104 protein-coding genes, 12 pseudogenes and 1 riboswitch (1 of these 117 only partly in view) are annotated in these 115343 nt (G+C 34.2%); of the genes and pseudogenes, 82 read left to right on the forward strand and 34 right to left on the reverse strand.

Annotated elements, in window-relative coordinates:
• Both ACQVV1_RS08315 and ACQVV1_RS08320 read left to right on the forward strand, forming a co-directional pair.
• Nucleotides 1-314 carry the 3' portion of a VOC family protein gene (locus ACQVV1_RS08315; RefSeq protein ID WP_242254625.1) on the forward strand. The gene continues 67 nt to the left of window position 1, outside the view, so only the last 314 of its 381 coding nucleotides appear in the window; its start codon lies off the left edge, out of view; its stop codon occupies nt 312-314.
• A 98-nt stretch (nt 315-412) separates the two neighbouring features.
• Nucleotides 413-667, forward strand: coding sequence for a YbeF family protein (locus ACQVV1_RS08320; RefSeq protein ID WP_242254623.1), 255 nt, complete (start codon nt 413-415; stop codon nt 665-667).
• A gap of 109 nt (nt 668-776) precedes the next feature.
• Here ACQVV1_RS08320 and ACQVV1_RS08325 read toward each other — a convergent pair whose 3' ends face one another.
• A complete protein-coding gene (locus ACQVV1_RS08325; RefSeq protein ID WP_242254621.1) occupies nt 777-1226 on the reverse strand; it encodes an NUDIX hydrolase in 450 nt (149 codons plus the stop codon).
• Nucleotides 1227-1241: 15 nt separating this feature from the next.
• Nucleotides 1242-2081 carry a DUF2785 domain-containing protein gene (locus ACQVV1_RS08330; RefSeq protein WP_242254619.1) on the reverse strand — a complete coding sequence of 280 codons (840 nt, stop codon included), beginning with the start codon at nt 2079-2081 and terminating at the stop codon, nt 1242-1244.
• A 123-nt stretch (nt 2082-2204) separates the two neighbouring features.
• On the opposite strand from ACQVV1_RS08330, the gene ACQVV1_RS08335 reads away from it, so the two are divergent.
• Both ACQVV1_RS08335 and ACQVV1_RS08340 read left to right on the forward strand, forming a co-directional pair.
• Nucleotides 2205-2927: a GNAT family N-acetyltransferase gene (locus tag ACQVV1_RS08335; protein ID WP_242254617.1), complete on the forward strand. Its 723-nt coding sequence runs from the start codon at nt 2205-2207 to the stop codon at nt 2925-2927.
• 179 nt (nt 2928-3106) lie between these two features.
• A complete protein-coding gene (locus ACQVV1_RS08340) occupies nt 3107-4129 on the forward strand; it encodes a tyrosine-protein phosphatase (RefSeq protein WP_242254616.1) in 1023 nt (340 codons plus the stop codon).
• A gap of 95 nt (nt 4130-4224) precedes the next feature.
• Here the strand turns inward: ACQVV1_RS08340 and ACQVV1_RS08345 are convergent, their stop codons facing one another.
• The gene (locus ACQVV1_RS08345; RefSeq protein WP_309260281.1) at nt 4225-4650 is read right to left on the reverse strand and encodes a DUF1648 domain-containing protein; all 426 of its coding nucleotides are present in this window, start codon (nt 4648-4650) and stop codon (nt 4225-4227) included.
• Nucleotides 4651-4978: 328 nt separating this feature from the next.
• Here ACQVV1_RS08345 and ACQVV1_RS08350 point away from each other — a divergent pair, with 328 nt between their 5' ends.
• Both ACQVV1_RS08350 and ACQVV1_RS08355 read left to right on the forward strand, forming a co-directional pair.
• Nucleotides 4979-5686, forward strand: a complete 708-nt coding sequence (locus ACQVV1_RS08350) for a YjjG family noncanonical pyrimidine nucleotidase (RefSeq protein ID WP_242254614.1) — start codon at nt 4979-4981, stop codon at nt 5684-5686.
• A gap of 176 nt (nt 5687-5862) precedes the next feature.
• Nucleotides 5863-6825, forward strand: coding sequence for a tubby C-terminal domain-like protein (locus ACQVV1_RS08355; RefSeq protein ID WP_242254612.1), 963 nt, complete (start codon nt 5863-5865; stop codon nt 6823-6825).
• A gap of 78 nt (nt 6826-6903) precedes the next feature.
• Here the strand turns inward: ACQVV1_RS08355 and ACQVV1_RS08360 are convergent, their stop codons facing one another.
• Entirely contained in the window at nt 6904-7104 is a 201-nt protein-coding gene (locus ACQVV1_RS08360; protein ID WP_242254610.1) for a helix-turn-helix transcriptional regulator, read from the reverse strand.
• Nucleotides 7092-7451: a DUF3796 domain-containing protein gene (locus ACQVV1_RS08365; RefSeq protein ID WP_063220913.1), complete on the reverse strand. Its 360-nt coding sequence runs from the start codon at nt 7449-7451 to the stop codon at nt 7092-7094. The genes ACQVV1_RS08360 and ACQVV1_RS08365 overlap by 13 nt, the downstream gene beginning before the upstream one ends.
• A gap of 179 nt (nt 7452-7630) precedes the next feature.
• On the opposite strand from ACQVV1_RS08365, the gene ACQVV1_RS08370 reads away from it, so the two are divergent.
• The 6 genes from ACQVV1_RS08370 to ACQVV1_RS08395 all read left to right on the forward strand — a co-directional run bounded on the left by ACQVV1_RS08370 (nt 7631) and on the right by ACQVV1_RS08395 (nt 13305).
• A complete protein-coding gene (locus tag ACQVV1_RS08370; RefSeq protein WP_063220914.1) occupies nt 7631-7825 on the forward strand; it encodes a hypothetical protein in 195 nt (64 codons plus the stop codon).
• An 89-nt stretch (nt 7826-7914) separates the two neighbouring features.
• Nucleotides 7915-8640 carry an ABC transporter ATP-binding protein gene (locus ACQVV1_RS08375; protein ID WP_431168744.1) on the forward strand — a complete coding sequence of 242 codons (726 nt, stop codon included), beginning with the start codon at nt 7915-7917 and terminating at the stop codon, nt 8638-8640.
• Nucleotides 8633-10291, forward strand: a complete 1659-nt coding sequence (locus ACQVV1_RS08380; RefSeq protein ID WP_431168745.1) for a putative ABC transporter permease subunit — start codon at nt 8633-8635, stop codon at nt 10289-10291. The genes ACQVV1_RS08375 and ACQVV1_RS08380 overlap by 8 nt, the downstream gene beginning before the upstream one ends.
• 56 nt (nt 10292-10347) lie before the next feature.
• Nucleotides 10348-11106 (forward strand): SDR family oxidoreductase, encoded by a 759-nt coding sequence (locus tag ACQVV1_RS08385; RefSeq protein WP_431168746.1) that lies wholly within the window; start codon nt 10348-10350, stop codon nt 11104-11106.
• 338 nt (nt 11107-11444) lie between these two features.
• On the forward strand, nt 11445-12155 hold the full coding sequence (locus ACQVV1_RS08390; RefSeq protein ID WP_242254605.1) for a hypothetical protein: 711 nt from the start codon (nt 11445-11447) through the stop codon (nt 12153-12155).
• 58 nt (nt 12156-12213) lie between these two features.
• Nucleotides 12214-13305, forward strand: coding sequence for a pyruvate kinase (locus tag ACQVV1_RS08395; RefSeq protein ID WP_242254596.1), 1092 nt, complete (start codon nt 12214-12216; stop codon nt 13303-13305).
• Between the two features lie 50 nt (nt 13306-13355).
• On the opposite strand, the gene ACQVV1_RS08400 is transcribed toward ACQVV1_RS08395, so the two are convergent.
• On the reverse strand, nt 13356-13637 hold the full coding sequence (locus ACQVV1_RS08400; protein WP_242254595.1) for a DUF1292 domain-containing protein: 282 nt from the start codon (nt 13635-13637) through the stop codon (nt 13356-13358).
• 160 nt (nt 13638-13797) lie between these two features.
• Complete coding sequence (locus ACQVV1_RS08405; RefSeq protein WP_242254593.1) at nt 13798-14478, reverse strand: NAD(P)H-dependent oxidoreductase; 681 nt, start codon at nt 14476-14478, stop codon at nt 13798-13800.
• A 128-nt stretch (nt 14479-14606) separates the two neighbouring features.
• Here ACQVV1_RS08405 and ACQVV1_RS08410 point away from each other — a divergent pair, with 128 nt between their 5' ends.
• Nucleotides 14607-14987, forward strand: coding sequence for a winged helix-turn-helix transcriptional regulator (locus ACQVV1_RS08410; protein WP_431168747.1), 381 nt, complete (start codon nt 14607-14609; stop codon nt 14985-14987).
• Between the two features lie 59 nt (nt 14988-15046).
• On the opposite strand, the gene ACQVV1_RS08415 is transcribed toward ACQVV1_RS08410, so the two are convergent.
• The 4 genes from ACQVV1_RS08415 to ACQVV1_RS08430 form a co-directional block, all read right to left on the reverse strand.
• The gene (locus tag ACQVV1_RS08415) at nt 15047-15646 is read right to left on the reverse strand and encodes a hypothetical protein (RefSeq protein ID WP_431168748.1); all 600 of its coding nucleotides are present in this window, start codon (nt 15644-15646) and stop codon (nt 15047-15049) included.
• 258 nt (nt 15647-15904) lie between these two features.
• The gene (locus ACQVV1_RS08420) at nt 15905-16216 is read right to left on the reverse strand and encodes a hypothetical protein (RefSeq protein WP_431168749.1); all 312 of its coding nucleotides are present in this window, start codon (nt 16214-16216) and stop codon (nt 15905-15907) included.
• Nucleotides 16217-16377: 161 nt separating this feature from the next.
• Nucleotides 16378-17655 carry a histidine--tRNA ligase gene (locus ACQVV1_RS08425; RefSeq protein ID WP_242254589.1) on the reverse strand — a complete coding sequence of 426 codons (1278 nt, stop codon included), beginning with the start codon at nt 17653-17655 and terminating at the stop codon, nt 16378-16380.
• A gap of 281 nt (nt 17656-17936) precedes the next feature.
• On the reverse strand, nt 17937-19730 hold the full coding sequence (locus tag ACQVV1_RS08430) for a response regulator (RefSeq protein ID WP_431168750.1): 1794 nt from the start codon (nt 19728-19730) through the stop codon (nt 17937-17939).
• Nucleotides 19731-19998: 268 nt separating this feature from the next.
• Here ACQVV1_RS08430 and ACQVV1_RS08435 point away from each other — a divergent pair, with 268 nt between their 5' ends.
• From ACQVV1_RS08435 to ACQVV1_RS08445, 3 genes are all read left to right on the forward strand, one after another.
• Nucleotides 19999-22161: a serine hydrolase domain-containing protein gene (locus ACQVV1_RS08435; RefSeq protein WP_431168751.1), complete on the forward strand. Its 2163-nt coding sequence runs from the start codon at nt 19999-20001 to the stop codon at nt 22159-22161.
• 203 nt (nt 22162-22364) lie between these two features.
• Nucleotides 22365-22841, forward strand: a complete 477-nt coding sequence (ybaK, locus tag ACQVV1_RS08440) for a Cys-tRNA(Pro) deacylase (RefSeq protein WP_242254584.1) — start codon at nt 22365-22367, stop codon at nt 22839-22841.
• Nucleotides 22842-23311: 470 nt separating this feature from the next.
• Entirely contained in the window at nt 23312-24139 is an 828-nt protein-coding gene (locus ACQVV1_RS08445; RefSeq protein ID WP_242254582.1) for an endonuclease I family protein, read from the forward strand.
• Nucleotides 24140-24273: 134 nt separating this feature from the next.
• On the opposite strand, the gene ACQVV1_RS08450 is transcribed toward ACQVV1_RS08445, so the two are convergent.
• The gene (locus tag ACQVV1_RS08450; protein ID WP_242254580.1) at nt 24274-25704 is read right to left on the reverse strand and encodes a YfcC family protein; all 1431 of its coding nucleotides are present in this window, start codon (nt 25702-25704) and stop codon (nt 24274-24276) included.
• Nucleotides 25705-25917: 213 nt separating this feature from the next.
• Between ACQVV1_RS08450 and rraA the strand changes: the two genes are divergently transcribed.
• The 7 genes from rraA to ACQVV1_RS08485 all read left to right on the forward strand — a co-directional run bounded on the left by rraA (nt 25918) and on the right by ACQVV1_RS08485 (nt 33532).
• Nucleotides 25918-26397, forward strand: a complete 480-nt coding sequence (gene rraA, locus ACQVV1_RS08455) for a ribonuclease E activity regulator RraA (protein ID WP_242254578.1) — start codon at nt 25918-25920, stop codon at nt 26395-26397.
• A 338-nt stretch (nt 26398-26735) separates the two neighbouring features.
• Nucleotides 26736-28523 carry a DUF4430 domain-containing protein gene (locus ACQVV1_RS08460; RefSeq protein WP_431168752.1) on the forward strand — a complete coding sequence of 596 codons (1788 nt, stop codon included), beginning with the start codon at nt 26736-26738 and terminating at the stop codon, nt 28521-28523.
• Between the two features lie 58 nt (nt 28524-28581).
• Nucleotides 28582-29415, forward strand: coding sequence for a DUF4430 domain-containing protein (locus ACQVV1_RS08465; RefSeq protein WP_242254575.1), 834 nt, complete (start codon nt 28582-28584; stop codon nt 29413-29415).
• Between the two features lie 22 nt (nt 29416-29437).
• Entirely contained in the window at nt 29438-30316 is an 879-nt protein-coding gene (locus tag ACQVV1_RS08470; RefSeq protein WP_242254573.1) for an energy-coupling factor transporter transmembrane component T, read from the forward strand.
• Nucleotides 30289-31950, forward strand: a complete 1662-nt coding sequence (locus tag ACQVV1_RS08475) for an ABC transporter ATP-binding protein (RefSeq protein WP_431168753.1) — start codon at nt 30289-30291, stop codon at nt 31948-31950. The genes ACQVV1_RS08470 and ACQVV1_RS08475 overlap by 28 nt, the downstream gene beginning before the upstream one ends.
• Nucleotides 31923-32624 carry an ECF transporter S component gene (locus ACQVV1_RS08480; protein WP_242254570.1) on the forward strand — a complete coding sequence of 234 codons (702 nt, stop codon included), beginning with the start codon at nt 31923-31925 and terminating at the stop codon, nt 32622-32624. Before ACQVV1_RS08475 ends, ACQVV1_RS08480 begins: the two co-directional genes overlap by 28 nt.
• 185 nt (nt 32625-32809) lie before the next feature.
• A complete protein-coding gene (locus ACQVV1_RS08485; RefSeq protein WP_242254567.1) occupies nt 32810-33532 on the forward strand; it encodes a YwiC-like family protein in 723 nt (240 codons plus the stop codon).
• 32 nt (nt 33533-33564) lie between these two features.
• On the opposite strand, the gene ACQVV1_RS08490 is transcribed toward ACQVV1_RS08485, so the two are convergent.
• Nucleotides 33565-33756, reverse strand: a complete 192-nt coding sequence (locus ACQVV1_RS08490; protein WP_000554029.1) for a hypothetical protein — start codon at nt 33754-33756, stop codon at nt 33565-33567.
• A 122-nt stretch (nt 33757-33878) separates the two neighbouring features.
• Nucleotides 33879-33977: riboswitch (SAM riboswitch) on the forward strand.
• A 40-nt stretch (nt 33978-34017) separates the two neighbouring features.
• On the opposite strand from ACQVV1_RS08490, the gene ACQVV1_RS08495 reads away from it, so the two are divergent.
• The 4 genes from ACQVV1_RS08495 to ACQVV1_RS08510 all read left to right on the forward strand — a co-directional run bounded on the left by ACQVV1_RS08495 (nt 34018) and on the right by ACQVV1_RS08510 (nt 35927).
• A complete protein-coding gene (locus ACQVV1_RS08495; protein ID WP_060631563.1) occupies nt 34018-34335 on the forward strand; it encodes a hypothetical protein in 318 nt (105 codons plus the stop codon).
• A gap of 253 nt (nt 34336-34588) precedes the next feature.
• On the forward strand, nt 34589-34978 hold the full coding sequence (locus tag ACQVV1_RS08500; protein ID WP_242254566.1) for an SWIM zinc finger family protein: 390 nt from the start codon (nt 34589-34591) through the stop codon (nt 34976-34978).
• A 23-nt stretch (nt 34979-35001) separates the two neighbouring features.
• Nucleotides 35002-35577 carry an NAD(P)H-dependent oxidoreductase gene (locus tag ACQVV1_RS08505; RefSeq protein WP_242254564.1) on the forward strand — a complete coding sequence of 192 codons (576 nt, stop codon included), beginning with the start codon at nt 35002-35004 and terminating at the stop codon, nt 35575-35577.
• Nucleotides 35574-35927, forward strand: coding sequence for a group-specific protein (locus ACQVV1_RS08510; protein ID WP_309259125.1), 354 nt, complete (start codon nt 35574-35576; stop codon nt 35925-35927). Before ACQVV1_RS08505 ends, ACQVV1_RS08510 begins: the two co-directional genes overlap by 4 nt.
• A 40-nt stretch (nt 35928-35967) precedes the next feature.
• On the opposite strand, the gene ACQVV1_RS08515 is transcribed toward ACQVV1_RS08510, so the two are convergent.
• The gene (locus ACQVV1_RS08515; RefSeq protein WP_242254562.1) at nt 35968-37314 is read right to left on the reverse strand and encodes a short-chain fatty acid transporter; all 1347 of its coding nucleotides are present in this window, start codon (nt 37312-37314) and stop codon (nt 35968-35970) included.
• Nucleotides 37315-37720: 406 nt separating this feature from the next.
• Between ACQVV1_RS08515 and alo the strand changes: the two genes are divergently transcribed.
• The 6 genes and pseudogenes from alo (at nt 37721) to ACQVV1_RS08545 (ending at nt 43489) form a co-directional block, all read left to right on the forward strand.
• Nucleotides 37721-39259: an anthrolysin O/cereolysin O family cholesterol-dependent cytolysin Alo gene (gene alo, locus ACQVV1_RS08520; RefSeq protein WP_431168754.1), complete on the forward strand. Its 1539-nt coding sequence runs from the start codon at nt 37721-37723 to the stop codon at nt 39257-39259.
• Nucleotides 39260-39581: 322 nt separating this feature from the next.
• The gene (locus tag ACQVV1_RS08525; protein WP_431168755.1) at nt 39582-40811 is read left to right on the forward strand and encodes a serine hydrolase domain-containing protein; all 1230 of its coding nucleotides are present in this window, start codon (nt 39582-39584) and stop codon (nt 40809-40811) included.
• A 436-nt stretch (nt 40812-41247) separates the two neighbouring features.
• Nucleotides 41248-41745: pseudogene (locus tag ACQVV1_RS08530) on the forward strand (DUF6998 domain-containing protein); the annotation flags it as partial.
• A gap of 384 nt (nt 41746-42129) precedes the next feature.
• Nucleotides 42130-42687, forward strand: coding sequence for a TetR/AcrR family transcriptional regulator (locus ACQVV1_RS08535; protein ID WP_062923335.1), 558 nt, complete (start codon nt 42130-42132; stop codon nt 42685-42687).
• Between the two features lie 14 nt (nt 42688-42701).
• Entirely contained in the window at nt 42702-43064 is a 363-nt protein-coding gene (locus tag ACQVV1_RS08540) for a DMT family transporter (protein ID WP_336448357.1), read from the forward strand.
• Nucleotides 43061-43489 carry a YvaD family protein gene (locus ACQVV1_RS08545; RefSeq protein WP_431168756.1) on the forward strand — a complete coding sequence of 143 codons (429 nt, stop codon included), beginning with the start codon at nt 43061-43063 and terminating at the stop codon, nt 43487-43489. Before ACQVV1_RS08540 ends, ACQVV1_RS08545 begins: the two co-directional genes overlap by 4 nt.
• 177 nt (nt 43490-43666) lie before the next feature.
• Here the strand turns inward: ACQVV1_RS08545 and ACQVV1_RS08550 are convergent, their stop codons facing one another.
• Nucleotides 43667-44212, reverse strand: coding sequence for a transcriptional regulator (locus ACQVV1_RS08550; protein ID WP_431168757.1), 546 nt, complete (start codon nt 44210-44212; stop codon nt 43667-43669).
• Between the two features lie 123 nt (nt 44213-44335).
• Between ACQVV1_RS08550 and ACQVV1_RS08555 the strand changes: the two genes are divergently transcribed.
• Genes ACQVV1_RS08555 through ACQVV1_RS08565 form a run of 3 tightly spaced genes read left to right on the forward strand, consistent with a single transcriptional unit; the run spans nt 44336 to nt 46262 of the window.
• Complete coding sequence (locus ACQVV1_RS08555) at nt 44336-44575, forward strand: PLD nuclease N-terminal domain-containing protein (RefSeq protein WP_000690914.1); 240 nt, start codon at nt 44336-44338, stop codon at nt 44573-44575.
• Nucleotides 44572-45477: an ABC transporter ATP-binding protein gene (locus tag ACQVV1_RS08560; RefSeq protein WP_431168758.1), complete on the forward strand. Its 906-nt coding sequence runs from the start codon at nt 44572-44574 to the stop codon at nt 45475-45477. Before ACQVV1_RS08555 ends, ACQVV1_RS08560 begins: the two co-directional genes overlap by 4 nt.
• On the forward strand, nt 45474-46262 hold the full coding sequence (locus ACQVV1_RS08565) for a DUF2705 family protein (protein WP_431168759.1): 789 nt from the start codon (nt 45474-45476) through the stop codon (nt 46260-46262). Before ACQVV1_RS08560 ends, ACQVV1_RS08565 begins: the two co-directional genes overlap by 4 nt.
• A gap of 54 nt (nt 46263-46316) precedes the next feature.
• On the opposite strand, the gene ACQVV1_RS08570 is transcribed toward ACQVV1_RS08565, so the two are convergent.
• From ACQVV1_RS08570 to ACQVV1_RS08580, 3 genes are all read right to left on the reverse strand, one after another.
• A complete protein-coding gene (locus ACQVV1_RS08570; protein ID WP_431168760.1) occupies nt 46317-47576 on the reverse strand; it encodes a serine hydrolase domain-containing protein in 1260 nt (419 codons plus the stop codon).
• Between the two features lie 100 nt (nt 47577-47676).
• The gene (locus ACQVV1_RS08575) at nt 47677-48876 is read right to left on the reverse strand and encodes an MFS transporter (protein ID WP_063220952.1); all 1200 of its coding nucleotides are present in this window, start codon (nt 48874-48876) and stop codon (nt 47677-47679) included.
• Nucleotides 48877-48891: 15 nt separating this feature from the next.
• The gene (locus ACQVV1_RS08580) at nt 48892-49308 is read right to left on the reverse strand and encodes a MarR family winged helix-turn-helix transcriptional regulator (RefSeq protein ID WP_000343680.1); all 417 of its coding nucleotides are present in this window, start codon (nt 49306-49308) and stop codon (nt 48892-48894) included.
• Between the two features lie 173 nt (nt 49309-49481).
• Here ACQVV1_RS08580 and phaZ point away from each other — a divergent pair, with 173 nt between their 5' ends.
• The 4 genes and pseudogenes from phaZ (at nt 49482) to ACQVV1_RS08600 (ending at nt 52182) form a co-directional block, all read left to right on the forward strand.
• The gene (gene phaZ, locus ACQVV1_RS08585; RefSeq protein ID WP_431168792.1) at nt 49482-50399 is read left to right on the forward strand and encodes an intracellular short-chain-length polyhydroxyalkanoate depolymerase; all 918 of its coding nucleotides are present in this window, start codon (nt 49482-49484) and stop codon (nt 50397-50399) included.
• A gap of 60 nt (nt 50400-50459) precedes the next feature.
• Nucleotides 50460-50687, forward strand: a pseudogene (locus tag ACQVV1_RS08590) (hypothetical protein).
• A 114-nt stretch (nt 50688-50801) separates the two neighbouring features.
• Entirely contained in the window at nt 50802-51998 is a 1197-nt protein-coding gene (locus tag ACQVV1_RS08595; protein ID WP_242254545.1) for an MFS transporter, read from the forward strand.
• Nucleotides 51982-52182, forward strand: a complete 201-nt coding sequence (locus tag ACQVV1_RS08600; RefSeq protein ID WP_000166302.1) for an NETI motif-containing protein — start codon at nt 51982-51984, stop codon at nt 52180-52182. The genes ACQVV1_RS08595 and ACQVV1_RS08600 overlap by 17 nt, the downstream gene beginning before the upstream one ends.
• 101 nt (nt 52183-52283) lie before the next feature.
• Here the strand turns inward: ACQVV1_RS08600 and ACQVV1_RS08605 are convergent, their stop codons facing one another.
• The gene (locus ACQVV1_RS08605; RefSeq protein ID WP_242254543.1) at nt 52284-52694 is read right to left on the reverse strand and encodes a DUF4279 domain-containing protein; all 411 of its coding nucleotides are present in this window, start codon (nt 52692-52694) and stop codon (nt 52284-52286) included.
• 364 nt (nt 52695-53058) lie between these two features.
• Here ACQVV1_RS08605 and ACQVV1_RS08610 point away from each other — a divergent pair, with 364 nt between their 5' ends.
• Nucleotides 53059-53517, forward strand: coding sequence for a VOC family protein (locus tag ACQVV1_RS08610; RefSeq protein WP_242254542.1), 459 nt, complete (start codon nt 53059-53061; stop codon nt 53515-53517).
• A gap of 131 nt (nt 53518-53648) precedes the next feature.
• Here the strand turns inward: ACQVV1_RS08610 and ACQVV1_RS08615 are convergent, their stop codons facing one another.
• Complete coding sequence (locus tag ACQVV1_RS08615; RefSeq protein WP_309259122.1) at nt 53649-54731, reverse strand: S-layer homology domain-containing protein; 1083 nt, start codon at nt 54729-54731, stop codon at nt 53649-53651.
• A gap of 397 nt (nt 54732-55128) precedes the next feature.
• Here ACQVV1_RS08615 and ACQVV1_RS08620 point away from each other — a divergent pair, with 397 nt between their 5' ends.
• Entirely contained in the window at nt 55129-55461 is a 333-nt protein-coding gene (locus tag ACQVV1_RS08620; protein WP_242254540.1) for a DUF3895 domain-containing protein, read from the forward strand.
• Between the two features lie 99 nt (nt 55462-55560).
• On the opposite strand, the gene ACQVV1_RS08625 is transcribed toward ACQVV1_RS08620, so the two are convergent.
• A complete protein-coding gene (locus ACQVV1_RS08625) occupies nt 55561-56268 on the reverse strand; it encodes a DNA alkylation repair protein (RefSeq protein ID WP_242254539.1) in 708 nt (235 codons plus the stop codon).
• A gap of 349 nt (nt 56269-56617) precedes the next feature.
• Between ACQVV1_RS08625 and ACQVV1_RS08630 the strand changes: the two genes are divergently transcribed.
• Entirely contained in the window at nt 56618-56884 is a 267-nt protein-coding gene (locus tag ACQVV1_RS08630; RefSeq protein ID WP_242254537.1) for a hypothetical protein, read from the forward strand.
• Nucleotides 56885-57068: 184 nt separating this feature from the next.
• Here ACQVV1_RS08630 and ACQVV1_RS08635 read toward each other — a convergent pair whose 3' ends face one another.
• Complete coding sequence (locus ACQVV1_RS08635) at nt 57069-58301, reverse strand: MFS transporter (protein ID WP_309259119.1); 1233 nt, start codon at nt 58299-58301, stop codon at nt 57069-57071.
• Between the two features lie 225 nt (nt 58302-58526).
• On the opposite strand from ACQVV1_RS08635, the gene ACQVV1_RS08640 reads away from it, so the two are divergent.
• The gene (locus ACQVV1_RS08640) at nt 58527-59108 is read left to right on the forward strand and encodes a TetR/AcrR family transcriptional regulator (protein ID WP_242254533.1); all 582 of its coding nucleotides are present in this window, start codon (nt 58527-58529) and stop codon (nt 59106-59108) included.
• An 81-nt stretch (nt 59109-59189) separates the two neighbouring features.
• On the opposite strand, the gene ACQVV1_RS08645 is transcribed toward ACQVV1_RS08640, so the two are convergent.
• Genes ACQVV1_RS08645 through ACQVV1_RS08655 form a run of 3 tightly spaced genes read right to left on the reverse strand, consistent with a single transcriptional unit; the run spans nt 59190 to nt 60490 of the window.
• Complete coding sequence (locus ACQVV1_RS08645; RefSeq protein WP_242254531.1) at nt 59190-59636, reverse strand: DUF7832 domain-containing protein; 447 nt, start codon at nt 59634-59636, stop codon at nt 59190-59192.
• A gap of 26 nt (nt 59637-59662) precedes the next feature.
• Nucleotides 59663-59965: a contact-dependent growth inhibition system immunity protein gene (locus ACQVV1_RS08650; protein WP_431168793.1), complete on the reverse strand. Its 303-nt coding sequence runs from the start codon at nt 59963-59965 to the stop codon at nt 59663-59665.
• 45 nt (nt 59966-60010) lie between these two features.
• Nucleotides 60011-60490 carry a hypothetical protein gene (locus ACQVV1_RS08655; protein ID WP_063220964.1) on the reverse strand — a complete coding sequence of 160 codons (480 nt, stop codon included), beginning with the start codon at nt 60488-60490 and terminating at the stop codon, nt 60011-60013.
• 428 nt (nt 60491-60918) lie between these two features.
• Between ACQVV1_RS08655 and ACQVV1_RS08660 the strand changes: the two genes are divergently transcribed.
• The 4 genes and pseudogenes from ACQVV1_RS08660 to ACQVV1_RS08675 form a co-directional block, all read left to right on the forward strand.
• Nucleotides 60919-62694, forward strand: a complete 1776-nt coding sequence (locus ACQVV1_RS08660) for an S-layer homology domain-containing protein (protein ID WP_309259118.1) — start codon at nt 60919-60921, stop codon at nt 62692-62694.
• 293 nt (nt 62695-62987) lie between these two features.
• Entirely contained in the window at nt 62988-63731 is a 744-nt protein-coding gene (locus ACQVV1_RS08665) for a DnaD domain-containing protein (RefSeq protein WP_242254516.1), read from the forward strand.
• A gap of 80 nt (nt 63732-63811) precedes the next feature.
• Nucleotides 63812-66202, forward strand: a complete 2391-nt coding sequence (locus ACQVV1_RS08670) for a penicillin acylase family protein (protein WP_242254514.1) — start codon at nt 63812-63814, stop codon at nt 66200-66202.
• Between the two features lie 148 nt (nt 66203-66350).
• Nucleotides 66351-66476, forward strand: a pseudogene (locus tag ACQVV1_RS08675) (SMI1/KNR4 family protein); the annotation flags it as partial.
• 39 nt (nt 66477-66515) lie between these two features.
• Here ACQVV1_RS08675 and ACQVV1_RS08680 read toward each other — a convergent pair.
• Nucleotides 66516-66869 carry a DUF4878 domain-containing protein gene (locus tag ACQVV1_RS08680; protein WP_242254512.1) on the reverse strand — a complete coding sequence of 118 codons (354 nt, stop codon included), beginning with the start codon at nt 66867-66869 and terminating at the stop codon, nt 66516-66518.
• Nucleotides 66870-67189: 320 nt separating this feature from the next.
• On the opposite strand from ACQVV1_RS08680, the gene ACQVV1_RS08685 reads away from it, so the two are divergent.
• The 9 genes and pseudogenes from ACQVV1_RS08685 to ACQVV1_RS08725 all read left to right on the forward strand — a co-directional run.
• The gene (locus ACQVV1_RS08685; RefSeq protein ID WP_242254511.1) at nt 67190-68017 is read left to right on the forward strand and encodes a helix-turn-helix transcriptional regulator; all 828 of its coding nucleotides are present in this window, start codon (nt 67190-67192) and stop codon (nt 68015-68017) included.
• Nucleotides 68018-68309: 292 nt separating this feature from the next.
• Nucleotides 68310-68549, forward strand: a complete 240-nt coding sequence (locus ACQVV1_RS08690; protein WP_000997182.1) for a cupin domain-containing protein — start codon at nt 68310-68312, stop codon at nt 68547-68549.
• A gap of 800 nt (nt 68550-69349) precedes the next feature.
• Complete coding sequence (locus ACQVV1_RS08695) at nt 69350-70417, forward strand: glycoside hydrolase family 113 (protein WP_063220971.1); 1068 nt, start codon at nt 69350-69352, stop codon at nt 70415-70417.
• An 89-nt stretch (nt 70418-70506) separates the two neighbouring features.
• Nucleotides 70507-70698, forward strand: a complete 192-nt coding sequence (locus ACQVV1_RS08700; RefSeq protein ID WP_000670803.1) for a DUF378 domain-containing protein — start codon at nt 70507-70509, stop codon at nt 70696-70698.
• Between the two features lie 210 nt (nt 70699-70908).
• A complete protein-coding gene (gene serC / locus ACQVV1_RS08705) occupies nt 70909-71991 on the forward strand; it encodes a 3-phosphoserine/phosphohydroxythreonine transaminase (RefSeq protein ID WP_242254510.1) in 1083 nt (360 codons plus the stop codon).
• A gap of 12 nt (nt 71992-72003) precedes the next feature.
• Nucleotides 72004-73176, forward strand: a complete 1173-nt coding sequence (locus ACQVV1_RS08710; protein ID WP_431168761.1) for a 3-phosphoglycerate dehydrogenase family protein — start codon at nt 72004-72006, stop codon at nt 73174-73176.
• 13 nt (nt 73177-73189) lie between these two features.
• The gene (locus ACQVV1_RS08715) at nt 73190-74437 is read left to right on the forward strand and encodes a DUF1015 domain-containing protein (protein WP_431168762.1); all 1248 of its coding nucleotides are present in this window, start codon (nt 73190-73192) and stop codon (nt 74435-74437) included.
• Between the two features lie 85 nt (nt 74438-74522).
• Entirely contained in the window at nt 74523-74852 is a 330-nt protein-coding gene (locus ACQVV1_RS08720; RefSeq protein ID WP_431168763.1) for a hotdog family protein, read from the forward strand.
• Nucleotides 74853-75605: 753 nt separating this feature from the next.
• Nucleotides 75606-75689: pseudogene (locus ACQVV1_RS08725) on the forward strand (N-acetylmuramoyl-L-alanine amidase); the annotation flags it as partial.
• A 233-nt stretch (nt 75690-75922) separates the two neighbouring features.
• Here the strand turns inward: ACQVV1_RS08725 and ACQVV1_RS08730 are convergent.
• The gene (locus ACQVV1_RS08730) at nt 75923-77218 is read right to left on the reverse strand and encodes an APC family permease (RefSeq protein WP_242254496.1); all 1296 of its coding nucleotides are present in this window, start codon (nt 77216-77218) and stop codon (nt 75923-75925) included.
• Nucleotides 77219-77368: 150 nt separating this feature from the next.
• On the opposite strand from ACQVV1_RS08730, the gene ACQVV1_RS08735 reads away from it, so the two are divergent.
• The 11 genes and pseudogenes from ACQVV1_RS08735 to ACQVV1_RS08785 form a co-directional block, all read left to right on the forward strand.
• On the forward strand, nt 77369-77809 hold the full coding sequence (locus tag ACQVV1_RS08735; RefSeq protein WP_098343999.1) for an Lrp/AsnC family transcriptional regulator: 441 nt from the start codon (nt 77369-77371) through the stop codon (nt 77807-77809).
• A gap of 203 nt (nt 77810-78012) precedes the next feature.
• Nucleotides 78013-78594: a cysteine hydrolase family protein gene (locus ACQVV1_RS08740; RefSeq protein WP_309259107.1), complete on the forward strand. Its 582-nt coding sequence runs from the start codon at nt 78013-78015 to the stop codon at nt 78592-78594.
• An 82-nt stretch (nt 78595-78676) separates the two neighbouring features.
• Nucleotides 78677-79705 (forward strand): hydrogenase expression/formation protein HypE, encoded by a 1029-nt coding sequence (gene hypE, locus ACQVV1_RS08745; RefSeq protein ID WP_242254490.1) that lies wholly within the window; start codon nt 78677-78679, stop codon nt 79703-79705.
• 10 nt (nt 79706-79715) lie between these two features.
• Nucleotides 79716-82046, forward strand: coding sequence for a carbamoyltransferase HypF (gene hypF / locus ACQVV1_RS08750; RefSeq protein ID WP_309259106.1), 2331 nt, complete (start codon nt 79716-79718; stop codon nt 82044-82046).
• Nucleotides 82047-82125: 79 nt separating this feature from the next.
• Entirely contained in the window at nt 82126-83400 is a 1275-nt protein-coding gene (gene ectB, locus ACQVV1_RS08755; RefSeq protein WP_431168764.1) for a diaminobutyrate--2-oxoglutarate transaminase, read from the forward strand.
• Between the two features lie 81 nt (nt 83401-83481).
• A complete protein-coding gene (locus ACQVV1_RS08760) occupies nt 83482-83640 on the forward strand; it encodes a chemotaxis protein (RefSeq protein ID WP_071759482.1) in 159 nt (52 codons plus the stop codon).
• A 951-nt stretch (nt 83641-84591) separates the two neighbouring features.
• A complete protein-coding gene (gene sdaAB / locus ACQVV1_RS08765) occupies nt 84592-85290 on the forward strand; it encodes an L-serine ammonia-lyase, iron-sulfur-dependent subunit beta (protein ID WP_223698435.1) in 699 nt (232 codons plus the stop codon).
• 22 nt (nt 85291-85312) lie between these two features.
• Nucleotides 85313-86203, forward strand: a complete 891-nt coding sequence (sdaAA, locus tag ACQVV1_RS08770) for an L-serine ammonia-lyase, iron-sulfur-dependent, subunit alpha (protein WP_431168765.1) — start codon at nt 85313-85315, stop codon at nt 86201-86203.
• Nucleotides 86204-86496: 293 nt separating this feature from the next.
• A complete protein-coding gene (locus ACQVV1_RS08775; protein WP_242254479.1) occupies nt 86497-87816 on the forward strand; it encodes an aromatic amino acid transport family protein in 1320 nt (439 codons plus the stop codon).
• A 353-nt stretch (nt 87817-88169) separates the two neighbouring features.
• The gene (gene pagR, locus ACQVV1_RS08780) at nt 88170-88469 is read left to right on the forward strand and encodes a transcriptional repressor PagR (RefSeq protein WP_242254473.1); all 300 of its coding nucleotides are present in this window, start codon (nt 88170-88172) and stop codon (nt 88467-88469) included.
• A 134-nt stretch (nt 88470-88603) separates the two neighbouring features.
• Nucleotides 88604-88867, forward strand: a pseudogene (locus tag ACQVV1_RS08785) (linear amide C-N hydrolase); the annotation flags it as partial.
• A 279-nt stretch (nt 88868-89146) separates the two neighbouring features.
• On the opposite strand, the gene ACQVV1_RS08790 reads toward ACQVV1_RS08785, so the two are convergent.
• The gene (locus ACQVV1_RS08790; RefSeq protein ID WP_242254710.1) at nt 89147-89734 is read right to left on the reverse strand and encodes a TetR/AcrR family transcriptional regulator; all 588 of its coding nucleotides are present in this window, start codon (nt 89732-89734) and stop codon (nt 89147-89149) included.
• Between the two features lie 358 nt (nt 89735-90092).
• Here ACQVV1_RS08790 and ACQVV1_RS08795 point away from each other — a divergent pair, with 358 nt between their 5' ends.
• The 6 genes and pseudogenes from ACQVV1_RS08795 to ACQVV1_RS08820 all read left to right on the forward strand — a co-directional run bounded on the left by ACQVV1_RS08795 (nt 90093) and on the right by ACQVV1_RS08820 (nt 97362).
• Nucleotides 90093-91283, forward strand: coding sequence for an MFS transporter (locus ACQVV1_RS08795; RefSeq protein ID WP_242254471.1), 1191 nt, complete (start codon nt 90093-90095; stop codon nt 91281-91283).
• 211 nt (nt 91284-91494) lie between these two features.
• Nucleotides 91495-91841 (forward strand): annotated as a pseudogene (locus ACQVV1_RS08800) (hypothetical protein); the annotation flags it as partial.
• A 357-nt stretch (nt 91842-92198) separates the two neighbouring features.
• Nucleotides 92199-95081, forward strand: coding sequence for a collagenase ColA (colA, locus tag ACQVV1_RS08805; RefSeq protein WP_431168766.1), 2883 nt, complete (start codon nt 92199-92201; stop codon nt 95079-95081).
• A gap of 669 nt (nt 95082-95750) precedes the next feature.
• Nucleotides 95751-95963, forward strand: coding sequence for an alpha/beta-type small acid-soluble spore protein (locus ACQVV1_RS08810; protein WP_431168794.1), 213 nt, complete (start codon nt 95751-95753; stop codon nt 95961-95963).
• Between the two features lie 408 nt (nt 95964-96371).
• A pseudogene (locus tag ACQVV1_RS08815) lies at nt 96372-96571 on the forward strand (ATP-binding cassette domain-containing protein); the annotation flags it as partial.
• 284 nt (nt 96572-96855) lie between these two features.
• Complete coding sequence (locus tag ACQVV1_RS08820; protein WP_242254467.1) at nt 96856-97362, forward strand: GNAT family N-acetyltransferase; 507 nt, start codon at nt 96856-96858, stop codon at nt 97360-97362.
• 241 nt (nt 97363-97603) lie between these two features.
• On the opposite strand, the pseudogene ACQVV1_RS08825 reads toward ACQVV1_RS08820, so the two are convergent.
• Nucleotides 97604-97913, reverse strand: a pseudogene (locus ACQVV1_RS08825) (IS4 family transposase); the annotation flags it as partial.
• An 877-nt stretch (nt 97914-98790) separates the two neighbouring features.
• Between ACQVV1_RS08825 and ACQVV1_RS08830 the strand changes: the two are divergent.
• The gene (locus ACQVV1_RS08830) at nt 98791-100773 is read left to right on the forward strand and encodes a methyl-accepting chemotaxis protein (protein WP_431168767.1); all 1983 of its coding nucleotides are present in this window, start codon (nt 98791-98793) and stop codon (nt 100771-100773) included.
• A gap of 95 nt (nt 100774-100868) precedes the next feature.
• On the opposite strand, the pseudogene ACQVV1_RS08835 reads toward ACQVV1_RS08830, so the two are convergent.
• From ACQVV1_RS08835 to ACQVV1_RS08845, 3 genes and pseudogenes are all read right to left on the reverse strand, one after another.
• A pseudogene (locus tag ACQVV1_RS08835) lies at nt 100869-101244 on the reverse strand (hypothetical protein).
• Nucleotides 101245-101287: 43 nt separating this feature from the next.
• Nucleotides 101288-101629 (reverse strand): YolD-like family protein, encoded by a 342-nt coding sequence (locus ACQVV1_RS08840; protein WP_242254462.1) that lies wholly within the window; start codon nt 101627-101629, stop codon nt 101288-101290.
• Nucleotides 101626-102891 (reverse strand): Y-family DNA polymerase, encoded by a 1266-nt coding sequence (locus ACQVV1_RS08845; RefSeq protein WP_431168768.1) that lies wholly within the window; start codon nt 102889-102891, stop codon nt 101626-101628. Before ACQVV1_RS08845 ends, ACQVV1_RS08840 begins: the two co-directional genes overlap by 4 nt.
• A gap of 342 nt (nt 102892-103233) precedes the next feature.
• On the opposite strand from ACQVV1_RS08845, the gene ACQVV1_RS08850 reads away from it, so the two are divergent.
• The 7 genes and pseudogenes from ACQVV1_RS08850 to ACQVV1_RS08880 form a co-directional block, all read left to right on the forward strand.
• The gene (locus ACQVV1_RS08850; protein ID WP_063220989.1) at nt 103234-103461 is read left to right on the forward strand and encodes a hypothetical protein; all 228 of its coding nucleotides are present in this window, start codon (nt 103234-103236) and stop codon (nt 103459-103461) included.
• Between the two features lie 316 nt (nt 103462-103777).
• On the forward strand, nt 103778-105046 hold the full coding sequence (locus ACQVV1_RS08855) for a glycoside hydrolase family 5 protein (RefSeq protein ID WP_242254459.1): 1269 nt from the start codon (nt 103778-103780) through the stop codon (nt 105044-105046).
• Nucleotides 105047-105607: 561 nt separating this feature from the next.
• A complete protein-coding gene (locus ACQVV1_RS08860; protein ID WP_431168769.1) occupies nt 105608-107854 on the forward strand; it encodes a M60 family metallopeptidase in 2247 nt (748 codons plus the stop codon).
• Between the two features lie 140 nt (nt 107855-107994).
• Nucleotides 107995-110361, forward strand: a complete 2367-nt coding sequence (locus ACQVV1_RS08865; RefSeq protein ID WP_431168770.1) for a putative mucin/carbohydrate-binding domain-containing protein — start codon at nt 107995-107997, stop codon at nt 110359-110361.
• 104 nt (nt 110362-110465) lie between these two features.
• Nucleotides 110466-113207: a putative mucin/carbohydrate-binding domain-containing protein gene (locus tag ACQVV1_RS08870; protein ID WP_431168771.1), complete on the forward strand. Its 2742-nt coding sequence runs from the start codon at nt 110466-110468 to the stop codon at nt 113205-113207.
• 255 nt (nt 113208-113462) lie between these two features.
• Nucleotides 113463-113591: pseudogene (locus tag ACQVV1_RS08875) on the forward strand (fascin domain-containing protein); the annotation flags it as partial.
• An 824-nt stretch (nt 113592-114415) separates the two neighbouring features.
• Nucleotides 114416-114646: pseudogene (locus ACQVV1_RS08880) on the forward strand (hypothetical protein); the annotation flags it as partial.
• Here the strand turns inward: ACQVV1_RS08880 and ACQVV1_RS08885 are convergent.
• Nucleotides 114618-114779, reverse strand: coding sequence for a hypothetical protein (locus ACQVV1_RS08885; protein WP_309259094.1), 162 nt, complete (start codon nt 114777-114779; stop codon nt 114618-114620). The pseudogene ACQVV1_RS08880 and the gene ACQVV1_RS08885 sit on opposite strands and share 29 nt — an antisense overlap.
• 104 nt (nt 114780-114883) lie before the next feature.
• Nucleotides 114884-115264 (reverse strand): annotated as a pseudogene (locus tag ACQVV1_RS08890) (response regulator aspartate phosphatase); the annotation flags it as partial.
• Nucleotides 115265-115343 lie beyond the last annotated feature (79 nt).

Genomic DNA, 115343 nt, shown 5'->3' on the forward strand with positions numbered 1-115343 from the left:
ACTTTAATGGTGAAGAAAATAGCTTATATCACAATCCGAAAAAGCAGTTTGAATCTTATTTTATAACTTTTGAAGGCGGTGCGCGTCTAGAACTTATGAAGCAGGTAGGGATAGACGAGAAAGTACAAACACAAACAATAGGATATGCGCATATTGCTTTTTCTGTAGGTAGTAAAGAAAAAGTGAACGAATTAACTAATACATTAAGAGAAGCAGAATACCCCCTGTTAAACGGCCCGCGTACTACAGGGGATGGTTACTATGAAAGTGTAGTAAGTGATCCTGAAGGAAATCAGATTGAGATAACGATCTAACATTTTATTTACTAATAACGAATAAAACTATAAAACTTTGTTGTTCCCCAAAACGATTATAAGAAATCTATTATTTCTTCAGAAAGGGGGACATACCATTGAGTGAGCCAATTTTGATTTTCTGTATATATCCATTGCTTATTTGTATTTTTTCAATAGCTGTGACATATAAAGTAGGTACATTTTACGTGATGCCAATGGTAACATTTCTTATTTTTCTTATGTTAAATGTTACAGTGTATAATCCAGCATTTTTCTTTTGGGTTGGCATGTATACTATTTTTTCATTCATTATTTCTTATATAACTATACTTTTTATAAAGGGATATAAAGTTGTAGAAAGAGAACGTTAATATCATTTTGGGGAAATAGGGATTTACGGTGAACGATAACAACCTCATTTCGCGTTATCATGACGGGAAATGAGGTTGTTTTATTTCTATATAAAATATGTAACATTTGTTAATTGGAGTGCTGAAACTCCTTAATAATACGCTTAATAACTGGATGAAGAGTAATAGGCAATTTATCAAGCGGGAAGAAGCGCAATTCTTTTGACTCAGCTTGATCACATTTAAGTTCACCATGAAATTCACGGCAAATATAAACAACGAGTACACCGTGTACTTGATCGCCGTTTGGATAGATTTGAAAGTAATCTGGTCCTGAGTATGTGCGGAATAGTTCTGGATTTTTAATAATAAGTCCAGTTTCTTCATATACTTCTCGCTGTAACGCGTCTTCTAACGTTTCGTTATATTCTAAGGCGCCGCCAATAATTCCCCAGCGGTTAAAGTCTGTGCGGAGCTGCAGTAATATTTCATTTTTTTCATTTAATATAATGGCGTGTGAACCTATTAAAATAAGTGGATGATTTCCTACTAAATTTCTCATGTCTCCGATATAACCCATATTTTCTCCTTACATTTAATAATAATTTGGCAGTTCCTTTAACATTCTTTCTGTTTTACGTGCTGCATAAGCTAAGTTATGATCATCTTTCATTCTAAAAAATAATGTGCGTAAAAAGGTTTTAATGTTGGCGCATAAAATACAATATTCATTTAACGAAAGGCGTTTTCTAATTTGAGGAAGCCTTTTTATTTTTTTATAAATAATAGAAATTAACTCATCTTGCGGGAAGTCATGATACAGCATTGCTAGTAATGGCGTAACAATTCGTTCATCTTCGTTATTATGAAAAAGGTCAGATGGAATGAAGATTTTATTTAATAAGCAATGAATTAATTCTTCATACCATTCAAAGGTCGTATAAGAATTATGAACAATTTCAGTAAAGGCATCAGATACGTGGGCAAGACAATGAGCCCATCCTTTATTTTCAATATAGCCTCGAAAATCTGTTTCTAAGTTTGTGTATGTAATGAGTTTGTTTTTTATTTCTTCGATATCCTCCTCTGTAAAAAAGTAGTGCGAATTAGCGAATTGGAGTATTAACGCAATTAACGAAACAGTGTAAGAACGTGTGAAAACCCCATCTGTATGTGGGGAGTAAATGTCACAATATAAATACTCATCACTTAAACAAGTTTGCAACAGTAATTTTAGTTGATCATCCATAAGGAATTCATGATGAATGAAATGTGCAAAACATTTATATATAAGTTGGTAACGAACGTAACTATCAGTCGTTCCGATAAACTGAAGCATATGGAGCGTTAACTCATTTATATCTATATGTTGCAGTTGCGTATAGTCATTTTGTTGTATAAGCTCTAACTGTTGTTGCAGCGCTGTAATATCCAATGGAGAACCTCCTCCGCACTTTAAAGATGCGATGTTTTCTAGTATTCTATATATTCAAGGACAATCCTGCTCATGCAAGGAGAACAAGTAGAAATTCGAGTAAGACATAGATGAGGGAAGTATATGATGACTATAGAACAGTTAGAAAAACATTTTAAAATTAGAAGAAATGCTTCTTCTATCATGATAAAAGAAAATAATGTAGAGATTTTCACAGAAGAGCAATTAAAGGAAATGGTGCAATATTGCGTTGCTGAGGCTGAAAAAGAGGGGATAGAAAACTTGCATTTTGAGATTTCTTCAAAAAGCCCAAATTATGATATGTATAAAAAATGCTTCGAAACGTATTCTTTTGAATATGTTACTGAAAACATGATCGTATTTAAGGATATATACGAAGTAGAAGATGTAGAAAGTGATATTGATTTTAAACTGATTGAAGAAGTAGGAGAAGATACTTTTTATTCTCTTTGGAGTGAAATGACGGAAGAACAAGTCACTTACGATCAATTTGTAAATATGATGCTACAGGAAATTGGTGAGCAATGGAAAGAACATTGTTTAACAGCGAGTATCGATGAAGAGCCGATAGGAATTGTAATCCCGCATATTGAAAAGGGGACGTTAGAAGAAGGAAAACTAATGTATTTCGCAGTCACTCCAAATATGCGAAATAAAGGGTATGAAGCAGCATTCTTTACAGGTGCAATGTTTGTCTTAAAGGAAATAGGTGCCTCTTATTATATTGGTGAGGCAAATGTACAAAATGAGTGGATGAAGGATGTTTTTGATAAGAATGGATGTAAGTTGCTTAGTTCAACTGAGCGGTATGTAAGAAAGTTTTAAAGGATGAATAAGGTACTCTCTTGAACTCATTTCGAGGAAATCCGTGTACAAATTTTGAACAAGTAAAAGAACTTTTTGCTTGTTTGTAAGATAAAAAGAAAAATCGAAACGACAAAGTATGCTTTCCTATAATACAATAGAGAAGGGTTAGACTATACGAAGAAAGCGTTGGTGAAAGAATGGAGCAGCAAAGACATTGGCTACAAGCAGCTGTAGAAAGAAATGAAAATAATACGTTACATATAAAGTGGGAAAATAATATAGAAGAAGTTCGCATTTATTGGAGTACTTCACCAGATCATATTGAAGAAAATGGAGAATTACTTGCAACAGTAAATGGAGAATCATCATATACAATTGAAAATTTAAGTGAAACTGAGCGTCCATATTTTAGACTAGTAGGTAGTAATGGACAAGCAGTGACAGTAGCTGAGCGTAGATTACCATTACAAGGTGCGTTTAACTTCCGTGATATGGGAGGGTATGAAACGACAGAAGGCCGTAAAGTGAAATGGGGCAAATTATACCGTTCAGAAGAGCTAGCAGGATTAACAGAGTGGGATATTGAGTATTTACAAAAGTCTGGCTTAAAGTTAATTTGCGACTATCGTACAGACTTTGAAGTGAAACATAAGCCGAACCCGGAGATTACAGGTGCTCGTCAAGTCTGTTTACCAGTTATGCAAGAATTAGCGAAAGACTTGAACATAAATGAGTTTTTCCAAGTTGGTGACCTTTCTATGTTAGGGAAACCAGGCGAATACCTTGTGAAAATGAATCAAGATTTCGTAAGTGGTAATGAAGCATTCGTGAGCTTCTTAAAACTGGCGCAAAACCCGGAAAACTTACCGTTAGTAAATCACTGTACAGCTGGAAAAGACCGTACTGGATTTGGGTCAGCATTATTATTACTTTTACTAGGTGTACCAGAGAAAACAGTAATGGAAGATTATTTACTAAGTAACGGTTTCCGTGAAAAGTTAAATGAGAAAATGATGGCCTTTTTAGGTGCAAAACTACAAAACGATGAGAGCAGAGCAATATTAGGTGCAATGTTTGAAGCACGCGCTGAATATTTGCAAGCTGCGATTGATGAAGTTAAAAAGCAATACGGTTCAGTTGAAGCGTATGCTGAAAAAGCTTTAGGCTTTACGAAAGAGTCGTTAGAGGAAATGAAAGAGTTATTGTTAGAGGATAAATAATGGGGAGGGAGGCTGATGTGGATTAGCCTCCTTTTCTTATTGTTGATATCATGTTATTCCATAAAATCATGGATAACCGAATATCGTTGTCCGCATTATGAAATTTTTCGTTGCCTTATTATGCCTATAATAATGGGAATAGCTGTCCAAATTAATAATATCGGTAAAAATAATTTTCCAAAACCGCCGCTCCAATCTAAAGCTATTGAAATTGTTTCGAATTGGATGAAAGCAAATATAAGTAAACAGACATTTTTTAATTGATTAAGCATTTTTCTGCTATTTAAATAAAACTGCTTCGCATTCGATTCGTTAAATCTTTTTGGGTAGTTATGAACTTCTGGAAACTTTTCTAAAGTTTGCATGAGAAGGAGTATGAATGCCCCAATTCCTGGTAGAAGTAAAAGTTCCCACTTTGATCCCCAGCGATCTACAGCTCCATATGCGTTATAATGTGCGGGCACTTCCTCAGGTAATCTTCCCCAAATGATAATCAAAAAAATGATTGATCCAAAGAACAATGAATATCCAATAATATCTCCAACCCATTTGCTTTTAGTTTTTGGGATTTTTATTTTAGGTCTTTCCCATGAATTTACTATATTTTTCAGCCTCCTTCTAAAGTAACTGTAGTAATACAATTCCTGTATTGCCTGTTTAAAGTTTGAACCCATTATCCAAATTATCTCAAATTTATAGTATTTTCACAATTAATTATTTTTGAATAACATGACTCGTGCGTCTTAAACAAATATAAGATTGCTGGTCGTAAAAACAAAACGTTCGACTTGAGGGACAATTAATGAGAAACTAAAAGTTGTAAATAACGTATTAGTTGAGGAGAGCATAATGAAATATAAAGTTATATTATTTGACGTAGATGATACATTATTAGATTTTCCTGAAACGGAAAGAAACGCATTACATAACGCTTTTGTACAGTTTGGTATGCCAACAGGGTATAATGATTATCTTGCAAGTTATAAAAAGATTAGTAATGGCCTATGGAGAGATTTAGAAAATAAAATGATTACGCTAAGTGAATTAGCGGTAGATCGATTTAGACAATTATTTGCACTTTATAATATAGAAGTAGATGCGCAGCAATTTAGTGACGTATATCTTGAAAACTTAGGGAAAGAAGTACATCTTATTGAAGGTGCAGTGCAATTATGTGAGAATCTACAAGATTGCAAGCTAGGTATTATTACGAATGGGTATACAAAAGTGCAACAATCTAGAATCGGAAATTCACCTTTAAGCAACTTCTTTGAGCATATTATTATTTCAGAAGAAGTCGGCCACCAAAAACCAGCACGTGAGATTTTTGATTATGCGTTTGAAAAGTTTGGGATTACGGATAAATCAAGCGTACTAATGGTTGGAGATTCGCTAACTTCTGATATGAAAGGCGGAGAAGATTACGGTATTGATACGTGTTGGTATAATCCGAGTTTGAAAGAGAACATGACGAGTGTTAAGCCGACTTATGAAGTGGAGAGTCTGCTTCGTATTATGGAGATTGTGGAAGCAGCACGAGAAAAGGTGACCGTATAGTAGTGTTGTCGAGATTTGTTGATAAGTCGATATTCTTTGTCGAATCGTCGATATATCGAAAAAATCGTTGATATAATTTGAGTTACGATAGATATATTTGAAAAATCGTTGATATATTTTAAATTGCTCCGGTCAATATAGGAAAGAGCTGTGTAACAACTAGAGGTGAATAAAGGATGTTAACATTTTTATTTGAGTTAGACAAAAGTCTCCCGAAGAAGGATGAGCCACAGTATGATGCTTATTCAAAGGGCTTTATCGAAGGAGATGTAACGATTTGTGTGGGTGACAGAGTACTTTTACAGAAATCATGCATGAAGGTCGCAGAACTCGGCATTTATTTAGGACAGTGGATGGAACAAGTTCAACATGGACAGAACGTACAAATGAATTATGAAACGACTGACCGTGATGAGGTAATTCTTGGTTTCTTTTATGAAGAAGACGATCAGTGGAAGATTTATTCCAGTTGGCAACAATTTGAACTTCAGGAGAGTATCTCTACTACAACATTAGTAGAGAGCGTTCAACGCTATTTATATGAGCTAAATAAGGAACTGCGTGCGATAGAATATCCTGTGACGTTTGATCAGTACTTAAGAGGAGAGCGGATAATGCAGCTTTCTTATAAACGACTGTGTGATAGTAAAGCGGATACGACATCGATAGAGGTTTATAATGAAAGCAAACAAGTAGGCGCAGTACGGGGCTATTATAAAAATACGTTGATGAGAGTGCTAGATTTCATTCCAAAAGTTGGTAGTAATATTATTTATGAAATAAAGGATAGTAAGGACAATATTCGCGTCATTGCAAAGGATGTAAGTAGGCAGCGTCAAAGAAGGATTTTAGTAACGTACAAAGACAATAATGATGCAGAGCATGAAATACTTGTATGTGACGGAAAGTTATTGGATGCAAATTTCTTATTTACCTTTACATATAAGAGAGAAGAATATGTTGTTCACAAAACTTCTTTTGGAATGGGAAAGTTATTACGAAAAGGCTATGTAATTGCAGATTGGAATATTCGTCTTGAGGAAGATATGTATGATATCGAGATGAATGTGTATGATGAGGATTATATAGAAGATCAATACTTACTGTTAAGCGTATTTCATGCGGTTTTGTATGGGTGATAAATGAAAAATACCGGTATTCTTCACGGGAAGAGTGCCGGTATTTTTTATGTGGTTCTGGTGATTTTGTGTCCTCAATTAATCCTCAAAAATAAAAATCTCATCAATCGTACTATGAAGTGCCTTCGCTATATTGTGAGCGAGTTGTAAGGAAGGGTTATATTTTCCTTTTTCAAGGTGGCTAATTGTTTCACGACGTACACCAACGCTCTTTGCTAAATCTTCTTGGGTCATGTTCAATTTGGCGCGGTATTCTTTTATTCTCGTTACGAACGCCATGGCGCATCTTCCATTTCATCAACAGGTTTATCGTAAAAGAACATAGAGAAGCCGAACGTAAGAATGAGTGTGCCGAAAATAAGAGCGATATCAATCTCTTGTAGCGTCAGGTTTGGAATTAACATTTCAATAAACATAATAATAGCGGTAGTTAGTAATGTAACGATAAAGGCATTACGGCACGATTTATTGACGATTTGTTCAAATAGTTCATCGTGTTGAACCGTTCTATACGTTGTGAAAAAGGAGAAGAAACAGAACAGAGTAAACAATCCTTTTTCATAAAAAAATCCGAGGAAACCGAAGAAACCGAGAAATCCTAAATATTTTATCCAAGTTGTTTTCACGATAGATTCTCCTTTCGATGTTAGAAATAAATCACGTTATGTTATAAATATATCATATGTGGAAATGTATAGTAATAATAGTTTTCCAATTCTTTTCATAATAATAGTAAAAAGAGGAAATATGCTGCGAAATAAAGAGGATAATATTGTAAAATGGTTGTAAGGAGGGGGAGGAAGAGATGCTAACTTGGATCATGATTGTTGTGTTACTTGTAGTGATTACTGTAGTTGCGACGGTATTAATTGGAAGAAATGGTGATGCAAATTATAGTAAAGCGACAAAGGGAAATATTAAACGCCTTACAATGATTTATATTCTACTAGCTGTCGTTTTAATCGTTGGGTTAGGCTTGTATATTTATTTTAAAGGGTGAAAAAACTGAAAAGATACAAAAATCTTAAAATAGAAGTATGCTATAATATCAATATAGTTATTTGGTAATTAAGGAAAGGATTGGATGGAATGATTGAGATTACGAATGTGTCAAAAAGTTATAATGGGTCTACCTATGCAGTAAAAGATTTAAGTTTATCTGTGCCTAGCGGAGAAATCTTTGGATTTTTAGGACCGAATGGTGCCGGTAAATCAACGACAATTAAGATGATTACTGGTATTCATGGGGTGGACAAAGGAACGATTACGATTAACGGTAAAGATATTATGAAAAATCCGATGGAAGCGAAAAGGACGTTTGGTTATGTTCCAGATAGCCCAGATATGTTTTTACGATTAAAGGGAATTGAATATTTAAACTTTATGGCAGATATGTATGAAGTGCCGAAAGAAGTACGCCAAGAACGAATCGAGTCTTTAGCAAAGAAATTTGATCTTTATAATGTGTTATCTGATCAAATTCAAAGTTATTCACACGGTATGAGACAAAAGATTGTTATTATTGGTGTGCTCGTGCATGAGCCAGATGTATGGATTTTAGATGAACCGTTAACAGGGCTTGATCCGAAATCTGCATATATTTTAAAAGAAATGATGAGAGAGCATGCGGATAAAGGAAAGATTGTATTTTTCTCTACACACGTATTAGAAGTAGCAGAAAAAATATGTGACCGCGTTGCGATTATTAATAAGGGGAATTTGCAGTTTAAAGGAAATTTAAATGAAATGAGAGATCATTTTAAATCCAATGAATCACTTGAAAAAATGTTCTTGGAGATGACGGGCAATGAGTAAAATTTGGACGTTAACGAAAGTATTATTGAAATTAAATTATGCAGATTTCATAACAGATAAGAAGAAGCGCTGGGCGTATGTATTTTCATTTGCAGCTATTTTATTTGTTGGCTTTTTAATGTTTGGTTCTATAACGCACGCAATGTATGAGGGAACGAAACAATTAGGGCAAGACCCAGGAATGATTATCGCAATGGGACTTGCGATTGCGAGTATATGGGTGTTTTTAATGAGTATTACGAACATTTTAACTGTATTTTATTACAGCAATGACATTGAAATGTTACTACCATTACCATTAAAACCAGCGCAAATTATTTCGGCAAAATTTTTAACAGTATTAATTACACAATACGTAATGAGTTCATTCATTTTATTACCAATCTTTATTACGTACGGGTTAAAAAGTGGCGCATTTATTACATATTACATATACATGATTTTGATTTACTTACTCTTCCCGATTGTGCCGTTAGTATTAGCTTCGTTACTTATGACAGTAATCATGAGATATACAAATATAGCGAAAAATAAAGATCGAGGCAATATATTTATCGGAATCGTAAGTATACTATTTATTGTAGGAATTAACGTATTTATGCAGTGGAAAAATAAAAGTGCGTTTTCTGAAGATGCAATTGCGAGTTATCTTGCGAATAATCAATCCTCTCTTTTAGTACAAATGACGAATTATTTTCCAACTACATATTTTGGAGCAGTGGCGTTAGTAGAAAATGCAAATTGGAAGGGACCTTTAGACGTAATAATCTTTGCACTTATTTCATTTGTATTTTTTGTGTTGTTTTATTACATTGCAGAGCGTACATATTTAAAAGGGGTTATTGGACTTTCAACGAGTACAGCAAAAAAAGAGGTCATTTCAGCAGAAGGCTTACAGAAATCTACGGTACAAAGTTCACATTTAAAAGCGTATGTGAAAAAAGAATTTAAAACGTTATTCCGTACACCACAATTTTTCTTAAATTGCATTGTACAAACTTTTGTTATGCCGATTATGTTGTTCTTTGTTTTATTCGTGCAAGATGGGAATTTAAAATGGATCACGGGATATATTGATAACCCAAAATCAGCAGGGCTTGCAATTGGTGTAGGCCTTTGTGCATCTCTATTTTTAATGGGAAGTAACGTTATTGCAACAACGTCATTTTCACGTGATGGAAGTTCATGGTTTGTGAATCGTTATTTACCAGTAAAAGCTTCAGATATCTTTTTAGCGAAAGCGATAACTGCTTGGTTAATTAATGTGATTATTTTAGCAGTATTCGGTATTACGATGGCAGTTGTAGCGGGGATTTCTCCAGTATTTATGGTTCTTTGGTTCTTATTAAGTGCGAACGGTTTATTGCTAATTAATTTAATTGGCACACGCTGGGATGCACAAACTGCAGATATTCATTGGGATACAGAGCAGAAATTATTTAAGAGCCGTTATACAACTTTGTGGAATTTTTTAGCTAATATTTTAATAGCTTTAATTATTGTAGCGGGAGTAAGTCTATTATACTTCTTCCTTCAAGTAGGACTGTGGGTTATGTTTATCGTTTTATTTGTAATGTTTACGATTGTAAATTATATCTTTATTAAAATTTTAAAATTAGGTGCAGAACGTATATTGTCAAATATTGAATAAAAAGATAGATCCTCTGTATTCGTGCAGAGGATTTATCCATAGATGGAGGAGAAAAGGTGAAGAAAATAGCAATTGTAACAGGGGCAACTCGTCTGAATGGAATTGGTGCAGCTGTATGCAAGGTGCTTGCTCAAAAAGGGATAGACATTTTTTTCACGTACTGGTCTCAGTATGATAAAGCGATGCCGTGGGGAATGAATGACAAAGAGCCCTTTTTGTTGAAAGAGGAGATTGAAAGTTACGGTGTTCGATGTGAAATGGCAGAAATCAACTTATCGCAGTCGTATTCGCCAAATCGTTTGTTTTATATGGTATCAGAACGGTTAGGTGATCCATCTATTTTAATTAATAATGCAGCGTATGCTACTCATACGAGAATTGGAGAATTAAATGTAGAACAGTTAGATAAACATTATACGGTAAATGTTCGGGCTACTATGTTATTAAGTTCATTATTTATAGAACACTATGCACTGAAGACGAGTGGAAGTATTATTAATCTTACTTCAGGACAGTCACTAGGGCCAATGCCTGATGAACTAGCATACGCAGCAACGAAAGGAGCAATTGAAGCATTTACAAAATCAGTAGCACCAGTTGCGATGGAGAAGGGGATTACAGTGAATGCTGTTGATCCAGGACCGACGAATACAGGATGGATTACAGAGGAGCTGAAGCATCATTTAGTATGGAAGTTCCCGCAAGGTAAAGTAGGAGAACCAGTGGATGCTGCGCGCTTAATATCTTTTTTAGTAAGTGAAGAGGCAAAATGGATTACTGGGCAAGTCATTCATTCGAATGGTGGTTACTCATAAATATATTATGTTAACAAATGTTAAGAAACAAAAAATGAAAGAAAATTTTATTTTTTTTGTATAAATAAAATGTCAAGAAAGATAAAAATTTGATAGGGGAGTATATCGTCATATGAAGATAGTAATTCTTCATGTGACAATATACTCTTTTTCTTTTACTACAGAGAAGAAAAATGAAGTAGAAGAAACTCGAATATTCAAATTGGTTTATCAGTTTTTGTACGTATTATTATGAAGATTACTGTCGGAAAGATGGTAATTCGTATGAAAAGGGATTTTTTAAGAGGAAATCGAATCGTAAAGGGGAGGATAAATAAAGTAAACATAGGGGGATTTATATGAAAATGAAAAAGGTCGCTATCGCGTCGATAACAATTGGTACAATGCTTACTATGGCAGCTTGTAGTCCTTCAGCAGATAAAGAGACAGAAAAGAAGGAGCAAGTAACAGCGCAAAATGAAGGAGAATCAAAAACGACAAGTGCAGATGAAGCGTCAAAAACAACAAAAGATACTGACAAAGAAACAAATACTTCTTCAAACGAAAAAACAGATAAAGATGCAAAAAGTACGAAAGAATCATCAGGAACAGAAAGTAACGGTAAAACGTCAACTCAAAACGAGAATGTAAAAACAAAAGAAAAAGAGACGACAGGAAAAACAAATGATCAAACGACTAGCGGGAAAACAACAGATCAAAGTACAAGTACAAATTCAGACGGAAAAACAACGAAAGATCCGAAGAAAAGTGTAGCTGTGAAAACGAGTGTTAAAGAAGTTGCTGCATTAGTTGATAGCTTAGATAAGCAGTTAGCTGCTAATCCGAAATTAGAAACAGTAAATAAACTTGGAAAACAAATTAATGCAAAGTGGGATGTAATCGAGAAAGAGTTAGAAACATCACACCCAGCTGAATATAAAACAATTGGACAAAGTATGTATCCATTAATTGTAGGAGCGGAGAAAGAAAAGATAGATATTACTAAAATGAAGTCATTAACGACGAAAACGAAAAAAGATTTAAATCAGTTATTAACGAAACTTTCGTAGTTTCAAAAGCCTACTTGTGGGAGTAGGCTTTTTTATGTTGAGAGTGTAATTAAAGTTTATGGGAATCCTAACGAAAAAGGATGGTGGAAATATGACAATTGATCGAGTTTGTACAATTGGGCCAGCAAGTAATAATAAAGAAATGCTAGCGCAGTTAATAAGCAATGGTATGAAAATAGTTCGGTTGAATTTATCACATGGTACGCATGAAAGTCATAAAGATATCATTCGTTTAGTTAAATCGTTAGACGATTCTATTAAAATTTTAGGCGATGTACAAGGTCCTAAAATAAGGTTAGGTGAAGTAAAAGGAGAACAAATTACACTTCAGGCGGAAAATTCTTTTATGTTACATACGCAACCAGTTACAGGGAGTAATAGGGAAGCAAGTGTTGATTATGAAGGAATCACGAATGATGTGAAAGTTGGCAGTAGAATTTTAATGAATGATGGAGAAGTTGAGTTAATCGTTGAAAAGGTAAGTACGGATAAAATAGAAACAAAGGTGAAAACAGGTGGTAATATCTCATCTCATAAAGGGGTGAACTTACCAGGGGCAATCGTTAGTTTACCAGCTATTACAGAGAAAGATAAAAAAGATATTCAGTTTCTTTTAGAAGAGGGTGTTGATTTTATTGCATGTTCTTTTGTGAGAAAACCTAGCCATATAAAAGAAATAAGGGATTTTATAAAAGAGCATAAAGCAACTGCTCCTAATTTAATTGCAAAAATAGAAACGATGGAAGCAATCGAGAATTTTCAAGATATATGTAAAGAAGCAGACGGAATTATGATTGCAAGGGGAGATTTAGGAGTAGAGTTGCCGTTCCAATTTATTCCGCTCTTGCAGAAAATGATGATTCAGGAATGTAATCGAACGAATACATATGTAATTACTGCGACACAAATGCTGCAATCTATGGTAGATCATTCTATTCCAACAAGGGCTGAGGTGACGGATGTGTTTCAAGCTGTACTAGACGGGACAAATGCTGTTATGCTTTCTGCTGAAAGTGCGTCAGGAGAGCATCCGATTGAAAGTGTAAGAACATTACGTCTCGTTGCTGAATTTGCTGAGCATGTGAAAAAAGACGGTCCTTTTGCGATGAAAGATGTACTGGAATTGCTGCATGAATCTCTGGATGAGTAATGAATAAAAAGAGGGCGGATATGCATCCGCCCTCGTGTTTTTCATTCATATTATTCTTGCTCTTGCTCATCTAAAATTTTATCAAAAGCAGCAGATACTTTATCAAATTCTTCATCGTTTTCAATGTATGAAAACTCATTATCTTCTTCTACTTTTAAAAAGAAAATATCAATGTCATCCTCAGATTCTGTTTGAATGTCTTCTACAAAGGCAACCGCAATATATTCAGCGCCTTCGACATCCATCGCTCCAAGTACTTCTACTTCCTGATCCTCATCATTCTCATCGCTAAGAGTAAACACTTCGCCAACTTCAATATCAGACATATTCATTCTCCTCCTGTTCGACTCTAATAAATAGAGTATTTAAACTGCATACATACTAATATATCTTTCCATGAAAAATCAATTTCATACATAAGAAAAATCAAATTCTACTTCTTTCGTATGAGTATCCAGCAATGAGGAGCATTATTTATTGCGTGCTATATTATTAAATCCATTCAACAATTGTATCCATAGTCTGTCTTGTTTTATCACGCTTTGGATCTTCTTTACGGTAACCAAAGGCAACCATAACAGACACTTCAAGATTATCGTCTTTTATAATGCCTTCTTGACGAAGTAAAGAATCTACTTTCTCTTTATCGAATCCTTCTATTGGACAAGAATCAATGCCAATTTGAGCTGCACTCGTCATCATATTACCTAAAGCAATATAGGTTTGCTTTGATGCCCAATCAAATACAGCACGATCGGATTGTAACAAGTTGAAATCTGATTCCTGAAACTTTTTGAAGAATTCATATCTAATTTTTTGCGTGTCTTCAGGTAATCCAACAATATCGTTCATCATATATTTAATATACTCTGCATCATAATGCATATCTTTAATGTTTCTTGAAAGAACAATGACAAAGTGACTTGCTGTTGCGAGTTGCCCACCAGCACCCCATGAATACGGTTGTAGTTTCTCTCTTACTTCTTTATTTTGTACGACAATAAATTTCCAAGGTTCATATCCAAAAGAAGAAGGAGATAATCTGCCTGTTTCTAAAATAAATTTAAAATCCTCTTCTGAAATTTTGTGCATAGGATCGAACTCTTTACATGCATGTCTGAAATGAAAAGCCTCCATAATTTTCTCTTTTGTAATTTCTTTTGTATTTGTCATAAAAGTACCTCTTTTCATTAATGTATTTTGTAAGTAAATTATATTTTTAAAGTAACATAGAAACAAGTACGCACATTTATGTGGTATAGTATCAAAAAAGATACTATTGGTAAGGGAAGGGATTTATTATGGATTGTTCAAACGAAAATAATATAAATTACCCATTTTTAAATAAATATTCTTGTCCAGTGGAAGCGATGGTCGAGGTCATTGGAGGGAAATGGAAAGGGGTAATTTTGTATCATTTATTAGATGGTACGAAGCGGTTTAATGAATTAAAAAGATTAAAACCTAATATCACACAAAGAATGTTAACGCTTCAGCTTAGAGAACTTGAAGCAGATGGCATCATACATCGTGAAGTATACCGTGAAGTGCCGCCAAAAGTAGAATATTCATTAACTGAGCTCGGTGAATCACTACGTCCAATGATTCTATTAATGATAGAGTGGGCCACTCATAATATGGAGAAAGTTTTGGAGAGTAGGAATACGAAAAATAATAGTTAAGAGTTGTAGAAATAAAAGGTGTTTTCCATATGTGAAGACACCTTTTATTTCCATGTTTTTTACTTTTTAATATCAACTGCTGAAATTGCGAAGTCATTCAAGTTTACAGTTTTACCATACCAATCAGCGTGTTTAAAAACAACACCTTTTCCATATCCTTCAGTTGAAGTACGTTCCCATAGCGTTGTCGAATAGCTAGCAGTAGGGGATGCTGTACTTACGGAAGAAATTCTATTTTGCCAACTAGGAGGCAAATTTTTAAAACCGCTGCTATGAGAAAAATACTCGCCACCTTTATTTGCATGTTCATAGAAGTCTGTACTATTAGGTCCGCTCCCGCCAACCCCAAGGGGAGTGATTGTATTATTCAATCTTTGTTTATCTTTTTCAATAAAAGATTCTAAACTTTCTTTGCTCGAAAATCCATAAGATAACCAGTTTCCATTTTGATTTTGTTTCGGTAGAACTAAAGTTATTTTTATGTCTTCTTTAGATGGAGCACCCAATTTGTTAAACGAATCTACAGTCTTTTCATCTACAGTTACATATTCAAAAGAGGTAATCGAATAATCCTTTTCGGTACTGGCTGATACTGATGCCAATCCCCCAGTTAATGATGAAATGGCTACCACTGCACCTACTATCAATTTTTTAAGCATGAATTCATCTCCTTTAAACTTAGTTTTTTACATAACTAAAATGTATGATAATTAAGTTGTATTGTAAATATTTAGAATTTTATAAAAATAAAACAGAATATTCTTTTATTAGTCTTGAGTAGGGAAAGTAATTTAAAAAGGATTTACTTAAAAAGTAAATCCTTTTTGGGTGTTAACAATAAGCTTGGTGTGTGAGATGATTTTGCAATTTGCTAACCTAATTCAAAACTCTACTGATTAAAGTTTTATTTTATCCAGCTATGAATCATACACTTCTTTTGCATTCATAGAAGCCGCATCTAATAAAAGGAAAAAGGCTGTTATCATATGTAGAACGATAACTATATAAGGGAAAAAGGCAACTAGCGTAACGATAATACCTATATAATGAGGGGACGTATTCATGCCTTCTTTTTTAGCTAATAAAATAGTAAGGATATGTAAAGCAATCAATAGTAGTAAAGGTATCCGATATAGGTTAACAAGACTTGGAAATACATAATAACAAGGAAGTAATAAAAGATGATAGATCCCTGTAGTCCACTTTAGTGCTTGTATGTAGGTTTTCAAAGTTAATCCTCCTAAAATCATTAATAGCTATATATTACCAAAAATAATAGATAATTGGATATTGTATTTTTGTAGTTTTTAATAGATTATAATAATGTTATGTAAACTAATTGTTGGTTATCTATAAAATAGAAAAACCACCCAAACGAGGGTGGTTCGTACTATAAATAACTACTTAAAAAAGAAAGGGGAACCTTCACCTCACTACCTTCCTTCATATTCCGTAGCACAACAGTTTCTGTACGAAGTTCCTCTTCACCAATAATAAGCACATAAGGGATATTTTCTTTATTGGCATAATTAAGAGCACGTTTTAATTTGCGTCCTGCTAGTTCAAGTTCAACTTTTAAGGAAGAGGTAGAACGTAATTGCTGGGCAATTTGTAAGCATTGTAATTCGGTCCCGAGTGGGATGATAAATATATCCGCTGTAGATGATATAGTTTCTTTCTGTGAGAGTGCTGTATAAATAACGTCTAAACCGAATGAAATACCGACTGTTGGATAGTTCATATTATCACCACGGAATGCTCCGATAATGTTATCGTATCGACCCCCGCTACCGATGCTAGATGTAATCGAGCCATCTTTTAAAAAAATTTCATATACAGTACCTGTATACATTGTAAGGCCGCGCGCTAAAAATGGATTGAATATAGCATTTTCATTTATTCCAAGGGCGATTAAATATTGCTGTAATTGTTGTAATTCATTTACTCCGTCGGTAACGAGTTGGTTATTGAAAGCTTCTTTAAAGTCAGCAATTGTAAGCTTTAGACAAGATAATACGGTATTACATATCGTATCAGCCATTTCTTCAGAAATACCGCGCTCTAATACATCTTTTCGTACACCGTCAATCCCAATCTTTTCGATTTTGTCTAATGATAAAATTACGTCACTCGTTAACTCAGTAGGGATGTTACTATACTGGAGAATACCGTTTAATAATTTTCGGTTGTTATATTGGATTGTTACTTCTAAGTTTAACGTTCGGAACAGTTCGAACGCCATACTCATAAGTTCCGCTTCTGCCATGACCGACCCAACACCGACAATATCAACATCGCATTGAATAAACTCACGAAATCTCCCCTGTTTAATAGGGCCATCTCGAAATACTTTCCCGATTTCATAACGTTTAAAAGGGAGGCGAATATTCGGATTCATCGCCACAACTTTTGCGAATGGGATGGTTAAATCATATCGTAACGCAAGCTCACGTTTTCCTTGATCTTGAAGCGTATATATTTCTTTTAAAATTTCATCACCGCCGCCGTACTTGTAAGACATAAGTTCATACATATTTAACGTTGGTGTTTCTAACGGTTTACATCCGTATCGTTCAAATGTGTCTTCACAAGCTCTTTTAATTTTATTTCGCAGCATTTGTTCCTCTGGTAAATAATCTTTCGTTCCTTTTACATTTTTCATTTCCATTGTAATCACTCCTTTTTAAATTAAAAAAAGCTATGCGGGTATAAAAATACCCACATAGCTTTATGAACGCTTCGTGGGTCAACAGGAAAAGCCCTGTACCCACGAAGAAAAATTTTTCTTCGGATACACGGCGTTACGTATGATGATGAAGTTGGAAAGAAGTATTAAAATTTTGCATTAGAAATCTCTCCTTAACAATAAGTTTTTCCAAATTATATCAGGTGATTTTTGAATTATCAATATTTTTAGTTTTGAAGCGGAATGTATTCATTTCACATTGCCTACAAGATGTTTTCTGTTCGTGCCTTTTTTATCGCTTCTTCACGATTGTTAACACCTAGCTTTGAATAGAGATTTGAGCAGTAATTACGGATTGTTCCTTCAGATAAAAATAGCTTAGCAGCAATGGATTTATAGCGTAATCCGTTTGATAGATGTTCTAAAATTTCCATTTCCCGTTTTGTAAGTCCATATGGAGAAGTTTGTTTAGTTAATTTGATTTTCGCTAATTGCTCACGTTGAAGTTTCATTTCTTCAAAAATACGAGTAGCAACCGATTGGTCAATCCAAGTTCCACCGTTATAAATAAGTTTCAAGGCTTCCTTCATTTCTTGTGGATGAATAGACTTCAACATGTAACCTTCAGCTCCATGTTCGAGTGCAGTTGCTGCTTGTAAGGAATCTTCAAATGTTGTCATAAGAACAATCTTTATATTAGGCCAACGTCGCTTCATTTCTAGTAAAGCCTCAATACCATTCATTTCTGGCATCTGAATGTCCATTAGTACAATGTCAGGTTGTAATTGTTCACATAATTTTAATGCCTCAGATCCATCATACGCCTTACCAGCAACAATAAAATCAGTTTGGTGTTCTAAAATTTGCTCTAAACTATTTGTAATAAGAGCCTGATCATCAACGACCAATAAGCGAATTATGTCATGTATGAATTTTGTTTGCAATGGAATATTACAAACAATGAATGTTCCTTGTTCAACATTAGAATGAAGCGATAATGTCCCCTGAACTTGTTCAAGTCGCTCTTTCATTCCATTGAGTCCAAAGCCAAATTGAATTTCTTTCATTCCAATACCGTTATCTTCAATGTGCAATCGAAGTTGTTGTTCGTCGAAATGTAGTTGAACAGATATGTTGCTAGCTTTACCGTGCCGAACAGCATTTGTTAACGACTCTTGAAGACAACGATATAGGCAAAAATTCACTTTTTGCATTACAAGAGTCTCGTTTCCAATCACACGAAATGTAACGGTTGTACCTGTAGATTTCATAAATTCTTCTGTTAATTGTTGTAGTGATTCACTTAATGAATTACTAAGTGGATTATGAGATAGTTCGTGTAGATGCTTTCGAATGTCATTTAGACAGTGCTGAGCAATGCTGATAAGCGAATCAATTCGTTCAAACTGTGAATCAGGTACTGATGATTTTAGTGATGTGACACCAGCGATGAGAGAAGTAAGTGTATGACCAATTGTGTCATGTAGTTCATGTGACAGTCGATTACGCTCTTCTATTAAAGTAAGCTCTTCAATCCTTTTAATATGTTGTTCTAATAGTAGTTTTTGCTCTTCAATGATTCGAGATTGCTTATGATACTGAATTAATATATTAAAAGAAATGCCAATGGCAAAACCGAGACTACAACTAACGATTAGTTCATATGGCGGTCGGTTGGCAATCCAAGCATTCAATAGTGGAAAAACAAATCCACAAAAAATACCGCTCCATATATAATTTTTTTGATTACTACATAGTCCAATAATGATTACGAGTAAAATGAAAGACCAAAGTAAATTTGGAGCTACGGATGCTAAGTAAAGATAAAAACAACCTGCAGTGAGAATATCGAATGCAGGGTACCATTGTGTTTTCTTATATCGAATAATTAATGGTACAAGGTAAACGACAAAAGTGAGAGAAAGTACAATCATACTTGATGTATGGATGGATGTTGGAAACATAAAATTAGCGCTGATGATAACAGTTAGCCAAAATGTTCGTATGAGCACAAATATCCAGTCATACCAAATCCATTTTTTTGTGAATGAGAACATAAATTAAGCACCTACTTGTATTTTAAGATTAATTATCAATGATTCAGATTCATCATGTAACATATCTCTGAAATCGTCAATAGAAAGACAGTCAACAAAGTATGTCATATGAAGCAGTTGACAGTTTGTCACATGTTTTATATGACATAGTTGCATAAAGCGTAATAAGTAAATTAAAGCGTTTTGTCACTATGTTATTTAACGATATTGAAGTTAAGGTGAGGGAGTGAGGCAACAGAAAAATATAAAATAATAGGAGCGATGCATAATGAAGTCATTTATCTTAAAAAAAGGAACAGCCCTTACTTTAACAGGGGCAATATTGGTTGGAGCGTTAGCGATACCTTCTTACGAAGACGTAAATGCGGTAAACAAAAGGACATCAATTGAACAAGTTATCGATAAAGCTGCCGATGCAAAGAATGTTCCGGGAGTTATTGTTACTGTGAAAAATGGAGAGGCAAGTTGGGCGTATGCTTCTGGTGAAGGTAATATTGAGAGAAATCATAAAGTAGATGCTGATTCTGCTTTTAGAATTGGGAGCACAACGAAGACCTTTGTAGCTACAGTAGTATTGCAGCTTGCGGGTGAAAAGAAGTTAAGTCTTGATGATACGGTAGAGAAATGGTTGCCGGGACTTATAAAAGGGAAAGGCTATGATGGCAGCAAAATTACGATTCGCCAACTATTAAATCATACAAGCGGAATTGCTGATTACTTGACTCCAGATCTTAAAGAGAATTTAATAGAGAATCCAAGCGAGAATTATACAGCGGAACAATTAATTTCTCGTGCCCTACAATTAGAACCAGTAAAAGGCTGGTCATACTCGAATACAAACATGGTTATTATAGGATTAATTATTCAGAAGGTAACCGGAGAATCGTATGCTGAGCAAATAAAGAAACGAATTATGGAACCTCTTAGTTTAAAAGAAACAGTTCTTCCTGGAAGCTCAATGGACATTCCGAAAAAAAATGCACGTGGCTATTTAAATACGGGAGATAAATTAGTAGATATTACTTTGTTTAATCCATCGTTTGCTAATGCTAGTGGTGAAATGATTTCGACAGGAGAAGATATGACAACGTTTTTCCGTGCCTTATTAGGTGGGAAATTACTGACACCGGAAATGCAGAAGGAGATGGTGACTAACACAGTAGATACCCCATTAGGAAAGTACGGGCTTGGTATTCACGCAACAAAATTACCAGATGGTACTGAAGTATGGGGACATGGTGGTGGTATTCCTGGTTTTACTAACTTTGCTGGTGGAACGAAAGATGGTCAACATGTTATTTCGATAAATATTAATGTATTAGGGGCAGAGAAACAGATTAATAATATTTTAGCTTCAGAATTTGCGGCAAAATCAAAAAAGGAACCTACTGATAAGGAAAAGAAAAGTAAACATCGAGAAGAAGTGCAAAGTGTAATGGATCAAGTAGTAACGAATAAAAAAATTCCAAGTGTTATAGCTGGTGGATTAAAGGATGGAAAGCGTTGGTCGTACGCTACCGGAACAGCTAGTTACGAGATGCCACGCCCTGTAGAACCGAATTTTTCGTTCCGTATAGGAAGCATAACGAAGACATTCACTGCTTCTGTTGTACTGCAATTGGCTGAAGAAAAACAATTAAACCTTGAGGATACAGTTGAGAAATGGTTGCCGGGAGTTGTGCAGGGTAACGGATATGATGGGAGTAAAATCACAATTCGTCAGTTATTAAACCATACAAGTGGGATTGCAGCATATACAGATTTAGATATGAGAGATATTACATTGCCTCAAAACCCATTTCGTTATTATAGTACCGATGAGCTTATAAGTTTAGCACTTGCAAAGCCGCCTGTATTTGCACCAGGGGAGGGCTGGGACTATTCGAACACAAATACTGTTATAGCCGGGGAAATTATTCGGAAGGTAACAGGAGATACGTATGCGGAGCAAATTAGAAAAAGATTCATTGAACCCCTCGGGTTAAAAGAGACATTCGTAATGGAAGCAAGTTCGCACATACCGGGTAAGCATGCTAATGGATATAATATGGATAGATCAGGTCGTTTATATGATTTGACAGAAATTAATCAGTCATGGGCAAATGCAGCTGGAGATATGGTTTCAACAGTGAAAGATTTGACTACATTCTTCAGTGCACTGTTAGGTGGGCAGCTCTTAAATCAAGAGCTAATGAATCAGATGTTTACAACAGTAGATTCACCTATAGGTAAGGTTGGACTGGGAGTTTATGAAGAGAAAACACCAGAAGGGCAATCGTATTGGGGGCATGCTGGTGGGACTTTTGGATTTGAAACGAGGGTCGGTGGACCTATTGGAGGAGAACATATTTTAGTAACAGCTATTAATGCAGTAGGTCCAGAGGTCATTACAGGTAGGGATAAAATATTTAATAAAGAGTTTGGACGTTAAATAGAAAACCGAAATGGAGCCTTTCATTTGAAGGCTCCATTTCGGTTTTCTTTATGTGAGTTTGAATTTAATGAGAAATAAAATCTTAGTAGGATGATGCATACATATATCTACAAAAATGTGAAGTTATGCAGGAGAAACAGAAAAGGGTGTATAATAAAAGAAAACTTAATGTTATGAAATAACTTTTTAAGGAGAAGCTCATGAAAAAAGATAAAACAAATGCGATGCGAATATTAGATAAAGAAAAAATTGAATATTCGATGATGTCATATGATCCAGACGATGGGAAAATTGATGGCGTATCAGTAGCCGAGAAAATTGGACGAGAAGTGAGAGAAGTATATAAAACGTTAATTGCTCAAGGGAATAGTAAAAATCATCATGTTTTTATCATCCCGGTAGATGAAGAACTGAATTTAAAAGCAGCGGCAAAAGCAGTCGGTGAAAAGAAAATTGAAATGATTGCTGTAAAAGATATTACGAAAGTGTCAGGGTATATTCGCGGTGGTTGTTCACCAGTCGGAATGAAGAAATTATTTTCTACATGTATTGATGAAAATGCTCAATCGCTTGAAACGATGATAGTAAGCGGCGGGAAAATTGGTATACAAATTGAGCTTAAAGTGGATGACTTAGCGAAAGTGACGAGAGCGCAGTTTGGTGAGATAACGAAATAAATAGTGAGATTTGAAGGGATATAGGATCTTTTTACAAATGGGAATGAAAAAAAGGGATGTGTGAAACACATTCCTTTTTTATTTGTAGAGAAAAGAATTCGTATTAGCATCCGATTTTTAATTTCTATATTAAATTCTATATATTTGTGCACAGTTTTCTTTAAATGCATTTGAACAAATTATCAAATATGTATTATTGCATAAATAAATTACAATTTATAAGTTAATATTAAACTACTTTTAAATTGTAAAGAATATTTTAATAATCTTTATAAGAGAAGGGTATTCCTTGTTAAAAGTGAAATTGTTTGGAATGTGAATAAACAAAAAGTTTAGAAGTGATACAGACTCAATAGAGTCCTGTATTAAATAAAAAGAAAAGGGGTATGGGCTTCTAAAAGTTTTCGGGGGGTTAGAAAGCATTTTTTAGTGAATAGCTTCAAATTATATTTTAAAGGGGAAATGGGTATATGAAGTTTCGAAATACAAAGATTGCTATGGTTACACTATCTTCATTTTTTATTTTAGGTTCTGCATCTCTATCATTCACAGATATCATACACGGTGAAGTAGCTTCTGCATCACCACAAGAGATTACTGTAAAAAGCTATGACGATACATATTATAATAATGCAATAGGAAAGACGGGTTTAGAATTAAAGAAGGAACTTCATAATATTATTGATGATCATACAAAGTTATCATACAGTGCGGTTTGGGAAGCGCTAAGGGATACTGATGAAGATCCAAATAATAAAAACAATGTGATACTCTTATATACTGGGCGTTCGCAAGGGAAACTTACGAATGGTTCAGGAGTTGATAACTGGAATCGAGAGCATGTTTGGGCAAAATCTCACGGTGATTTTGGAACGACTGCAGGACCTGGAACAGATTTGCATCATTTAAGAGCGACGGATGTATCTGTAAATAGCTCACGTGGAAATCTGGATTTTGATAATGGTGGTGTGAATCATTCGGAAGCGACAGAATGTAAATACGATAGTGATTCTTGGGAACCTCGTGATAGTGTAAAAGGAGATATCGCTAGAATGCTATTTTACATGGCTGTTCGTTACGAAGGTGACAACAGCGAAATAAACTTAGAATTAAATGAAAAGGTGAATAACAATAAAGATCCATACATGGGCAAACTATCCGTTTTACTAAAATGGAATGAACAAGACCCGGTAGATGATTTAGAACGAAAGCGTAATGAAGTGATTTTTACGAAATATCAACATAATCGTAATCCTTTTATTGATCATCCGGAATGGGTAAATAAAATTTGGAACTAGATTTTTAAAGGCATTCTATTTGGATAGAAGGGATTGATCATTATGATCAATCCCTTTTTATATCTATACTGGAATAAATGATTTTTATAGGATTGGAGAGGAGAATAGGATAGATATTTTATCAAGTTAAGTATTTAATAAGGTCCCCACTCAATATTCACGCCAACAATAAGAAAAATAAGTCCAATGATAAACCAAATGAACGCAAGAGGAGCCATAAATCGAATCCATTTTCCGTAAGAAATGCCGCTCGCAGCGAGAACACCCATTAAAACACCGGAAGTTGGATTTAAGCAGTTCACTACACCTTCGCCGAGCATAACAGCTTGTACTGTAACTTGGCGTGTAATGTGCATGAAATCAGCTAATGGAGCTAATATTGGAATGAAAATAACAGATTCACCTGTTCCGGATGAAATAAGGAAATGTAATGCGGCACTACTTACATACATACCGATAACGCCAAATGCTGGGCTTTGTCCTTCGAGAGACTGTGCGAGTTGGTTAACGATTGTATCAAGTAATTTACCTTGTTCTAAAATGACTGAAATACAACGAGCCATTCCGACGATCAAAGCACCGTATATGAGATTTTGGCAGCCTGCTAGAAAAGTAGAAGCGATATCGTTTGCTTTCATGCCACCTATTATTCCCGCTGTAATTGCTATGAAAATAAAAGTAGCGGTCATTTCTGCGTCTGTCCAATGTAGACGAAATGCGCCGATTAAAAATGCAATTAACGATAAAGCTGAAACGAGTAAAATTAGTTTATGACGTATTGTCCAAGGAACTTCTGTTTTCTCTGTTTCTTTCCCGCTTGAAAGAGCATTACTTGGAAACCAGTTATCGCCGAGAATGCTTCCTTTATTCGATTTTTTCAAGCGTTTTATATACCAATTAATATATAGAATGGTAGCAAGTAAAAAAGATATATAGATTGCTGTGCGTAAACCAATTCCCGAAAACATCGGAAGTTCTGCGATTTTTTGTGAAATACCTAAAGGTGAAGGGGATAAAATAGTAGCATTAAAACCAGCATAAGTGCCTAAATAAATAATTGCTACACCAACGATAGCGTCCCATTTTAATGTGCGTGCAACGATGATGCCAATCGGGATAAAGCCGATAACTGAGTTAACGATAATGCCAGTCGTTCCGAGAATAGAAAAGAGGGCTGCGACTATACAAATGAAAAGTAATTGCTGATTCCGAAATTTGTTAATAACATGATAGATTAGACCGTCAAGGGCACCTGTTTTTTCAAGAATTGCAATGGCACCGCCTGTAAATAAAATTAAGAAGATGATAGGAGCAGCAAGTGTCATTCCTTTTTCAATAGCGGTAAAAAAAGAAACAAACCCTACCGGTGATTGCGGAACAGAATGGTAACTTCCTGGTATTGTCGTTGTAACAGTCCCGTTTGTCACTCTTTTAAATTCTCCAGCAGGAACGAAATATGTAGCTATTGCACAAAGTAAGGCAATAAAAAATAGTAGTACGTACGCGTCAGGCATTTTAAATTTTCGTTTACTAGGCTGTTTTTTTGCCTCGGTTTGTAATTGCATAAAATTCCTCCTTTTTCACTTGGTTAATTTTTAATATTCTGAAATTTACCTGTGGAATAGATTATAATAAAGGTGGCTCCCTATGGCAATAGTTTTTCTGTCCTATTCCCGCACATACAAATTATTGCAACATTAGACAGGGAAACGAAAATAATCCAAGAATATGTTAAATAGAAAGTAAAAGTAAAAGGAAAAGGAAAAGAGGGAAAAAAGATGTGGAAAACTACGGATCTATGTGATGAGTTTGAGAATGAATTACAAATATGTCGCCAGTCTTTTCGGTCTTTTGGGAAGAAAGAAAAATTTTACGGAAAAATTGCAACGGTAAAAGTGAAGGATGATAATGTGTTAGTGAAAGAAGGATTGCAAACATTACCAGAAGGAACGGTATTAGTTGTTGATGGCGGAGCATCTACGAATTGTGCGTTACTTGGTGATAATTTGGCAGCTATTGCGGAGGAAAGAAAGCTGGCAGGTATTATTGTAAATGGATATGTTCGTGACTCTAGTGAACTAAAAAACATTAATATTGGTATTTTAGCGTTAGGGACGATGCCAAATAGAAGTGTAAAAGAAGGAAAAGGAGAGCGTGATATTTCATTGCAATTTGGAGGAGTAGAATGGAAGCCGAATGAATATGTGTATGTGGATGAAGATGGCGTCATTATTAGTGAAAAGAGTTTGCATCGTTAAAGGTTAGTAAGTTACTATTCTTAGAAAATAAATCCGATAAATCATGGACAAAATTCTTTGTCAATAGTAAAATAATACAGAAATTTAAAATTAACAGAATGTATAGGTTTATCGTTTTACGATAACTTAAATGGAAGTAAGTTGTGCCTAGAAAAGTGAATGTTATCACAATGATACGTTCATGAACAAAATTATTTTTCCTATACAAATATAGCCGCGAATGATGCGGGTAGGAGGTGTTGCACAGTTTGTTCGACACTTACAAAAAAAGAGTGTCAATTGCACGCCCTTGAAGGGCCTTTTTTTGTGTGAATAGTAGTAAGGGAGGAAATTTTGGGATGGCAATCTTTAAAAAATGGCTGCTTACGTCGTTAATGGCAGTTACACTTGTATTTGTTTCTTTTGCGAATACAGTACATATTACGTTTGCTGAAGGAAATACAGCAAAACTTGCAATTATTGGTGAATCACAAAAAGGCATTATGTTATGTCCGAAAGAAGAGCAAATTAAAGATGGGGAAACAGCTTTAAGTTTGCTGCAAAAAGTCATGGGGGACAAAGTAGAAGCTGAAACGATGTCGTTTGGAACGTATGTAAAAGGCATTGATGGGCTAATGGCCGGGGCTACAAGTGGCTGGCTGTATGATGTAAATGATAAATCTGCAGAAGTTGGAGCGGATAGTTATAAATTAAAATCTGGAGATGTTGTTGTTTTTCGCTTTGTTTCAGACTGGAGCAATATGAGTCAAGAAACATTACAACAAACATTAGATAAATTTGGTACTTGTAAAACGGTAGAAGAACCAAAGACAGATGATCCAAAACAAGAAAAACCAGAAGAACCAAAAACAGATGATCCAAAACAAGAAAAGCCAGAAGAACCAAAAACAGATGATCCAAAACAAGAAAAGCCAGAAGAACCAGAGACGGATGATCCAAAACCAGAAAAACCAGAACAACCAAAACAAGAGAACATTCAAGTGCCAGCAGCACAAGTAAATGAAGCAATCTCTAAGACATCTGAAAAGATGTTAAAAGATGGAATTGAAAGTGATTGGGTAGCATTAGGCCTTTCTCGTTCTGGAAAGAATGTGCCAATTGAGGCAAAATTAAATTATGTTAAGGCAGTAACTGAAAAAGTAGAAAAGCGCATTAATCGTTTTTCAGCGACAGATTTAGCTAGAACGATTATTATGATGAATGCAATGAATGCAGACCCGAAAATGGTAGGCGAACATAATTTAGTTCAAAAATTGTACGAATCAGATAAAGTAAATTCTGTTACAGGTTATACATTTGCTTTACTTGCATTTGATACGAAGAAATATGAAGTTCCAGTAAATTCAAAATGGAATCGAGTTGCTTTAGTAGAGGCACTTATAAACGCGCAACATACGGATGGCGGCTGGACTTACGATAGTGCAAGCAGTAAAGATAGTGCTAGTAGTGTTGATGTAACAGGTATGGTTTTATCAGCGTTAGCTCCTTATCAAGACCGAGCAGATGTGAAACCAGCTGTGCAAAAAGCTGTTGCATACTTATATAATGAACAACTAGAAAATGGTGGTTTCTCTGCTGATGGACAAGAAAATTCTAATAGTGCTGCACAAGCAATTATTGGATTATCACTTGTGAAAGATGTAGATCAAAACCGTCTACATAAGGCAGTGCAAAATCTATTATCATATCAACTTCCAAATGGTGAATTTAAATGGTTACCAGGTGATCAAAATGGTAGCGGAATGGCGACAGAGCAAGCATTATTAGCTTTAATTCAGTTTAAAGAACTTGGGAAATCTATTTATGATTGGTCGAATGTAGTCATTGATGAAGTAATTAAACCGAAACCAATTGAACAGCCAGAAAAGATTGTTGAACCGGAGAATAATGTAGTAGATAAAGAAGTTACAGAAGAACCGGAAGAACAAAAACAAGTACAAAAAGAAACAAAAGGTGACAATTTAAAAGTTGTTGTCGATAATGAACCGGTTAAAAATAAAAAGTCTGGAAACGGTAGCATGCTACCGAAAACAGGAACATCTTCTCATAGTGCAGCTACAGAAGTAGGTATGGGTGTATTATGTATTGCTTCTGCATATGTATTATGGAGACGTAAAGCAGCTTAACAAAAATTAGGAGCAATCATTTGCTCCTAATTTTATTATGAAAGGTGAGAGACAACATATGAGTAAGATGAAATGGATTATTTCTTTACTGCTTTCACTTGGACTACTTGCCGGATGTGAAGAGGTAGCTGTAAAGCCTGAGAAGAAAGTAGAACCAAAGCAAGAAGAAGTAGCAAAACAAGAAGAGCAAAAAGATGAAGCGAAACCGGAAGAAAAACCGGAGGAAAAACAAGCTGAACAAGAGCAAAATAAGCAAGAAGAGCAGAAAGAGAAACAAGAACAAAAAGTAGAAGAAAAGCCGCAGGCGCAGCCAGAAGTAAAGAAAGAAGAGAAACAACAGGAACAACCGAAAGAACAACCGAAAGAACAACCAGCTGTAAATAAGCAACCAGAACAGCAAAAAGCACAAGAAGAAAAACAACAGCAACCGAAAGTACAAGAAGTAAAAGAAGAAGCGAAGGTTGTAAATCAGCCGAAAGAAACACCGAAGCAGGAGCAAAAAGTTGATCCGAATAAAGAGGAGAAAACGATACCGACTCCAACAGTACCAACTCCTGAACCGAAAAAACCAGATCCAGTACCAGAACCTAAAGCAAAACAAGTTACTATTTCCGTAAAAGGACATGAAGGATACATATTAGGCGCGAAAAAGGTTGATGTACAAGAAGGTGACACGGTCTATAATGTGCTAAAGAACACAGGATTAGAGCTTGATGTGATGGGCTCTAAAGGTGATATTTATGTAAAAGGTATTAATGATTTATATGAGAAAGATATTACTAATACTAGTGGCTGGAAATATCGTGTGAACGGTGCTTTTCCAAACTATAGTGCAGGTGTAGTAAAAGTAAAGCCAGGAGATAAGATTGAGTGGGTGTTTGTATTAAAATAAGAAAGGGATTCGGTAAAGGACTATGAAAATAAGTTTTTCTTCTTTACATCCTTTTGTGAATTTTTTCTATTATATTGGGGTGATGATACTATGTATGATGTGTCTTCATCCTCTTTTTTTAATTGGAGCAATACTATTAATTATTATTTTAAATGTGATGCAAGGGAATAGCGAAAAGATAAGAAAGATGTTACCGAGTACAATCGTTTTCTTTTTTATGGTCATTTTATTTAATTCGTTATTCACGCATAGAGGCCGAACTACATTATTTTGGTTAGGTGATAGTCGTATTAAGCTTGAGGCAATTATGTTTGGACTAGTAATGGGGTTATTATTAGTTGCGATTATGTTTATGTTTGCTTCGTATAATGATATTATTTCAAGCCATAAATTTTTATATTTATTTTCTAGAATTTCACCGAAAGTAGCATTGTTAACGATGATTACAGTGAGATTTGTTCCTTTGTTTATGAGACGATTACAGAAAATAACACTCGTCCAAAAAACGAAAGGTGTACAAGTAGATGCAGGTTCCATTGTTGAACGCGTGAAAAGTGGTATGCAATTGCTGCAAGTATTATTAATTTGTTCATTGGAAGATGCACTGCAAACGGCAGATTCTATGCAAGCTCGTGGATTTGGTGTAACGAAGCGTACGACATATATTCGGTATAGAATGGAAAGACGCGATTGGTATACGCTCAGCTATTTAAGTATTCTATTTATAATTGCTATTATATGTAGTACGTATGGCGGAGGAAAGTTAATCATTTATCCGAAAGTCGAATCTATTTTCTTTCAGCAATACGATGGGATGATGTTTGTCGTATTAACGATGTTTATTAGTTTACCAATCATAATGGAAGGAAGGGAATGGATATGGTGGCGCATGCAGAAATAAACAATTTATCATTTGTATATGCTGATGAAAACGAAAAAGCGTTACAGCATATTTCTCTTTCTATTCAAAAAGGAGAGTTTATTACACTTGCTGGCGGTTCTGGTTCTGGGAAGACGACTTTATTAAAACATTTTAAAAAGGAATTACTTCCAATCGGTAAGCGTACTGGAGATACATATTATGATGGTACTTTATTAGAAAATGTACCGGATTTGTTATCTGCCCAAGAAATTGGCATGGTATTTCAAAATCCAGAAAACCAGCTCGTAATGGATACAGTAATTCAAGAATTAGCATTTTCTTTAGAAAATATCGGGTTACCATCTCATATTATTCAAAAGAGAATAGCTGAACTTATTAGTTTCTTAGGGTTTCAAGATTTATTGCATCAATCTGTTCATACGTTATCTGGTGGGCAGAAGCAACTTGTCAATTTAGCGGCAGTATTAGTTATGCAGCCGAAATTATTATTACTAGATGAACCAACAGCGCAGTTAGATCCAATTGCTGCGAAAGAGTTTTTAGGATTGTTAAAACGTATTAATGAAGAACTTGGCATTACGATCGTTTTAAGTGAACATCGTTTAGATGAAGTAATTCCGCTCGCAACGCGCGTTATTTGTATGAATAACGGCCGAATCGTGTATGATGGTAGTCCTAAAATGGTTATAGCGAATATGTGGGAAGTTGAAAAGTTTCGTCCGTTTATTCCGCAAATTCCAAGATTGTTTTTAGAGTGGAATGCGAAAGATATTCCGTTTACAGTGCGAGAAGCACAAATGAAGATGAATGATTTTTCAGTGATGTCATATGTAAACGAGCCAGTAGCACAAAGTGAAAAGCAAGAAGTCATTTTACATGCAGAGCATATTTCTTTTCAATATGAAAAAAACAGTACGCTTATTTTACGAGATTTAACAGTTTCGATTGAAAAAGGGAAATGGGTGGCTCTTGTTGGGAAAAATGGTACGGGTAAGTCTACACTGTTAACGATTTTAGCTGGATTACAAAAAGCGAGAAGAGGGAAAGTAAAGTGGAATGGGAAAGTGATACATAAAATTGATTCGAAAGAACGATTTAAAAGGATCGGGTATGTATCGCAGCATCCGTATTATCATTTTACATTTGATACAGTGTGGGATGAGGTGTATGAACGTGCACGTGAATTATACGGAGAACAAGGAAAAGAAATTGCAGAAGATACGCTAAAACAGTTTTGGTTGTACTCGCTTAAAGAACGCCATCCGCATGATTGTAGCGGAGGAGAGCAACAACTACTTGCATTATGTACAACGTTATTATCAAAGCCGGCGTTATTATTACTGGACGAACCGACAAAAGGACTAGATCCATGGAAGAAAGAAAGAGTAGGAGAGCTATTTAGAAAGTTGCAAAAAGAAGGGACAACAATTGTAATGGCAACGCATGATATTGAGTTTGCAGCGAAATACGTGGATCAATGTATGATGTTATTTGACGGAGCAGTTATTATGAATGATGCACCGAAAGAATTTTTTAGTGGTAACTTCTTTTATACAACATCTATTAACCGATTCATTCGTAAAGAATTGCCATATGCATTAACGTGGGAGGATGTGTACGAAGCGTGTCCAAACGATATGTTGCATTCATAATATGTATTTTTGCAGTAATAATAGGCACATTACTCTTTACTACACTTATCATGGACGGTTATTACCTGTTAAGTAGTTTGTTTTTATTAGTTGTTATTATGTTACCTTTCTATATCCGTTTTGAAAGGAAGGCATTTGTTTCACGTGAAATTGTTCTCGTTGCCGTATTAGCGGCAATTGCAGCAGTTAGCCGCGTACCATTTTCTATTTTACCGAGTGTACAACCGACTTCTTTTGTAATTATCGTTTCTGCAATTGTGTTTGGAAGCGAGACTGGATTTATGATCGGGGCAACAGCGGCCATCGTATCTAACATTTTTTTAGGACAAGGTCCGTGGACACCGTGGCAAATGTTTTCATGGGGTATGATTGGTTTTATAGCAGGCTTACTTCGCAATACATTTTTAATGAAAAAGTTATGGGGGAGACTATTATATGGGTTCTTCGTGGGCTTTTTATTTGGCTGGATCATGAATTTCTGGGGGCTTCTTGGTTTTATACGTGAAGCAACGTGGGAAGCTGTCATTTCATATTATATAGCAAGTTTTTATTTCGATTTGAGCCATGCGATTTCGAATGTTATGTTCTTACTATTATTTAGTACTTCTTGGATTACGATTCTTACAAGATTTAAAAGGAAATACGGCATATTAGATAAGCATAACATGGCATAGAAAAGCATACTCATATAAGGTAGGGTCGCGACTTACATATTCGTTTGCCTCTTTCATGCTTCTTACATATTGTAAGGAGCATTTTTTATTTGTCAAAAAATCGATTCAATATACGTCGGCTATTATATAAAATTATTTGTATAATAATAGGTGAGAACTATTTTCAAAAGGGAGGTGTATAGTTAATGAAGTTAGTTATTCCGAAGCAACATGGTGCATGGGCCATGCTTGTTATACCATTTCTATTAAGTGTTATTCTTGGGAAACCTACTATGTATCATATCCCATTGTTTTTAGCTTGGTTCTTTATCTATTTAGCTACGTATCCATTTCTTATGTACATAAAACAAAAACGAAAAAAAGAGTATTTACATGCTTCAATTGTATATTTTATCATCGCTTTCGTATTTGGGATGATTTCTCTATTATATGAATGGCGCATTCTTTTATTCGTAGTGGTAATGATTCCCTTATTTATAGTAAATATGTATTACGCTCGTCAAAAGAATGAAAGAGCATTACTAAATGACATTAGTGCAATTATTGTTTTCTGTATAGGTGGTTTAGTTAGTTATTATTTTTCAATGAAGCTTCTAGATAAAACAGCAGTATTTATTGCGCTTATTTCATTTTTATATTTTTTAGGAAGTACGTTTTATGTGAAAACGATGATTCGTGAGAAAAATAATCCGAAGTATCGTTTTATATCTTGGGGTTATCATATCGTGTTAACGATCATCGTATTTGCTATCAATCCGTGGTGTTCTCTTATTTTTATACCAAGTGTCATTCGAGCAATTATATTGTATGGCAAAAAAATTTCAATTATAAAAGTAGGGATTTTAGAAATTGTTAATTCTGTATATTTTTTAATCATAACGGCAATAATTATGAAGTATGCCATTTGAAAAAACTTCCCATCAATTGATGGGAAGTTTTTTCAATCTTGTTCTAAAATGTGAACGGTGTAATCGCAGCGTTGAATAGCTTGTTCGATCGCATAAAGGGATTGCTCAATACGAGCACGATTAAAATCTTTTTCAACAGTCTGTAGTGCTTCTTCTAAACAATGTTTTGCTTCTTGTAACGATTGAAAAGAATCTTGTACATATCCGCGAGCATTTTGATGCATTTCATACTCCTCCTTGAATACTCATATATATATAGTATGAACAGTAAGGAAAAAAATATAATTTGTTATATTTGTTTGACAATTAAAGTGAAATTACGTATAGTAGGTTTTAAGTGAATATTTTCTTATCCAGAGAGGTGGAGGGACTGGCCCGATGAAACCCAGCAACCGCGATGCAGGTGCTAATTCCAGCAGAACATATTTGTTCTGGGAGATAAGACGAAGATATATACGTAACTTCTTCTTATCGGAGAGGTTTTTTTGTTGCAAAAAAACCGATTACGAAAATTTATATTAAGAAGAAAGGGGTTGCGCATTACTGTGACACTCGAAAAATACGTAAAACTGCGTAGTACAGTTTATGAATATATGATAGAGCAAGATAAGCCAATATCATTGTTAGATATTCAAGAACATATCGTTTCGCATCATGAAGGAAAATTCACGAAAAAGATGTTACATCAATTTTATTTATCAAGGCTATTAGATGAACTGAAACTGGATGGGAAAATTACATTAGCTGATGAATATCTCTATACTGAAAAAGGGGTATTTTATAAGGCGAGAAAAGGGAGCTAAGCTCTCTTTTTTTTGAAGTATGTAGAGTAAAAGACTGCTTAAGCAGCCTGATACAGGGAATGGTGTTGAGTGTGTAGTGTCAAAGATTGAATGTGCCTGAAAGAGGCACTTCATATCGGCTGCAAATGAAAAGAGACACCTCCGCCGAATAGGTGTCAGTCGTTTTGTCACATAGACTTGCTATTTGACAGTTATTAGAATAACATGCAGGGGTTGTGGAAGTCAAAAGGGAATTAAAGGAAGAGGTGCTATTATGTACGCTTACTTATTAAATGATATAACGAAATGGATTCCTAAATACATTATGGATAAAGGTTATGAATATTATGAAGAAGGACATGTAGAAGATGTTGAAATACAAGACAAAAAAGTATTTGCTTTCGTTACTGGAAATGCAGGAAACTATGAAGTGATTATTGATCTTGAAGATTTTACAGAAAGTAGCTGCGAGTGTCCGTATGAGAATCTTTGCAAGCATATGGCGGCAGTTGTTTATGATATTCAAGATGCTGGTGAGAGTAAGGTGAAAGAGAAACTGAAAGATTTAGAAAAGGAAGAGTTAATCACAGTATTAAATCGTTTGTTGCAAAGTTCGAAAAACGTGCAAATTGTAGAGAAGATGTTAAAGAAGGGGAAACTTTAACTTATAGAGGGAGTTGTTTGGCAGTGAATGTACTAATTGTATACGCTCATCCTAGTCCTTCAAGTTTTAACAAGGCGATTTTAGATCATGTACAAAAAGGACTACAGGAAACAAATCATTCAGTTACTGTACTTGATTTATACAAAGAACAATTTGATCCAGTCCTTGTTTTTAATGAAGAGAAGAAAAGGCGTGATTTAGTAAATGAAGAAGAAACAGCTCGGTATAGAACGTTAGTGGAAGAAGCGGATACTCTTCTCTTCATTTATCCAATATGGTGGTGGGGGATGCCGGCTATTTTAAAAGGGTTTATTGATCGCATATTCGTAGCTGGATTTGCTTATAAATATGAAGGTGCCCTGCCAAAAGGGTTATTGAAAGGTAAGAAGGCGTGGGTAATTAATACATTAGACTCACCATTATGGTACGTCGCACTATTATATAGATCAGCAGATTGGATTATGATGAAGAGAGGTATTTTACGTTTTTGCGGAATTCGCGATATAAAACGGTCAGTTTTTCAATCTGTGAAAACGAGTAAACGAGAGAAGCGGGAAAAGTGGTTATTACAAATAGAAGAAAAGGCTCGTACATTATGAATGAAATGGAATGTATTATAAAATGTTGTGGGTATGATAACGAACTTTTACGAACGTATATTACATGTTTACTTCAATTGAAAAAATGTAGCGCAACATTTCAGCAAATTCAAATAGAGTTAAGGAATGATTATTTAATAAGAGGAATTTGTGAGAGAGAAGTTGATGAAGTAGTACGGGGAAGTAAAGAATATGAAATACATTTTCTTCCTAAAGTATTACAGTGGAATTTCTTGAGGGAAAATCCACATCTGATTGAAAAAGTATGTGAAGACTTTTTTGCATGTGAGGCATTACATCTTACGGATATAGAGTGGAGAGGTATTATAAATTGCATGGGAAATAAATAATTTATTATGTAAAAAAGCTAGTATAAAACTAGCTTTTCGTTTAAATAAATAGGAAACATAGACTTATGACAAATCCTGCATATAGTAAGTTGACAACGCAAAATCCCATAATATCACGAGCGCCTAAACCGGCTATCGCTAATGCCGGTAATGCCCAGAAAGGTTGAATTAAATTCGTCCAAGCATCGCCCCACGCAATTGCCATTGCTGTTTTTGCAGCAGGTACACCAAGTTCAGCACCAGCTGGAATCATAATTGGTGCTTGCACTGCCCATTGACCACCTCCTGATGGAACGAAAATATTAACGATGCCAGCACTTAAAAAAGTAAAGAGGGGGAAAGTCGTTTCGTTTGAAATGCTAATAAAGAAATTAGAAATAGCTCCTCCAAGTGAAAGTCCTTCACTATTTGCTCCAATCATCATCCCCATAATTCCTGCGTAAAACGGAAACTGAAGTAAAATGCCAGAAGCACTTTTCGTAGAATCTGAAAAAGCACGAATATATTGAATTGGAGTGCGGTGAAAAATAAGACCAGCAATTAATAACATAAAAATCACGATATCGAGAGTAAGGTTAAAACCTTTCGTATAAAAGTAATTGAAAATATAAATGAGACCTAACAATCCAACGCAAAGTGTAATGATGATACTATTTTCCATTTTTTCAGCGAACGTATTTTTTCCTACCTCTTGAGCGGCAGCTTCCTCATGGAATACGCTAGGATCTACTGTTATTGTATGTTTTGCATCTGGATGCATCGCCTTATTAATGAGAGGCATCGTAACTAAAAAGATAATAACTGGAACGAGAGCGTATGGTGAGAATAACGTTTCAGTTATAGGAATCGCTTCTTTAATACTTCCAGCTGTCGTTTTGATTAACGTTTCGCCGCCTGTTGCTAACGTAAGAGGAATAGAAGCAGAAAGCCCCGCATGCCAAATGAGAAATCCAGAGTAAGAAGAAGCAATGGCTAGTCTATAATCTAATCCTTCAAGCTGCCTCGCTACTTCCTTTGCATATAAAACAGATACAACAATACCAAATCCCCAGTTTATGTATGCCCCTAGTAAACTTACGATTGAAATGGCAATAATACCTTGTCCATTCGTTTTCGGTAGTCTTGCCGCGTTCGTTAATCCTTTTTTAATAAGAGGTGCGTTTGCTAAAGCCGATCCTGTCACGAGTACAAGTGCCATTTGCATAGAAAAGGCGAGAAGCCCCCAAATGCCATCACCCCAATGAGTGATCATCTCGACTGGTGTTTGGTGAGTTGCAAACATGCCGAAGAAGATAACAAAAACAGTTAATAAACATGATAAAATAAACGGTTCTGGCAAGAAACGTTGCACCAAGACGACGCAACCATTTGTAAAAGAACGAAACAAAATAGATCAACCTCCTTATGTATATGTATTACAATTATTCGAGGTTGATTCGTTCATAACCTTTTATAATTAGAAAATTCTGATATTTTTAGAGGGATTGAAATATTGTCAAGAAGAGTAGTACCATCATCATCTGACAGAAAAAGTTGCTTTTCCTCAATATGAAATATTGCATATAAAAATGAATTGATGCAAATGCAAAAGCTTATTATAATGAAAGCATAAATATTCAACACATCTTAATACAGCAAAGAGGAGGAAGTAATATGGAAATCGCAATGGCAGTTTTAAAATTTTTAGGTGGAGTAATTCCTTTAGTCCAAGAACTTTTAAAAGCGTTTATGTAAGTTTATTCGTTAGCTATCATGTATCCATCGTTATTATATCTTTACTAAAAAAGAATGGGGTGATTTTTCTGAACATTAAGAAAAATACCAAGAGAAGAAAGTTCTTTACATGTTTATTAGTTAGTCTATGCACTCTTAATTATTCATCTATTTCTTTCGCAGAAACACAAGCGGGTAATGCAACTGATATAACTAAAAATGCTAGTAGCATTGATACTGGTATAGCAAGCCTTAAATATAATAATCAAGAGGTTTTAGCTGTAAATGGTGATAAGATAGCGAGTTTTGTTCCGAAAGAAAGTATCAATTCAAATGGTAAATTTGTAGTAGTGGAACGCGAGAAAAAATCACTTACAACATCACCAGTCGATATTTCAATTATTGATTCTGTAGCAAATCGCACGTATCCAGGAGCTGTACAACTTGCTAATAAAGCTTTTGCAGACAATCAACCGAGTTTATTAGTGGCTAAGAGAAAACCTTTGAATATTAGTATAGACTTACCTGGCATGAGAAAAGAAAATACAATCACTGTCCAAAATCCGACATATGGTAATGTGGCTGGAGCAGTAGACGATTTAGTATCTACTTGGAATGAAAAGTATTCTACAACACATACGTTACCTGCAAGAATGCAGTATACAGAATCTATGGTTTATAGTAAATCACAAATCGCAAGTGCTCTTAATGTTAACGCTAAATATCTTGATAACAGTCTAAATATTGACTTTAATGCGGTTGCAAATGGAGAAAAGAAAGTGATGGTGGCCGCATATAAACAAATATTTTATACTGTAAGTGCTGAACTACCTAACAATCCATCTGATCTCTTTGATAATAGTGTTACTTTTGGTGAGTTAACTCGTAAAGGAGTAAGTAATTCGGCTCCACCTGTTATGGTTTCAAATGTAGCTTATGGTAGAACGGTTTATGTAAAATTAGAAACAACATCTAAGAGCAAAGATGTACAAGCTGCTTTTAAAGCTTTACTTAAGAATAACAGCGTTGAAACGAGTGGAGAGTACAAAGATATTTTTGAAGAAAGTACCTTTACTGCTGTAGTATTAGGCGGAGATGCGAAAGAGCATAACAAGGTTGTTACAAAAGATTTCAATGAAATCCGAAATATCATTAAAGATAATGCTGAATTAAGTCTTAAAAATCCAGCATATCCAATTTCATATACAAGCACTTTCTTAAAAGATAATGCAACTGCTGCTGTTCATAACAATACAGATTATATTGAGACGACAACTACAGAATATTCAAGTGCAAAAATGACACTTGATCATTACGGTGCTTACGTTGCTCAATTTGATGTATCTTGGGATGAATTCACATTTGATCAAAATGGTAAAGAAGTATTAACACATAAAACATGGGAAGGTAGTGGCAGAGACAAAACGGCTCATTACTCTACAGTTATCCCTCTTCCACCAAATTCAAAAAATATAAAAATCGTAGCAAGAGAATGTACAGGTCTTGCATGGGAATGGTGGAGAACCATTATTAATGAACAAAATGTTCCATTAACAAATGAAATAAAGGTTTCAATTGGAGGAACAACATTATACCCAACTGCTAATATTAGTCATTAGGTTGGAGTAAAGCGCCCTGGTTATAGGGCGCTTTTTTACTTGTTTGAAAGAATATTGGTGTTTTTAGATGTATCATAATCAATTCGCAAATCTTGTAATCATATTTTTTTATGGCTGTATCAATGTTATTAATGATTGCATTCCCCATTATTAAATCCCCATAAATGTAGCCTATCTTAGGTTGATAGTGATGCATGGTGCCTCCATGTATATAAGTGCATTTTGTCGAAATTATTAAAAAGGGGAATTTTTCTATTTGAAGAACTAATAATTGATTGTCAATATGTATTAGAAATCTCAATCTAAACTAAAGGAGAACAAAATGGGACAAAACAATAAGGGCTTTTCTGAAACAGGATTGCGCAAAATGCGCAATATATTGGCGTGGCATGTCGATTCTGGAAAGATTCCTGGGCTCGTCGCCTTAGTCAGCCGAAACGGTGAGACGCATGTCGAAGCGCTTGGAACAATGAGGCATGATGGTGGTGTACCAATGCGTCGGGACACGATTTTTCGATTGGCGTCCACTAGCAAGCCAATCGCAGTTTCACCAGTAATGGTTCTGCTCGATGAGTGCAAACTGCATTTAGACGACCCAGTAGACAAATGGCTACCGGAACTCGCCGACCGGCAAGTGTTGAAACAGCCCGATGGCCCGCTAGAAGAGACCGTCCCAGCACGGCGTCCTATCACTGTACGAGACTTGTTGACCTCCACATTCGGGCTCGGGGTGGATCTCACGTTGATGGGTTCTCCAATCATGAGCGCGTTCTTTGAGAGTGGGATATTCGACACGCCAGGGCAGGATATGCCTGATCCAGATGAGTTTATGCGTCGCCTAGGTGGACTTCCGCTAAGCTATCAGCCCGGAGAGCGGTGGCAGTATCATATCAGTATAGAAGTAATCGGCGTTCTTGTTGCCAGGGTCACGGGTCAGACGTTCGAGTCGTTCTTGCACGAACGCATATTCGATCCGCTAGGAATGAAGGACACTGGATTCTACGTACCTCAGCTCAAGATTGATCGGCTTCCACCAGCCTTCAACCCCAATCCGCAGACAGGTGAATTCATCGTGTGGGATGAGGGGGCGGATGGACGTTATAGCAAACCTCCAGCATTCCAAGCAGGCGGTGGTGGACTGCTTGGAACCGTCGACGATTATCACGCGTATTTGCAGATGCTTTTGAATAAAGGGATGCACGGTACTAAACGGATCCTGTCTAGGCCCGCAGTCCAGCTGATGACCACCAACCGTCTTACTCCGGAACAACAAGTATACCGAGACGATTTGGCCAAAAATAACGTCCATTTGTCGTTCGGACAAGGGATCCAAGGCGGCTGGGGCTTTGGGATGGCGGTGCGTACCTATCTTGGAGACTACGCGTCTATTGGTCAATTCGGCTGGGATGGTGGAACCGGTACTTCAGCTTACGCTGATCCAGATAAACAGTTTATTGGAATTCTGTTCACCCAGGTTGGGATGTCCACTCCGGCCCCATCGCATCTTATCCAAGACTTCTGGACTACGGCCTATCAAGCAATCGAAGACTAGGGTACGTTTAAAGGAAAACGCCAAGACGGATAGATAATCATAGGCTTGATGGCCACGATCAACACCATGGTTAAAAGTTAGGATAGGACCGTGTTGGAAGTACTGCGGTAACAGTTAGGCATTATTAATAATAGCACAACAAAAAATCCTCTTGGATGCAAGAGGATTTTTTTATTGGGAATAGTAAGGACGAGAGGAGGTGCATTACATATGGGAAAAGGTAGAAGTAATAATGCTGGTAAAAAGCAACCGAATTTCGATGATTCATCTAATTTCGCTAAACAAAGCTAACCGACAGAAAAGAAGAAGAAGTAAAAAAAGGATCTCTCTTGATAAAGAGAGATCCTTTTTTTAATATATTGACGTTTCGGCACAACATATCGATTGCTCAATCAAATAGTCATTATAGTCATTCATGCAAGGCTTAAACTCCTTCGAAGGGACAGGTTGTGAATCTGTTGTAGGTGAGTGGGATAATGGGAAACTTCTTTTTTATAAGGATAAGGATAAAATAGGAATCTCACAAATTAAAAAATTATATGAGGCATACTTTGAAATGTTACGATTTGAAATGAATGTTCTTGGTTGTAAGGCGACTGAATTAAGACATCTTATAGGTCGTTTAGGTGAATTTTTTTGTGTTCTTTATATGAATGGTGAGCTATCCAAAGTGACGAATCAGCATGGATATGATGTCATCAAAGAAGGGAGAAGAATAAGTGTTAAAACAACTGCCCAAGAAAAAGGTTTTATTACGATCAATCAAAACACATTCGACCAATTTGATGACTTCTTCGTAGTTCAGTATAAAGATGATGATTTGAAACTATTATTTTATGGGCCAAAGGAAGAGATTCCATCGCTTAGACCATATGGGAATACTTATGAGGTTGATATAAATTCTTTAAAAAGAGTAGAAAAGACACTCCTATAGGGTGTCTTTTTAGCAGAAGTAAACAGCTCCAACAATGATTCTTCAGCTTTGTAATTGTTATAGGAATCATATGAAACAAAAAATATTAGTGCTCAGTGACTAATATTTTCTATCCGGCCCCATCAAGCTAAAAAAGAATATATACAAACATAGCCTTATACAATTGCATTTAACTTTATTTAAATCTTTATGTATAAGTGTTATTTTATACATTCACTTGATTGTTAAATATGCAGGTATGATTCTCAACGCTCTTATGTTTTACCTGTTTTGAGTTAAAAATAAGAAAATTCGCAATGTTAGTTGTATATATTGTGTTAAATATTGTAAAATGAAATGGTACCAAAAAAACTAAATTGGTACCAAAGGTTTAGGGGGCGAATTATGAAACAAAGAATAGTAACAGAAACCATTCATCAAATTCAAACGAAGGGGTTTACATTTACAATTAGTGATTTAGCAAAACAATTAGCTGTCAGTAAGAGGACAATCTATGAGCACTTCTCTTCAAAAGATGAAATAGTAGATGAAGTTATTCGTAATGTAATAGAAAATATTCAAGAAAAGGAAAAAAATATCGCTGAAGATGATACGTTACAAACAGTTGAAAAAATAAGGCTCATTTTAATTTGCATTCCACAACAATTTCAATTTATGGATGCACGTTTATTAGTAGAACTAAAAAAACATCATTATTACCAATGGTTAAAATTAGATCAGTTTTTACGTGAAGGCTGGTCTACTGTAATCGGTTTAATAGAAGAGGGAATGAGAGAAGGAAGCATAAGAAAAATTCAAATTCCGTTTTTTATTGAAGTGTATTTGGGGGCACTGAATCGCATATATGATCCTATGTTTATTGAAAAGAGTGATTATACATTGGGAAGTATGCTTGAATCGATTATGGACATGTTACTATATGGCATTTCTAATTCGAAATAAAAGGTGGGAAAATAGTGCAGTGGATTTATTTAAGTTTAGCAATTTTATTTGAAGTAGCGGGTACAACTGCGATGAAATTATCTGATGGATTAACGAAACTAGTACCAAGCATTCTTATTTTTGTATTTTATGTAGTAAGTTTTACATTTCTTTCATTTGCATTAAAAGGGATGGAAATGTCCGTTGCATATGCGGTTTGGTCAGGTATGGGAATTGTAACGATTACAACAATTGGTTTTATTTATTTTGGGGAAAGTATCAATATAATTAAGATACTAGCAATTCTTTTTATATTAATTGGAGTCGTAATTTTAAATTTTAATAGTGCTGCACATGAAGCGAAGAAAAAAGAAATAGTGGAGGAACGTATACATTGAATCGATTAAAGTATTTTTTCCTTATTACTGATCTTGGATTTGTTGTATATTGGCTCATAACAATTTTTCATATGATTCCGCAAGAATATTTGTTTAAAGATTATGAAGACCCAATTTTAGTAGCATGGAACTGGTCTTTTTTACCCTTGGATTTGTTAATCTCGTTAACGGGACTTTTAAGTTTGTATTTGTATTCTAAACAAAAACATATTTGGAGCCACTTTGCATTTTTATCATTAATTTTAACTTTTTGCTCAGGGTTACAGGCTCTAGCATTTTGGACAATCCGTTTAGATTTTGATATTTCTTGGTGGATCCCTAATTTATATTTATTAGTTTATCCATGCTTCTTTTTAAAAAGTGTTTGGAGAGAGTGTGGATGGTATGAGACTAACATGAGAAAAGAAAGAAAAGAATTCATGTAATATAAGAAAGATTGGATCTTTAAGCACATTCGAATTCTAGATGCAACAACATTTCAGCTTCTAGATAAGTTTTTTCGCTAGCCATACAGTAGTAGTCAAAATAATTTTTGAAATGAAGATAGCCGATGATTCCTATGGTAAGGAAACATCGGCTTGTATTATGTATATTGAGTGAGTTCACGTTTCTGGAATAATTGTAATAGCGATGGTCCGAACCGGAGCCTCTATTTCATTATTTTTACTTTGGCTATTGTAGTATTTAATCATTAATTCGTTAAGTTCGTTTTGAAATTTTCCAAAGCGTTCCTCATCTAGCTTTAATTCTACTACAGAAAAAGTAGCAGTATCTTCTTGATTGTTTTGTTCCTCTAATTTCTTAAGGTAACTTTGATATTGTGTCATAAGTGATAACTGATAATAGGAAATGTAGTTTAACTTTTCATCATCAGATAATCCTTTCCATTCACTTTCTTCAATTTTTGCATCTTCTTCATTGATTGCGTAATATTTTTCAGAAACAGATTTTACCTTTTTTTCTTTAATTACATGGACGATACCAGAATCAACCATAGTTTGTAGCTGTCTATATAGTGTTGCTTGTGGTACATTTTTAATGATTTTTACCATTTCTAATGGTGTTAGCCCATCTTCTTTATTTCTCATTAACACTTGGCAAATTTTCATTCTTACCGGATGCATTAAAATTTCAACTTTATTACTCATTATATCACCTTATGTATTGTTTTTTTATTCTCATTATAAATAATGAGAATAATGATTGCAATCCATCCGTTTTTATTTTATCATTATCAATAATGATAATGAGATTTAAAAGGAGTGATGACAATGAAAATACATTATGGATTGAATGATCTTAAAGACATTGATATTATGGCTTTTCTACCCATTATATTGCCAGTTATTGCAGTGGGAGCACTTTTAGTTTTAATTGCATTCATTGATTTATATCGACATAGGAAAACAAGAAAAAATGTACTTGTATGGACGTTAATTATTCTTTTCGTTAATATATTGGGACCTATCTTGTACTTTGTTATAGGGAGAAAGGACAGTGAGAAATTATGAAATTAGAGATTAAAAATGTAACAAAATCATTTAAAGGAAAAATTGCTGTCAATAATTTCTCGATGGAACTGCAAGCGGGGGAATGCGTCGGATTAATTGGACCAAACGGAGCAGGGAAATCCACATTAATAAAAGTAATTTCGGATATTACTAATCCAACTGCTGGTGAAGTTTTATTGAATGGGATAAAAATATCAAAAATGAAAAGTGAAATTGGTTATCTACCTCAATATCCTAATTTTTTTCATTGGATGACAGCGAGAGAAACGCTTACGTTTATGGGCCAACTTTCGGGGTTGAAAAAAGAAGAATTGTCAAAGTCGATTCCAAAAATGTTGGAGAAAGTTGGACTAAAGGAAGAAGAAAATGCAAAGGTTAGTACATTTTCTGGTGGAATGAAACAACGACTTGGTATTGCACAAGCATTATTGCATAAACCTTCGCTTATTGTCATGGATGAACCAGTATCCGCATTAGATCCGATCGGCCGGCGGGAAGTATTGAATCTGATTGAAGAAATAAAAAAAGATACAACCATTTTATTATCAACCCACATCTTAAGCGATGCAGAAGAAATCTGTGAACGATTTGTCATTATAAAAGATGGAACAAAAATAGAAGACACAACGATTACGGAGCTTTTACACCGTAATCGTGAAAATAAATTAATTATTGAAATAACAGCTAAAGATCAAAATTGGATTGAAGTTGTAAAGAAATTACCGTATGTGAAGAATGTAGAAGTGGTTGGGCTTAAAATCAAAGTGAAGGTTGAAAGTATCGAAATAAACAAAAATATGTTACTGCAAAATGCACTCGAACATAAAGTGGACATCGTTAAATTTAAAATGAGCAACGATACTTTAGAAGAAATTTTCTTGAAATTGGTGGTGCAAAAATGAATAACTCAATGGTATTGATAAAAAAAGAATATGTTCAAATGTTACGTGATTTTAAGATTATTTGGCTACCAATTGTTTTTATATTTTTAGGTGCAACACAGCCGATAGTAACTCATTATTTGCCATCAATTCTAGAAGCGTTAGGTGGAGGCCAGGGAATTACAATTGATCTGAGTATGGCAGCGCAAAAAGGGGGCGAAGTATTAGCGACTACTTTGGGATCCCAGTTTGATCAGCTTGGACTTATGATTCTAGTGATTTCTATGATGGGTGCAATTCAAACAGATAAAGCTAATGGTATGTTGGCCTTTATTTTAACAAGACCCGTTACTGTTACTTCATATGTAGGTGGGAAAATAGTGTCAAACTATTTAATGGTAGCGTTTAGTGTAACAATTGGATACGTAGCTTCTTATCTATATGTAAATTTTCTTTTTACTGCCGTTCCATTTGCACACCTAATTACTGGATTACTATTTTATCTAATTTGGGTTCTTTTTATCGTATCTTTCACAACAATGATAAGTGCTATTTTTCACAGTCAAGGTATTATTGCATTAATTTCAATTGTTTTCCTTTTAGCCTGCAGAGTAATCGTCGGTTTGAATCCAATACTGGATCAGCTTAATCCAGCCGGTATGAGTAAGTATGCAATGGAAACGTTAGTCACGGGGGTAGTAAATTCAAACGCAATAATTACTGGATTACTAACTATAGTGTGGATTTTATTGACACTCTTCGTAACGTATTATTGGATTGCTAATAAAAAGTTTCATTATGAATAACCGTGATGAGGGTAGTGGTTTCAAATAAAACAACGCAATAAGAAGAAGCTTCCACTATTGTGGAAGCTTCTCTAAATGATGTGCAATATCAATATACATGTTGGAGTAAACTGAATGTATTTCATTACTTGGCGTAGCGTTAGAAGAGAAGTGGACAATTACCATATTTGCTTTCGGATCGATATAAAGTGTTTGTCCGTAACTACCTAACACTTCGAAAGCACCTTGTTCATTGTGCGGAATCCACCATTGATTATGATAAGAAATAGAAGCACCAGTGCCAATTGCAAGTTCACCTTTTTGGACATTTTTTATACTTTCTGTAATAGAGGAAGGGAGGAGTTGTTTTCCGTTATATTCCCCGTTATTTAATAGTAATTGCCCGAATCTCGCCATATCTCTAGCAGTTGCATTTAAACCAGCGCTTGCTTGTTCTACTTTTGTTTCATCTGTTACGTAATATGCGTTTTCTTCCATACCAATTTGAGACCATATTCGTTCGCTAACATTTTCCGCTAATGATTTACCAGTGATAGTTCGAATAACCCAAGCGAGCGTTTCCGCTGATCCGTTATCGTAAGAAAAACCGGAACCGGGCGGTGCGGTTTCTTCTGCCTCTCGTAACATATCATAAATTTTCATTGGACCGTCGTAGTTTTTACCTCGAGGTAAAATATTGCTCGCTAAATATAGTTGTGCATCTTGATTTTCTAACGCTGGATGTTCATATCCGTGAGTAGGGTATTCTACAGAAACTTGCATGTCCATTAATTGCTGAAGTGTAGCTTTACCGAACGGTGTATTGTTTAATTCTTTTATATAAGTGTCAGCTGTTTTCTCTAAGTCAATACGATTTTCTTCAGCGAGAGATTGTATCATTGCCCCCGTAAAGACCTTTGCTAATGAAGCCATACCATGCGGTTCACTCTCGTTATATCCATTGAAATATTGTTCATATACAAGTTGCCCATTATGTACAACGACAAACGCATCTGTTTTGTTATCGTCTAAAAGTTTTTTTAGAGGAGTTGTATTTCCAAACCTACGCTCCACAGCAAAATCGTCTAAGTTTTGCAATGCGGAAGGGAAGTAAGCAATTTGGTCAGGATTGTTTTTTACGTCATTAATTAAAGTGAATTCTTTCATATGTGTGTACGACCAACGTAAGTAAGGATCATCTAACCAATTTTTCTTCGTCACGTTATTTTTTGATGGGATTGTTTTATTGTGTTTGAAGTATGTAAAACCGAGCCCTGTAATTACAAATATGAATGTAATTATGAGTAAGAGTAGGGGAGATTTTTTTAGTTTCATAGGGGTCCCTCCTTATTATTTCTATTATAAGTATACGCTTCTATTGAAAGAAATACAAAATAAGGAAAGTAAACAGAGAAGTTTACTTTCCTTATTAACGTTAAGCGGAAATTTGTCCGTCTGTACGTTGTTTCTTGAATTTTTGTTTTCGTCCGTGTAATCCATAATAGAGAAGTAAAGTGAACGCAACGATAATAGCTGCGATAAAATACATATTATGGTAACTTGATTTCGCTGCGACGATACCTAAAATGAAAGAACCAAATCCAATACCACTATCAAAGAATGAGAAGTACGTAGCTGTTGCAGAACCACGTCGGTGGTTTGGAGCGGCAGAAATTGCAATTGTTTGGAAGCTTGGAATTAATGTTCCATAACCTAAACCGATTAATACACCTGCGCTTAGGAACCAAAACGGAGTTTGCGCTTGACTTAATGCGAACATCCCAATTGTGAAAATAATAATAGCTGGATAAACAAGTACGTTTTCACCGTAGCGGTCAAAAATCTTTCCTGTAAATGGACGAGAAATTACAACAACAAGTGCATATACAATAAAGAAATAACTTGCAATATCAGCTAAACCGAGCTCTTTCGCATAGATAGGAATAAAGGATAAAATACCACTATAAGAAAAGGCTAAAACAAATCCTGTAAGAGCAATCGGAATAGAGGATGGTTCAATTAAGTCTTTCCATTTCATTTTTTCTCGTTTTTGTTTGCTTACTGGTGCTTCATGCGGAATATTTACAAGTAGTCCTAATAAAAATGCAAGCAATGAAAATACGGAACAAACGATAAATAATACAGTAAATGAAAAATGAGAAATAATTGTTAAACCTAAAAAAGGACCAATTACCATCGGCAGACTCATGAATACGCCGAAATATGCAAGTGCTTCACCGCGTCTATGAGCTGGCGCAACATCAGTTACAATCGTACCAGTTGCTGTTGTCGCCATCCCAAACCCAATACCATGTAAGAAGCGAAGGGCTAGTAATAAAAATAAACTTTGCGCACCGAAATACATAACGGTAGCGGCTAAAAATAGTGAAAGTGAAATAAATAATATTTTCTTTCTTCCTAAATCATCGAGCCATTTTCCTGTGAATGGTCTACATAAAACAGAAGAAATAAGAAAAACAGTTGCAACTAAACCAATTTCCTCAGGTTTTCCTTTTAGACCGTCTATTACATAGACAGGTAGAGTAGTCATAAGCATGTAAAATGTTAAAAAGAGAAATAGACTACTAAAACAAGTTCCGAGGAAATCCTTCGTCCAAAGTTTTTCACTTTGCATCGTCATCCCTCCAATTTAATCTAAGTTTTTAATAATTTGTTGTAACACTTGAAAAGCTTGATGTAAATCATCTTCGTTAATACCTTCTAGCGTCTTTTCTTCGAAAGTATCAACTTCTTCTTGCCATACCGGGATCATTTTTATCGCTGTTTCTGATAAAGAAATGAGCTTCTCACGGCGATCTTTTCCTTCTGTACGAATAATCCATCCCATCGTTTCCATACGTGTTAACGTACGAGTCATCGTTGGTGACTCAACATTTAAATACTGACATAATTCTGTTTGGGTACAAGAACCAGTTTGATTAATACGGAAAATAACAGCCCATTGCGCACTAAATAATCCAGTGGGAGATACGCGTTCATTAAATTTCTTCGTAAACTTGCGAGAAGTCTGGCTGACAATGTGGAAAAAATGTTGTTTTTCGTCCATGTATTTTGATCCTTTCAAATTAGTTACCTAGCTAACTATATACTTTTTTATAATAATTGTCTAGTAATAGACATATTGATTTATGTAAAAAATTCGTATAGCTTTTTGTTGAGAACATATATTCTGCATGTTATTCTTTAAGTAAGTAAAGAATTTTCTTTCTATTGAAAAGAATGGGGGAACTTGTGATGATTAAGCCTGCAACAATGGAGTTTGTTTCACTATCGAACGGAGAAACGATTGCGTATCAGGAAGTTGGAAGGCAAAATACAGAGATTCTTGTACTCATTCACGGGAACATGACATCGTCACAACATTGGGACTTAGTTATTGAAAAACTGCAAGATCAATACCATATTTACGCTCTTGATTTAAGAGGATTTGGTCAATCAACATATAATCAATCGATAGATTCATTACAAGACTTTGCAAGAGATGTAAAACTATTTATCGATCAATTAAAACTAGAGAAGTTTTCATTAATGGGCTGGTCAATGGGCGGTGGTGTTGCGATGCAATTTACAGCGAATCATCCAACGTTTGTCGAAAAGTTAATTTTAGTAGAATCAGTAGGAATGAAGGGCTATCCAATCTTTAAAAAAGATATTAATGGGCAACCGATCGTAACGAGTCTATTAAAAACGAAAGAAGAAATCGCGCAAGACCCCGTACAAATTGCACCAGTGCTAGATGCGATAAAAAATATGAATAAATTATATTACCGTACAGTATGGAACTTATTAATATATACACATAATCAACCTGAACCGGATCGTTATGAAAAGTATTTAGATGATATGTTAACGCAACGTAATTTCGTAGATGTGAATTATGCGCTCATTACATTTAATATTTCGGATGAACATAATGGGGTTGTAGAGGGAAATAAGCAAATTCATCGTATTAAAGCTCCGACACTCGTCATACAAGGTGATAGAGATTATGTCGTACCGCAAGTAGTCGGTGAAGAATTAGCAAAACATTTGCCGAATGCAGAATTAAAATTGTTAGAAGATTGTGGTCATTCTCCGTTTATTGATTGTTTAGATGTATTTATAAAACATGTAGAGGGTTGGTTAGAACAGAAATAATCCCCGAAATGAACGGTGTTGCATATACTATAACATTGTAGGTAAAAGGGGAGATTATCAGTGCATCATCCGCTCTTAATTGCGCATTCGCCATATAATCATCACTTATATACAAAAATAATGATAGATCCGATGTATATGCAAGTTTCATGAGCTATAGTTCCTTTACAAATGCAGCAGCCATCAATAGCTCATGCACATCACCACTTATATGGACCATCATTTTATGAAAATCCATATTTCAAGCACTTTCATTACAATGTGAAAGCACAAGTTTGGGAAGGATAGGAAGCTAAAAGATTCATTGTTTTAGCTTCTTTTTTACTGCGAATATTCGTACACGCATTTGAAGAAACAGTTTATAATGAAAAGTGGACAGCGTGAGAAGGAGAGGGAAAGGGAATGTCAATGCGTTTTACATTTTGGATTATGGTTGGGATTGTAGCAATCTCGGGTTTGTCACAAGGGATGATTTTACCGGCCATTGCAATGATCTTTGAACAAGAAGGGGTTAGTTCAAGTATTAACGGTATTCATGCGACGGCACTATACATTGGGATATTAGTGATCTCACCGTTTCTTGAAAAACCGATGCAAAAGTTTGGAATGAAGCCAATTATCGTTATTGGTGGGTTTCTCGTTATTATTTCATTATTCTTTTTTACACAAACATTTTCGTTTTGGGTATGGTTTATCCTTAGATTTTTAGTTGGAGTCGGAGATCATATGCTTCATGTCGGAACACAAACATGGATCACGACAACATCAGACCCGAGTAAAATAGGGAGACAAGTATCGATATACGGTGTATTCTTCGGAATTGGTTTTGCCGTCGGTCCGTATTTAGCAAGCACAGTTCAGTACGGTCTTGCAACGCCGTTTATGATATCTACTGTACTTTGTCTAATAGGGTGGCTGTTACTATTACCAACAAAAAATGCATTCCCAGCACAAGATGAAAGAGAAGTGAAGAGTGAATCATCATTTTCTCGTTATAAACAAGTTGTTGGATTAGGATGGATTGCGTTACTTGGACCACTTGCATATGGCGTACTGGAAGCAATGTTAAACAGTAACTTACCAGTATACGCGCTTCGAAAAGGATGGTCTGTTTCAGAAGTATCCTTCTTATTACCAGCATTTGCAGTTGGGGGCATTATTACACAAATTCCGCTCGGTATATTAAGTGACAAATACGGAAGGGACCGTATATTAACGTGGACGTTCAGCATAAGTACGGGCATTTTTCTACTGGCAGCCGTATTTGATCAATATTACTGGATCGTCTTTGCCTGCATGTTGTTGGCGGGTATGGTCATTGGATCGTGCTTCTCATTAGGGCTTGGATTTATGACAGATTTATTACCGAGACACTTATTACCAGCAGGTAATATATTATCTGGAATCGCCTTTAGTTTAGGAAGTATACTGGGACCTGTATTAGGAGGCGTATTTATAGAAAAAATACAGTATACAAGCTTTTTTATTGCGGTTATGATTATAATAGGGATTCTCGCGATGTTATATATGATCTACATGAAGAATCAATTCGCATCAAGAAAAATAGAAAGTAGGTTAGGGCATGACAAAACAACCTAATAAAAAGAAATTTGAAGTACTCGAAAATGAAACAATTACAGACTGCTTAGCACGTATGGAACAAGAAGGCTACGCACCGTCTCGTCGCATGGAAGAGCCAATCTTTCATGAAGTGAAGAAAGACGGCAAAACAGAAGTTGAACCGTGCGGTAGAAAAATTGTTTTTGAGGGGAAATTGAAGTAATAAGTTATATAAAAAGAATTTGCTTTCAGGTACAAGTAAGATAAAATATATAGTCACATAAAAAAACGCTGTTGATTCCAATATCAATAGCGTTTTTGTTTTTAATACATATATAGATCAAAATGAATTTCTGCTTGAATCGAACTAGCGAAATCAAGTATATCTTTTTGTAAATACATTGCGGGTGATTCGTTATTCTCCACTTGAATCACTACCATAAAAAGAAACTCTAAACTATATTTCTTCTTGAGATGTTTTAATTGTTCTGTTTTTCCTTCAAGGGATTTTAGAATAACATGCAACTGATTATTTATATCGTATGATTCTTGGTATCCAGTGCTTAAAGTCCAATCCGTCTCTTTTCTATATATGATTTTGGTGGATACAAGATTCGGATTATCACGTTTTGCAACAACATCACCTTTTTTGTAAGTTCTTGTAGGCTCGATACTTAAGGCGTCAGTAATTGCTTCAACAGGGAATATATCACCCGTTGCACTAAAATAAGTCATAACTTTGGTTTTATCCAGAATGGTTCCTCCTCTATTATTAAGATGTCAATCTTATTACATTATAAAAATTTATGGATGTAAATAGAATTTTTATCCTGCTATTTGTGGAGCAAGGCTTCTAATGGGAGAAAAGTAGGTGAGGGCCAATTTTACATAAAATCATGATTAGTGTCGGGGAATAAAAGCTCACTAGTTTCATTGTATTGAATTCCGGCGTTGGGACATTAGTTAAAGCTGATACCTATACCTTTGTAGGAAAGAAAAAATATACAAAAGTAGGATGCTTAAAAATGTATTAATTTGTATGATAAAAACAAAACATATTTTTAAAAATCAGAATGTAGGAGAGGGAGGCGTACATATCATGATACAAAGCATATTTGAAACTCATTTACATGTAAGAAATTTAGAAAAGGCGATACATTTCTATCAAAATAAGTTAGGTTTAACATTAGCAAAGAAACTATTAAAAAGACGAGTTGTGTTCTTTTGGGTAGGAGAAAATAAAAAACAAATGCTCGGATTATGGGAAGTACATACTAATGAAGAGTTTGAGACGAAACACTTCGCTTTTCGTGTAGATTTCGATTTTTTAAAGAATGCTAAATTGTGGTTAGAGAAGCGTGGAATAGAGGTAGTGGGGAGTCAGGGAAAAGGAAATCGAGAACCAATTGTCCAAAGGTGGATGCCAGCTGCAAGCGTATATTTTCTAGATTGTGATGGAAATAAATTAGAGTTTATTTCTATGTTACATGATAATCCAGATGAATTAGAATATGCAACGTATTTAAGTGAATGGGAAGCGGAGCACCAAGAAGAATAAAGTTTAATCAGTGGGAGTTTTATAGCTTTGTATTATGTTAAATAGATAGGAACAAAAAAAATCCCTCAAGAAAAGGCATGTTCTTGAAGGATTTTTTTATGCTTTATATATTTTATATTGCTTGTAACATATTAATGATGTTCACTTTTAGATATTTCAGCGCGTTGAATATAGCCATCAGAGAAGCTGAAATAAAGAGAATAGCTTCCTCGATTATATATGAAGCCTTCACTAGTCATATCTTCTCCGATTCCATCTGGTTCACCAAACCACTCTTTTAATTCGTTAATAGTGATATCCATTTTTACCGATATATATCTAGCGTCTGAAGGGTACATGTCAATATTATAATCGCCGTATACCGCTATATTAGGTGCATCACATTCTGTACATGGTGCTTTTTTCAAAACATCAGGCACTCCATATTCTTTTTTTACGTCAGATAGATCTTTACCTAATACATCTAATTTAAATGGACCAAATGTTCCATTCTGTAAAGCTGTTGTTAACATTTGTTTCATTTCTTCTTTTGAATTGATGTTGAAATTATAATCTCTATTTTTTGCTATTGCATTATAGAAGAATTGTGCATATTGCTCACGCTTCACAAATGTGTTTCCGTTAAAATTACCTGCCTCGTCACCTTGTGCTATACGGTTACTACGCAGTGTATTTACAGCTTCATAAGCCCAATGACCTTTTGGCACGTCTTTAAATTTTCCTTGTTCTTTTGATTCTAAATGAAATGCTTTTTGTAATATTACTGCCATCTCATATCGAGTTAATACATCATCAGGACGAAATGTACCTGTTCCATCACCTGTCATAATTCCAGCTTGCGCAATGGCTTTAATATCTTTTTCAAACATATGATTTGTAATATCACTAAACATATTTCCTTGTTTATCGTCTGCGATTAACCCTAAATGTCGATTGACTAAAGAAGCTACCTGTCCTCTAGTGATGTTGTCCCCAAAACCAAATTTCCCATTTCCATACCCCTTATAAATCCCTGCTGCCGCTAAGTAATCAATAGCATCTTTTGACCAGTGGTCCTTTGGTACATCTGTAAATACAACGTTCGCATTGCTAGCTACCTTATAGCTATTCGTAGTTGTTTGAGCATTTACTGTACCTACCATAGTTGTAGTTGCTAATGCTGCGGTGATTATGAATCCGAAAAATTTTTTAGCTTTGCTTGTTTTCTTTCCCATTTGCGAAAGCCTCCCCAGTTTAAATTAACTTTATTACATATACGTATTACACATTTAATACAACTAAATGCATGCATCGTAATTATAACATGTAAATTATAATTATTTGTCATTTATTTCCGTAATGTGGATAAATTTTTGATAATATAACTGAAAATGTAATATTTGGATAATGGATATTCAGCTCTATTTAATAAGGGTATATACAGTAAAACGTTCTGTTTTCCAATCTACGATAGGAAACAGAACGTATATTTGGTATAATCGAAGTATATTATATGAAACGATGTACATGAGTTTCATATTTACGAAATAAGGTAAGTACTACATAATAATAACTACGCTATAGGATTCAGTTCATGTTATACAAATCAATCGTTAGAAAGGAAAAGAAGTAATGAATCAAATTTCATTTGAAGATTTATTTGAAGAAGAAAACAAACCAGAAAAGGTTGAGGTAGCTGATATACCAGTACCTTTATTGCCATTACAAAAAGATATATTGGAATTAGTGGATTCTGAAGAAATAAGTGCACTTGAGCTATGTGAACAATTAATACGATCCGGCAAAATATCAGATGAAAGATTCACAACGAATAAGCCGAAAGCATATGGACAAGTATGCTTAGTATTAGAAGATTTTGTTAAAGAAGGAAAGCTTATTTTTGTCAAAAGCGATGAGAAAAGAGATAGAGTTTATAAATTAAAAGAAGAAATTTCTAACATATAAGTTGTCCATAGGTAAATGAATGTTTTCTAAGAAGAGAGTTCAGTAGTCAAAGAAAAAGGTGGTATCAATCAAGAAAGATTGATACCACCTTTTTCTTTTTTAACATCTTACATACTTACGTTTGAAACCAAGTCTGCCTCTATCAAGTTCTTTCTGAATACTTTCGGAAGCATGTAGCAAACTGCTTTTTTTATTATCGCGTTTTACTTCAACTATACCAACTTCTTTTGCAATCTCGACTGCCTTTTCGTGTAGTGGCACATATGAAATTGCTACAGTGTTTAGAAAATTATTCATAGCGGATTTTGTTCGTTCTGGTGAATCATGGATCGTATTTTTTACCATTTCAAGCATAGTGGAAATTTTGCTTTCAGAAAACTCATTGTCTTTGCGATTTCCTAAAAGCCAGCAGTAGCAACTCCAGCCCGCTGACATTCGTAGCTCGTCTCCACTTGCAATCCATTTATCAGCAACATCTTGTGCAATATTTGATTCTGATAAAGTTACTGCTACCACATAATCGGACAACATATAAAAATATGCTCCGTCTATCCAGCGATCAAAATCAGACTCACTCATAGCTTTCGGATCCGCAATAATGCCTGCAAAGTACATAGCATCGTAGTTGCCTGTCGCATACAGTTCTTCAGCTAACTCTTGATTTAATTTTATTTTTTTAGCGATTGGTTTCATAGCGCCTGTAGCTACGCCGAAAACTGGTTCGTGCGCACCGTTAGATATGTATATTTTTTTCGTTCTTTCCTTACCGAGGGATTCAAGCTCTTGCATAACTGTTTTTAAATCCATAGCTGTGCACTTCCTTCCTTCATATAAAAATCATTTTAATTGCGATCATCTAGTTTAAATTTTTTATCATGTTTTCCATACTTCCTAATTTTAAATCTTATGTGAGTAGGATGTCTACTTTCTATAATTTATCGATAATTCAGTTAGTGATTTTGAAAGTCTAGCTATCTATAATTGTAAGGGTACTATATGAAAGTAGACGGGAAGGAAATACAGAAGTATAGCTTTTTACATAGATTGTTGGGATGAAAATAATATTTTACCTTCGGCTCTTTCTCGGTATTAGCATGTTATTATTTGGTAAGGGGATAAATGGAATTTAAAGTTAAACATGTGAGGTTGGTTATAAATGATAAAGAAAATTACTAGAGTAGTATTAACTGCAGTTATGCCAATTGGTATTATTGTGGGTTGCGGAACTACTGAAAAAGCTGAAGCAGGTCTCGTTTGGAAACAAATAGAGCGTGGGTCTATTATTGAAGTGCAATATGGTAAAGACCGCAATGATATTGTAGGTGTACAATTAGTAGGAGATCGTGAGCCATACGAAATTAGTGATAAGTTTGATCGGAATACAATAAACGAGATTGTCGAAAATGTTAAAGGGAATTTGTAATAGATGTACTTCGCTAGTATAGGATTTATTATTATAAAATGATGAATCGCATATGTGAAAATTTAGAATCAACGGCATTTTTTATATGAAAATGCCGTTGATTTGTGTTGAAAAGTAAATGCTATTCTATAGTCTTGTAGAAAAACACGTATGAAACATAAATGAATTATTCTTCTTTTAGCTGTTATGATCGCCGTAAGGTTATTATCCAAAATAAAAGAGCACAAGCACTAACAGATACACCTAATATGCATACTCCATCCCAACCATATTTTGCATACATATTTGTTGAAAGAATTGCACCTGTTGCACTACCGATAGAGTAAAAAATCATGTAACTGGCAGTGAGTCGACTTCTCGCTTCAGGACGCACTGTGAAAAGCATACTTTGATTGGTGACATGTACAGCTTGCACCGCTAAATCTAAAAGGATAATGCCGAAAATTAGTAATAATAGAGAATGGTTAATAGATTTAATTAGGAGCCATGAAAGTACTAATAATGATAAGGCTATGCCAGTTGTTCTTTGTCCGAATCCTTTATCAGCTAATTGTCCAGCTTTAGTAGCAGCTAATGCACCTGCAACTCCAGCAAGGCCGAATGCGCCAATAGCTGTATGCGAAAGGTTATGTGGTGTAGCACTTAGAGGCAATACTAAAGAAGTCCATAAAATACTGAATGAAGTAAAAATAAGCAATGCTAATATGCCGCGAATGCGTAAAAGTCGTTCTTCCACAAATAATAAGAGAACAGAGTGTATTAACTTTCGGTAAGACATAGTTGTCACTTTTTTATGTTCAAGAGTTGGTAAGTTCCGGTGTAACAAAACAGTTACGAAGAGTAAAAGAATAGCGGAGGTGAGATAAACGGATCGCCATCCAGCTAAATCTGTTAATGTGCCTGCAAATGTACGGGCAAGGAGAATACCTATTACAACGCCACTTGTAACGAAACCTACTATGCGTCCACGTTCAGTTGGATTAGCTAAAATTGATGCATATGCGACGAGTGTTTGCGTAACAGTTGCAAGAATTCCTACTAAGGCCATACCTATAAAAAGTACGGTGCTTGAGGGAGCGCACCCGATTATAATTAAAGCAAAAACAGATAAAAGCATTTGGAGAATTATTATTTTCTTTTGGTTTAATAAATCACCGAGTGGAACTAATAAAAGTAAACCGAGTGCATAACAAACTTGAGTAATAGTAATCACAATACCGATAGTCGAATGACTAATCTTAAATTCATTTGACAATGAATCAAGTAGTGGATGAGCAAAGTATATGTTTGCTACAGCCATCCCGCAAGCAATGGAGAATAATAGAGTCATATAGCGGGACATGATTGCACTAGCAGATGAATGTAGCTGAGTATGATTATGTTTTAGAGTGGTCATCATTTTTTCTTTACTATTCATAAAATCAGCTCCTTTTTGTATTATTGAAAATAACATACCGAACGGTATGTTATTTTATAAGTAAAATATAATCTTGAAGAAATATTTATGTCAAGTTTCTTTTGATTTTAATACGACTTTTTTGACACATCGTTTATAATCTAATACGATATATAATATACTGATTGGTACATAAATGGTGGTGTGTAATCTTAATAACTAGATGTAGAAAGGAGATGGTTTTAAATGGCACGACTACGTGAATTTGATGAAGAAAAAGCTTTGGATGCTGCTATGCAACTTTTTTGGGAGAAGGGATACGCAGCTACCTCATTAAGCGATTTAACTGCTAAAATGGGAATACAAAAGCCGAGTTTATATTCAGCCTTTGGTGATAAAGAGGGGTTATTTGAAGCAGCATTAAGGAGATACACAAATTTACATGCGGCTAATATACGAACAAAACTTCAAAACGAACAATCTGTAAAAGAAGCAATTCGGACGTTTTTTGAAAATATGGTAAAAGAGGAATATAAAAAAGAGTTCAGTAAAGGTTGTTTTTGTATTAACACAATGGTCGAACTTGCTCCTCATAATCAAAAGTTTGAAGTACTGACTAGAGAACATCAAATGTATCTTGCAGTTGTTTTTCAAGAATTAATTATGAAAGGAATTCGATCAGGAGAACTACAAAGTGATTTGAACGCTAAAGCAGTAGCGCAAACATTAGTCACTTCCTTAATTGGATTAACAGTGTTAATGAAATCACGCCCAGAACGTTCCGTTATAGATAATTCGGTATCGATAATAGTATCGATAGTAAAATGATCTTTGGGTGAGGTGTTAATCAGCAAATTAGATATTAAGAAAGTCGATTCCTTATTAAAATAAGAAATCGACTTGTTATAATTATTTATTTTGTAAGTTGTCTTTCCAAAAATTATAGCTATTATCAATAACGTTTTTTAATTTGAAATAGTTTTCCCAAGTATCTTGCACGTGGTAGAGAGTTTCGCCTTCGTCTATAAAAACATCACTGTAATCATTTATATATTTCCAGTCCTCGTCATGATTAAAGTAGTACTTTGCGAATTGGTTGCCCTCATCATTTAACATGTCGTCTGCTAAAACGCCATCCAAGTTCATATAAATTTCTGTGCCAGTCATTTGTTTAAGTTTAAACTGATTAATTTCGTCTTGAGACTCTTCTTCAAATTCTTCACTAAATAAATTATGTTCAAGTATCCATCCTAAAAACATACCAGTATGTACAAAAGCTTGATCAATTGGTAAGTCCTCAGGAAAATCACCTTGATAATGGTACTTCGCTTTATCATAAACGATCGTATTTAACAATTAGGTCATCCCCTTTAATATATAATCTAATAAACTTGTACGGTTTGTTTTAATATTTCAACTATGTTTTCAAGCCATTCTACCGGTGTAATTTCTAGCCCTTCAAAATATATCCCATCTGCTGAATATCGAATGTACACTTGCTTTTCTTCAATGCTATAATCACTTTTTAGAAATTTAGATAGAAAAACAATAGAGTCTTGTAAATATTCCTTGTGTGCCTCTTCTAATAATTCTTTAAGTGCTTCTTCGTAGAAAGTATCTTGATGGAAAGTGCCAGCTAGAAATTGGAAAACTTCATCATCTTCCATATTTTCTATTTGTAGCATACTCATCCTCATCCTCCTTGTTTCGTATGTAGTGATATTTCACAATTAATCTAGAATAATTAATTGTGAAAATAAACTTTCTATGTCTTTAGCATCTTTCTTGAAAAATTTAAGTATGCGTGCCATAACGTAGTAATTTTCCCCGCCACGCTCTGATACTAGAACATTCTTTTCGTTTTCTTTTGTAACTTCATTTTCTAATACAGAGTAGATGTGTTTGAAATCGCCTTTTTCAAATACTACACAACATGTTAATAATGCTATGCTGTAGTAATAGCCAATCACATCATACATAGCAAATTGATTGTTTGGCATTAAATCTAATTGGTAAGAGTGTACTGTATTGGCAACGAGTCTAGTTATTCCTTCAGATTCAATAAAAGGTTTCATACGTAAGCAGTGATTTTTATTTAGTGGTGCATGAGCAAAAGATTTTAACTTATTAACTAGTTTCTTTACAATTTTTTGGTCTTCTTCATTTAATGTATCAATATTAGTGAGTAAAATATGAGCGATTTCTTCCATATAAAAACTCCTTTCAATGTAAAAAGATGACAACTATATTATAGCGGAAAATTGAAAAAGCTAGTATTTTTAAATAGGGAAATTACATTAAATCAGGATCTAATTAATAGATACATAGTAGTTATGAAACATCATAAAGTTCCTTCTTATTGAAAAAAATCAGTAAAAGGTATCCTAATCTATTTTTTGAGAAGTAGTAGGGTGTAAGGGGATAAGTGCTTTTGACGGCGATTGCAATTGGTTATAAAATAATGTCTGTTAAGGGATTTTATAGAAACTATCATTCACCTGCTGGGGATAAAATGAAGTGTTTATAAAAAGGCGGAATAAACATATTTTTATACATAGTAGATTCATAGTATTTCAATAATGAAAAATTAAGGGAGGTCGAGATACTTATACGAACTGTGTAGGTATCGATTACAGCAATGAATATTAAAAAACGAGTAATCGCACTATCCACAAGTTTGGTAATTTTAGGGAGTGCACCTTTATCAATATCAGCAGAAGAGATAAACAAATCTCATACTGACCAGCTTAGTATTGCACAAGGGGAACGTGGAACAAGCGGGTTAAGTTATTCTAATTTCACTCTAGAAACTCCTGATCACATGCAAATTAACGAAGCAGAGGTATCAGAAAACGAGAAAATACTTCTAGAAGAATATAAGCATAAACATGATGAAACAGAAGAGTTACATAAAATGAAAGAAGCTAAAAAAGGTCAAGTAGCAGAAGATGAAGCTATTTCAAACATTGAAAAGGCATTTGAACATGTAGACGGTCGAAATGATGGCTCTACTCGTGAAATGAAGCCGGTTGAAAAGCCAAGAGTTATTCAGTATAGTGCATCGATGACTACAAAGAAATATGGAACACTTGCAGGTACTCCATTTGTAGAGTGGATTGTTCCAGCAGGAAATCCTGATATTCGCCCTGCTAATCCGATGAAAGCACGCTACATTACAATTCACGAGACTGCAAACACAGCCCGTGGTGCGAATGCTGAAAATCATGCGAAATATTTGTATAAACAAGCAACGGAAGGTACGTTCCGAACAGCTTCATGGCATTTTACTGTAGACGACAAACAAATCTATCAGCACTTACCAACAAATGAAAATGGTTGGCATGCAGGAGATGGTGATGGCTCAGGAAATAGAGAGTCTATCGGTATCGAAATTTCAGTTAACCAAGATGGAGATTACAATAAAGCGTTAGAGAATGCAAAAAGACTTGCAGGTTATTTAATGAACAAAGAAGGTATTAGTGCGGATCACATTTATAGGCATCAACAATGGAGTGGAAAAAACTGTCCTGATATTTTAATTTCTCGTGGAAATTGGACTGGCTTCGTACAAGGTATTCAATGGTATGCAAATGTTAACGCACAAATTGATTCGCCTTTACAAGAAAGAAATGAGCTATTTGATTCAAATGAATATAATCCAGCTGAACCTAATATGGAGCTTGTAGTGAATGGTGACGGTATAAACGTACGTAGTGGCGTAGGCCTTGAGCATCATATTGTTCGTAAAGCTTCAAACGGAGATCGTTACAAAGTGTTAGCAGTTAAAAATGGTTGGTATAAAATAGGTAATGATGAGTGGATTTTCTATAACCCAAGTTGGATTAAGATAAACTATAATGTGCCAAATAAAGAAGTGCAAAAACCAAAAGATGATATTACAGGTGGATGGTTTGAAGGGCATATTCGTAAGCTGAACAGCCTCGGAATTATGCACGGTGAAGGAAATGGTGTATTTGCGCCTTATCGTAATGTAACGAGAGCTGAGTTTGCGACATTAATCTCAAATGCTCTAAAGCTACCAGAAGGAAATAAGTCATTTGTAGATATTAACAAAGCGCATCCATCACTTCATAGCGGTATTAAACGTAGTGCAAGTGCAGGAATTATTAACGGTCGTGGCGGAGGGATTTTTGATCCTAACGCATCTATCACACGTGAAGAAGCATCTATCATGATTGACAACGCATTACAGTATAAAGGTGTTACAGGTAAATTAGTCGCATTACCATTTACAGATCAACATTTGATTACATACCAACAGCCAGTTCAGCGGTTATATAGCTTAAAGGTAGTTACAGGTGTTGGAAATAATGAGTTTAATCCTAAAGGGACAACAACTCGTGGTGAAGCAGCTGCCTTTTTAGTGAAGATGTTAGATGCAAGTCAAAAATAGAAAGAATGATAAAGGAGCTATCCAAAATGAGAATTTGGAACAGCTCCTTTTTATATTAGCCACTATTAAGCCCTTTCCAAGCCCCTCATAAGCACCTACCAAGTAATAAATTACTAAGAAAAAACAATACAAAACAAAAACAACTACAAGAACAAAAAGCGCGAAAAAATAAAACCGTCGTTGTAGTAGTTAAAAAAATTTGGAATTAAAATGCAAAAACTAAGCCCTTATCCCTATATGTATATTGAAGAGTTGAAATCTGACTTTATATGAATACAAGGGGAGGTAAATATATGGCGGTGTACCGTAATGTGCAGGTGAACTTTTGGCAAGATGAATTCATATTAGATTTAACGCCAGAGGAGCGTTATTTTTACATATATTTGTTAACTGGTACGAAAACGAAGCAATGTGGAATTTACGTATTACCGAAGCGAGTGGCAGAGCTTGAAACAGGCTACAGTATGGAGACTGTTGAGAAGTTGTTAAGTAGATTTGTGGAATACGGGAAGATTTTATATGATGTGGACACGAAAGAGTTATACATCATAAATTGGCTACACTATAACCCTATTTTAAATACAAATGTAGAAAAGTGTGTGTTGCGTGAGCTAAAGACTGTAAAAAATAAAGAGTTCATACATATGTTTTTACGTAAATGTCTGGAAGAAGAATGGAAGATTCCATTGTTGTTGCAGCATTTTGGTATGCCAGAAGAAGAGGATACTAGTAGTTCGGAAGTAGTTTTTGAAGAGAAAGAAGAGGTAGAAAGTATAGAAGAGACCGTTCCATATAGTGAAGTTTACAAGTCTTATGAACAACATATTAGCAGTTTATCCCCATATATCGTGAAGGAATTGAAGAATTGGATACAAAGACTTTCAGGAGAGAAAGTATTAGAGGCGCTTAAAATTGCGTTTGAACATAATAAGCGAACTTTTGCTTATGTGAAGGGGATTTTGAGGAATTGGTGTAAGAAAGGACGGGGAGATTTCAGTGGAAGAAAGGAAGGAGAAGTCTGTTTACATGATCCATAGCATAAGAAAAGATGGATTTTTCCTATTCTAAAAGGTTCTTTCAAAATAGAAGCGAATAGTTTGAGAAAGGAGGGGGTTATATGGAAGTCGTCGTAAAGAAGAAACGAACTAGGGGTAAGAGAATTTTTATTTGGTCTAGTAGTATCGTTCTTTTGTTAGTTATTTGTACAGCGATTTTTTTGAACATATATACGCTTAGGTCTGTGCCAAAGATAGATGGAACGATAAAGCTAGAGGATTTACAACGTGCTGTTATGGTAAAGCGAGATAGTAAAGGGGTACCGCATATTAAAGCGGAAAATGCACATGATTTATATTTTTCGCAAGGGTATGTACAAGCGCAAGATCGTTTGTTTCAAATGGATTTAAGTAGAAGGCAAGCTTCTGGTATGTTGAGTGAAGTTGTAGGAGAAGCAGCTGTTGATCGAGATAAGTTGTTTCGAACGCTCGGTTTACGGCGAGCAGCCGAAGCATCTGTTAGTCAATATGATGGAGAAGCAAAATATGCCCTGCAGTCATTTGCTGATGGGGTGAATGCTTTTATACGTGAGGCGAAAGAGGAAAAGAAATTGCCGGTCGAGTTTATTATATTAGGTTATGAGCCCGCTGAATGGTCGATTGTTGATACTTTAACAATTGGAAAGTATATGGCGTTTGATTTAGGCGGACATTGGCATGGACAGGCGTTTCGATATTGGGCGCTGAAAAATCTACCGAAAGAGCAAGCAAATGAACTATTTCCTACATATCCGAAAGATGCGCCTAGATTGCTAGCTGAATTGAAAAATACAAATGTGGATGTAGCACAAAGTTTTGCAAAAGCGATTATTCCACCAGAGTTTAATGGTAGCAATAACTGGGTTATAAGCGGTGAGAAGAGTGCGTCTGGTAAGCCTATTTTAGCAGATGACCCTCATTTATCTCTTGCGACGCCTTCTATTTGGTATCAATCGAAACTTGAAATGAAAGATTTGAATGTGAGTGGTGTTATTTTCGCTGGCGTGCCAGGTGTTATAATAGGACACAATGACAAAATAGCATGGGGCGTTACGAATACAGGTCCTGATGTGCAAGATTTATATATTGAGAAGCGAAATCCTAATAATGAAAATGAATTTCTGTATAACGATAAGTGGGAAAAAGCTACTGTTGTAGATGAATCTATTAGAGTAAAAGGCGGAAAGACAATACCGTATAATGTTACGGTTACGAGGCATGGTCCAGTCATTTCAGAGTTTGCAGATAAAGGGAAAGAGAAAACGAAAACAGTATTCGCTTTGAAATGGACTGCTCTGGAGCCTTCCGCTGAATTAAAGGCTGTATTAAATATGAATAAGGCGAAAGATTGGAATGAGTTTGAAACGGCTCTTCAAGATTTTCATATACCGACTCAAAACTTTGTATTTGCATCAAACGACGGCACTATTGCTTATAAAGCGAATGGAAATATACCAGTGCGTAAAAAAGGTGATGGTAGTTTACCAGTGCCAGGATGGACAGATGAATATGAATGGGAAGGGTATATCCCGTTTGATCAACTTCCAAAAGTAATCAATCCAAAACAAGGGTTTATTTCAACTGCGAATAATAAAATTGTTGATGATAATTATCCGTACCATATTAGTAATACGTGGGCGCAGCCATATAGGCAAATGCGTATTCAAGAGTTTTTACAAGAGAAGGAAAAGTATACGGTAAAAGATTTAGAAGAGTTACAGATGGATCAAAAAAATTTATATGGGAAAGAGTTTACTCCTATATTTTTAAAAGAGTTAAATAAAGCATCTTTAAATGAAGTAGAGAAAGAAGGCATAAAACAATTAACAAAGTGGAATTTTTACGATAGTAAAGATGAAGCGGCACCATTAATATTCCATTTGTTAATGAAAGAGATTTCAAATACGTTATTTTCAAAAGAAATACCGAAAGATGTGATGGGATTATTTGAAGGGAAGTCACAAGTTGTTGATGAATTAATTCGAAAACAAGTAGCAGGAGAAAATAGCGCTTGGTTTACGAAGTACGGAGGCTTCACGAAAGTTGTGCATACTTCGTACGAGAATGTAATGAAGAAATTACAGAAGGAGTATGGACCTGATGTTGCGGAGTGGAAGTGGGGCGATTACCATCAACTTGCTTTTACACATCCCATCTCAAAATCATCTAGTATATTAGCACTACTTGCATTTAATCGTGAGAAAACAGTTCCAATTGGCGGAAGTCAAGTTACCGTTCAAGCAGCGAGTTACGGAGATAACGGTATTGTCAATCACGGAGCGTCTTGGCGATTTGTTATTGATACGAAAGATATGTCAAACGGTTATCATATCGTAGGGCCAGGACAATCGGGACATTTTAGAAGCGATTGGTATCATGATCAAATAGATGATTGGGTAAATGGAACGTATCATACGACTACATTGAATACGGATGGAATAGAGGGGAAGGTGTTAAATTTAGAGCCGAAGTGATAGGATGTTTTTGTTTGCGGAGGGGACTAGTAATAATCTTTTTGATAATGAAAGCTTATCATTTAGAACATAACCTAGCTCTTAAATAATTTTAACAGCCAGCCTACTATCATTTAATTTGATAGTAGGCTGTTTCCATATTCGAAATAGCACTGAATCACCAACAGTAGTATTTTGGGATCATGAAGAAGAAAACATAGAGGAAGCAATATATCCTGTTTGCTCAACATTTACAGAATTGCTTGCTAGTCTACGTGATTTCGAAGAAGATTGAGGGAACTAAAAAAACAGCCTAGAATTCTAGACCGTTTTTTTATGATTTACTAATTTTCCAACCATCATCCGTTTTCTCTAGTTCAATTACGATTACTTTTTTAGGATTACCTTTATATACAGCATCAACAGTTACTGTAGCAATTTCATTTTTCTCTTCGACTTTTCGAATTTTATAGCTTTTAAGATCCTTGCTAACCGATTTCATTAGGTCTGCATTTCCGCCCACAAAAGCAACGATTTTCTTCGCTTCAGGAGTGAATAACACGCCAAAATCTTTAACATTTCCTTCTTTTGCATCTTCGAAATACGCTGTAGCAACTTCTTCAGGATTACGATTATTTCCACATGATGCAAGTGCTGTAACTGATAAAGCCATTACAACTATTAACATGATTATTCCAGTTTTGAGGGGAATTAGTTAACAAAGACCAGGTATTATTTGCAACAGAACCGTCCCTCTGTACCCCTTGTTTCGTCATTTTTCTAGGCCATCCAACTTGACAAATGTTTTTTTACCAAACTACAATGAAAATCATTATCAATAATATAGGGAGGATACTTTTGTCAATAAATGAAAAACAATATATTTATAGGTTAATAATCAGATCTTGTTAAGTCGTATGTACTATTTTTAGTTTAGCGTTGCCCAGAATGTACACCAATTAATCTCGCGAATTACAAGAAAACTATTATTGAAATGAGGCGTGTATTGTGAAGTTGGACGTGAATGAGTTAGCAGAGTATCTTGCCAATACTCCTTTCCGAGTAGAGGGAGTATATCGTTATGCTAAAAATCCAGGTGTGCCTTGTGCTGAGTCTACAGATTCTTTCCCAGGATTTGTATTTCCACTTACAGGGGAGACGCAATTTCAATTTAATGGTACGCTGTATACCCTTTCCCCAGGAAAAGTTATACATGGGGGTGCAAAAATGACATTAGCCCATAAAATGCTTGGTGAAATAAACTGGGAATATATTCTTGTTTTATATCGGATAAGCAATTCAGAACGAGAAGACTCTGGCTTTACTCATCAGCATTTTGAATTATTAACAGGACAATCTCCTCGTCTTGTCGAATTACTTATGCGTCTTTGGGATGTGTATAATCAGCGTGGAGGCATTTCGATGTTTCAGACCGAAATGCTGTTTCGCGAAGCGTTGAATGAAGCTTTATTAAGTGTTGTCAATAGAGAGAATAACTATGAGTCGCATACTTTATTCAAACGAATATCCAGTTACGTTCATAAAAACTATTATGAGGATATTACAATACATACACTTACAGAACAAAATAATGTTAATCGAAATCGTCTTTCTTACGTGTTTAGAAAGCATGCAGGTATGGGGCCAGCAGAATATTTATTGAACTATCGTATAAAGATGGCTCAAAAAATGTTATGTACAAGTGGTGTGCCTGTACAACAAATTGCGCAGGCTGTTGGAATCGCAGACCCTTTTTATTTTAGTAGAGTATTCAAGAAGCGAGTTGGCATTTCGCCTACTAAATATCGCGAGAAGTTCATCAATAATCCATACTAATGTCAACAGGGGTCCATTCTTATTTGAAAATCACTGTTCTATACTTATGGAGAGTTAAAGGAAACATTGGATTGAAAGAACTTTCATTGAAATCACTCCTTTGTACTACCTGAATGAAAAGTTCTGGCCTGAGCATTTTCTTTTAAGCGTAATGACGACTTTTTTACTGAGATTACTGTAATATAGTGGAAGTTAAAAAAGAGGAGGAATTATTATCCATTACCAACCTATTAAACTAAATGACGAGTTATCTAAAATTAACGATTATTGGTATCCACGAGTGATTGGTGAAATGAATGATGATCAAATTCAGCTTTTTAAAGCTAATGGAGATTTTATATGGCATGAGCATCCTAATACGGATAAGCTATTTATTGTGCTTGAAGGGGAGATGTTCATCGATTTTCGTGATGGACAGGTGAAAATTTCTAAGGGCGAGATGTTTATTGTCCCGAGAGGCGTTGAGCATAAACCTTTCACTGAAAAGGAATCCCACATCATGTTGGTAGAGCCTAAAAGGGAAATGGATTGATAATTGTATCAAATGTTTCGTTGGCAGATAAGAAAGTGTAGATACAATTGAGAAGTTAGGATTTAAATGCTCTATTATGGAATAAAGCATGCATCTTTAATTGATACCCTATTATAGAAATATTATGTAGTAACTTTTTTCTTATTAATTCGCTCGTATTCCTATTCTAGTATCTAAAATAAAAATGGATACTTTCTTGTCTAAAAAGTATCCATTTTCATGTCCTTGTACATTAAAGAAAGGAGGGGAGGTTAACTTTCTTTATTCATGTGTTCGTTAAATTCCGATTTAATGAACACTTGGATAATATACGTATCTCTCTCCCTTCTTTATTTTTTAACTAAAAGAATTAATTATAGGTATGATATTCATGAAGTAATTATTACTTTGTACACAGTCAAGAATTTATTTGTATGATGGTGTGATTTTTGAAAGAAGAACAAAGAAATTATTAACTATAAAGGTAAATAATTAATTAAATATAAAATTAATACAAAATCGAATGTAGATAAAAATTTTTTGATACATTTATGAGTATAAAAATTTGTTTATACGAAAAGATAGATGTTGTTAGATTATCAGAAAAAGTTCAATAATTTCAATCGTAAAAAGATAAAAAAGGAGCGAAAATACGCTCTTTTTTTATTTATCTTACTATTTTTAGGAGGTTAGTATGAATAAGGTATGAATAAAGGATGAATAGCATTTTTATCGATAAAAATTTATTGGATTTTTTGTGGAATATATATGAAACGTTGTATAAAATAATCAAGAAAGCCAAAAATTATAGGGGGAAAGTTGTGAAGAAAAATAAGAGTTTAATAAGTTTTTTAGGAGTGTTTATTATGCTGTTTTCTTTTTGTTTTCAAGGAAATGTACAGGCAGATGTAAATACTGTTCAATCTGGAAAAATCAAATCAGGAAATGTAACGGTATGGGAAGTTGGAAATGTGGCGAAAGTGTTAGCTGATGTAGAGCGCTTGAATTTAAATACAGTAAATGTACCGATTCAGGTAGATATTCCGAACGTGACTTCTACGAACATGGTAATTAATCAAGCGCAAAAGCAACAGGCTATTATTTTAATTCAAGAATTATTAAAGCGTAATATTCAAGTTATTGTGGAACCGTTCCCATATATTCAGCAAGGAAATGTTGGGGAAACGGAATGGAATCCAAGTAATATTAATGATTTCTTCTGGAATTGGAAAACGGTTATTCTACAAGATATTTTTAATTCGATTACAAGTAAATACAATGTGTACGGGCTCAAGATTGCTTCTAATTTCGTAAATATGGAATATGCAGAAGGATATTGGAGCGATACGATTGATTTCGTCCGTCAGCAGTATAAAGGAAATGTTTTGTATCAAATGAATTGGTGGTTAACAGCGAGTTGGGATCCTTCTTATGAAGCGAAGTTTGTAGAGAAAATAAATCGTCCGTATTTAAAGAAGGTAGATATCGTTAGTATCGATAGTTGGTTTGAAGTTTCTGGAAAAAGAAACCCATCATATGAAGAAGTGAAGCAAAGTTTATTTGCGACGACAGTGTATAATCGTGGGCAGAATGTTGTTCAGCAATTGGAACAATTACATAAAGCAACAGGGAAACCGGTTTATTTTGGTGGGTTTAACGTTCCGGCACGTGAACTTGGACTACAAAATCCGTGGAATCCAGATGTTTCTAATGTGTTTTCAAAAGACGTACAATTAAACGGATGGCGCGCTTACCGTGATGTGTTAGAACCGAAACCATATTTTAAAGGTTTTTCAATTTGGTTTATTGGTTCTAATAATAGTACGCATGCGTATCAAATACATAGTAAAGAAGCAGAGGCAGTTATTAACGGCTGGTATCGAAAATAATTTTTATAAAATAGGTAAGTTTTGAAGTTTACCACATATATTTCTAGTGAAAGGCCTTTCACCATCTTATCACCTAGGGGGCAATCATAATGAAATTTTTGTCTTACCTTACAGTAATTTTGGTGATTCTTGGCGGTTTGAATTGGTTATTTGTAGCGTTAGATTACAATGTAGTTGAGAAATGGTTTGGTTCTATGCCGGCGCTTGTGGACACTATTTATTGGCTCATTGGTCTTTCTGCAATTTATCAAATTTTTGATCGGTTCTTTACGGACAATTAGCTATTATTCTTTTATTACTAGAGTGTTAAGTACGATTATGTACTTAACACTTTTTTGTATGTTTATAAAAATAGTTTGCATATGCAAGCGATTCCATTGCTTCTTACGCCGTAATACTAGAAAACAAATTGACCGTATATTATATTCTAGGTTATAATTCAGAAAGTTTAAAAATTAATAAAAATGAGAAATAGGGAGGTTATTAGGATGATGGAGAGGGTATATAATTTTTCAGCTGGACCATCTATACTCCCTTTGCCAGTTTTAGAGAAAGTGCAAAAGGAGCTTGTAAATTATAACGGGACAGGCATGTCTATTATGGAAATGAGTCATCGATCTTCTTATTTTCAAAGTATTATAGATGAAGCGAGTAGCTTACTTCGTGAATTAATGAATATTCCTGATGAATATGATGTTTTATTTTTACAAGGTGGTGCGTCATTACAATTCTCTATGATACCACTGAATTTAATGAATGCGTATAAAAAAGCAGGATATGTACTGACTGGCTCATGGTCTAAAAAAGCACTGCAAGAAGCCGAAAAGGTAGGAGAAGTACAAGTGATTGCTTCTTCTGAAAATGAGAAGTTTACTACAATTCCTAAACTGGATGGTTTACTAGGCGATGAAAAACTAGATTATGTACATATAACAACGAACAATACAATTGAGGGTACGAAATATGTGGACATTCCACATTTAGATAAAGTACCGCTCGTTGCGGATATGTCCTCAAATATTTTATCAGAACGATATGATGTTTCGAAGTTTGGTCTTATATATGCGGGAGCGCAAAAAAATCTAGGACCAGCGGGCTTAACGATTACAATTATAAAAAGAGATTTAATTGGAGGGGCAGATCGCTCTTGTCCTACAATGTTAAACTATGAAACTTACAGCAAAAATAACTCCTTATATAATACACCGCCATCCTTTAGTATTTACGTAACGAAACTTGTATTAGAGTGGTTGAAAGAGCAAGGCGGCGTATCTGCGATGGAAGAACAAAATAAAATGAAATCTTCACTTCTTTACAATTTCTTAGATGAATCAAAATTGTTTACTTCACCAGTTGATCCTACGTATCGATCACTTATGAACATTCCGTTTACAACGCCGTCAGAAGAGCTTAACAATCAATTTTTACAAAAAGCGAAAGAGCGTGGTTTTGTTACGCTAAAAGGACATCGCTCAGTCGGTGGTATGCGCGCAAGTATTTATAATGCGATGCCAGTAGAAGGTGTGCAACAATTAGTAAATTATATGAAGGAATTTGATCTTGAGAATAGATAGGGAGATGGGGATATGTTTCGTATTCAAACGTTAAATCAAATTGCAGAAAAAGGTTTACAAGTACTTAGGGGAGAGCGCTATGAAGTAGGGGATAGAATCAATCATCCAGACGGCATTTTACTTCGCAGCTATTCTTTACATCAAGAAGAATTTTCAAAAGACTTAAAGGCGATTGCAAGAGCTGGTGCTGGTGTAAATAATATTCCTGTCGAGCGATGTACAGAAAAAGGGATTGTCGTATTTAATACGCCAGGGGCAAATGCTAATGCAGTAAAGGAACTTATTATTGCCAGCCTTATTATGTCTTCACGTAACATTATTAACGGCGTAAGCTGGACGAAAAATTTAGAGGGTGAAGAAGTACCGCAGCTTGTTGAATCAGGGAAAAAACAATTTGTTGGGTCTGAAATTGCAGGAAAACGTCTAGGAGTTATCGGACTTGGTGCAATTGGTGCTTTAGTTGCGAACGATGCGTTAGCTTTAGGGATGGATGTTGTAGGATATGATCCTTACATTTCAGTTGAAACAGCTTGGCGTCTTTCTACACATGTGCAAAGAGCATTTAGTTTAGATGAAATTTTTGCAACATGTGATTATATAACACTGCATATTCCTCTTACAAATCAAACGAAGGGGATTATTGGTGAACATGCTATAGAGAAGATGAAAAAAGGTATGCGTCTATTCAATTTCTCTAGAGGAGAACTTGTAGATGAAAAGGTTCTTCAAAAAGCGTTAGAAGAAGAGGTTATTGCGCATTACGTAACGGACTTCCCGAATGAAAATGTGATAAAGATGAAAAATGTAACAGCGACGCCACACCTTGGTGCATCTACATCTGAATCGGAAGAAAATTGTGCGGTCATGGCAGCGCGTCAATTACGTGAATATTTAGAGACAGGAAATATTCGTAATTCAGTAAACTATCCAAACGTAGAATTGCCGTATATCGGAAAGAAACGAATTACGATTATGCATCAAAACGTTCCGAACATGGTAGGGCAAATTACAGGATGTTTAGCAGAGCATCATATTAATATTGCGGATATGATTAATCGTAGTAAACATTCTTGGGCGTACACAATGATTGATATTGATAACGGAATTGATGATATAATAAAAGAGAATATTGTGGAAAATATAAGCAAAATTACAGGTGTTGTAGCCGTTCGAATGATTGTGTAAAGGAGAGAGGGAATTGGCAAAAATCCGACCGTTTCGGGCCATTCGCCCAGTAGAAGAAAAAGCAGCACAAGTTGCAGCTTTACCGTATGACGTTTTAAATAGTGAAGAGGCAAGAGAAGTTGTAAAAGGGAATCCATTTTCTTTCTTACACGTTGATAAAGCAGAAATTGATTTAGACCCAGCACTTTCACCGTACGATGATCGCGTATATGAAAAAGCGGGTGAAAATTTAAATCGATTGATACGAGAAGAAGTGTTCATTCAAGATGAAGAGCCAGCACTATATATTTATGAACTGACGATGCAAGGTAGAAAGCAGTCTGGTCTTGTCGTTTGTACGTCTATTGATGAGTATGAAGACGATACAATTAAAAAACATGAAAGAACGCGTCATGAAAAAGAACTAGATCGTATTCGCCACGTAGATGTGTGTGACGCAAATACAGGTCCTATCTTTTTAACGTATCGTACAAAAGAAGAAGTGAAACGTTTCATCGCAAGCTGGAAAGAAGAACATGCGCCAATCTATACATTTACAGCAGAAGATGGCGTTAGGCATGTTGCTTGGAAAATAGCTGATGAAGAAGTAATTGCAAGTTTAGTAAACGTATTTGAAGATATTCCTAATCTTTATATTGCAGATGGACATCACCGCTCTGCGTCAGCTGCAAAAGTAGGGCTCATGCGAAGAAAACAATATCCGAATTACACGGGAGAAGAGGAGTTTAATTTCTTCCTATCAGTTTTATTCCCTCACGATGAATTATCCATTTGGGACTATAACCGGGTTGTGAAAGATTTAAACGGCTTATCAGAAGAACAGTTTTTAAAACAAATCACGCAATACTTTTATGTAGAAGAAGCACCTGTTTCTCCGTATAAACCAAATGAACCAAAAACATTTGGAATGTATGTAAACGAGAAGTGGTATAAGCTTACTGTGAAAGAGGAAACGTTTGATGCGAACGATCTCGTTAAAGGTTTAGAGGTATCTATTCTGCAAGATCATTTATTAAGCCAAGTACTTGAAATACATGATCCGCGATCTGATTCACGCATCGACTTTGTCGGAGGAATCCGCGGATTAGAAGAATTAGAACGTCTTGTAAATAGCGGTGCATATAAAGCGGCGTTCTCGTTATATCCGACATCAATGGAATCTTTATTAGCAATCGCAGACGCTGGAGAAGTTATGCCGCCAAAATCAACATGGTTTGAACCGAAACTGCGCAGCGGGTTGTTTGTACATTCTTTAAAATAAATATAGACTTCATTAGTTTGAAAAACCGAAATGATTTTAGTTTCGGTTTTTCTTATTTTAAAAGAGGTTTTGAGGAGGGGGACTAATGAAATTGCAAGTAAGCGAAAAAATCACCTTTGAACGAACTTTTACAAAAGAAGATGTTGCGTTATTTACGGAAGTATCGAAAGATGAAGGTGTTCATCATGTGACACCAGATGAGCAGGGGAGATTTGTCGTACAAGGGCTGTTAACATCAACACTACCTACAAAAGTAGGCGGTGATTTTAACGTATTAGCTCGCAAGATGGATTTTGAATTTTTACGTCCTGTTTTTAGCGGTGATACGATTCGTTGTGACGTAACAAGTGAGCAATTTGAATCTGATGAAAACAATCGTACAAAGATAATTGCTATGCTTACATATAGAAATTAACTTGAAGAGGAAGTAATGAAGGGGAAATAAGGCTAGGTAGCATAAAAAATATCACTATATGTGGAGTGGTTAATGCAAACATGTGGGTTGAATGGTTTTAAATGATGAATTAGCAGTGATGGAGGGGAAAGAATATGTTGAGTATAAAGATAAAGTAGAAAATATAATGAATTGAACCCGAAAAGTAACGCAGTAATTGGAGGTGGTACACTAAACTAGACATTAAATTAAGTAGAAAATTGCAACGATATATATTTCCTTGTGCTCTAGAACACCTAGCTAAAGAAGATATTGAGCAAAGGAGTTAGTTGTTTTATGTGTATGGTTTAACCAAAAAATTGTAAGTATATAACTCACACCATTATGTAATTACATTGAAGTATCTACAGGTGTTCTTATCATCCCTCAAGAACCACTTAGCTCCCGAAGTTGAGTAATTTTATGCAAATTAAGTGAACGTTTTTCTACATAGATTAGTTGACATTTATATAAGGTTCATCCATTTCTAAAGGTATTTTTGCTTTGTTGTTTTTCAAAAATAACGGATAAAATTTTCGTATTCACGAATTTAGTGCATAATGGTCGTTGGGTAAATTGAAATACCACGTTTCTTTAGAATTTCAGACATATTATCTTTCTCAAACTACTTTTCTTTAACATATCTCATCTATTATGCTCCTTAGTTGGTTTTCCGGAGTTTATTATAGTTTAAAAAAACTGCACGAGAACCTATATTTATACTGTTTTGGTGCAGGTTCGCTACAATATAAAATACACAACAGTAAGGATAAAACCTACTTTGTAATTGCAAATGAAACTTATGTATATGTGAAGTAAGGGGAAAGAGGGTCTGCGCATAATTAATCACCCTTTTTTATAACGTTTCTTTGCAGAGGTACGTTATAAAAAAGGGTTGTTAATTGAAAGATGAAAAATAACTTCTATTAATCATTCATATTTTATTAAATTACATGGATCTAATTATAAGTTAGCTGAAACTGTACTTATTCCAACCTGGATAGTGTTAATAACAGTATATAATTTGTGGTATTAGTTTATAGGAGTAGAAACTAATTTTCATTTGATGTATTTACTTGATGATTGGTTATAGTACTATACTTCTTATTCATAACTATATAAATCCAACCGATAATTGATAAGATAACTGGATAGAAAATAGCCCAACCACTAAATGAGTATACAATAATACATATAATTAGAGATAGGAAGGCCATCCACCAACCTATATCTCGCACTTTTAATAATTTAAGAGCAGCTAGCATTGTAAAAATATATGAGGTAATAAATATTACACTAGGACCTTTAAGAAGCATTTCTAAATTTGGTCGTGCCATACCATAAAAAATTAAAATACAACTAAAAATTCCTCCTAAAACTAGTAATACCCTAGTTGGGGTTTGAAATTGAGAATGTAACTTAGCAAAGAAGGAAGGGAAATGTCCTTCTCTAGCTTGAGCGTAAATCATCCTTGAAAAACCTGCAATGTTAGCATGTACAGCACTAAACGAAATGAAAATTGCTAAAATAGTTGTTATATATGTACCTATCGGTCCTAATCCTTTTGATATTAGAATACTAAGGGAAGCTATCTGGTCCTTATCACCATATGAGTGGGTCCCTATTGTTACAAAAGATATTGCAATGTACATAATGGAGATACAAATTGCTCCTAAAAATAAACTAATCGAAATATCTTTAGCTGGCCTTTTAAATTCTTCAGCTAATGGGGTTATCATTTCCCACCCTACAAATGAGAAAAAGATAATTACAGAAGAAGCGCCAACAGAAGACCACCCGTTTGGTACAAATGGTGTAAAAGAACTTAATTTTACATATGGTATAGAAACGATAACAGCGACAACTATTAAAAGTGAAATAATACAAATTACAAACACACTAACTTTTGATGATAGTTCTATCCCTTTTATATGTAAGAGTAAAGAGGTAATTAAAATTAATGCTGCAATTCCTATAACACTAAGATTGCTTATTGGAAAAACATATCCAATATAATGGGCACCTGTTAAAGCAATAATAGGTACTCCAATAGGAATAGAACCTAACATAATCCAGCCTAGGATGGCACTTGTATTTGCATTAAATGCCATTTGAACATAAGCTGTAATTCCTCCAGCACTAGGAATCATTTTAGCAAGACGCGCTAGAGTCGCTACAATAGGAAAAGCTAATATAGACATGATAACCCAAGATAAAATTGAAGCTGGTCCAGCGCTATTTGCAGTAATTGAAGGTAAAATTAGGATTCCACAACCTAACACAGCTCCTATGGTTAATGCGGTCCCCTGTACCCAAGTAATTGAGCGTTTCAATGATTGTTGTGTCAAGATTCTCAGCCTCTCTTTCATTAATTGATATTAATTATATAAAGTTTTAAAAAAGGATAACATGCTATAATTTATGTATTAATTATAATTTTCTTAAAAAATTTAAGAATTATTAAATGTTTTCTTAATTAATCAAGGGGAGGCCCAGCAATGGATGATACAGATTTAAAGATTCTTTCTCATCTTCAGGAAAATGCACGTTTAAGTATGGTTGAAATAGGAAAACTGGTAGGTCTGAGTTCCCCTTCTGTCACAGAGCGAGTTAGAAGACTTGAAGAACAAGGGGTAATTATAAGTTATCGCACGATTGTTAATCCGAAAGGATTAAAAAAACATATTACTGCGTTTGTTTTGATGGAACCAAGGGATTGCAACAAATATAAAAAGTTTGCAATGGAACATTCAGATGTGGTTGAATGTCACCGTATTGCTGGTATGTATAGTTATCTAACAAAGGTAGTGACGGAATCTGTACATACACTCGAAGACTATATCAATTTGTGCTTAGAGTATGGAAAGCCTACAACCTTAATAGTGCTTTCTTCTCCAGTAGAACATAAATCATTTTTTACAGAGAGTGAAAAACTATAATTACATATGAGCGATTATTCTAAATAAAAAGCGTAAAATTAATACCTAATGGGAAATAGAGTCCTATTAGGTATTAATTTTCAGAAAATTATTTAGAAAATTTAGATAAAAAATAATATTTGACATATTCTTACTTTTGGTGGAATAATGAACATTGTATTTTAGAAAAATTAAATTCTTAGTTAATTGGAGGTAGGATTATTATGAAATATGCAGTGCTTACAAATGACTTACAGTACGATTTGGTTAATAAAAATGAGGATAGAATTGCAGCTGTGGAGGAGTTTACGCCTAAAATGGTGTCTTTCTTAGATACTATGAGAGAAAATGATGTTTCTATTATTCACCTGCAGTTAATTAACTTAGAAGATGATCCGAAAGCTGAACGATATGGTGATTTTTTACCAGTCACAAAGGGATCTAAAGGTGCAGAAATCTTACCTGAGTTTCTTCATGAAAAAGATATTATTATGGAGAAAAATAAGGATAGTGGTTTTTTTGAGACAAATCTGGATGAAACCTTAAAAAATTTAGGTGTAGATACAATTATTATTACAGGTATGCAAACTCAAATTTGTGTACAAACAACTGCAGCGGATGGATTTTTCCGTGGTTATAATGTAATCGTACCAGAAGATGCGGTTGTGTCAGCGAAGGCTGAAGATAAAGAACGAGCTTTAAAATGGTTAGGTTCATATTGTGCAAAGATTATGAGTATCGAAGAAATCTGCAATTCGATTTCTAAAAATGAAGATATTTCTTTTGATGGAGTTGCAATTCCGTAAGTAAATACGTTGTAATATCACTTGTTCTATGTAGCAAGTGATATTATTTTTCAAAAATAAAAATGAAAAGGAGTTTTAACACATGAAATTAACTAAAGATTTAGAAAATATAATTTTAGATCATGGAACAGGAGGACTATTGAGTCATGATTTAATTAGTTCAATTATTACTGCAAAACTAGAAGATGTTCACCTTGGAAAAATGGAGGATAGTGCCATCCTTGAGGTAAGTAGTAGAAGATTAGCGATGACAACAGATTCTTTTGTTATTGATCCTATCTTTTTTGGTGAGGGGAATATAGGTAAAGTAGCAGTTTGTGGAACGGTTAATGATTTAGCGGTTAGTGGTGCAAAACCACTTTATCTATCATTGGCGTTAGTACTAGAAGAGGGGTTTCCAATTAAAGATTTGGAAGAAATATTAGATTCTATAAGAGAGACCGCGAAAGAAGCTGGAGTGTATATTGTTGCTGGAGATACAAAAGTTGTTAAAAAAGGTGAAGTAGACAAAATTTTTATTAATACAACTGGAATTGGAGTTTTTGAAGGAGAGGTATCACCATTTTCGGTAAACTCTATTCAGGAAGGTGACGATATCATTATAACAGGACAACTAGGAAACCATAGTATACATATCCTTTCCATAAGAGAAGGATTAGGGTTTGAACAGAGAATAAATAGTGATTGTGCACCATTAAATCATATGATTTCAGAGTTAAAAAACCATTTTGGTGATTCTATACATTGTATGCGAGATATTACAAGAGGCGGGTTAGGTACAGTTTTAAATGAAGTTTCAGAAACAATTAATACTGGAATAAAAATACAAGAAAAAGATATTCCGATGTTAGCAGAAACTATTATGGCTGCCGACATGTTAGGTGTTAATCCTATGTATCTAGCTAATGAGGGTAATGTTTGTATGTTTGTGTCTCCAGAGGTAAGTGAAGAAGTCGTGAGAGTACTACAAAATACTAAATATGGTAAAGAAGCTGCGGTAATTGGTAAAGTTACTCAAACACAAGAAAGACAAGTGCTAATGGAAGCAAAATCAGGTGAATTAAAACTCATTGAGTTATTATATGGGGCAGAATTACCTCGATTATGTTAGGAGACAATTTATGAAAAAGGTAATAAATGTGTTTATAAAAAAGTATCAAGTTAAAGGCATTGTGCAAGGTGTTGGTTTTAGACCTTTCGTATATAGAATAGCAAAAAAGTATCATCTAAACGGATGGGTGTTAAATGATTCAAATGGAGTGCTTATAGAAGTAGAAGGGGAACAAAATAATATTACGCATTTTATTCATGACATAGAATTTAATTCCCCAGAATTGGCTTATGTGCAAGAGGTTAAATTGATAGAGGAACAAGAATCCAATAATCGTTATAGCTCTTTTGATATTTTGAGTAGCCAAAAACATAGCAGTAGGCAAACTTTAATATCTCCTGATACTTATGTATGTAATGAATGTTTAGAAGAATTATTTGATCCAACGAATAGAAGGTTTCGTTATCCATTTATTAATTGTACAAATTGTGGACCTAGATATTCAATAATAAAAGATATTCCTTATGATAGACCGTATACTACAATGGCAAAATTTCCTATGTGCAAAGAGTGTGATAAAGAATACAAAGACATATTGGATCGGAGATTCCATGCACAACCAAATGCTTGCTGGAAATGTGGACCACAAGTTCAATTGAAAACAGCAGATGGTACAAATGTCCCCACTGATAATCCAATAGAGAAAACTATTGATTTGTTAAAAAAGGGGAAAATACTAGCCATTAAAGGGTTAGGTGGATATCACTTAGTTGTAGATCCAATGAATCATGAAGCTGTAAAAGAATTAAGAAAAAGAAAAAAACGGGATGAAAAACCTTTTGCTTTAATGTCATCTCAATTAGATGATGTGAAAAATTTTGCTGAAATAACAAAAAATGAAGAAGCTTTATTAGTATCTAAAGAACGGCCAATTGTGCTATTGAACAAAAAGGAAAATGAGTATATTTCTTCAGATGTTGCACCTAATAATAATACCTATGGGGTAATGTTAGCCTATACACCACTTCATCATCTCATTTTAAGAGGGAATTTTATTGCATTAATAGCTACGAGCGCCAATGTTTCTGATGAACCAATTGTATATAAAGATGGAGATGCAATTGAGCAGCTAAAAGGAATTGCAGATTATTATTTAGTACACAATAGGGAGATATTTACTAGAGTAGATGACTCTATTGTTAGAGCAATTGATTTAGATGATGAAATAACAAAATTACACATAATTCGTCGCGCTAGAGGTTATGTACCAAACCCTATTGATTTTAAAGAAGGATCACCTAATGTACTTGCTTTAGGAGCAGAATTAAAGAATACGATTTGTTTAACTAAAGACGAAAAAGCTTTTATTAGTCATCATATTGGTGATTTAAAAAACTATAAAATTTATGAATCGTTTAAAAATACTATAGCTCACTTACAAAAAATCTTTGAAATCAGTCCTTCTGTAATTGCAAGTGATCTTCATCCTGATTTTTATAGTACAAAATATGCATTTGATCAAAAAGTTTTACCAGTTATACAGGTTCAGCATCATCATGCCCACATGGCTTCTTGTATGGTTGATAATCAATTAGATGGTCCTGTTTTAGGAGTTATTTTAGATGGTACGGGTTATGGTGATGATGGGAATATTTGGGGTGGAGAGTTTTTAATCGGTGATTTTCTTAATTATCAAAGAGCGGCATATATCGATTACTTTCAGCTGCCAGGCGGTGATAAAGCTGTTAAAGAACCGTATAGAATTGCTTTAGGAATATTGACGCAAATATATGGTGAACAAGTCAAAGAATTACCAATAAAGATAATTTCAGAGCGAAATAATTTTGAACTAGATGTACTTATAAAAATGATTCAAAAAGGAATTAATTCTCCTCTTACTTCAAGTATGGGAAGGCTTTTTGATGCTGTTTCAGCACTATTGGGTGTCCGTGAAACAGTCCAATATGAAGGGCAGGCTGCTATTGAGTTGGAGCAAGCGATTGATATCAATAATTCTTCCAATCCTTTATTATCTTATGAAATAGTTGCTTCGAATGGAATTAGAAAAATTGATATAAAACCTATGTTTAAAGAGTTGGTATCTTTGATACTTAAAAATAAGTATACCAAGGGTGAATTAAGCTACCGTTTTCATTATACAATGGTTCAGATGATTACAGAAACCTGTAAACAAATTCGTCAAGAAACAGGAATTAATAAACTAGTTCTTAGTGGGGGAGTATTTTTAAATAAGTTTTTACTTGTAGAAACCTATAAGTCACTTAAGGCTTGTAAATTCGAGGTTTACACGCACAAACAAGTACCTACCAACGATGGGGGAATCTCTCTTGGTCAAGCAGCAATAGCAGCTCATCGCTATAAAGATACGCATTCAGTATGAAATTTAGGATAGAAATTATATAACTTTTCATTATTCTTTGTGAGTATAGCAAAAAAGAAAAATTAGGAGGTGCTCTTTTATGGTAGTTAGTTCAAAAATGGATATATTTAATGAACTGGAATCCCAAGTTCGAAGTTATAGTAGAAGCTTTCCAACGATTTTTACTAAGTCTAAAGGGTATAAATTATGGGATGTAGATGGAAAAGAGTATATTGACTTTTTCTCAGGTGCTGGTGCTCTTAATTATGGACATAATGATGAAAAAATGAAACAGGTATTAATAGATTATCTTTTAGAAGATGGTATTATTCATAGTCTTGATATGGGAACAAGTGCTAAAGTGAATTTTTTAAAGCACTTTAACAAAATTATTTTGGAACCACGTGATTTAGACTATAAAATTATGTTTCCTGGTCCAACAGGTACAAATTCTGTTGAAAGTGCACTGAAAATTGCTCGAAAAGTGACTGGACGAACAAATATCATAAGTTTTTCTAATGCTTTTCATGGAATGAGCTTAGGATCACTTTCGATAACGAGTAATCATTTTAAGAGAAAGGGTGCTGGAGTACCACTAAATAATAGTATTATCATGCCGTATGAAAATTATTTAGATTCTCTTAATTCTTTATCATATTTAGAAAAAGTATTAGGCGATAGTGGAAGTGGAGTGGATTTACCTGCTGCAATTATTCTAGAAACAGTTCAAGGTGAGGGTGGTTTAAATACCGCTAGCTCCCAATGGTTAAAGGGAATTGACAGACTGTGTAAAAAATATAATATATTATTGATTGTTGATGATATTCAAGCAGGTTGCGGACGTACGGGTACATTTTTTAGCTTTGAACCTGCGAACATTAAACCAGACATAATTTGTTTGTCAAAATCTATAAGTGGCATTGGCCTTCCGATGGCTATTACACTAATTAAACCAGAATATGATAAGTGGGAACCAGGAGAACATAATGGAACGTTTCGAGGGAATAATCTAGCATTTTTAGCAGCTACAGAAGCATTGAATTATTGGCAAGATATAGAGTTTATTAATGCATTAAAATGGAAAAGTGAAAAAGTCACTAGCTTTCTTAATGGGATTTGTTTGAAATACCCCCAGCTTCAAGGAGAAGTTCGAGGGAGAGGCTTTATGCAGGGAATAGCGTGTAATACTTTTGGAATAGCTAAAAAGATTTGCTCAGTTGCATTTGAAAATGGTCTAATTATTGAAACATCTGGACCTAGTGATGAAGTTATTAAGTTGTTACCTTCTTTAACAATAGACTTAGAAGGTTTAAGTAAAGGATTGGAACTGTTAGAGGATAGTATTTCTACTATTTTAAAAGAGGTAACTCATTAAGTTTGAACGACTCGCACTTAATAACCTTGCGGACCATTTGCAGTAGTTGAGGTAGAAGAAGGAAAAGAAGCGGCCCACAAAGTGGATCAAACATTCTCATCTATTATGAGAGATATAGATAAAATAATAAGTCAAATTCAAGAGGTTTCTGCATTAACAGAAGAGATATCTGCTGGCACAGAAGAAGTAAGTGCATCTCTTTCATTAGTTTATCATTCTAAATGTTATATGATATTTTAAAATTCAAAACACCTTTCATTCATCATTAAAGAAAGGTGTTTTGAATTTCTTTTTTGGATTGCTTTTATAAATTGCACGTTGATGATATTTCTTTATATATTATCCTCTTATTTTACCTAAAATGGATAGGTGGGGAGAGAGTCAATGGATGAGGAACTAACATATAAGATAGTTGAGTTGTAATGATTTATTCAATTATTAAAACAGCAAGTGAAATTTCTATTTATGAAGAAAACACTTCTAAATATCCAATTTCATTAGAGTTTTGGGATAAATAATATATAACCTATATAGAAGAGCTAACATCTTGTTTTATAGTAGTAGATAGTTCTAAAGTAGTACTTTAGGATTCATAAAGAAAAGTTCTTTTTTTCTGAATGATGTATATATATTCACGATGTTTTATTATTAAACAAAATGCTTTTATGTTTTATTAACTTATTACTTTCTATCTTCAATAATCATTTATTACAACAGCTTTCACGTCCAAAATAAGATGTTCCAACATAGGACAATATAAGTATTATTATAATGATTTTCCAATATAATCAATGTGTTAATGAAAGTAACTCTGTGTTATTTTTGCTTTTCTATTAACTAATACAGCTTCAAAAAAAGGACATAATTGTTACATACTAAGTGTAATTTATTACCCATTCAAAATTCTGTCTATTCAATCTTTCTAAAAATAAAAAAAGATTGAACTCATAAATATACAAGTTATAATGAGGGCGTCGAGAGATAATTTATAACCTCTGGGAAAATATCAAACCTCGTTTTGGTTCAAAAATTCTAAAGAACTTGCCAGTAAGTTGAAGGGTTGTGGATCAAATAGAAAGTTTATTCAACTCAAGAAAGAAAGCGCTATCAAATGGATCTTATTTTGAATTGATCATTCTAATAACTTAGATTCAACAGCAATTAAAAATAATAAATTATGGGGGTGCTTATATGAATATAAATGTAGCATCTATTAAAGAAAAAAAGGTTGTTAAATACAAAAGTTGTTTTGATGTGATTGGGCCCATAATGATAGGTCCTTCAAGTTCACATACTGCAGGTGCTTTGTCTATTGGAACAGTTGCTAATAAATTATTTCAAGGTCTTCCAAAAAAAGTTGTGGTAAAGTATTATGAATCATTTGCTGAAACCCATAAAGGTCACGGAACTGATTTTGCAATAATTGCTGGTATATTAGGCTTTGCTGCCGATGACACCAAAGTGCCAGATGCTATTAAAATAGCAGAATCTAAAGGAATTGATATTACCTTTATTGAAAAATTAGGTGATAGTCCTGCCGGTCATCCAAATACGGCAGATGTATATTTAGAGGATGACAGTCGAAGTATTAGAACGATGGGTATTTCGGTCGGTGGTGGATTGATTGAAGTCAAACATGTTGAAATTGACGGATTTAGCTTAGAACTGCAGGGGCCATTGCCAGTTGTTATTGCGATTTCAGAAAGAGCTGACTTTGAATTTGTCTTACGCAGAATCTTTAAACAATATGATGTTGAAATTAACAACTTTCATAGTTTGAAAGATAAAACAAAATATTTATATGCATTCGCTTTAGATTCGCTATTGCCTGGTAATGCTCAGGAGGAATTAGGGAATTTAAGCAATATAGCTAATCTTATTATTCTTTAGTTACATTAAGGAGCGAAAAAATATGTATATGGCCATAAATGAAATTATGGATGCAGCTAATAAAAGACAAAAGCCAATTTATAAATTAGCAATTGAACAGGAAATCGAACAAACTAAAGCTTCTTATGAAGAAGTTTGGAGTAAAATGGAACGAAATTTAGCAACTATGCAAAATGCTATAAATAAAAGTATCGAGGGCGACGGTGTATTTTCTCCTACCGGTTTAACCGGAGGTGATGCAGTAAAAATTAAAAACTATCGAGAAAATAGGAAAACTCTTTCTGGAGATTTGATGGTGTTAGGGATTCAAAGTGCTATCGGCGTTAATGAAGTAAATGCTGCATTAGGAGCTATTTGTGCAACTCCAACAGCAGGTGCAAGTGGGACGATTCCGGGAGTCCTATTTAGTATTAAAGATACGTTGCAGTTAAGTCATGAAGATATGATACATTTTCTATTCACATCAGCGTTAATTGGAACGATAGTAGCAAACAACGCTTGTATTTCAGGAGCGTATGGAGGATGTCAAGCTGAAGTAGGCAGTGCCTCAGCAATGGCGGCTGCAGCTGCGGTAGAAGCTGCAGGTGGAACACCACAGCAATCTTCTGAAGCTTTTTCGATTGCATTACAAAATTTACTCGGTTTAGTTTGTGATCCGGTCGCTGGTTTGGTAGAAATTCCTTGTGTAAAGAGAAACGCCATTGGAACGGCAAATGCTTTAGCAGCAGCGGACATCGCATTAGCCGGCGTAAACAATATCATCAATGCTGACGAAGTTATTGAAGCGATGTATAGAGTTGGAAGACAGATGCCTCGCGAATTAAGAGAGACAGGTTTAGGTGGAATTGCGGCTACATCTACAGGGATTGCCATTAAAAATAAAATATTTGGGGAGAAACAATCAAATCAATGAACAGTTAACGTCTATATTGTGAAATAGTTAACAATCTATTCTCTATTGTTCGCTTAAGGATTTCTGGATATTGGGGGAATTATCAATAATATATCCTACTATATAATTGGAGCATTTTGTAAGTGGTAACAAACTCGTCAGGTTGATGTTTCGTTAATTTTTTGATTTTGATCAACTTAAAAGAAGGATATACGATGTGGCGCACTTTATAAAAAATTTATTTTTAAAGAACGGTCTATATTCCTATACCTTAAATAAAGACGTAAGAATAGGAAACAAGGAGGAATTATTATATGAATGGGAATACTGCAAAAAACATAGAATTTCAAGCTGATAATACTACAGGAAAAAATAAGAAATATCTAGACCCTAAAAAGTGGCATAAACAAGATACTACCTGGGCATTGAGTCTATTTGGAACAGCAATTGGAGCAGGAGTACTCTTCTTACCTATTAATGCAGGTTCAGGTGGTTTATTATCGTTGCTGTTAATTACCATACTGGCATATCCTGTTATGTATTACTCACATAGGGCGCTTGCTAAAATGATATACGCTTCAAATTCTGCCGACGAGGGGATTACAGGTACAATAAGAGAATATTTCGGAAATAAAGCAAGTATCATTTTTAACATCGTATATTTCGTCTCAATTTATACGATCGTGCTGATGTATTCGGTTGCACTTACAAATACTGCAAGTAGTTTTATTGTACACCAATTGCACATGCCGGAGCCTCCAAGGGCTATTTTATCACTTGTATTAGTACTCGGTCTTATCACTATACTAAATTTTGGTCAGGATATTACTGTAAAGATAATGAGCATGCTAGTATATCCTTTCATTGTTTCTCTACTTTTTATTGCAATATCTTTAATTCCACAATGGAATACTTCAATGCTAAGTTTTTCAAGTGTTTCTACTGCTTCAACTGGAACAGGGTATTTCGGAACGATTTGGATGATACTACCAATCATCGTATTCTCGTTTAATCATTCACCTATGATTTCGTCATTCGTTATGAAACAGAGAGCTACGTATGGAATAGATGCTACTGATGCCAAGTGTGCTCAAATACAAAAAGTTTGTTATATTATGACATTCGCTGTTGTTATGTTCTTTGTTTGGAGCAGTACTTTAAGTTTGACTCCAGATGATCTTAAGGTGGCGAAAGAACAGAATTTGTCAATTCTATCATATCTTGCTAATGAGCTTAATTCGCCAGTAATCACTATTGCGGCTCCTATTATTGCGTTTGTGGCTATTACAAAGTCTTTCCTTGGCCATTATATAGGAGCGTATGAGGTAATGCGTGACATGATTATCAAGTCCGGTAAAAAACGTGGGAAAGATATAGGAGAAAAAACAGTTAAGACAATGATTCTTACTTTTGTTGTACTAACATGCTGGTATGTTGCTTATACAAATCCAAGTATTCTTGGAATCATTGATGCCCTTAGCGGTCCGTTAGTCGCTGCTATCTTATGTCTATTACCGATGTATGCGATTCGTAAAGTACCAGTACTAGCAAAATACAGAGGGAAAATGAGCAATGTATTTGTAATTATTATAGGGATACTTACTGTTCTAGCAAGTATTAAGTCATTATTCTAATTCACTATTGTTAGTACTGATGCAAAAAACGTGGGATATGGAAAAATAAAAATTCTTATCGGAACTGAATTCTATATTGTTGAACTAAAGAGATCATGTTTTTGGACAAACTCCTCATCTTGGAGAGTTTGTCTTTTTAATTATATGCATAACTTTTATACTAGCTTAAACAGACTAGATTAATAGTAAATGGAAAATTCATACAAACCACACGTTAACTCCACTACTAGCACAAACTATAGTTGTATACTTTAATTATCATTTTTTAACAACAAACATTCAAATATAATAATATTATGTAATACGGAAATTGTGTTACGTTAGAAGAAAACAAATAAGGGAGAGCGGATACTATGACGAGATTTGCGAATCAGCATGTAGAGAACACGATTTTAGAAGAGGATGTGGAGCTTTTAAAACTTATGGCACATCCAATGCGTTTAAAACTGATTAATGAGCTTTCAAAACATAAAACACTAAACGTAACCCAAATGACCGAAATTTTAAAAATCCCACAATCAACAGTTTCCCAACACTTATCTAAAATGAGAGGGAAGGTTCTAAGAGGAAATCGTCAGGGGTTAGAAATTTACTATAGCATCGAAAACCAAAAAGCTGAAGAAATTATGGGATTATTAGGACCAATACAATAAAATATTAAGTCTACCATTTAAAGATTTACTTCTATAGAATACTAAACCCTCCTTGTTGTGGAGGGTTTTTATTTATTAATTTTTTAAGTAATTATTACTTTAATCCAATGACATCAACATCTAAAATATGTCACGATTTAAAAGAAGAGGGAATAGCAGCCGTTGTTCATATCTTATCAAATTGCGAAGTTCCTAAGGGTGGAGTAATCACGGAAGAAGGTATATTAGACAATACTATCTATACAAGCACAATGTGCATGGTGTCTGGTACATATTATTATCATATCTACGATTGTAGACAAATTACAGCCATTCATTTATTTGATGAAAACTTAGATTCAGAAGAGATTAAAACCTATCCGTTCTTGTGTAAACAGAAGATATTTTATGAAAACTAATTAGAATAGGTAAACTGTATACAATACAAATTCAGGGTTCTTATGTGGTTTTAATCTATTTTCAAATGAAAAATCAATAACTAATAAACATTACAACCTGCCAAAAATCAAAAAGAAGCGTTAATAGCTTGTAGATTAAGCCTGTTTTAAAACTGATGCATACGGGGGACAATCCCATATACAACAGTTTTAAAAAATTAGATACTTTATTTCTCAAGTTAATGCAAGTTACATTATTATAGGAAACAGTGGAAATCTAAAACTTTGTTTATATGTTAATTACTTCAAACGTATCCCTTCGAATGCGTTTATAACCAAGTCATGTACATAGGAATCATCCAACTTTTCACCGGTTACTAGCAAACGATAAAAAATTGGTCCGTAAATGAGATCGATGCTTAATTCAACATCGAGGTTTTCTTTTAATTCTCCTCTTTTCATTCCCTTCTCCAGAAGTTGCTTTGCTTGCTGTCGACGTGGCTGGAAGTATCGAGCACGATATTCCTCTGCTAGTTTCGAATCAAATTGCCCTTCGCCAACTAACTCATTGATAATGGTTCCTTCTCGACTGATTAAAAAACTGGCTAAACTTGTGGCGTGAGTTAAAATATCATTCAACGCTGAACCTGTGTCAGGTACAGGCAATCTGGCAGCAGCAGCAGAAAGAAAACCATCCATTACCACAGCAGCCTTATTTGGCCACCATTTATAAATCGTAGCTTTGCTGACTTTAGCACGGTCTGCAATTTTATCGACTGTGACTGTTTTAAAGCCACTTTCCAATAATAACTCATAGGACGCAGAAAGGATGGCCTTTTGGGTTTCGATATTACGTGGTCGACCTCTTTTACCTTGCACATTAATCATTCCTTTCAAAAACATAAACTATACGTTTAGTATACTTAATATGAACAAAAAACAAAATAGCCTATTTACAAAACTGAACGTTTAGTATATATTTTAGTTAATTAATGAACTGAACGTTTAGTTTATTAATTAACTAACATCTTGTAATGGTATGGATATATTTAGGTTCCAAAAATCACAAATTAAATTGCTAAAAAACATTTAGAAAAGGGGGGTAAAAAAGAGATAAACTTGGACCTTTTAAAAGCAGAATGGAAAGTAGTTCAGACTTAATTTATTACAATAAAAAATGGCATCCCAGTAGTTCTTGCCAAGGCGATTTAGTAATTTTGAAATAAAAGTATGGGAGGAAATAGTTATGTCTAATTTTAAAAATAAAGCAATTAATAAGGATATTTCATCAGGTTTAATCATTCTTTTAGCAACTGCATGCGGTATTATTGTGGCTAATCTTTATTATGCACAGCCTTTAATTGGGGTAATTAGTAATGAAATTGGGCTTTCTAATAGTAGCGCTGGATTAATTGTAACGCTAACTCAAATTGGATATGTTATTGGCTTACTATTTCTTGTACCTTTGGGGGATATTGTTGAGAATAAAAAATTGATACTTATGTTGTTATTTTTAAGTGCATTTGCACTCATCGCCATGGTTTTGGTAAAAAGCGCAATCTTGTTGTTAATTACTTCATTCTTTATCGGACTGGGGTCAGTCGCAGCGCAAGTGCTCGTACCTCTTGTATCATATCTTTCATCGGAGAATGCACGTGGTCGCGTAGTTGGCAATGTCATGAGTGGTCTGTTGTTAGGTATTATGCTTGCGCGACCGATATCTAGTCTAGTAGCCGATATGTGGGGATGGAATGCAATATTTGCTTTATCTGCTACTGTAATTATTGTTTTGGCATTTGTATTATCGAAAGTACTCCCTACCAGGAAACCAAAGGCAAAAACAAATTATATAGCCTTACTTAATTCAATGTGGCAACTGCTACGAACTACTCCAATTTTACGCCGTCGCGCCATTTATCATGCTTGTGTATTTGGGGCTTTCAGCTTATTCTGGACCACTATTCCGTTATTATTATCTAGTCCTGCTTTTCATTTTTCTCAGACTGCCATAGCATTATATGCACTTGTCGGAATTACAGGTGCAATAGCCGCTCCAATAGGTGGTCGTCTAGCTGATCTTGGCTGGACACGACCCGCCACTGGGATAGCTCTCACTGTTGTTATTATTTCTTTAATACTCCCACTTTTTATTCAAAGTAGCTCACCCTGTGGAATAGCTGTTTTAGTAATTGCTGCAATTCTGTTAGACATGGGGGTATCTGCAAACCTTGTACTTAGCCAACGTTTAATTTTCTCGTTGAATCCAGAAATTCGTAGTCGATTAAACGGGCTATTTATGGCTATTTTCTTTTTAGGAGGTGCTGTTGGATCCTTTATTGGAGGATGGGCATATGCCTTAGGAGGATGGAATCTAACATTATGGATAGGAATCGCTTTTCCGACCATAGCCTTGCTTTATTTTGCTAGAGAAAAATAGTTTTATAATCAAATTTAAACAGCCTGGATTCGTTTGAATGCTTCTTCATTGGTATGTCCGAGTTTTATAGATAAATTGGGGTTATTTTGAAGTTTTTACATCAGAACCAGACTTTTTTTCTATATTGCTGTAATTGAAAAAGACTCACCTTGTTTAATATATTTGAAAAGCAATAAAAAAGAGCTTGTGTCAAAACATAAACTCTCTTTAAGTTGAAATGAATATAGCCCACCCTTTAGAGAAGGAAACGGTAGAGCGACTAGAATATGGCTAGATTTAATCTTTAAAAATGAACTTCATCAGGTGGTCGACTGGAATAAAATTGATAAAGAAGATTATTTACTGTCAATGAAACGCAGCCCAATTAAAGATATTGAAATTATGTATTTACTCCAAAATGCATTCGTAGATGAAATAAATAGTCATGAAATATTCATGAAAAGTATTAATATTAGTTACTATTATGAGGGATATACCGAATATGATAAGAGGATTTGTAAAACAAAAAGGACTGAGATAGCCCTTTTTATTTTACAATTTGACGAGTATTTTTTATAAAAAAATACGTTATTCTTTTTGTGAAATTATAAGAAAGGATGGCGTTTTTGTATGTCTATTTCTGTATCCAATGAATTACAACTATTTGCTCAAGAAATTCAAAGCTTTTTATCGCCAAATATCTTACGAAATCTTGCCAGAGAGTTTGGTTTTTTACGATGAACCCGTAAATTTTAAACAAAAGATATACTCAATTCATGAGTAAGGATGAAAAAAGAAAGAAATTCTATATTGTTTTATTTAATATCAGTTTATAAGGAGATTCATGTAATAAAATATGAAATAATACATATTATAATGATTTATTAAGATAAAGTGTTATATTTTTGGGTGGAATATATAAATGGAGGAAATGTAATGAACAAGAACTTAAAATTTACTCAAATGATGATTGGGATTAGTACGATGGCATTATCATTTGGAAGTATTCAGACACACGTATCAGCAGAAGAAAAAGCACCCTATAATATCTTACAGATGAAACCAATGGGGACAGAAACTTCAAAAGATGAAATTGTACATGCTACAAAAGCGGACGAAACTTTGATTTTTGAAGAGCGTTTAAAAGTAGGAGATTTTTCACAACGTCCTACTCTGGTTATGGAACGTGATGAAATTCAATTAAAGCAAAGCTACACTCTGGCAGAACTGAATAAAATGCCTAATAGCGAACTCATTGATACATTATCAAAAATTTCTTGGAATCAAATTACGGATTTATTTCAATTCAATCAAGATACGAAAGCATTTTATCAGAATAAAGAACGCATGAACGTTATCATTAATGAATTAGGACAAAGAGGAAGGACGTTTACGAAAGAAAACTCAAAGGGCATTGAAACATTTGTTGAAGTATTACGTTCTGCTTTTTATGTGGGATATTATAATAATGAATTAAGTTACTTAAAAGAGAGAAGCTTCCATGAAAAATGTTTACCAGCATTGAAAGCGATTGCGAAAAATCCAAACTTTACATTAGGTACAGCTGAGCAAGATAGAGTAGTAGCTGCGTATGGAAAATTAATTGGTAATGCCTCTAGTGATACTGAAACAGTACAGTATGCGGTAAATGTTTTAAAACAATATAATGATAATCTTACTACGTATGTAAGCGATTATGCGAAAGGACAAGCTGTATATGAAATTGTAAAAGGAATTGATTATGATATACAGTCTTATTTGCAAGATACGAATAAGCAACCTAATGAAACAATGTGGTATGGAAAGATTGATAACTTTATAAATGAGGTTAATAGAATTGCTCTCGTGGGGAATATAACAAATGAAAATAGTTGGCTAATTAATAATGGCATTTATTATGCAGGTCGTTTAGGGAAATTTCATAGTAATCCATACAAAGGATTGGAAGTTATTACACAAGCAATGAGCTTGTATCCTCGTCTAAGTGGACCTTATTTTGTAGCAGTAGAACAAATTAAAACAAACTATGGTGGAAAAGATTATAGTGGAAATGCAGTAGATCTACAGAAAATACGTGAAGAAGGGAAACGACAATACTTACCTAAAACATATACATTTGATGACGGATCAATTGTCTTCAAGACGGGAGATAAAGTAACAGAAGAAAAAATTAAGAGATTATATTGGGCAGCCAAAGAAGTAAAAGCGCAATATCACCGTGTAATTGGTAATGATAAAGCACTAGAACCGGGTAACGCTGATGATGTACTAACAATAGTAATTTATAATAATCCAGATGAATATCAATTAAATAGACAATTATATGGATATGAAACAAACAACGGTGGAATTTATATTGAAGAGAAGGGGACCTTCTTTACATATGAGCGTACGCCAAAGCAGAGTATTTATAGTTTAGAAGAGTTATTCCGTCATGAATTCACTCATTATTTACAAGGAAGGTATGAGGTTCCTGGTTTATTTGGAAGCGGAGAAATGTATCAAAATGAACGATTAACTTGGTTCCAAGAAGGGAATGCAGAATTTTTTGCAGGATCTACACGTACAAATAATGTTGTTCCGCGTAAAAGTATGATAAGTGGCTTATCATCTGATCCAGCAAGCCGTTATACAGCAAAGCAAACTTTGTTCTCAAAATATGGATCATGGGACTTTTATAAGTATTCTTTTGCACTACAGTCATATTTGTATAATCATCAATTTGAAACATTTGATAAGCTTCAAGATTTAATCCGTGCAAACGATGTGAAAAATTATGACTCATATCGTGAATCATTGAGCAATAATACACAATTGAATGCAGAATATCAAGCGTATATGCAGCAGTTGATTGATAATCAAGATAAATATAATGTACCGCAAGTAACAAATGATTATTTAATTCAACACGCACCAAAGCCGTTAGCTGAAGTGAAAAACGAAATTGTGGATGTATCAAATATAAAAGATGCAAAAATTACAAAATATGAGTCGCAATTCTTTAATACATTTACCGTGGAAGGCAAGTACACAGGTGGTACATCAAAAGGTGAGTCTGAAGATTGGAAAACGATGAGTAAACAAGTAAATCGAACTTTGGAGCAGTTATCCCAAAGAGGTTGGAGTGGTTATAAAACAGTTACAGCCTATTTTGTAAACTATCGTGTGAATGCAGCTAACCAGTTTGAATATGATATTGTTTTTCATGGTGTTGCAACAGAGGAAAAGAAAAAAACAACTACTATAGTAAATATGAATGGACCATACAGCGGGATAGTAAATGAAGAGATTCAATTTCATAGCGATGGTACAAAAAGTGAAAATGGAAAAGTTATTTCTTATCTATGGAACTTTGGAGATGGTACAACAAGTATAGAAGCAAATCCTACCCATGTATATGAAGAAAAAGGAACATACACTGTGGAACTAACTGTGAAAGATCGTAGAGGAAAAGAAAGCAAAGAACAAACAAAAGTTACTGTAAAACAAGATCCGCAAACAGGTGAATCCCATGAAGAGGAGAAGGTACTCCTGTTTAATACGCTTGTAAAAGGAAATCTGGTTACTCCTGATCAAACAGATGTTTATACGTTTGATGTTACAGATCCAAAAGAAGTAGATGTTTCTGTGGTAAATGAACAAAATATTGGGATGACATGGGTACTTTATCATGAATCAGACATGCAAAATTACGTAGCTTGTGGTGAAGATGAAGGAAATACTATAAAGGGGAAATTCGAAGCGAAACCAGGCAAATATTATTTGAATGTTTATAAATTCGATGATAAAAATGGTGAATATTCATTATTGGTAAAATAAATTCATTTCCTATATGTATACAAGGGTTGTATTTCAGGAGGAGTCTGTCACGATAGGCTGCTTCTATTTTTTCTCAAGTATTAGTTCTATAAATTGTTTAAATTCTTTCTTTGTGAAAAGTTTGGTTATCAAGAAAAAGTAAATAGTTTGTCTCTGGTACAGGGTGTAACAGAGACACTTTTCTTATCCAAATTTGCGTAGCATGAGGTTTCTGAAATGTTATCGTTACCCCTAGCTAAAAATACATGCTATAACTTTTAATTTATTTAGATGGAGCGGAATACAAGCCATTTTGGACAGCATGAAGCTGCACATTCTAATCATGCAAATAAGGGCGTATTAGAATTAAGTGTAAAAGTTATAAAAATAAAAGACTATGGTTTAATCGTATGAATGAATATTAAAGACTATTATATGAAACATATGTATTAAATAGTGAAGAGAATTTGAATGATTTTAGTGAAAATGTATCTTGAACAGAAGAAACTGTGTAGTAATGCTTATCAAAAAAAACAGTTACTGTAATAAAAAAGGATAGTTGAATGAAATAAGACCGTTCCTAATTATAGGAACGGCTATAAACTTATCATGTGCTGGAGGTCAATCCGAATGGCATGGAATACCTTCTCTAAACAGTATAGACATGAAAATTAACGAGTATACGTAATGATGGCAAACAATAATAGTGGAAGCCGTAACGAATTATTAGTTCATGGTGCTGAAAGTGCAATCAATCAAATGAAATATGAAATCGCACAAGAGTTTGGTGTACAACTTGGTGCAGACGCAACAGCTCGTTCAAACCGATCTGTTGGTGGTGAAATCAAAAAACGTCTAGTGGCAATGGCTGAACAACAACTTGGTGGAGGATTCACTCGCTAATGATATAGTTTATGGATTAGAAGGGGAGATTATATATCTCTCCTTTTTTAATGGAAAATATATGAGTAGAGTATCTTTAGGGTATTTAAGTAAAACATCAAACTCCTTTTGTAGATAGCAAGAGCTAACCTAATAGTTAGGAATTCATCATTTTGGAACATACTTAATAATAAAAAGCAGTTAGCAAAAGCTAACTGCCATAAGAACATTACATCTATGAATTTAAGGAGTAAACATAGTATGCACGAAAGTTTCAAATTTATGTAACTAAAATTCAAATAGAGCAGTTCACTTAATAAAAGTCCCATGATTTTGGGTTTTTGTGTATTTTTATCAAAAAACCTTGTTAAAGAAGAGAATTTTTAGAGTAAAAGTAAACATATTCTTTATACTCAGCAACGTTCATTTAATTTAATTCAATTAAGTGGCAAACACCGACAACGTGTAGTAATTGCTAGGGCACTATCTTGCTATGTTGTTTTATTTATTGCTGATGAACCAACAGCAAGTAAAATTATTGAGTGTTCCAGGAACTCGCGCATAAAGAAGTTAATTGTGTAATTGTTGTTACGCATTTTCAAGAAGTTTTAAAAAATCAAACTGAGTAGTTTATTTAAGTGAATAGAAGTTAGGATAGTTAAGGAAAAGGATACTTTCATTCTTAATTAACATAATTTTCAAAAATAAAATCTGCGGATGTTAATATTTGTTATATAATATAGTTGTCAAAGTACTACCCCTGTAGTTTCTATGATGAATCGATAAGATAGTTTGTTTGTCCCATATATTCACCTGATATAAAAAAACTTGTAGAGATTCCTGCAAGTTCTTTTTTTAAAGATTAAATGTGAATCTGAAATAAAGTAACGATTTTTTGAGGAGAGAAAAGTAAATGTTTATAGAAGCAGAAAGATTACTAATACGGAAATTTGAATTCAAGGATTGGGAAGCTGTTCATGAGTATACATCAGATAGCAATGTTATGAAATACATACCTGAAGGGGTTTTTACTGAAGAAGATACAAGAAACTTTGTAAATAAAAATATGGGTGAAAATGCTGAGAACTTTCCTGTGATACTGATAGATGAAAATATTCTGATTGGTCATATTGTTTTTCATAAATATTTTGGCGAGCATACTTATGAAATTGGTTGGGTATTCAATCCTAAATATTTCAACAAAGGATATGCTTCTGAAGCAGCACAAGCTACATTGAAATATGGGTTTAAGGAAATGAAATTACATAGAATTATAGCTACATGTCAGCCAGAAAATATCCCATCATATCGAGTGATGGAGAAAATTGGAATGAGGAGAGAAGGCTATTTCAAGAAGTGTATACCCCATGGAAATGAATGGTGGGATGAATATTATTACGCTATTTTAGAAGAAGAGTAGTGTCTCAGAACGCATTATTAAAATCAAAATCATAATTAAAATTGTGCTATCATTTTTTGAGAATTGCTTGGTCCATAAAATAATTAAAATGTGGGTGGTGCTCTATGCCCATCAAGCTAACATTATACAAGTTTAATTTCATGTAAGATTTTTTCTTTTTTCTAAAGATCCAGTGTAAGTTCTTTAAAAATTTGCATACTAAATAAACCCTATCGGGCTTTATTTTTTTGGATTACACTACCTAATTGTGGGACATAGAAAAATTATATACGATGCCTAAGATATCAATGAATGTTTTCTTCTTATACCTATGGGATTTTCGTCCGTTTTTCTGTAAGAGATTAAACAGACGAAACAATATCTTTGTTAATTCTTGGGTGTCTTTTGTAAAGATTGATAAAGAAGTGAAAAATAATCTTTTATGATATAAATCGCTTTATATTCGCTTAATTCTTGTTCCGTCTTGCTGAGAGTAATTGGCGCATTTGAAACATGGTGGAGGAATAAAGAAAGGTACTAATTAATTGTCCATATAAATGATATTCAAGTTGTCCTTAATTGATGTACACCTCAAATGTTAGATACGAACAACAATTGGGGTGTACTTTTTTATGGTTAAATTTTCACGAGAGGAAAAAGTAATGGTAGTAAGAAGATATTTAGATGGAAATGATAGAGCGATGAGACGTGCAAAATCTATAAAGGTTCATCCAAGTGTAATTCAGCAGTGAGGTAGTTCAAAACAGTTTATTTCGCAAAATACATATGGATTGGTGCTGTTATTCATTTGAATCTTAGTAATACCCTGATTTAGATGCTAGCCCAAAAAAGCTCGCAATCTATTATTAGTAATTCATGAAGATAATATAATGAAAAATATATTTTTTAATTTTAATATTTAAAACTTATGCATGCGTGTTACAATGAAGTCCTCCAATTTATTTTATTCTCCTATTTAGAATTTATGGTTTGGTATCCAATAATACAAAAGTAGCTGTAGTAAATGAAGTGAAGCGGTTAGAGTGGTTAAAAGCCTGTTAAGTATAATTATCCAAAGAATAAATTCACTTAGTTAAGTTTTAGAAGGTTTATTATGGTAAGGATTTCATCAAATTTGAATCGTTCTAGATTAAAATTTTGATCCAATTAAAGTCAAAAATCATCATTTAAATGAATTCCATGTTTCATCTAGGTAATTTAGAATAATTTGTAGTCTTAACATTGCTTACTATAAAAAAATAACATATTCGAAAGGTGGATAGATAAACTCCGCTTGTAAAAATTAAATTGTTATATAAGAAGATGCATGTAAAAGGATATAACGGTGATTTCATATCGAATGATACCATAAATGAATGTAGAAAAAATAAAGGAGCAAACGATTAAATAAACTATATCAGTTGTTAGAATGAAAGGGAGAAGTAGAGAGTGTTTAAAATAAAAGAAAGATTGGAACAAATGAAGCTTAAAACGAAGTTGTCTATGGCATTTATTGCAATATTAATTATACCAAGTCTTATTGTGGGAATAACATCTTATAATGAGTCGAAAACTGATCTTAATGATACAATTCTACAAGCTGCGAAAGATAATGTGAGTATTTTAAATAAGATAGTTGATGATGAATTAGAAAATAAACATGTAGATGTAACTTATTTTGCAAAGATACTTAAACAAGGTGATTATAATGCTGACCAATTGCAAAATGTACAAAGTAAATTTGAACAATATATACAGTTACATCCAGAGATAGAAACAATTTATACTACATCCAGTAATAATCAATTTATTCAAGCACCTGTTGGAAAAATACCAGAAGGATTTAATCCGTTAGAAAGTAGTTGGTATAAGGATGCAGTAAAAGCCAATGGAGAAATTATTGTTTCGTCTCCTTATAAATCAAAGTCTACAGGAAATATGGTAATAGCAATTGCAAAGCAAAATGCTGATAAAAGTGGTGTCATTGGTGTGGACTTAAATATTGATGATATCGTAAAAACTTCTAAAATGATAAAAATAGGAAAACAAGGCTTTGTATCTATAGTAAGTCAAGATAAGACTATAGTTGTTCATCCTACACGTAAGCCAGGTGAGAAATTAGAGAAATCATTAGCAGATGATCTATATAAGAAAGAAGATGGAGTAATTACTTATAGCCTTAATGGAGAGGATCGAAACATAAGCTTTAAGACAAACAAAAAAACAGGTTGGAAAATAGCTGGTATAATGCCTACGAAAGAAATTGAAGAGGCTACCAATCCTATTTTTTATAAAACTCTCAATATAATAGGGGCTTCATTATTGTTAGGTGGAATTGTAATTTTCTTCATTCTTAAATCTATTATTAATCCACTAAAACGATTAGTTATTTCAGCTCAAAGAATTAGTCAGGGAGATTTAACTGAGAAAATAGATATTCGTTCAAAGGATGAACTTGGTCAGTTAGGTGGTAGTTTCAACACAATGGCAAAATCGTTACGTAATATAATTTCTCAAATTAACACATCTGCAGGACATGTGGCTGCTTCGTCTGAGGAACTAACTGCTAGCGTAGAGCAAGCAAGTGTTGCGACAGAACAAATTACAAAAGAAATGGAAGAAATATCGAATAGTGCAGAAGTTCAAAATAATGAAGTTGCATCTGGAGCGAAATTAATTGGTGAGGTAACACGAAATATTCAATGCGTAGCTGATAATGCTTCTGAAGTATCGGCTTCATCCTTATACACAAAACAAAAAGCCAATGAGGGTGAACAATTAGTAGAACAAACTGTAACGCAAATGCAGTCAATCCATCATTCTGTTTCTCAATCTGATAATGTAATTAAATTATTAGATAAGAAATCGCAGCAAATCGGAAGTATATTAGAAGTAATTCAAAATATTGCAGCACAAACAAATTTATTAGCATTGAATGCAGCGATTGAAGCGGCAAGGGCAGGAGAACAGGGTCGTGGCTTTGCAATTGTTGCCGATGAGGTCAGGAAGTTAGCGGAGCAATCATCCGAATCTTCAATGGAAATTGGAAGTTTAATTAATGAAATACAAGCAGATGTACATGAGACTGTAAAAGCTATGAATGAAGTAGGAGTTGAAGTGCAGTCAGGGATTCAGGTTGCGAATGATACAAAACAAAGTTTTTATGAAATCTCAAAATCTGCAAATGATATCGTGTCAAAAGTACATGGTATGGTGGAATTATCAAATAAAATGACAAGTGATGTAATGGAAGTCGATACATCAATTAATCAAATATCTATGGCTGTGAAAGAGAATTCTTCAAGTATGCAAACGATAGCCGGTTCATCTGAGGAGCAACATGCTTCTATGGAAGAGATAAATTCTTCAGCAATACAATTAGCACAGATGGCCGAAGAACTTCAAGAATTAATTGGTGGATTTAAGATATAAGTTCAAATTCTAGGATAGAATCCTAGATAGTATGTTTAAGGATAGAAGTTAAAAATCTTATAACGATAAAAGGAGCAATTTAATTTGCTCCTTTTTCATGTGAATTCTACATGAAATTTAGTATCAATGATTCCAAAAGCGACTTTACATGGGAACGGATTTCTCCCTGTTGAAGCAGCACACATACATGAAAGTACCCAGTATTCCAATTCTAAAGGTAAGCGGAATGCTTGGATACTACCATCATTGTTTTTTACTGTTACGATCGGTGTATTTACCCTAGTTGTAGCGAAACCATCTGTCGTTATCATCGCTACTGCATCATTATTATGAAAACCAGCGCTTAAAACCTCGTAAGTTATTCCATTTTTCTCATTGATAATCATAGGTATATTTTAAATAGGGATAGTTATTTATATCATTATGAGTAATTCTTCTCGCTGTATTCTTTCTTATCTGATTCCCTTGCATTTTATATTCTCCTTTATAATACTCCAAAGATAATCACCTAAATCTATTTTACGTCTATTATATTCGGAAATTGTATTGTCATCTTATTATAGAAAGCATCATTACATATGATAGATCTATGTAATGAATCTATATCGATAACGGTCATATAGTTGGTGAGTAAATAACCATCTTCATAATATGTAATTAATATCTCTTCTTCAGATAGCAACGAACATAGTAACATGTTCTCAATCAGTTCTTTCTCTTCAGAGGTTAAAGTGGGACGCGATACTTTAGATTTCTCTTTGATCATTTCACGTATTCCGACGAATTGTTCTGGCATTGCTGCAAACGGCGTCCATTTGACCATTCCTCTGCCTTTTGGCATATTAGCGTTGTTCATGCTTTGTGTCCCCCTAGCAGTGTGTTTCTGTATCTTGCTGTTGCATTATTTGTATAGGAAATTCCTCTTAATATGCTGTTTTTTCCAAACTTTGTGCGTATTTCATCCATTACTTTCGTTAGCTTTATTTCTTTTTCTCGTTGTATGATGTTATCAAAAAAGGAAATTTGTTCTTCTCCTTCACCAATTAGTTTTGTTAGAGAAATAGTAATACTTCTAATTGGTTCTCCAGTATATTGTTGATGTAGAAAATATAGACAAACTTGATAAATGTCCATGGTTAAGTTGGTGGGACGGCTTAAGGTATGTGTTTTGCTAAAGCCACCCGAATAACTTTTACTATATCCAATTGAAAATTGAACGGTTTGAGCAAGTTTGTTTTGTTGTCTTAATCGATAGCAAACTTCTTCGGTATGTTCCAGTAGGATAATCGGAAATTCTTCTATTGTATAATCACGCATTAAAATTTGGCTTTTTCCTATAGAAGTTGTAACCGGAACATATTTCTCTGAAATTCGACTAAAATCAATCCCATTACTATGTAAGTGTAATTCTTCGCCAATCACGCCGAAGCTTTGTTTTAAATATTTAAGAGGATAATTAGCTAAATCACCAATTGAATGTATTCCTTTTTGATTTAATTTTGTTTCTGTTTTATGCGAAATTCCCCAAAACTTACTAAGCGGTCGTATGCTCCATAATTTTGTAGGTATATCTTCGTATGTCCAATAAGCGACTCCGTCTTTATTTTTCTTTGCTTCAATATCTAAAGCTACCTTACTCATCAATAGGTTAGGTGCAATCCCGATTGTGCATTCAATTCGTGTGTGTTCATATATTTCACGTTTAAACTGTAATGCAAATTCATTTGGATTCCGAGCAAATAGATGGATGCTATCGGTAATATCCATAAAAAATTCATCGATGCTGTATTGATGAAAGTCTTCAATAGGAACATATTGTAGAGCTAACTTCGTTATGTAATTGGAGCACTTAATATAGGTTCTCATAATTGGATTCACAATAAGAATATCTTTTTGCCGAGGAATCTCGTATAGCCTTGCCAACTTCTTTACTCCCATTGCTTTTAAAGGTGGAGTTGCGGCTAAAACAATGGACCCATTCCTATTCACATCACCGACTACAGCTAATTTTGTATGAAGTGGGTCTAATCCCATTTTGATACAACTAACAGAAGCATAAAAGCTACGAAGATCAACACATAAAATGATTCTATTCGGTAAAATTGAATAGTCATACACTATAACTCCTCCTAATAATAACGAGAACGTTTGTTCCTATTCTTGTTCCTATTATACACGAACTTATGTTCTTTTATGAAGTGGTTTCTGAAAAAATATTTAATTATATGTAGTAGAAATAAGTAGAACGACAGAGAGAAGTAACGGCCAAATGTTATTGAAATTTCTAGGATATAAGCTGTATCATTTATATTGGTTAGTACAGGAAGAAAATGATGGGAGGATGTAAGGTATATTATCCTTTCAAAAAGTGATAGTAATTTATCGTAAAAAGAAGTTTCTATTACGAGATTATGTGAAAATATAATTTCAAATAATAGATTTAAGGAGGATGTTTCATAAATGGAGCAGGTTATACAAGAGTTTTTTTCTCCAAGTAAAAACTATAAGGTTCAAATCATTAAAAGAAAAGATGGGCTATACACAACAGAAGCTTATAGATGGATGGAGGATTGTGGATCTGAATTTTGGAGTTATATATCACAAGGATTGACTTTGATAGATAGTGAGGAACATGCGCGTAAAATTGCTATGGAGCAACTAAAGGAATGTTCAAGAGATGAGTTTTAAAATACCCTATTTTATCTGTAAAATTATGAGGGAGTATGTGTGATATTTTATGAAAATATAGAAGTGAATTTTATTTAATCTTATTTATTTTATAAGAATTGTAAGGTATACTAAAAGTAGGTGCAAAAATGCACTATTTGAAAAAGAGTGCAAGTCAAAAAGGAATCCATAAAGGATTCCTTTTTTGTTTTTTAGAAAATGAAGCAACTTCCTAATTATTTCTTTTTTATTTATGAGTGAATGACCTTCCGTTTTAAAAACATAAAAGGTATTTTTGGGAAATTGCCATATTCCTGTAACAAAACAAAGGTATGTTATGTGTGTAAAATATAAAGAGAAAGTAGGAAAAGTTGTGAAAAAAATTTTGCCAATTGTTGCGTTATTGGGCATGATGAATTTTGGAGTACAGGAAATGAATGTAAGAGCTGATACCTATTACAAGAGCGATTCAAAAATTAGTTTTTGGGATTCAAAAAGGAAGGGCACTAATTTCATGAATAGTACGTCATTACCTGAGAACTATAAAAGTGCAAAAGAAGCTAATATTGAATATGTTCGTTTAGCACCTGATAAATGGACAAAGGATAAAGATTTTTTATTTGAAGATAAACCAGATACCTCTGGAAAGGATTTTCTGATAGGTAATGCAGATAACTATCAGGGATTAGTAAAAGAGGATTTAGAAAAATTAAAAGCAGATTTAGATGCCGCACAATCGCAGGGAATGAAAGTTGTTCTTACAATGTTATCCTTGCCTGGTGATCGATGGCGCCAATTTAATAATAACAAGAATGACGACAGAATATGGGAAGAAGAGAAGTATCAAGAACAAGCAAGTCAATTTTGGAAAGACCTTGCTTTGGAACTAAAAGATCACCCCGCAGTGGTTGGTTATAATATTATAAATGAACCGCATCCAGAAACAGCTAAAAATAATAGATATAATGATTTTTGGACGGAAGATTACGAGAAATGGTATAAAAAAGTGAAAGGAACAACAGCGGATTTAAACAGATTCTATGAAAAGGTGATTAACTCTATTCGTGAAGTGGACAAAGAAACACCGGTTATTTTAGATTCAGGTTTATATGCTACTCCATGGGCTTTTAAATATTTAAACCCAGTAGAGGATAAAAAAACACTATACGCATTTCATATGTATGAACCATATGAATTAACGAGTCAAGGTGAAAAACAAAACAAGGAATATCAATATCCAGGACTAGTAAACGTAGGGGATTTAGAGAAACCTGTAATGTGGAATAAACAGGGATTAGAGAAATTTTTAAAGCCGATTCAACAATGGTCTAAGAAAAATCATGTACCATCTAATCGAATTATTGCAGAGGAATTTGGAATTAACCGTACTGTTCCAGGAGCTACCCAATACATGCAAGATCTCATTTCTATCTTCAATCAAAAAGGTTGGCATAAATCATTCTATGCATTTCGTGAAGATACATGGACAGGAATGAATTATGAATTAGGAACAGGAAAAATAAAATGGGACGAAGAGGGTAAACCGATACGCCAAGATAATTCACTCTGGGATGTAATAAAAAAAGATTTACAGGGGCATAAGTAGTTTAGAATGCTTGGTTTAAGAACTAAATGTAAGCATCTAATTCAAATAGAATTAGGTGCTTTTTATATTAAAAAAGCGGAGTTATATTAAAGATTCCGTCTTTCTTTTACATATAGAGTAGCAACCAGGTTTATATACAAAAAACAACAAGATTCTTAGAGAATAGTTTAGAAAAAAGCTAAGGAAGTTTAAATAAATGTGGTTGCAATTATTTAAACCATTGAAGTTAAAAAACTTTTATGAATTTTTCGCTAGATTATAAGCTTTAAATGTTGAAATTTATTTACTTATTTCGCCGAATGAATACATTTATACAATTAGATGGAAGTTATGGGTGTTGAATCAAAACATAATAGTTTGTTATTGATGAGTTTATCGTAAAGTTGTTATTTAATGTGTCATCAAATAGTATTTGTATACAATGATAAATAAAGAAAAGGAGATTATTATGAGAAAAAATAGATTAAAAGATACAACATAGATAGCATGAATAGCTTGGGTTGTAAAAACATAAAAAAACAAAAATCCTTAAGTGCATTAAGGAAAAATGAGGGAGAAAATATGGGGAATAATTCAAAATATAAAACGAGAAAAATACTTGCAGCCACCGCTACAGTAACTATGCTTGCAACTGGAATGATTTCTACAACAGATATCATTGCAGAGGAACCGCAGCAGCCAAATAAAATATCGACATCACTTCAAGATGAAAATTCAGTTAAATCAGAAAACAGAACGTATACAGTCCCAGGAAAAGGGGATGTTGAGGTACTGAAACAACAGGAAAGAAAAAGTATGGCATTTAGTCCATATGAACCGACTGGTTTATATGCAAAGCCAAATGAACAAATAACGATTAATGTAGAAGGAAATCAAAATATTCAAGCATATATTGGAACGTATTCGTATGATGCTTCTTGGAGAGAAGATTCTAAAATAAAATCATTTACATTAAAACCAGGTATAAACACAATCCAATCGCCAAATGGAGGAATGATTTATTTTTACAATAAACAACAAGGTGGTACCATTCGAACAACGGTCACAACTGGTGGAACGACTACTCCTCTCTTTGAACTAGGCAAGCATACAAAACAAGATTTAATAGAAATGCTGAACCAATATCCAAATGCACATGCAGTGGAGCTAAAAGGAGAACGTGTATTAATTACGGCCAGCCCTGCACGTGTTAAGAAATATTTGCTAGGTTCTAATACAGATCCTGTACAACTCTTAAAAAAGATGGATGAAGCTACTCGAGTTCAAGACAAGGTAGCTGGATTATCCGAAGAACAAGTAGACAAGCATTATATTCATTACGTAGAAGAAAATCATTCGCCAGATTATTATATGTATGCGACTTCTTATCGAACTGCATATGTAGGAGATGCAATCCAATACGTGTTGGATATTAATAAATTTATAAAAGATGGTTGGGGTCCATGGCATGAGGCAGGGCATTTGAGACAGCAATCACCTTGGAAATTTTATAATATGACAGAAGTACAAAATAATATTTACAGCCTTTCTGTAGAAAAAGCATTTACATCTAATCAACCTTTTAGATTGCAACAAGAGGGCGCTTATACTAAGGCATTTCAATACTTAGAACAACCTAATAAAAATTATGACGAAGTTAGTGATGTTTTTGTTAAGCTCGTTATGCTCTGGCAACTACAGTTAGCATATGGAGAAGACTTCTATCCTAAATTGCATCAATTGTATAGAGATATGCCTTCTAATGAACTTCCACAAACTGATGAAAATAAAAAACAATTATTTATGATCTCAGCATCAAAAGTAGCCAAACAAAATTTGATTCCTTTCTTTGAGAAGTGGGGATTACGTCCAAATAACGATACCATTCAAAAAGTGAATGCATTAGGATATCCAATTTTAACAGCAGAGATTTGGAAGGGGACGGATTCTAATCCGATTAAACCAGATGTGCCTAATGCAAATAATATTTTAGAAGGAAGCCAGTTTGCATGGTCACTAAAAGGAATAAGTGATTTCGAGTTTGCTAAAATCAATTTCAATAAGTCGGCTGAAGAAATGCAAGTGGACTTAAAAGCAGGCGTACCGCATCATTATTTTAATGAAACATATGCGAGTATTAAAGTACAAAATGCATCGGGGAAAGTAGTATACAAGAAAGATATTTATGGAAACAAACAGCAAAATGCTGAATCACCAAAGGTACCAGTCAAAGCAGGAGATTATATCGAGTTAACACATTTAGAAGGTGTGCATAGAGCTACTTTTATGAATGTCGATAATAGTAAACAAGAGAGCTTTGGAAAAAAAGCCATATACGAAGTTACAAAGGATGGTCTGAAAAAAGTAAATCAAATTGTTAATCCGAAACCAGATACAGAGGCTCCGACACAGCCACAAGAATTATATGCAAGCAACCTTACTTCTAACAGTGTAGAGCTAAAATGGAATCCTTCTACAGATAATGTAGGTGTAAAAGAATATCAGGTATTACGCGATGGACAATTGATTCAAACAGTACAAGGAACGACGTTTACTAATCAGAACTTAACAGTTAATAAGGAATATAAATATGCAGTGAAGGCTGTAGATGCAGCTGGAAATACATCAATTCAAAGTAACATTCTTCCGGTAAAAACAAAAGATCAAAATGCATCTTATGAGAAATGGGATCCAAAGAAGGCGTATACAAAGGGAGACAAAGTAGAACATCAAGGGAAAGTGTATGAAGCTGTTCAAAATCATCAAGGAAATGGTGACCCGAATTGGATATTTGCAGTAGCGTTATGGAAACCACTTACAATCAAGTAATATGTAAGAATCAGATGTGAAGATAGAACAACATAAATTGGGGCAGTATTTTAAAGAATTACTGGATGTTGCTTGAATTTTGATAGATTTCTCTATTAAGTTATTATTCAAAAATTAAAATTAGAAAAGGAAGAAGATTAGTGATTATTCAGAAAGAAAAGAAAAGATTTAATAAAGTTATTATAATTACCGCAGCATGTAGCATGTTTCCTATGTTTGGAACGTCTATTTCGCACACTAAAGCTGCAACACATTCAGCTGCTCCAGCAGTTTATGTCAGTCCCCAAAATATACCTGCCTCAGATATTATTAGTATAGACTGGTCACCAGTTCAGACTCCACCTTATACGTACTGGGCTGTACACAACTGGAATGCAGGTGGTGAAGCTGGAGGATATGCTGGTTTTCAACAACAAAGTGGGTTTGATGAAAATGGAAAACGTACTTTACATTTTGCTTTATGGGATCCAATTTCCTCTAAAGAAGCAATAAAGGCCGAATACTTATCTCCGAATTCGCAAGCTGGACCCTTTGGAGGAGAAGGAACAGGAATGAAGGTTCAAACAACTTATGGTTGGAAAGACTACAATTGGTACAGAATGACAATGCGTTCATGGCAAGAAAATGGTCATACTAAATTTGGACAATGGCTGAAAGATGTAACAAATAATAAATGGCATCAAATTGCAATTATGGATTTTCCTGTCGCTAATGTTGCATTTAATCATGGATTAGGAATGTTTCAAGAAGACTGGGCTGATAGTGGACAGAATGTTCGAGAAGCGCGCCTGAAAAATGGTTATAGCCGAAAGTTAGTAGATAAACAATGGAATTCTTGGAATAATCAAAATATTTCAGGGGCGCATGATAATACTTATCAATATGATGGAGGAGCCACTTCAGAATATGTATGGGTCAAAGCAGGAGGTAATACGCAGTCTACCATTGGATCAGGAAAAATATTCACGCTAAATCAACCTACTCAACCTGAAATAGGAAAACTAGATTTTGATATCCAATCTATATATTATGAAAATGAAAAATTAAATGTATCTTGGAAACTAAAAGAAAATAGTACACCGCAATTTAAGGGGAAAATTGAAATTTATAACAATGAAAATATGACGGGCCAACCTATTAACGTAATTGATGATATTAAATCTTATCAAAATAGAATCAGTCAATCTATATCATTATCAACAAATGCTTATGCAAAAATTGTATTAACGGATTTATTTGATCAAACTGTTGAGAAAAAGGTACAAATCAAAAATGAATCTCCAAACATTTTTGAAGGTAACGAATTTGCATGGTCGCTGAAAGGGATTGGAGACTTTGAATTTGCGAAAGTAAATTTAAATAAATCAACAGAAGAAATGCAAATTGATCTAAAAGCAGGTGTACCACATGACTATTTTGATAGTACATATGCGAGTATTAAAGTGCAAAATACATCAGGTAAAGTGATCTATACCAAAGATATTTATGGAAACAAACAGCAAAATGCTGAATCACAAAAGGTACCAGTCAAAGTAGGAGATTATATCGAGTTAACACATCTAGAGGGTGTGCATAGAGCTACTTTCACAAATGTCGATAATAGTAAGCAAGAGAGCTTTGGAAAAAAAGCCATATACGAAGTTACAAAAGAAGGTCTGAAGAAAGTAGAAAAAATGCCAGAAGCAACAATCTTAGATGGAAATCAATTTGCATGGTCATTAAAAGGATATAGTGATAGAGAAATTGCAAAAGTAGATTACGATAAAACGGCAGAAGGGATGAAGATAAAACTAGAAGCAGGTATACCACATTCCTATTTTGCTAGTACGTATGCGAGTATTAAGGTCCAGAATTCTTCTGGAAATGTTCTGTACAATAAGGAAATCGTGGGAAATAAACAACAAAATGCTGAAAGCCAAACTGTGCCAGTCAAGGTAGGGGATTACATTGAATTTACCCATATAGAAGGAGAAGCAACAAAGGAGAAAACGCGAGCAACCTTAACTAACCTTGAAAATAACAAAAATGAAACGATTGGAAAGACAGCCAGGTATCAAGTTACAAAAGAAGGCCTGAAGAAAGTAGAGAAAATGCCAGAAACAACAGTTTTAGATGGAAATCAATTTGCATGGTCTTTAAAGGGATATAATGATCGAGAAATCGCAAAAGTAGAGTATAACAAAGCAACAGAAAAAATGCAGATTAAATTAGAAGCGGGAGTACCCCATTCCTATTTTACTAGTACGTATGCAAGCATTAAAGTCCAGAATTCATCCGGTAATATTTTGTACAATAAAGAAATTATAGGAAATAGACAACAAGCTGCTGAAAGCCAAACCGTTCCAGTCAAAGTAGGAGATTATATTGAGTTTACTCATATAGAGGGAGAAGCACAAAAGGAAAAGACACGCGCCACACTTACTAATCTTGAGAATAGTAAACAGGAATATATAGGAAAGAAAAGAATATATCAGATTACCTCTATGGGATTATTAATAAAATCATAGGTTTCAATACAAAACTTAAATTATTGATTTATATAATATATATAAATCTTAACTATTATACGCATTAAAAAATGCTCAAGAGAAAATAGATTGGCGGGTATAGTATGAACATATTCAAAGGTTTTCTAATTTCATCAATTGCAATGACAACATTTGTAGGAACAGATCTACTACTACAAAATGATAAAATTCATAATAAAGTTTACGCGGAATCATATAATGTCACATACAAAGAAACAGATTCTAATAAAAGAGATTCACAGGAAGAACAATTAATTGTAAAGTTTAAAAATGAAATTGACTTCCCTTATGAAGATGGTATTGAGAAACGAATAAAAAATGGGAATTATGATAACAATTTAAAGCAGTTATTTTCCGAAAATACGGAACTTACTTTGAATCGTCTGTTCTCATCCGTAAATCCGAAAGAGATTGAAAAGCTATCATTACACTCTAAATCATTTGCTAATCAATCAGCTAACAATTTATTAAATTATTATATTGTACAAGCTCCTAATAACATAGAAATAGAATTATTACTGAAAAAATTTGAAACATCACCTCTTGTAGAGGAAGCTTATATACAAGAAAAACAAATTTTGACTCCCCCTGAAATACAACAGTTACCAGATTTATCTGTTAATCCGTACGATGATCCTAGATTTAAAAATCAAGGTTATCTTGAAGCGGCACCAAAGGGAATTAATGCCTCGCATGCTTGGAGCATTAAAGGTGGTGACGGAAAGGGTACTACTTTTGTGGATATGGAATATGGATGGTTATTGAACCATGAGGATTTAGTCAATAAAAATATAAAGCTTATGTCTGGACAAAATATAAGTCAGCATAGAGCTCATGGTACTTCTGTATTAGGAATTATTTCATCCGAAGATAATCAAATTGGAAATATTGGAATTGCACCAAGAGCAAATGTAAAAGTAATATCCCAAATCAGGGATAATGGAATTTATAATACAGCGGATGCCATTTTAAGTGCTGTACATAATTTACAAGCAGGGGATATTCTTTTATTAGAGGCACAAGCTTCGTATGATGGGTATGGGGAGAAATATTTACCTGTAGAAGTACATCCAGATATTTTTGATGCGATTCGTGTTGGTACAGATAAAGGGATTATTATTATAGAAGCTGGAGCAAATGGTTCAAACGACTTAGATAATTTTAAAGATCGTAATGGAAAAAAAATCTTAAATCGAAATAGTCCAGACTTTAAGGATTCAGGTGCTATTATGGTTGGGGCGGGATCATCAACTGTTCCACATAAACGTTTATGGTTTTCAAATTATGGAAGCCGATTAGATGTATATGGATGGGGAGAAAATGTTGATACAACATCTGCAAATCCGAGTCAAAATACTACAAATTTATATACATCAACATTTAGTGGAACATCAAGTGCTTCACCAATTATTGCTGGGGCAGCAACTTCGATTCAAGGTATTGCTAAAGAACACCGAGGTTCTCTTTATACACCAGCCGAATTAAGAAATATCTTAAGTAATCCAAATACAGGAACAAAATCTCAAGATCCATGGAATGATAGAATAGGTGTTTTACCTGATCTAAAATCTATATTAGATAACTTAGGTTTTAATCCAGATATACCGAACTCTTCTAATATTTTAGAAGGAAAGCAGTTTGCATGGTCACTAAAAGGAATTAGCGATTTTGAGTTTGCTGAAATCAATCTCAATAAGTCGACAGAAGAAGTGAAAGTTGATTTAAAGGCAGGCATACCACATCATTATTTTAATGAAACATACGCGAGTATTAAAGTACAAAATGCATCAGGTAAAGTAGTATACAAGAAAGATATTTATGGTAACAAACAACAAAATGCTGAATCGCAAAAGGTTCCAGTCAAAGTAGGAGATTATATCGAGTTAACACATCTAGAGGGTGTGCATAGAGCTACTTTCACAAATGTCGATAATAGTAAACAAGAGAGTTTTGGAAAAAAAGCCATATACGAAATTACAAAAGAAGGTTTAAAGAAAGTAGAAAAAATGCCGGAAGCAACAATTTTGGATGGAAATCAATTTGCATGGTCGCTAAAAGGAATCAGTGATTTCGAGTTTGCTAAAATCAATTTCAATAAGTCGACAGAAGAAATGCAAATCGACTTAAAAGCAGGCATACCGCATCATTATTTTAATGAAACATACGCGAGTATTAAAGTACAAAATGCATCGGGGAAAGTAGTATACAAGAAAGATATTTATGGAAACAAACAGCAAAATGCTGAATCACCAAAGGTACCAGTCAAAGCAGGAGATTATATCGAGTTAAAACATTTAGAAGGTGTGCATAGAGCTACTCTCATAAATATAGATAATAGTAAACAAGAGAGTTTTGGAAAAAAAGCAATGTACGAAGTTACAAAAGAAGGCCTGAAGAAAGTAGAGAAAATGCCAGAAACAACAGTTTTAGATGGAAATCAATTTAGTTGGTCTTTAAAAGGATATAGTGATAGAGAAATTGCAAAAGTAAATTATAATAGGGTAACAGAGAAAATGCAGGTGAATTTAGAAGCAGGCGTACCACATTCTTATTTTAATAATACGTATGCGAGTATCAAAGTACAGAATTCATCCGGTAGTGTTGTGTACAATAAGGAAATAGTGGGAAATAGACAGCAAACTGCTGAAAGCCAAACTGTGCCAGTCAAAGTGGGAGATTATATTGAGTTTACCCATATAGAAGGGGAAGCAGTGAATGAAAAGACTCGGGCTACACTTACTAACCTTGAGAATAATAAACAAGAATATATAGGCAAAAAAAGAATCTATCAAGTTACTTCAACGGGATTAAACAAAATAGATTAACATGAAAAATATTCGAATTTTTAGTTAGATGCTTAATAGTCGTTCATTATGAACGGCTATTTGGCTTTTATTTAATATAAAGTGAAATTAATTTTAAAAATATGTTTGAGGACTGAGTGATGTTTAGGTGCTATAGATTTGAGAAAAAAGAAAAAGAATAATAAGGTATTTGTTGATAAAGACTTTATTTCATTATAATATTTTACATATTTAGTGTGATGTATATGAGTGCTATATATTAAGGGAGGAATGAGAATGAAGAGGTTCATAGCTCATGCAAATGGTAATAAGATCTTTAAAAAGTTAGTTTTAATGGTGTTACCGATGGTTCTAATGATAATGATGATAACCCCATCGAATGATGCATTGGCAGCCAACCAATCAATTAGGAAGTGAACTATTTACATGTTAATATAGATGAAACCTTTTGAGCACCGTGATCAAAAGGTCTTTGAATTAGAGGTTTAGGTTAGTGAGATAATAAATCTTCCTGAAAAAGAAAAATGTTTTTTAGATTAAAAGAAGAAAAGACACCTTTTGGGTGTCTTTTCTTTTGGTATACAGCTCACATATTGTTGAATTAGATACGAAACCATAATTCGACTATGAAATAAACAACATAAGAAATTTTAACATAATCTGGAATGAACAGATATGTAATAGTGCATTTTTAGTTTTCATTTGGTTTATTGTGGATATAGAACAGCAATATAAATAAAAAAGGGCATGCAGTCGTATCTGCCGCCCTTTTTAGGAGGAATTTAAGACACCAATAGGACACGTATTGGTAAAAAGGCTCAAAAATAGTATATGTAAAAAGAAAAAGCTCTATACTAAAAGTGGACTGAGCTTTTTCTTTTTTACTTATTCAAAATCAGCAAAGCGAACGTATGGTTTGGAATGAAATTAGATAAAGTATACATGAAAATGGCAGACAACAATTTTGTCGCCTGCCAGTGCCAATGGACTGAATGAGTTAGTCAATTACTATAAATTACTACCCATTACCAGAAGAGTGAAGCCGCTAGTTCAAACGGCTTAAACTTAGTTTGCCTGATAAAGAAAAAATTATGAGTGAAAATTTTGTTTACTCTATATGAAAAGATAAATAGATATTCATCAGACAAGGATAATACAGCATATCTTGAATAGGGTGTAGGAACGAATTAAGGAAAAGAATGTTTTTTTAGGAAGGGACTGAATAAGGAGTGGGACTTTCGGACAGGATTTGGGGAGCCATGGTTGCCTTGGGCATTGCGACTAATATCGTTGCTTGTATAATGGCAGTATACATTCTAAAATATGAGCTGATGATAAACTGCCTTATAAATATTTTATTTTTAATACTTATAGCTAAAACGTTTATTAAGATGAAAATTAACAAATGGATGGGCTTTACATACACTTACATTAAGTTTGTTGTGGTGCACCACTATGATCGCCAACACTATATGAAGGAGCCGGATAATGTCCATGGGTTGCAAGCTGATCTGTTTTATAAAACTGAGAAATTCCCACCGTTAGAACCCCAATAAAAGCAATACCTGATAATAATAGGCTGATTTTTTTCATTATTTTAACACTCCTTTTTCAATTGATTTTCGTCTGGCTTGGTAACAAATATAGAAATAGTCACTTACCTTTTGGTGGTTCTCTAATTGTCTACATTTTGTGGCAAATAATTCAGCGTGTTCAATTTCATCTGGAATGTCTACTAATATCTTTTCTGCCAGTTTATAATGTTCCTCTGCCTCAGTAAAACTTGATATAAAAGTGGAATGAATGGATTTAAAAAAGTGATAATAGAAGCGTAGAAAATGGTCTGTAGGCATATCATAATCACTAATAGCATCAAAACTATTTTGTTGAATACGGAGGCTATCTGTTAAGACTGTGTAGCGAAATTCAAGTAGTGAGTAATAAAGTAACAAATTTTGATTTTGACGTTCTTGATTCGATTCAATGCTTAACTTATTAATTTTTCCATCAATGTTCTTTTTCAGATTAGTAGCTTTTATAACTTGTTGAGATAGCATAGATCGATACCAGTCGTTCAATAGAGAGGTTAATTATTCATTTCTCTTTAATGAAACACTCATTATATACTCCCCCATCCTATAGAAATATCCTAATCCA

The organism is Bacillus basilensis, assembly GCF_050630465.1.
Lineage (GTDB): Bacteria > Bacillota > Bacilli > Bacillales > Bacillaceae_G > Bacillus_A > Bacillus_A basilensis.

Coding starts and splice junctions, on each gene's coding strand:
- ACQVV1_RS08390 (WP_242254605.1), top strand. CDS start 11,445: ATGAAAATGAAAAAGGTCGCTATCGCGTCGATAACAATTGGTACAATG.
- ACQVV1_RS08605 (WP_242254543.1), bottom strand. CDS start 52,694: ATGACTTATTTTAGTGCAACGGGTGATATATTCCCTGTTGAAGCAATT.
- ACQVV1_RS08405 (WP_242254593.1), bottom strand. CDS start 14,478: ATGACAAATACAAAAGAAATTACAAAAGAGAAAATTATGGAGGCTTTT.
- ACQVV1_RS08610 (WP_242254542.1), top strand. CDS start 53,059: ATGATACAAAGCATATTTGAAACTCATTTACATGTAAGAAATTTAGAA.
- ACQVV1_RS08860 (WP_431168769.1), top strand. CDS start 105,608: ATGGGGAATAATTCAAAATATAAAACGAGAAAAATACTTGCAGCCACC.
- ACQVV1_RS08710 (WP_431168761.1), top strand. CDS start 72,004: ATGTTTCGTATTCAAACGTTAAATCAAATTGCAGAAAAAGGTTTACAA.
- ACQVV1_RS08650 (WP_431168793.1), bottom strand. CDS start 59,965: ATGCTACAAATAGAAAATATGGAAGATGATGAAGTTTTCCAATTTCTA.
- ACQVV1_RS08355 (WP_242254612.1), top strand. CDS start 5,863: ATGTTAACATTTTTATTTGAGTTAGACAAAAGTCTCCCGAAGAAGGAT.
- ACQVV1_RS08460 (WP_431168752.1), top strand. CDS start 26,736: ATGGCAATCTTTAAAAAATGGCTGCTTACGTCGTTAATGGCAGTTACA.
- ACQVV1_RS08810 (WP_431168794.1), top strand. CDS start 95,751: ATGGCAAACAATAATAGTGGAAGCCGTAACGAATTATTAGTTCATGGT.
- serC (WP_242254510.1), top strand. CDS start 70,909: ATGGAGAGGGTATATAATTTTTCAGCTGGACCATCTATACTCCCTTTG.
- ACQVV1_RS08700 (WP_000670803.1), top strand. CDS start 70,507: ATGAAATTTTTGTCTTACCTTACAGTAATTTTGGTGATTCTTGGCGGT.
- ACQVV1_RS08550 (WP_431168757.1), bottom strand. CDS start 44,212: ATGAGTAATAAAGTTGAAATTTTAATGCATCCGGTAAGAATGAAAATT.
- ACQVV1_RS08840 (WP_242254462.1), bottom strand. CDS start 101,629: ATGAACAACGCTAATATGCCAAAAGGCAGAGGAATGGTCAAATGGACG.
- ACQVV1_RS08435 (WP_431168751.1), top strand. CDS start 19,999: ATGAAGTCATTTATCTTAAAAAAAGGAACAGCCCTTACTTTAACAGGG.
- ACQVV1_RS08565 (WP_431168759.1), top strand. CDS start 45,474: ATGAATAACTCAATGGTATTGATAAAAAAAGAATATGTTCAAATGTTA.
- ACQVV1_RS08430 (WP_431168750.1), bottom strand. CDS start 19,730: ATGTTCTCATTCACAAAAAAATGGATTTGGTATGACTGGATATTTGTG.
- pagR (WP_242254473.1), top strand. CDS start 88,170: ATGACGAGATTTGCGAATCAGCATGTAGAGAACACGATTTTAGAAGAG.
- ACQVV1_RS08335 (WP_242254617.1), top strand. CDS start 2,205: ATGATGACTATAGAACAGTTAGAAAAACATTTTAAAATTAGAAGAAAT.
- hypF (WP_309259106.1), top strand. CDS start 79,716: ATGAAAAAGGTAATAAATGTGTTTATAAAAAAGTATCAAGTTAAAGGC.
- ACQVV1_RS08575 (WP_063220952.1), bottom strand. CDS start 48,876: ATGCAAAGTGAAAAACTTTGGACGAAGGATTTCCTCGGAACTTGTTTT.
- ACQVV1_RS08630 (WP_242254537.1), top strand. CDS start 56,618: ATGATAAAGAAAATTACTAGAGTAGTATTAACTGCAGTTATGCCAATT.
- hypE (WP_242254490.1), top strand. CDS start 78,677: ATGAAATTAACTAAAGATTTAGAAAATATAATTTTAGATCATGGAACA.
- ACQVV1_RS08660 (WP_309259118.1), top strand. CDS start 60,919: ATGAATATTAAAAAACGAGTAATCGCACTATCCACAAGTTTGGTAATT.
- ACQVV1_RS08400 (WP_242254595.1), bottom strand. CDS start 13,637: ATGAATATGTCTGATATTGAAGTTGGCGAAGTGTTTACTCTTAGCGAT.
- ACQVV1_RS08600 (WP_000166302.1), top strand. CDS start 51,982: ATGACAAAACAACCTAATAAAAAGAAATTTGAAGTACTCGAAAATGAA.
- ACQVV1_RS08555 (WP_000690914.1), top strand. CDS start 44,336: ATGAAAATACATTATGGATTGAATGATCTTAAAGACATTGATATTATG.
- ACQVV1_RS08855 (WP_242254459.1), top strand. CDS start 103,778: ATGTGTGTAAAATATAAAGAGAAAGTAGGAAAAGTTGTGAAAAAAATT.
- colA (WP_431168766.1), top strand. CDS start 92,199: ATGAACAAGAACTTAAAATTTACTCAAATGATGATTGGGATTAGTACG.
- ACQVV1_RS08510 (WP_309259125.1), top strand. CDS start 35,574: ATGAATGAAATGGAATGTATTATAAAATGTTGTGGGTATGATAACGAA.
- ACQVV1_RS08375 (WP_431168744.1), top strand. CDS start 7,915: ATGATTGAGATTACGAATGTGTCAAAAAGTTATAATGGGTCTACCTAT.
- ACQVV1_RS08740 (WP_309259107.1), top strand. CDS start 78,013: ATGAAATATGCAGTGCTTACAAATGACTTACAGTACGATTTGGTTAAT.
- ACQVV1_RS08450 (WP_242254580.1), bottom strand. CDS start 25,704: ATGCAATTACAAACCGAGGCAAAAAAACAGCCTAGTAAACGAAAATTT.
- sdaAB (WP_223698435.1), top strand. CDS start 84,592: ATGAATATAAATGTAGCATCTATTAAAGAAAAAAAGGTTGTTAAATAC.
- ACQVV1_RS08655 (WP_063220964.1), bottom strand. CDS start 60,490: ATGGAAGAAATCGCTCATATTTTACTCACTAATATTGATACATTAAAT.
- ACQVV1_RS08820 (WP_242254467.1), top strand. CDS start 96,856: ATGTTTATAGAAGCAGAAAGATTACTAATACGGAAATTTGAATTCAAG.
- ACQVV1_RS08735 (WP_098343999.1), top strand. CDS start 77,369: ATGGATGATACAGATTTAAAGATTCTTTCTCATCTTCAGGAAAATGCA.
- ACQVV1_RS08790 (WP_242254710.1), bottom strand. CDS start 89,734: ATGATTAATGTGCAAGGTAAAAGAGGTCGACCACGTAATATCGAAACC.
- ACQVV1_RS08370 (WP_063220914.1), top strand. CDS start 7,631: ATGCTAACTTGGATCATGATTGTTGTGTTACTTGTAGTGATTACTGTA.
- ACQVV1_RS08425 (WP_242254589.1), bottom strand. CDS start 17,655: ATGGAAATGAAAAATGTAAAAGGAACGAAAGATTATTTACCAGAGGAA.
- ACQVV1_RS08485 (WP_242254567.1), top strand. CDS start 32,810: ATGAAGTTAGTTATTCCGAAGCAACATGGTGCATGGGCCATGCTTGTT.
- ACQVV1_RS08560 (WP_431168758.1), top strand. CDS start 44,572: ATGAAATTAGAGATTAAAAATGTAACAAAATCATTTAAAGGAAAAATT.
- ACQVV1_RS08410 (WP_431168747.1), top strand. CDS start 14,607: ATGGATTGTTCAAACGAAAATAATATAAATTACCCATTTTTAAATAAA.
- ACQVV1_RS08615 (WP_309259122.1), bottom strand. CDS start 54,731: ATGGGAAAGAAAACAAGCAAAGCTAAAAAATTTTTCGGATTCATAATC.
- ACQVV1_RS08380 (WP_431168745.1), top strand. CDS start 8,633: ATGAGTAAAATTTGGACGTTAACGAAAGTATTATTGAAATTAAATTAT.
- ACQVV1_RS08490 (WP_000554029.1), bottom strand. CDS start 33,756: ATGCATCAAAATGCTCGCGGATATGTACAAGATTCTTTTCAATCGTTA.
- phaZ (WP_431168792.1), top strand. CDS start 49,482: ATGGGGGAACTTGTGATGATTAAGCCTGCAACAATGGAGTTTGTTTCA.
- ACQVV1_RS08775 (WP_242254479.1), top strand. CDS start 86,497: ATGAATGGGAATACTGCAAAAAACATAGAATTTCAAGCTGATAATACT.
- ACQVV1_RS08795 (WP_242254471.1), top strand. CDS start 90,093: ATGTCTAATTTTAAAAATAAAGCAATTAATAAGGATATTTCATCAGGT.
- ACQVV1_RS08640 (WP_242254533.1), top strand. CDS start 58,527: ATGGCACGACTACGTGAATTTGATGAAGAAAAAGCTTTGGATGCTGCT.
- ACQVV1_RS08500 (WP_242254566.1), top strand. CDS start 34,589: ATGTACGCTTACTTATTAAATGATATAACGAAATGGATTCCTAAATAC.
- ACQVV1_RS08340 (WP_242254616.1), top strand. CDS start 3,107: ATGGAGCAGCAAAGACATTGGCTACAAGCAGCTGTAGAAAGAAATGAA.
- ACQVV1_RS08360 (WP_242254610.1), bottom strand. CDS start 7,104: ATGGCGTTCGTAACGAGAATAAAAGAATACCGCGCCAAATTGAACATG.
- ACQVV1_RS08445 (WP_242254582.1), top strand. CDS start 23,312: ATGAAGTTTCGAAATACAAAGATTGCTATGGTTACACTATCTTCATTT.
- ACQVV1_RS08625 (WP_242254539.1), bottom strand. CDS start 56,268: ATGGATTTAAAAACAGTTATGCAAGAGCTTGAATCCCTCGGTAAGGAA.
- ACQVV1_RS08850 (WP_063220989.1), top strand. CDS start 103,234: ATGGAGCAGGTTATACAAGAGTTTTTTTCTCCAAGTAAAAACTATAAG.
- ACQVV1_RS08465 (WP_242254575.1), top strand. CDS start 28,582: ATGAGTAAGATGAAATGGATTATTTCTTTACTGCTTTCACTTGGACTA.
- ACQVV1_RS08350 (WP_242254614.1), top strand. CDS start 4,979: ATGAAATATAAAGTTATATTATTTGACGTAGATGATACATTATTAGAT.
- ACQVV1_RS08525 (WP_431168755.1), top strand. CDS start 39,582: ATGGGACAAAACAATAAGGGCTTTTCTGAAACAGGATTGCGCAAAATG.
- ACQVV1_RS08720 (WP_431168763.1), top strand. CDS start 74,523: ATGAAATTGCAAGTAAGCGAAAAAATCACCTTTGAACGAACTTTTACA.
- ACQVV1_RS08535 (WP_062923335.1), top strand. CDS start 42,130: ATGAAACAAAGAATAGTAACAGAAACCATTCATCAAATTCAAACGAAG.
- ACQVV1_RS08680 (WP_242254512.1), bottom strand. CDS start 66,869: ATGTTAATAGTTGTAATGGCTTTATCAGTTACAGCACTTGCATCATGT.
- ACQVV1_RS08595 (WP_242254545.1), top strand. CDS start 50,802: ATGTCAATGCGTTTTACATTTTGGATTATGGTTGGGATTGTAGCAATC.
- rraA (WP_242254578.1), top strand. CDS start 25,918: ATGTGGAAAACTACGGATCTATGTGATGAGTTTGAGAATGAATTACAA.
- ybaK (WP_242254584.1), top strand. CDS start 22,365: ATGAAAAAAGATAAAACAAATGCGATGCGAATATTAGATAAAGAAAAA.
- ACQVV1_RS08870 (WP_431168771.1), top strand. CDS start 110,466: ATGAACATATTCAAAGGTTTTCTAATTTCATCAATTGCAATGACAACA.
- ACQVV1_RS08665 (WP_242254516.1), top strand. CDS start 62,988: ATGGCGGTGTACCGTAATGTGCAGGTGAACTTTTGGCAAGATGAATTC.
- ACQVV1_RS08415 (WP_431168748.1), bottom strand. CDS start 15,646: ATGCTTAAAAAATTGATAGTAGGTGCAGTGGTAGCCATTTCATCATTA.
- ACQVV1_RS08635 (WP_309259119.1), bottom strand. CDS start 58,301: ATGAATAGTAAAGAAAAAATGATGACCACTCTAAAACATAATCATACT.
- ACQVV1_RS08470 (WP_242254573.1), top strand. CDS start 29,438: ATGAAAATAAGTTTTTCTTCTTTACATCCTTTTGTGAATTTTTTCTAT.
- ACQVV1_RS08580 (WP_000343680.1), bottom strand. CDS start 49,308: ATGGACGAAAAACAACATTTTTTCCACATTGTCAGCCAGACTTCTCGC.
- ACQVV1_RS08620 (WP_242254540.1), top strand. CDS start 55,129: ATGAATCAAATTTCATTTGAAGATTTATTTGAAGAAGAAAACAAACCA.
- ACQVV1_RS08885 (WP_309259094.1), bottom strand. CDS start 114,779: ATGAAAAAAATCAGCCTATTATTATCAGGTATTGCTTTTATTGGGGTT.
- ACQVV1_RS08325 (WP_242254621.1), bottom strand. CDS start 1,226: ATGGGTTATATCGGAGACATGAGAAATTTAGTAGGAAATCATCCACTT.
- sdaAA (WP_431168765.1), top strand. CDS start 85,313: ATGTATATGGCCATAAATGAAATTATGGATGCAGCTAATAAAAGACAA.
- ACQVV1_RS08690 (WP_000997182.1), top strand. CDS start 68,310: ATGAATGATGATCAAATTCAGCTTTTTAAAGCTAATGGAGATTTTATA.
- ACQVV1_RS08475 (WP_431168753.1), top strand. CDS start 30,289: ATGGATATGGTGGCGCATGCAGAAATAAACAATTTATCATTTGTATAT.
- ACQVV1_RS08395 (WP_242254596.1), top strand. CDS start 12,214: ATGGGAATCCTAACGAAAAAGGATGGTGGAAATATGACAATTGATCGA.
- ACQVV1_RS08570 (WP_431168760.1), bottom strand. CDS start 47,576: ATGAAACTAAAAAAATCTCCCCTACTCTTACTCATAATTACATTCATA.
- ectB (WP_431168764.1), top strand. CDS start 82,126: ATGGTAGTTAGTTCAAAAATGGATATATTTAATGAACTGGAATCCCAA.
- ACQVV1_RS08670 (WP_242254514.1), top strand. CDS start 63,812: ATGGAAGTCGTCGTAAAGAAGAAACGAACTAGGGGTAAGAGAATTTTT.